This is a genomic window from Lysinibacillus sp. GbtcB16, from assembly GCF_019091145.1.
GTDB lineage: Bacteria > Bacillota > Bacilli > Bacillales_A > Planococcaceae > Lysinibacillus > Lysinibacillus fusiformis.
In genome coordinates, this window is the sequence record NZ_JAGXJV010000001.1 from 1969808 (window position 1) to 2082215 (window position 112408).

At 36.3% G+C, this 112408-nt stretch carries 143 protein-coding genes, 1 pseudogene and 2 riboswitches (2 of these 146 cut by a window edge); of the genes and pseudogenes, 47 read left to right on the top strand and 97 right to left on the bottom strand.

What is annotated here, in order from left to right; all coding sequences use genetic code 11:
* The 3 genes from KVT27_RS09950 to KVT27_RS09960 all read right to left on the bottom strand — a co-directional run.
* Nucleotides 1–392, bottom strand: the 5' portion of a protein-coding gene (locus KVT27_RS09950) for a hypothetical protein (RefSeq protein ID WP_036148685.1). 7 nt of this gene lie to the left of the window's left edge; 392 of the gene's 399 nt are visible here — the first part of the coding sequence; its start codon is at nucleotides 390–392; its stop codon lies beyond the left edge, outside the window.
* Between the two features lie 292 nt (nucleotides 393–684).
* The gene (locus KVT27_RS09955; protein WP_217581238.1) at nucleotides 685–1140 is read right to left on the bottom strand and encodes a GyrI-like domain-containing protein; all 456 of its coding nucleotides are present in this window, start codon (nucleotides 1138–1140) and stop codon (nucleotides 685–687) included.
* 19 nt (nucleotides 1141–1159) lie between these two features.
* On the bottom strand, nucleotides 1160–1624 hold the full coding sequence (locus KVT27_RS09960; RefSeq protein WP_036148686.1) for a DinB family protein: 465 nt from the start codon (nucleotides 1622–1624) through the stop codon (nucleotides 1160–1162).
* Nucleotides 1625–1815: 191 nt separating this feature from the next.
* Here KVT27_RS09960 and KVT27_RS09965 point away from each other — a divergent pair, with 191 nt between their 5' ends.
* Nucleotides 1816–2232, top strand: a complete 417-nt coding sequence (locus tag KVT27_RS09965) for a VOC family protein (RefSeq protein ID WP_217581239.1) — start codon at nucleotides 1816–1818, stop codon at nucleotides 2230–2232.
* A gap of 144 nt (nucleotides 2233–2376) precedes the next feature.
* Here the strand turns inward: KVT27_RS09965 and KVT27_RS09970 are convergent, their stop codons facing one another.
* On the bottom strand, nucleotides 2377–2526 hold the full coding sequence (locus KVT27_RS09970; RefSeq protein WP_217581398.1) for a hypothetical protein: 150 nt from the start codon (nucleotides 2524–2526) through the stop codon (nucleotides 2377–2379).
* 406 nt (nucleotides 2527–2932) lie between these two features.
* Between KVT27_RS09970 and KVT27_RS09975 the strand changes: the two genes are divergently transcribed.
* Together KVT27_RS09975 and KVT27_RS09980 are read left to right on the top strand one after the other, a co-directional pair.
* Nucleotides 2933–3073 carry a hypothetical protein gene (locus KVT27_RS09975; protein WP_155269806.1) on the top strand — a complete coding sequence of 47 codons (141 nt, stop codon included), beginning with the start codon at nucleotides 2933–2935 and terminating at the stop codon, nucleotides 3071–3073.
* A 783-nt stretch (nucleotides 3074–3856) separates the two neighbouring features.
* Nucleotides 3857–5230 carry a lytic polysaccharide monooxygenase gene (locus tag KVT27_RS09980; protein ID WP_420911273.1) on the top strand — a complete coding sequence of 458 codons (1374 nt, stop codon included), beginning with the start codon at nucleotides 3857–3859 and terminating at the stop codon, nucleotides 5228–5230.
* Between the two features lie 234 nt (nucleotides 5231–5464).
* Here the strand turns inward: KVT27_RS09980 and KVT27_RS09985 are convergent, their stop codons facing one another.
* The 4 genes from KVT27_RS09985 to KVT27_RS10000 form a co-directional block, all read right to left on the bottom strand.
* A complete protein-coding gene (locus tag KVT27_RS09985) occupies nucleotides 5465–5746 on the bottom strand; it encodes a hypothetical protein (protein ID WP_144422579.1) in 282 nt (93 codons plus the stop codon).
* 317 nt (nucleotides 5747–6063) lie between these two features.
* On the bottom strand, nucleotides 6064–6345 hold the full coding sequence (locus tag KVT27_RS09990) for a hypothetical protein (RefSeq protein WP_036126410.1): 282 nt from the start codon (nucleotides 6343–6345) through the stop codon (nucleotides 6064–6066).
* A gap of 299 nt (nucleotides 6346–6644) precedes the next feature.
* Nucleotides 6645–6851, bottom strand: coding sequence for a hypothetical protein (locus KVT27_RS09995; RefSeq protein ID WP_036222208.1), 207 nt, complete (start codon nucleotides 6849–6851; stop codon nucleotides 6645–6647).
* A gap of 327 nt (nucleotides 6852–7178) precedes the next feature.
* Nucleotides 7179–7337 (bottom strand): hypothetical protein, encoded by a 159-nt coding sequence (locus tag KVT27_RS10000; RefSeq protein ID WP_217581240.1) that lies wholly within the window; start codon nucleotides 7335–7337, stop codon nucleotides 7179–7181.
* Between the two features lie 305 nt (nucleotides 7338–7642).
* Between KVT27_RS10000 and KVT27_RS10005 the strand changes: the two genes are divergently transcribed.
* On the top strand, nucleotides 7643–8224 hold the full coding sequence (locus KVT27_RS10005) for a DUF7010 family protein (RefSeq protein ID WP_254636087.1): 582 nt from the start codon (nucleotides 7643–7645) through the stop codon (nucleotides 8222–8224).
* A gap of 231 nt (nucleotides 8225–8455) precedes the next feature.
* Here the strand turns inward: KVT27_RS10005 and KVT27_RS10010 are convergent, their stop codons facing one another.
* Both KVT27_RS10010 and KVT27_RS10015 read right to left on the bottom strand, forming a co-directional pair.
* Nucleotides 8456–9097 (bottom strand): DUF998 domain-containing protein, encoded by a 642-nt coding sequence (locus KVT27_RS10010; protein WP_254636088.1) that lies wholly within the window; start codon nucleotides 9095–9097, stop codon nucleotides 8456–8458.
* Between the two features lie 173 nt (nucleotides 9098–9270).
* On the bottom strand, nucleotides 9271–10185 hold the full coding sequence (locus tag KVT27_RS10015) for an EamA family transporter (protein WP_217581241.1): 915 nt from the start codon (nucleotides 10183–10185) through the stop codon (nucleotides 9271–9273).
* Nucleotides 10186–10633: 448 nt separating this feature from the next.
* Here KVT27_RS10015 and KVT27_RS10020 point away from each other — a divergent pair, with 448 nt between their 5' ends.
* Nucleotides 10634–11569 (top strand): EamA family transporter, encoded by a 936-nt coding sequence (locus tag KVT27_RS10020; protein ID WP_036149563.1) that lies wholly within the window; start codon nucleotides 10634–10636, stop codon nucleotides 11567–11569.
* A gap of 86 nt (nucleotides 11570–11655) precedes the next feature.
* Here the strand turns inward: KVT27_RS10020 and KVT27_RS10025 are convergent, their stop codons facing one another.
* Nucleotides 11656–12030, bottom strand: coding sequence for a hypothetical protein (locus tag KVT27_RS10025; RefSeq protein WP_217581242.1), 375 nt, complete (start codon nucleotides 12028–12030; stop codon nucleotides 11656–11658).
* A 126-nt stretch (nucleotides 12031–12156) separates the two neighbouring features.
* Between KVT27_RS10025 and KVT27_RS10030 the strand changes: the two genes are divergently transcribed.
* Nucleotides 12157–12564 carry a DUF3888 domain-containing protein gene (locus tag KVT27_RS10030; protein WP_217581243.1) on the top strand — a complete coding sequence of 136 codons (408 nt, stop codon included), beginning with the start codon at nucleotides 12157–12159 and terminating at the stop codon, nucleotides 12562–12564.
* 96 nt (nucleotides 12565–12660) lie between these two features.
* Here KVT27_RS10030 and KVT27_RS10035 read toward each other — a convergent pair whose 3' ends face one another.
* The 6 genes from KVT27_RS10035 to KVT27_RS10060 form a co-directional block, all read right to left on the bottom strand.
* Complete coding sequence (locus KVT27_RS10035) at nucleotides 12661–13245, bottom strand: GNAT family N-acetyltransferase (RefSeq protein WP_217581244.1); 585 nt, start codon at nucleotides 13243–13245, stop codon at nucleotides 12661–12663.
* A 164-nt stretch (nucleotides 13246–13409) separates the two neighbouring features.
* Nucleotides 13410–13691 (bottom strand): hypothetical protein, encoded by a 282-nt coding sequence (locus tag KVT27_RS10040; RefSeq protein ID WP_217581245.1) that lies wholly within the window; start codon nucleotides 13689–13691, stop codon nucleotides 13410–13412.
* 132 nt (nucleotides 13692–13823) lie between these two features.
* Nucleotides 13824–14540, bottom strand: coding sequence for an MraY family glycosyltransferase (locus tag KVT27_RS10045; RefSeq protein WP_036149565.1), 717 nt, complete (start codon nucleotides 14538–14540; stop codon nucleotides 13824–13826).
* A gap of 135 nt (nucleotides 14541–14675) precedes the next feature.
* Nucleotides 14676–15083, bottom strand: coding sequence for a DUF6157 family protein (locus tag KVT27_RS10050; RefSeq protein WP_036126432.1), 408 nt, complete (start codon nucleotides 15081–15083; stop codon nucleotides 14676–14678).
* 68 nt (nucleotides 15084–15151) lie between these two features.
* Nucleotides 15152–15463, bottom strand: a complete 312-nt coding sequence (locus KVT27_RS10055) for a hypothetical protein (RefSeq protein ID WP_036126435.1) — start codon at nucleotides 15461–15463, stop codon at nucleotides 15152–15154.
* A 173-nt stretch (nucleotides 15464–15636) separates the two neighbouring features.
* Complete coding sequence (locus tag KVT27_RS10060; protein ID WP_036126437.1) at nucleotides 15637–16116, bottom strand: GNAT family N-acetyltransferase; 480 nt, start codon at nucleotides 16114–16116, stop codon at nucleotides 15637–15639.
* Between the two features lie 437 nt (nucleotides 16117–16553).
* Between KVT27_RS10060 and KVT27_RS10065 the strand changes: the two genes are divergently transcribed.
* Both KVT27_RS10065 and KVT27_RS10070 read left to right on the top strand, forming a co-directional pair.
* Nucleotides 16554–17198 (top strand): pentapeptide repeat-containing protein, encoded by a 645-nt coding sequence (locus KVT27_RS10065; protein ID WP_150907304.1) that lies wholly within the window; start codon nucleotides 16554–16556, stop codon nucleotides 17196–17198.
* 181 nt (nucleotides 17199–17379) lie between these two features.
* Nucleotides 17380–17550 (top strand): hypothetical protein, encoded by a 171-nt coding sequence (locus KVT27_RS10070; protein ID WP_191967684.1) that lies wholly within the window; start codon nucleotides 17380–17382, stop codon nucleotides 17548–17550.
* An 81-nt stretch (nucleotides 17551–17631) separates the two neighbouring features.
* Here KVT27_RS10070 and KVT27_RS10075 read toward each other — a convergent pair whose 3' ends face one another.
* Together KVT27_RS10075 and KVT27_RS10080 are read right to left on the bottom strand one after the other, a co-directional pair.
* Nucleotides 17632–18456 carry a DNA alkylation repair protein gene (locus tag KVT27_RS10075; protein ID WP_036148708.1) on the bottom strand — a complete coding sequence of 275 codons (825 nt, stop codon included), beginning with the start codon at nucleotides 18454–18456 and terminating at the stop codon, nucleotides 17632–17634.
* A gap of 183 nt (nucleotides 18457–18639) precedes the next feature.
* Entirely contained in the window at nucleotides 18640–19521 is an 882-nt protein-coding gene (locus tag KVT27_RS10080; RefSeq protein ID WP_036126441.1) for a cation diffusion facilitator family transporter, read from the bottom strand.
* Nucleotides 19522–19799: 278 nt separating this feature from the next.
* Between KVT27_RS10080 and KVT27_RS10085 the strand changes: the two genes are divergently transcribed.
* Nucleotides 19800–20003 (top strand): hypothetical protein, encoded by a 204-nt coding sequence (locus KVT27_RS10085; RefSeq protein ID WP_217581246.1) that lies wholly within the window; start codon nucleotides 19800–19802, stop codon nucleotides 20001–20003.
* Between the two features lie 163 nt (nucleotides 20004–20166).
* On the opposite strand, the gene KVT27_RS10090 is transcribed toward KVT27_RS10085, so the two are convergent.
* Entirely contained in the window at nucleotides 20167–20316 is a 150-nt protein-coding gene (locus KVT27_RS10090; protein ID WP_217581247.1) for a hypothetical protein, read from the bottom strand.
* 283 nt (nucleotides 20317–20599) lie between these two features.
* Between KVT27_RS10090 and KVT27_RS10095 the strand changes: the two genes are divergently transcribed.
* A complete protein-coding gene (locus tag KVT27_RS10095; RefSeq protein ID WP_080695207.1) occupies nucleotides 20600–20707 on the top strand; it encodes a YjcZ family sporulation protein in 108 nt (35 codons plus the stop codon).
* 400 nt (nucleotides 20708–21107) lie between these two features.
* Here the strand turns inward: KVT27_RS10095 and KVT27_RS10100 are convergent, their stop codons facing one another.
* From KVT27_RS10100 to KVT27_RS10125, 6 genes are all read right to left on the bottom strand, one after another.
* Complete coding sequence (locus KVT27_RS10100; protein WP_217581248.1) at nucleotides 21108–21830, bottom strand: SDR family NAD(P)-dependent oxidoreductase; 723 nt, start codon at nucleotides 21828–21830, stop codon at nucleotides 21108–21110.
* A 239-nt stretch (nucleotides 21831–22069) separates the two neighbouring features.
* On the bottom strand, nucleotides 22070–22228 hold the full coding sequence (locus KVT27_RS10105) for a hypothetical protein (protein ID WP_008177317.1): 159 nt from the start codon (nucleotides 22226–22228) through the stop codon (nucleotides 22070–22072).
* A 204-nt stretch (nucleotides 22229–22432) separates the two neighbouring features.
* The gene (locus KVT27_RS10110; protein WP_031417863.1) at nucleotides 22433–22720 is read right to left on the bottom strand and encodes a hypothetical protein; all 288 of its coding nucleotides are present in this window, start codon (nucleotides 22718–22720) and stop codon (nucleotides 22433–22435) included.
* The gene (locus KVT27_RS27250; protein ID WP_217581249.1) at nucleotides 22702–23682 is read right to left on the bottom strand and encodes an anti-sigma factor; all 981 of its coding nucleotides are present in this window, start codon (nucleotides 23680–23682) and stop codon (nucleotides 22702–22704) included. The genes KVT27_RS10110 and KVT27_RS27250 overlap by 19 nt, the downstream gene beginning before the upstream one ends.
* Nucleotides 23683–23684: 2 nt before the next feature.
* Complete coding sequence (locus KVT27_RS10120; protein WP_036126451.1) at nucleotides 23685–24161, bottom strand: sigma-70 family RNA polymerase sigma factor; 477 nt, start codon at nucleotides 24159–24161, stop codon at nucleotides 23685–23687.
* A gap of 321 nt (nucleotides 24162–24482) precedes the next feature.
* Nucleotides 24483–25328: an MBL fold metallo-hydrolase gene (locus tag KVT27_RS10125; RefSeq protein ID WP_150907453.1), complete on the bottom strand. Its 846-nt coding sequence runs from the start codon at nucleotides 25326–25328 to the stop codon at nucleotides 24483–24485.
* Between the two features lie 428 nt (nucleotides 25329–25756).
* Here KVT27_RS10125 and KVT27_RS10130 point away from each other — a divergent pair, with 428 nt between their 5' ends.
* A complete protein-coding gene (locus KVT27_RS10130; RefSeq protein ID WP_217581250.1) occupies nucleotides 25757–26266 on the top strand; it encodes a DUF3231 family protein in 510 nt (169 codons plus the stop codon).
* Between the two features lie 678 nt (nucleotides 26267–26944).
* Complete coding sequence (locus KVT27_RS10135; RefSeq protein ID WP_036148714.1) at nucleotides 26945–27286, top strand: hypothetical protein; 342 nt, start codon at nucleotides 26945–26947, stop codon at nucleotides 27284–27286.
* 84 nt (nucleotides 27287–27370) lie between these two features.
* Here the strand turns inward: KVT27_RS10135 and KVT27_RS10140 are convergent, their stop codons facing one another.
* Nucleotides 27371–27739: a DUF6713 family protein gene (locus KVT27_RS10140; protein ID WP_036148716.1), complete on the bottom strand. Its 369-nt coding sequence runs from the start codon at nucleotides 27737–27739 to the stop codon at nucleotides 27371–27373.
* Between the two features lie 178 nt (nucleotides 27740–27917).
* Between KVT27_RS10140 and KVT27_RS10145 the strand changes: the two genes are divergently transcribed.
* Nucleotides 27918–28118: a hypothetical protein gene (locus KVT27_RS10145; protein ID WP_036126461.1), complete on the top strand. Its 201-nt coding sequence runs from the start codon at nucleotides 27918–27920 to the stop codon at nucleotides 28116–28118.
* 109 nt (nucleotides 28119–28227) lie between these two features.
* Here the strand turns inward: KVT27_RS10145 and KVT27_RS10150 are convergent, their stop codons facing one another.
* Nucleotides 28228–29310, bottom strand: a complete 1083-nt coding sequence (locus KVT27_RS10150; protein WP_150907300.1) for a DNA alkylation repair protein — start codon at nucleotides 29308–29310, stop codon at nucleotides 28228–28230.
* Between the two features lie 203 nt (nucleotides 29311–29513).
* On the opposite strand from KVT27_RS10150, the gene KVT27_RS10155 reads away from it, so the two are divergent.
* Nucleotides 29514–30461, top strand: a complete 948-nt coding sequence (locus tag KVT27_RS10155) for a helix-turn-helix transcriptional regulator (RefSeq protein WP_036126463.1) — start codon at nucleotides 29514–29516, stop codon at nucleotides 30459–30461.
* A 69-nt stretch (nucleotides 30462–30530) separates the two neighbouring features.
* Here KVT27_RS10155 and KVT27_RS10160 read toward each other — a convergent pair whose 3' ends face one another.
* From KVT27_RS10160 to KVT27_RS10180, 5 genes are all read right to left on the bottom strand, one after another.
* Entirely contained in the window at nucleotides 30531–31004 is a 474-nt protein-coding gene (locus KVT27_RS10160; protein ID WP_217581251.1) for a GNAT family N-acetyltransferase, read from the bottom strand.
* Between the two features lie 64 nt (nucleotides 31005–31068).
* A complete protein-coding gene (locus tag KVT27_RS10165) occupies nucleotides 31069–31410 on the bottom strand; it encodes a YhjD family protein (RefSeq protein ID WP_008177296.1) in 342 nt (113 codons plus the stop codon).
* Entirely contained in the window at nucleotides 31403–31741 is a 339-nt protein-coding gene (locus KVT27_RS10170; RefSeq protein WP_036126466.1) for a YolD-like family protein, read from the bottom strand. Before KVT27_RS10170 ends, KVT27_RS10165 begins: the two co-directional genes overlap by 8 nt.
* A gap of 10 nt (nucleotides 31742–31751) precedes the next feature.
* Complete coding sequence (locus KVT27_RS10175; RefSeq protein WP_036126469.1) at nucleotides 31752–33011, bottom strand: Y-family DNA polymerase; 1260 nt, start codon at nucleotides 33009–33011, stop codon at nucleotides 31752–31754.
* Complete coding sequence (locus KVT27_RS10180) at nucleotides 33008–33229, bottom strand: transcriptional regulator (protein ID WP_036126472.1); 222 nt, start codon at nucleotides 33227–33229, stop codon at nucleotides 33008–33010. Before KVT27_RS10180 ends, KVT27_RS10175 begins: the two co-directional genes overlap by 4 nt.
* Nucleotides 33230–33571: 342 nt before the next feature.
* Here KVT27_RS10180 and KVT27_RS27070 point away from each other — a divergent pair, with 342 nt between their 5' ends.
* Nucleotides 33572–33697 (top strand): hypothetical protein, encoded by a 126-nt coding sequence (locus KVT27_RS27070; RefSeq protein WP_256448890.1) that lies wholly within the window; start codon nucleotides 33572–33574, stop codon nucleotides 33695–33697.
* Nucleotides 33698–33711: 14 nt separating this feature from the next.
* On the opposite strand, the gene KVT27_RS10185 is transcribed toward KVT27_RS27070, so the two are convergent.
* Nucleotides 33712–34149 (bottom strand): carboxymuconolactone decarboxylase family protein, encoded by a 438-nt coding sequence (locus tag KVT27_RS10185; protein WP_036126476.1) that lies wholly within the window; start codon nucleotides 34147–34149, stop codon nucleotides 33712–33714.
* A 324-nt stretch (nucleotides 34150–34473) separates the two neighbouring features.
* Here KVT27_RS10185 and KVT27_RS10190 point away from each other — a divergent pair, with 324 nt between their 5' ends.
* Nucleotides 34474–34974, top strand: coding sequence for an Rrf2 family transcriptional regulator (locus tag KVT27_RS10190; protein WP_036126478.1), 501 nt, complete (start codon nucleotides 34474–34476; stop codon nucleotides 34972–34974).
* A 94-nt stretch (nucleotides 34975–35068) separates the two neighbouring features.
* Here the strand turns inward: KVT27_RS10190 and KVT27_RS10195 are convergent, their stop codons facing one another.
* Entirely contained in the window at nucleotides 35069–35695 is a 627-nt protein-coding gene (locus tag KVT27_RS10195) for a nitroreductase family protein (RefSeq protein ID WP_036126480.1), read from the bottom strand.
* Nucleotides 35696–35720: 25 nt separating this feature from the next.
* Nucleotides 35721–36125 (bottom strand): Ohr family peroxiredoxin, encoded by a 405-nt coding sequence (locus tag KVT27_RS10200; protein WP_036126482.1) that lies wholly within the window; start codon nucleotides 36123–36125, stop codon nucleotides 35721–35723.
* Nucleotides 36126–36243: 118 nt separating this feature from the next.
* Between KVT27_RS10200 and KVT27_RS10205 the strand changes: the two genes are divergently transcribed.
* From KVT27_RS10205 to KVT27_RS10220, 4 genes are all read left to right on the top strand, one after another.
* Nucleotides 36244–36720, top strand: a complete 477-nt coding sequence (locus KVT27_RS10205; protein WP_191967682.1) for a MarR family winged helix-turn-helix transcriptional regulator — start codon at nucleotides 36244–36246, stop codon at nucleotides 36718–36720.
* Between the two features lie 287 nt (nucleotides 36721–37007).
* Nucleotides 37008–37826, top strand: coding sequence for a MerR family transcriptional regulator (locus KVT27_RS10210; protein ID WP_150907296.1), 819 nt, complete (start codon nucleotides 37008–37010; stop codon nucleotides 37824–37826).
* Between the two features lie 62 nt (nucleotides 37827–37888).
* Entirely contained in the window at nucleotides 37889–38560 is a 672-nt protein-coding gene (locus KVT27_RS10215; protein ID WP_008177274.1) for a DUF554 domain-containing protein, read from the top strand.
* Between the two features lie 258 nt (nucleotides 38561–38818).
* Nucleotides 38819–40219 carry a VanZ family protein gene (locus KVT27_RS10220; RefSeq protein WP_254636090.1) on the top strand — a complete coding sequence of 467 codons (1401 nt, stop codon included), beginning with the start codon at nucleotides 38819–38821 and terminating at the stop codon, nucleotides 40217–40219.
* A gap of 430 nt (nucleotides 40220–40649) precedes the next feature.
* Here KVT27_RS10220 and KVT27_RS10225 read toward each other — a convergent pair whose 3' ends face one another.
* The 4 genes from KVT27_RS10225 to KVT27_RS10240 all read right to left on the bottom strand — a co-directional run bounded on the left by KVT27_RS10225 (nucleotide 40650) and on the right by KVT27_RS10240 (nucleotide 43228).
* Nucleotides 40650–41930: a Na+/H+ antiporter NhaC family protein gene (locus KVT27_RS10225; protein WP_036126489.1), complete on the bottom strand. Its 1281-nt coding sequence runs from the start codon at nucleotides 41928–41930 to the stop codon at nucleotides 40650–40652.
* A gap of 104 nt (nucleotides 41931–42034) precedes the next feature.
* A riboswitch (SAM riboswitch) is annotated at nucleotides 42035–42138 on the bottom strand.
* 119 nt (nucleotides 42139–42257) lie between these two features.
* Entirely contained in the window at nucleotides 42258–42491 is a 234-nt protein-coding gene (locus KVT27_RS10230) for a DUF3953 domain-containing protein (RefSeq protein WP_036126491.1), read from the bottom strand.
* A gap of 29 nt (nucleotides 42492–42520) precedes the next feature.
* A complete protein-coding gene (locus KVT27_RS10235) occupies nucleotides 42521–43054 on the bottom strand; it encodes a hypothetical protein (protein ID WP_254636091.1) in 534 nt (177 codons plus the stop codon).
* Nucleotides 43055–43060: 6 nt separating this feature from the next.
* Nucleotides 43061–43228 (bottom strand): hypothetical protein, encoded by a 168-nt coding sequence (locus KVT27_RS10240; protein ID WP_161785572.1) that lies wholly within the window; start codon nucleotides 43226–43228, stop codon nucleotides 43061–43063.
* 208 nt (nucleotides 43229–43436) lie between these two features.
* On the opposite strand from KVT27_RS10240, the gene KVT27_RS10245 reads away from it, so the two are divergent.
* On the top strand, nucleotides 43437–44171 hold the full coding sequence (locus tag KVT27_RS10245; RefSeq protein ID WP_036148725.1) for a class I SAM-dependent methyltransferase: 735 nt from the start codon (nucleotides 43437–43439) through the stop codon (nucleotides 44169–44171).
* A gap of 686 nt (nucleotides 44172–44857) precedes the next feature.
* On the opposite strand, the gene KVT27_RS10250 is transcribed toward KVT27_RS10245, so the two are convergent.
* Entirely contained in the window at nucleotides 44858–45310 is a 453-nt protein-coding gene (locus KVT27_RS10250) for a hypothetical protein (RefSeq protein WP_217581253.1), read from the bottom strand.
* 235 nt (nucleotides 45311–45545) lie between these two features.
* Here KVT27_RS10250 and KVT27_RS10255 point away from each other — a divergent pair, with 235 nt between their 5' ends.
* Entirely contained in the window at nucleotides 45546–46460 is a 915-nt protein-coding gene (locus KVT27_RS10255) for a class I SAM-dependent methyltransferase (RefSeq protein ID WP_217581254.1), read from the top strand.
* Between the two features lie 164 nt (nucleotides 46461–46624).
* Here KVT27_RS10255 and KVT27_RS10260 read toward each other — a convergent pair whose 3' ends face one another.
* On the bottom strand, nucleotides 46625–47002 hold the full coding sequence (locus KVT27_RS10260; RefSeq protein ID WP_150907291.1) for a VOC family protein: 378 nt from the start codon (nucleotides 47000–47002) through the stop codon (nucleotides 46625–46627).
* A 181-nt stretch (nucleotides 47003–47183) separates the two neighbouring features.
* Here KVT27_RS10260 and KVT27_RS10265 point away from each other — a divergent pair, with 181 nt between their 5' ends.
* On the top strand, nucleotides 47184–48356 hold the full coding sequence (locus KVT27_RS10265; RefSeq protein ID WP_036126502.1) for a Ger(x)C family spore germination protein: 1173 nt from the start codon (nucleotides 47184–47186) through the stop codon (nucleotides 48354–48356).
* Between the two features lie 48 nt (nucleotides 48357–48404).
* Here the strand turns inward: KVT27_RS10265 and KVT27_RS10270 are convergent, their stop codons facing one another.
* Complete coding sequence (locus KVT27_RS10270) at nucleotides 48405–49160, bottom strand: class I SAM-dependent methyltransferase (protein WP_036222113.1); 756 nt, start codon at nucleotides 49158–49160, stop codon at nucleotides 48405–48407.
* Nucleotides 49161–49423: 263 nt separating this feature from the next.
* On the opposite strand from KVT27_RS10270, the gene KVT27_RS10275 reads away from it, so the two are divergent.
* From KVT27_RS10275 to KVT27_RS10285, 3 genes are all read left to right on the top strand, one after another.
* The gene (locus tag KVT27_RS10275) at nucleotides 49424–50290 is read left to right on the top strand and encodes an AraC family transcriptional regulator (RefSeq protein ID WP_036148729.1); all 867 of its coding nucleotides are present in this window, start codon (nucleotides 49424–49426) and stop codon (nucleotides 50288–50290) included.
* Nucleotides 50291–50306: 16 nt separating this feature from the next.
* Nucleotides 50307–50888, top strand: a complete 582-nt coding sequence (locus tag KVT27_RS10280; protein WP_217581255.1) for a GNAT family N-acetyltransferase — start codon at nucleotides 50307–50309, stop codon at nucleotides 50886–50888.
* Nucleotides 50889–51030: 142 nt separating this feature from the next.
* The gene (locus tag KVT27_RS10285; RefSeq protein ID WP_036126511.1) at nucleotides 51031–51468 is read left to right on the top strand and encodes a hypothetical protein; all 438 of its coding nucleotides are present in this window, start codon (nucleotides 51031–51033) and stop codon (nucleotides 51466–51468) included.
* 227 nt (nucleotides 51469–51695) lie between these two features.
* Here KVT27_RS10285 and KVT27_RS10290 read toward each other — a convergent pair whose 3' ends face one another.
* Nucleotides 51696–52541 (bottom strand): alpha/beta fold hydrolase, encoded by an 846-nt coding sequence (locus tag KVT27_RS10290; protein ID WP_217581256.1) that lies wholly within the window; start codon nucleotides 52539–52541, stop codon nucleotides 51696–51698.
* Nucleotides 52542–53141: 600 nt separating this feature from the next.
* On the opposite strand from KVT27_RS10290, the gene KVT27_RS10295 reads away from it, so the two are divergent.
* The gene (locus KVT27_RS10295; RefSeq protein ID WP_036148735.1) at nucleotides 53142–53627 is read left to right on the top strand and encodes a tetratricopeptide repeat protein; all 486 of its coding nucleotides are present in this window, start codon (nucleotides 53142–53144) and stop codon (nucleotides 53625–53627) included.
* 38 nt (nucleotides 53628–53665) lie between these two features.
* On the opposite strand, the gene KVT27_RS10300 is transcribed toward KVT27_RS10295, so the two are convergent.
* The 5 genes from KVT27_RS10300 to KVT27_RS10320 form a co-directional block, all read right to left on the bottom strand.
* A complete protein-coding gene (locus tag KVT27_RS10300; protein WP_483307969.1) occupies nucleotides 53666–53875 on the bottom strand; it encodes a DUF3955 domain-containing protein in 210 nt (69 codons plus the stop codon).
* Between the two features lie 332 nt (nucleotides 53876–54207).
* A complete protein-coding gene (locus KVT27_RS10305; protein ID WP_217581257.1) occupies nucleotides 54208–55251 on the bottom strand; it encodes a phosphotransferase family protein in 1044 nt (347 codons plus the stop codon).
* Between the two features lie 12 nt (nucleotides 55252–55263).
* Entirely contained in the window at nucleotides 55264–56040 is a 777-nt protein-coding gene (locus tag KVT27_RS10310; protein WP_208705868.1) for an SDR family oxidoreductase, read from the bottom strand.
* On the bottom strand, nucleotides 56037–57272 hold the full coding sequence (locus tag KVT27_RS10315) for an acyl-CoA dehydrogenase family protein (protein ID WP_036148739.1): 1236 nt from the start codon (nucleotides 57270–57272) through the stop codon (nucleotides 56037–56039). Before KVT27_RS10315 ends, KVT27_RS10310 begins: the two co-directional genes overlap by 4 nt.
* 155 nt (nucleotides 57273–57427) lie before the next feature.
* Nucleotides 57428–58321, bottom strand: coding sequence for a LysR family transcriptional regulator (locus KVT27_RS10320; protein WP_036126525.1), 894 nt, complete (start codon nucleotides 58319–58321; stop codon nucleotides 57428–57430).
* Nucleotides 58322–58461: 140 nt separating this feature from the next.
* On the opposite strand from KVT27_RS10320, the gene hutG reads away from it, so the two are divergent.
* A complete protein-coding gene (gene hutG, locus KVT27_RS10325) occupies nucleotides 58462–59430 on the top strand; it encodes a formimidoylglutamase (RefSeq protein WP_217581258.1) in 969 nt (322 codons plus the stop codon).
* On the top strand, nucleotides 59427–60611 hold the full coding sequence (gene gltS, locus KVT27_RS10330; RefSeq protein WP_217581259.1) for a sodium/glutamate symporter: 1185 nt from the start codon (nucleotides 59427–59429) through the stop codon (nucleotides 60609–60611). Before hutG ends, gltS begins: the two co-directional genes overlap by 4 nt.
* A 202-nt stretch (nucleotides 60612–60813) precedes the next feature.
* Here the strand turns inward: gltS and KVT27_RS10335 are convergent, their stop codons facing one another.
* The 9 genes from KVT27_RS10335 to KVT27_RS10375 form a co-directional block, all read right to left on the bottom strand.
* Nucleotides 60814–62082 (bottom strand): polysaccharide deacetylase family protein, encoded by a 1269-nt coding sequence (locus KVT27_RS10335; RefSeq protein WP_217581260.1) that lies wholly within the window; start codon nucleotides 62080–62082, stop codon nucleotides 60814–60816.
* A 274-nt stretch (nucleotides 62083–62356) separates the two neighbouring features.
* Nucleotides 62357–62752, bottom strand: coding sequence for a VOC family protein (locus tag KVT27_RS10340; protein ID WP_036126531.1), 396 nt, complete (start codon nucleotides 62750–62752; stop codon nucleotides 62357–62359).
* Between the two features lie 43 nt (nucleotides 62753–62795).
* Nucleotides 62796–63245, bottom strand: a complete 450-nt coding sequence (locus tag KVT27_RS10345; RefSeq protein WP_036126532.1) for a GNAT family N-acetyltransferase — start codon at nucleotides 63243–63245, stop codon at nucleotides 62796–62798.
* Between the two features lie 108 nt (nucleotides 63246–63353).
* On the bottom strand, nucleotides 63354–64190 hold the full coding sequence (locus KVT27_RS10350; RefSeq protein WP_036148747.1) for a D-alanyl-D-alanine carboxypeptidase family protein: 837 nt from the start codon (nucleotides 64188–64190) through the stop codon (nucleotides 63354–63356).
* A gap of 102 nt (nucleotides 64191–64292) precedes the next feature.
* On the bottom strand, nucleotides 64293–64904 hold the full coding sequence (locus KVT27_RS10355) for a histidine phosphatase family protein (RefSeq protein WP_217581261.1): 612 nt from the start codon (nucleotides 64902–64904) through the stop codon (nucleotides 64293–64295).
* Between the two features lie 56 nt (nucleotides 64905–64960).
* The gene (locus KVT27_RS10360; RefSeq protein WP_254636092.1) at nucleotides 64961–65380 is read right to left on the bottom strand and encodes a DUF3995 domain-containing protein; all 420 of its coding nucleotides are present in this window, start codon (nucleotides 65378–65380) and stop codon (nucleotides 64961–64963) included.
* Between the two features lie 105 nt (nucleotides 65381–65485).
* On the bottom strand, nucleotides 65486–65992 hold the full coding sequence (locus tag KVT27_RS10365; protein ID WP_150907282.1) for a TetR/AcrR family transcriptional regulator: 507 nt from the start codon (nucleotides 65990–65992) through the stop codon (nucleotides 65486–65488).
* 272 nt (nucleotides 65993–66264) lie between these two features.
* Nucleotides 66265–66756: a DinB family protein gene (locus KVT27_RS10370; protein ID WP_208705862.1), complete on the bottom strand. Its 492-nt coding sequence runs from the start codon at nucleotides 66754–66756 to the stop codon at nucleotides 66265–66267.
* A 150-nt stretch (nucleotides 66757–66906) separates the two neighbouring features.
* Nucleotides 66907–68595, bottom strand: coding sequence for an AAA family ATPase (locus KVT27_RS10375; RefSeq protein ID WP_217581262.1), 1689 nt, complete (start codon nucleotides 68593–68595; stop codon nucleotides 66907–66909).
* Nucleotides 68596–68688: 93 nt separating this feature from the next.
* On the opposite strand from KVT27_RS10375, the gene KVT27_RS10380 reads away from it, so the two are divergent.
* Nucleotides 68689–69120 carry a DUF5301 domain-containing protein gene (locus KVT27_RS10380; RefSeq protein WP_036126544.1) on the top strand — a complete coding sequence of 144 codons (432 nt, stop codon included), beginning with the start codon at nucleotides 68689–68691 and terminating at the stop codon, nucleotides 69118–69120.
* A gap of 179 nt (nucleotides 69121–69299) precedes the next feature.
* On the opposite strand, the gene KVT27_RS10385 is transcribed toward KVT27_RS10380, so the two are convergent.
* The 3 genes from KVT27_RS10385 to KVT27_RS10395 are packed head-to-tail and all read right to left on the bottom strand — an operon-like array spanning nucleotide 69300 to nucleotide 70550.
* Nucleotides 69300–69614 (bottom strand): YbjQ family protein, encoded by a 315-nt coding sequence (locus KVT27_RS10385; protein ID WP_208705858.1) that lies wholly within the window; start codon nucleotides 69612–69614, stop codon nucleotides 69300–69302.
* 17 nt (nucleotides 69615–69631) lie between these two features.
* On the bottom strand, nucleotides 69632–70105 hold the full coding sequence (locus KVT27_RS10390; RefSeq protein ID WP_036126549.1) for a nucleoside 2-deoxyribosyltransferase: 474 nt from the start codon (nucleotides 70103–70105) through the stop codon (nucleotides 69632–69634).
* Nucleotides 70106–70115: 10 nt separating this feature from the next.
* A complete protein-coding gene (locus KVT27_RS10395) occupies nucleotides 70116–70550 on the bottom strand; it encodes a GNAT family N-acetyltransferase (RefSeq protein ID WP_036148760.1) in 435 nt (144 codons plus the stop codon).
* Between the two features lie 244 nt (nucleotides 70551–70794).
* Between KVT27_RS10395 and KVT27_RS10400 the strand changes: the two genes are divergently transcribed.
* On the top strand, nucleotides 70795–71829 hold the full coding sequence (locus KVT27_RS10400; RefSeq protein WP_036126553.1) for a YdcF family protein: 1035 nt from the start codon (nucleotides 70795–70797) through the stop codon (nucleotides 71827–71829).
* 97 nt (nucleotides 71830–71926) lie between these two features.
* Here KVT27_RS10400 and KVT27_RS10405 read toward each other — a convergent pair whose 3' ends face one another.
* The 6 genes from KVT27_RS10405 to KVT27_RS10430 form a co-directional block, all read right to left on the bottom strand.
* Nucleotides 71927–72403: a DUF4259 domain-containing protein gene (locus tag KVT27_RS10405; protein ID WP_208705852.1), complete on the bottom strand. Its 477-nt coding sequence runs from the start codon at nucleotides 72401–72403 to the stop codon at nucleotides 71927–71929.
* A gap of 128 nt (nucleotides 72404–72531) precedes the next feature.
* Nucleotides 72532–73332: a hypothetical protein gene (locus KVT27_RS10410; protein ID WP_217581263.1), complete on the bottom strand. Its 801-nt coding sequence runs from the start codon at nucleotides 73330–73332 to the stop codon at nucleotides 72532–72534.
* A gap of 16 nt (nucleotides 73333–73348) precedes the next feature.
* On the bottom strand, nucleotides 73349–74044 hold the full coding sequence (locus KVT27_RS10415; protein ID WP_150907278.1) for a DUF4274 domain-containing protein: 696 nt from the start codon (nucleotides 74042–74044) through the stop codon (nucleotides 73349–73351).
* A 13-nt stretch (nucleotides 74045–74057) separates the two neighbouring features.
* Nucleotides 74058–75725: a DUF6138 family protein gene (locus tag KVT27_RS10420; protein WP_274991336.1), complete on the bottom strand. Its 1668-nt coding sequence runs from the start codon at nucleotides 75723–75725 to the stop codon at nucleotides 74058–74060.
* A gap of 51 nt (nucleotides 75726–75776) precedes the next feature.
* Nucleotides 75777–76838 (bottom strand): suppressor of fused domain protein, encoded by a 1062-nt coding sequence (locus KVT27_RS10425; protein ID WP_036148770.1) that lies wholly within the window; start codon nucleotides 76836–76838, stop codon nucleotides 75777–75779.
* Between the two features lie 250 nt (nucleotides 76839–77088).
* Nucleotides 77089–77637 (bottom strand): hypothetical protein, encoded by a 549-nt coding sequence (locus KVT27_RS10430; RefSeq protein ID WP_036126564.1) that lies wholly within the window; start codon nucleotides 77635–77637, stop codon nucleotides 77089–77091.
* A 576-nt stretch (nucleotides 77638–78213) separates the two neighbouring features.
* Between KVT27_RS10430 and KVT27_RS10435 the strand changes: the two genes are divergently transcribed.
* Complete coding sequence (locus KVT27_RS10435) at nucleotides 78214–78555, top strand: hypothetical protein (protein WP_217581265.1); 342 nt, start codon at nucleotides 78214–78216, stop codon at nucleotides 78553–78555.
* 116 nt (nucleotides 78556–78671) lie between these two features.
* Here KVT27_RS10435 and KVT27_RS10440 read toward each other — a convergent pair whose 3' ends face one another.
* The 14 genes and pseudogenes from KVT27_RS10440 to KVT27_RS10510 all read right to left on the bottom strand — a co-directional run bounded on the left by KVT27_RS10440 (nucleotide 78672) and on the right by KVT27_RS10510 (nucleotide 86305).
* A complete protein-coding gene (locus KVT27_RS10440) occupies nucleotides 78672–78962 on the bottom strand; it encodes a cation:proton antiporter regulatory subunit (RefSeq protein ID WP_191967679.1) in 291 nt (96 codons plus the stop codon).
* A gap of 90 nt (nucleotides 78963–79052) precedes the next feature.
* The gene (locus KVT27_RS10445; protein ID WP_036126569.1) at nucleotides 79053–79490 is read right to left on the bottom strand and encodes a hypothetical protein; all 438 of its coding nucleotides are present in this window, start codon (nucleotides 79488–79490) and stop codon (nucleotides 79053–79055) included.
* A gap of 21 nt (nucleotides 79491–79511) precedes the next feature.
* Nucleotides 79512–80189 (bottom strand): hypothetical protein, encoded by a 678-nt coding sequence (locus tag KVT27_RS26680; protein ID WP_225316151.1) that lies wholly within the window; start codon nucleotides 80187–80189, stop codon nucleotides 79512–79514.
* A 454-nt stretch (nucleotides 80190–80643) separates the two neighbouring features.
* Entirely contained in the window at nucleotides 80644–81675 is a 1032-nt protein-coding gene (locus tag KVT27_RS10455) for an Ig-like domain-containing protein (RefSeq protein WP_217581266.1), read from the bottom strand.
* A 123-nt stretch (nucleotides 81676–81798) separates the two neighbouring features.
* Nucleotides 81799–82140, bottom strand: coding sequence for a hypothetical protein (locus KVT27_RS10460; RefSeq protein WP_217581399.1), 342 nt, complete (start codon nucleotides 82138–82140; stop codon nucleotides 81799–81801).
* A gap of 9 nt (nucleotides 82141–82149) precedes the next feature.
* Complete coding sequence (locus KVT27_RS26685) at nucleotides 82150–82350, bottom strand: hypothetical protein (protein ID WP_036126571.1); 201 nt, start codon at nucleotides 82348–82350, stop codon at nucleotides 82150–82152.
* A 90-nt stretch (nucleotides 82351–82440) separates the two neighbouring features.
* Entirely contained in the window at nucleotides 82441–82647 is a 207-nt protein-coding gene (locus tag KVT27_RS26690; RefSeq protein ID WP_235318469.1) for a phage holin, read from the bottom strand.
* A 57-nt stretch (nucleotides 82648–82704) separates the two neighbouring features.
* Nucleotides 82705–82833: a hypothetical protein gene (locus tag KVT27_RS10480; protein ID WP_200886560.1), complete on the bottom strand. Its 129-nt coding sequence runs from the start codon at nucleotides 82831–82833 to the stop codon at nucleotides 82705–82707.
* On the bottom strand, nucleotides 82830–83018 hold the full coding sequence (locus tag KVT27_RS10485; RefSeq protein ID WP_036126572.1) for a hypothetical protein: 189 nt from the start codon (nucleotides 83016–83018) through the stop codon (nucleotides 82830–82832). Before KVT27_RS10485 ends, KVT27_RS10480 begins: the two co-directional genes overlap by 4 nt.
* Before the next feature lie 114 nt (nucleotides 83019–83132).
* The gene (locus KVT27_RS10490) at nucleotides 83133–83558 is read right to left on the bottom strand and encodes a hypothetical protein (protein WP_036126575.1); all 426 of its coding nucleotides are present in this window, start codon (nucleotides 83556–83558) and stop codon (nucleotides 83133–83135) included.
* A 655-nt stretch (nucleotides 83559–84213) separates the two neighbouring features.
* Nucleotides 84214–84474: a hypothetical protein gene (locus tag KVT27_RS10495; protein ID WP_036126577.1), complete on the bottom strand. Its 261-nt coding sequence runs from the start codon at nucleotides 84472–84474 to the stop codon at nucleotides 84214–84216.
* Nucleotides 84475–84642: 168 nt separating this feature from the next.
* Nucleotides 84643–85020 (bottom strand): annotated as a pseudogene (locus KVT27_RS10500) (BclA C-terminal domain-containing protein); the annotation flags it as partial.
* A gap of 304 nt (nucleotides 85021–85324) precedes the next feature.
* Nucleotides 85325–85690: a hypothetical protein gene (locus KVT27_RS10505; RefSeq protein WP_036126578.1), complete on the bottom strand. Its 366-nt coding sequence runs from the start codon at nucleotides 85688–85690 to the stop codon at nucleotides 85325–85327.
* A 453-nt stretch (nucleotides 85691–86143) separates the two neighbouring features.
* A complete protein-coding gene (locus KVT27_RS10510) occupies nucleotides 86144–86305 on the bottom strand; it encodes a hypothetical protein (protein WP_176489624.1) in 162 nt (53 codons plus the stop codon).
* A 136-nt stretch (nucleotides 86306–86441) separates the two neighbouring features.
* On the opposite strand from KVT27_RS10510, the gene KVT27_RS10515 reads away from it, so the two are divergent.
* Entirely contained in the window at nucleotides 86442–87392 is a 951-nt protein-coding gene (locus KVT27_RS10515; protein WP_036128063.1) for an SDR family oxidoreductase, read from the top strand.
* A gap of 267 nt (nucleotides 87393–87659) precedes the next feature.
* Here KVT27_RS10515 and KVT27_RS10520 read toward each other — a convergent pair whose 3' ends face one another.
* Together KVT27_RS10520 and KVT27_RS10525 are read right to left on the bottom strand one after the other, a co-directional pair.
* The gene (locus KVT27_RS10520; protein WP_081937109.1) at nucleotides 87660–88217 is read right to left on the bottom strand and encodes a GNAT family N-acetyltransferase; all 558 of its coding nucleotides are present in this window, start codon (nucleotides 88215–88217) and stop codon (nucleotides 87660–87662) included.
* 105 nt (nucleotides 88218–88322) lie between these two features.
* Entirely contained in the window at nucleotides 88323–88622 is a 300-nt protein-coding gene (locus KVT27_RS10525) for a CD3324 family protein (RefSeq protein ID WP_036126580.1), read from the bottom strand.
* A gap of 273 nt (nucleotides 88623–88895) precedes the next feature.
* On the opposite strand from KVT27_RS10525, the gene KVT27_RS10530 reads away from it, so the two are divergent.
* The 4 genes from KVT27_RS10530 (at nucleotide 88896) to KVT27_RS10545 (ending at nucleotide 90507) form a co-directional block, all read left to right on the top strand.
* A complete protein-coding gene (locus KVT27_RS10530; protein ID WP_036126581.1) occupies nucleotides 88896–89120 on the top strand; it encodes a hypothetical protein in 225 nt (74 codons plus the stop codon).
* 119 nt (nucleotides 89121–89239) lie between these two features.
* Nucleotides 89240–89377, top strand: coding sequence for a YjcZ family sporulation protein (locus KVT27_RS10535; protein WP_081937110.1), 138 nt, complete (start codon nucleotides 89240–89242; stop codon nucleotides 89375–89377).
* 282 nt (nucleotides 89378–89659) lie between these two features.
* Nucleotides 89660–89938 (top strand): hypothetical protein, encoded by a 279-nt coding sequence (locus tag KVT27_RS10540; protein WP_036126583.1) that lies wholly within the window; start codon nucleotides 89660–89662, stop codon nucleotides 89936–89938.
* A 92-nt stretch (nucleotides 89939–90030) separates the two neighbouring features.
* On the top strand, nucleotides 90031–90507 hold the full coding sequence (locus KVT27_RS10545; protein ID WP_036126585.1) for a GNAT family N-acetyltransferase: 477 nt from the start codon (nucleotides 90031–90033) through the stop codon (nucleotides 90505–90507).
* Between the two features lie 103 nt (nucleotides 90508–90610).
* Here the strand turns inward: KVT27_RS10545 and KVT27_RS10550 are convergent, their stop codons facing one another.
* A complete protein-coding gene (locus KVT27_RS10550) occupies nucleotides 90611–90952 on the bottom strand; it encodes a YolD-like family protein (protein ID WP_217581267.1) in 342 nt (113 codons plus the stop codon).
* 252 nt (nucleotides 90953–91204) lie between these two features.
* Between KVT27_RS10550 and KVT27_RS10555 the strand changes: the two genes are divergently transcribed.
* Together KVT27_RS10555 and KVT27_RS10560 are read left to right on the top strand one after the other, a co-directional pair.
* Nucleotides 91205–91921: a cupin domain-containing protein gene (locus KVT27_RS10555; protein ID WP_042737451.1), complete on the top strand. Its 717-nt coding sequence runs from the start codon at nucleotides 91205–91207 to the stop codon at nucleotides 91919–91921.
* Nucleotides 91922–92028: 107 nt separating this feature from the next.
* On the top strand, nucleotides 92029–92505 hold the full coding sequence (locus tag KVT27_RS10560; protein WP_150907270.1) for a DUF3231 family protein: 477 nt from the start codon (nucleotides 92029–92031) through the stop codon (nucleotides 92503–92505).
* A 154-nt stretch (nucleotides 92506–92659) separates the two neighbouring features.
* On the opposite strand, the gene KVT27_RS10565 is transcribed toward KVT27_RS10560, so the two are convergent.
* The 3 genes from KVT27_RS10565 to KVT27_RS10575 all read right to left on the bottom strand — a co-directional run bounded on the left by KVT27_RS10565 (nucleotide 92660) and on the right by KVT27_RS10575 (nucleotide 97084).
* Nucleotides 92660–95266 carry a cation-translocating P-type ATPase gene (locus KVT27_RS10565; RefSeq protein ID WP_036148782.1) on the bottom strand — a complete coding sequence of 869 codons (2607 nt, stop codon included), beginning with the start codon at nucleotides 95264–95266 and terminating at the stop codon, nucleotides 92660–92662.
* Between the two features lie 249 nt (nucleotides 95267–95515).
* Entirely contained in the window at nucleotides 95516–95803 is a 288-nt protein-coding gene (locus KVT27_RS10570; protein ID WP_036126591.1) for a hypothetical protein, read from the bottom strand.
* 87 nt (nucleotides 95804–95890) lie between these two features.
* A complete protein-coding gene (locus KVT27_RS10575; protein WP_036148785.1) occupies nucleotides 95891–97084 on the bottom strand; it encodes an MFS transporter in 1194 nt (397 codons plus the stop codon).
* Between the two features lie 204 nt (nucleotides 97085–97288).
* Nucleotides 97289–97388, bottom strand: a riboswitch (purine riboswitch).
* A gap of 161 nt (nucleotides 97389–97549) precedes the next feature.
* On the opposite strand from KVT27_RS10575, the gene KVT27_RS10580 reads away from it, so the two are divergent.
* Nucleotides 97550–97786, top strand: coding sequence for a hypothetical protein (locus KVT27_RS10580; RefSeq protein ID WP_036148787.1), 237 nt, complete (start codon nucleotides 97550–97552; stop codon nucleotides 97784–97786).
* Nucleotides 97787–97793: 7 nt separating this feature from the next.
* On the opposite strand, the gene lepB is transcribed toward KVT27_RS10580, so the two are convergent.
* The 3 genes from lepB to KVT27_RS10595 form a co-directional block, all read right to left on the bottom strand.
* Nucleotides 97794–98354, bottom strand: coding sequence for a signal peptidase I (gene lepB, locus KVT27_RS10585; RefSeq protein ID WP_036126595.1), 561 nt, complete (start codon nucleotides 98352–98354; stop codon nucleotides 97794–97796).
* A gap of 151 nt (nucleotides 98355–98505) precedes the next feature.
* Nucleotides 98506–98616 carry a hypothetical protein gene (locus tag KVT27_RS10590; RefSeq protein WP_036148789.1) on the bottom strand — a complete coding sequence of 37 codons (111 nt, stop codon included), beginning with the start codon at nucleotides 98614–98616 and terminating at the stop codon, nucleotides 98506–98508.
* 345 nt (nucleotides 98617–98961) lie between these two features.
* Nucleotides 98962–99900 carry an LCP family glycopolymer transferase gene (locus KVT27_RS10595; protein WP_036126598.1) on the bottom strand — a complete coding sequence of 313 codons (939 nt, stop codon included), beginning with the start codon at nucleotides 99898–99900 and terminating at the stop codon, nucleotides 98962–98964.
* 302 nt (nucleotides 99901–100202) lie between these two features.
* On the opposite strand from KVT27_RS10595, the gene KVT27_RS10600 reads away from it, so the two are divergent.
* Both KVT27_RS10600 and KVT27_RS10605 read left to right on the top strand, forming a co-directional pair.
* Entirely contained in the window at nucleotides 100203–101291 is a 1089-nt protein-coding gene (locus KVT27_RS10600; RefSeq protein WP_217581268.1) for a M24 family metallopeptidase, read from the top strand.
* A gap of 14 nt (nucleotides 101292–101305) precedes the next feature.
* Complete coding sequence (locus tag KVT27_RS10605) at nucleotides 101306–102520, top strand: aminotransferase class V-fold PLP-dependent enzyme (protein ID WP_208705827.1); 1215 nt, start codon at nucleotides 101306–101308, stop codon at nucleotides 102518–102520.
* Between the two features lie 23 nt (nucleotides 102521–102543).
* Here the strand turns inward: KVT27_RS10605 and KVT27_RS10610 are convergent, their stop codons facing one another.
* The 3 genes from KVT27_RS10610 to KVT27_RS10620 form a co-directional block, all read right to left on the bottom strand.
* Nucleotides 102544–103317 (bottom strand): IclR family transcriptional regulator, encoded by a 774-nt coding sequence (locus KVT27_RS10610; RefSeq protein ID WP_217581269.1) that lies wholly within the window; start codon nucleotides 103315–103317, stop codon nucleotides 102544–102546.
* A gap of 326 nt (nucleotides 103318–103643) precedes the next feature.
* Nucleotides 103644–104078, bottom strand: coding sequence for a MarR family winged helix-turn-helix transcriptional regulator (locus KVT27_RS10615; protein ID WP_025117349.1), 435 nt, complete (start codon nucleotides 104076–104078; stop codon nucleotides 103644–103646).
* Between the two features lie 36 nt (nucleotides 104079–104114).
* Nucleotides 104115–104870 carry an SDR family NAD(P)-dependent oxidoreductase gene (locus tag KVT27_RS10620; protein WP_217581270.1) on the bottom strand — a complete coding sequence of 252 codons (756 nt, stop codon included), beginning with the start codon at nucleotides 104868–104870 and terminating at the stop codon, nucleotides 104115–104117.
* 216 nt (nucleotides 104871–105086) lie between these two features.
* On the opposite strand from KVT27_RS10620, the gene KVT27_RS10625 reads away from it, so the two are divergent.
* Nucleotides 105087–105455 carry a hypothetical protein gene (locus KVT27_RS10625; protein ID WP_217581271.1) on the top strand — a complete coding sequence of 123 codons (369 nt, stop codon included), beginning with the start codon at nucleotides 105087–105089 and terminating at the stop codon, nucleotides 105453–105455.
* A gap of 234 nt (nucleotides 105456–105689) precedes the next feature.
* Here KVT27_RS10625 and KVT27_RS10630 read toward each other — a convergent pair whose 3' ends face one another.
* A complete protein-coding gene (locus KVT27_RS10630) occupies nucleotides 105690–107423 on the bottom strand; it encodes an ABC transporter ATP-binding protein (protein WP_036148799.1) in 1734 nt (577 codons plus the stop codon).
* Nucleotides 107420–109162, bottom strand: a complete 1743-nt coding sequence (locus KVT27_RS10635) for an ABC transporter ATP-binding protein (RefSeq protein ID WP_008178515.1) — start codon at nucleotides 109160–109162, stop codon at nucleotides 107420–107422. Before KVT27_RS10635 ends, KVT27_RS10630 begins: the two co-directional genes overlap by 4 nt.
* A gap of 532 nt (nucleotides 109163–109694) precedes the next feature.
* Here KVT27_RS10635 and KVT27_RS10640 point away from each other — a divergent pair.
* The 4 genes from KVT27_RS10640 (at nucleotide 109695) to KVT27_RS10655 (ending at nucleotide 111214) form a co-directional block, all read left to right on the top strand.
* Nucleotides 109695–109865 carry a hypothetical protein gene (locus KVT27_RS10640; protein ID WP_208996563.1) on the top strand — a complete coding sequence of 57 codons (171 nt, stop codon included), beginning with the start codon at nucleotides 109695–109697 and terminating at the stop codon, nucleotides 109863–109865.
* 298 nt (nucleotides 109866–110163) lie between these two features.
* Nucleotides 110164–110526, top strand: coding sequence for a fluoride efflux transporter CrcB (gene crcB, locus KVT27_RS10645; protein ID WP_036126612.1), 363 nt, complete (start codon nucleotides 110164–110166; stop codon nucleotides 110524–110526).
* Nucleotides 110523–110852, top strand: a complete 330-nt coding sequence (locus tag KVT27_RS10650; RefSeq protein ID WP_208705821.1) for a fluoride efflux transporter FluC — start codon at nucleotides 110523–110525, stop codon at nucleotides 110850–110852. The genes crcB and KVT27_RS10650 overlap by 4 nt, the downstream gene beginning before the upstream one ends.
* Nucleotides 110853–110866: 14 nt before the next feature.
* Nucleotides 110867–111214, top strand: a complete 348-nt coding sequence (locus KVT27_RS10655; RefSeq protein ID WP_217581272.1) for a hypothetical protein — start codon at nucleotides 110867–110869, stop codon at nucleotides 111212–111214.
* 28 nt (nucleotides 111215–111242) lie between these two features.
* On the opposite strand, the gene KVT27_RS10660 is transcribed toward KVT27_RS10655, so the two are convergent.
* Both KVT27_RS10660 and KVT27_RS10665 read right to left on the bottom strand, forming a co-directional pair.
* Nucleotides 111243–111944, bottom strand: coding sequence for an SIR2 family NAD-dependent protein deacylase (locus KVT27_RS10660; protein WP_036126617.1), 702 nt, complete (start codon nucleotides 111942–111944; stop codon nucleotides 111243–111245).
* A gap of 101 nt (nucleotides 111945–112045) precedes the next feature.
* Nucleotides 112046–112408, bottom strand: partial view of a trimeric intracellular cation channel family protein gene (locus KVT27_RS10665; RefSeq protein WP_036148807.1) — the 3' portion only. The gene runs 231 nt beyond the window's last position; the window shows 363 of its 594 coding nt (coding positions 232–594); its start codon lies off the right edge, out of view; it ends in the stop codon at nucleotides 112046–112048.

Genomic DNA, 112408 nt, shown 5'->3' on the forward strand with positions numbered 1-112408 from the left:
GCCGGGACGTTAATCACGAATACTTTAGGATTTCCAACATTTGATATTGTATCAGTATCAGTTTGAGCCTGCCCTTGAACCTGAGCTTGGAGCTGCGCTTGTATTTGAGCTTGCAGTTGCGCTTGTGCTTGTATTTGAGCTTGGAGCTGAGCCTGAATTTGAGCTTGTATTTGAGCTTGAGCCTGAATTTGAGCTTGGAGCTGAGCTTGAATTTGGGCCTGGGCTTGAATTTGAGCTTGGAATTGTTCTTGTTGTTGATGGAGATTTTGGAGTTGTACGAGAATATCTACTAAAGTATTCTCTGTATTATAATCATACCCTTCATATCCTTCATACCTTTTCTCCCTGTAATGGCACATACATTTATATCCTTTACATTTACATTTCTTCATAAAATCACCTCCTTTCAATGTGTTCTTTCTATTGTATGTCTTATAACAACTATAGAAAGGGCAAGTGTTTGTTACGCGTTTTTTCTGTCAATTTAAATTTTTATTTGTAAATAACCAATTAATTTTGGATGTCCCTTGTGAGCATATTTAATAATTTGTCACTAGTTATGCCAAATAGCTTTTATAGTTGTACTACCTTCATCATTACAAGCATGAAACACAGAAAAAAGTGACATTTATTGAAATAAAAAAGACTATTACCTACAGTAACAGTCCATAAAGTTTAAATTTTTTATCGATGCTTCTCCTCAATTGGTAAAAATATTGTAACTTCCTCCTCTTTTCCTTCCATAGGGTGATATATCTCCACAATATATGATTTTAAATTTCTTGTGTAACCTTGTTCATTAGACCACTTCAATAATTCAAAATGGAGGGAGTTTAAATGAGATATTTTCCCTCTAGTTGTTACATATTGTTGATTTAATTCAATCAACTCCATCCCTTGAGGTATAGTTTTGAGAGCGTTATTTACCAGTAAACCTACATAATAAATCCCTTCGAGATGATGAATGTCTGTTTTAGGTTCAAATAGCGCAATCTCAATTCCTAAATGGCTTTTTATTTCATTAGCACGACTCCATAATTGTTTAGCAAGTAAAGGGACTTCTTTGTGAAAATTTTCATATGCTCCTTTGCCTTTTAATCCTACTAATCTAAAGGTATTTTTTAAACATTGATAATCCAACTATATTCACCCCGCTTATTTAATAATTCAACTTAAGCATTTGCTTCATACTTTTTATTATTCCCATGTGTAGATTCTCGTGATTCATATGAAACACAACCATATCACCTAATGTTTTCATTCCTAGAAAGGTTTCTAATAGTGGCTCATTTAATTTTCCTCTGCATGTACGTTCAATGTGTATGGGTTGTTCTTCTAGTTGCCTAATAATCTGAGCCATAGATGGAGGCTGTACATCCCAATTTTCCGGTTTGCTTCCACTTGGAAACATAAGATGATACGATAAAGGCAGCTGCCTCTCTACATTAACAGTTGGAAATATTGTGTGATCCCAACCTACTAAAATATGCCCAGCATTCCAGCGAATGTTGTTATTATGACCAACTGGTATTTGACTCGCTATTTCCTCTGGAATTGTACGAAGAAATTCAACAGACCATTGACGCCACATTTTCATTTGTTCAAACAGCTGTTCCTCACCCATGATTTATTTCCTCCTTTTCAGTTAGCAAGAGATACTCTTATATTTAAAAATTGTTTTATTAAAATTAAATAGATTTATATGATAATGCCATTTTGTATAGTGACCTCCTTTCCTCAGGACGACTGCTTGTGGTAATCTTAATTCATATTATCAGAATTTTCACATTAACAAAATTCAAAGGAGGAATAAAATTGAGCGAAAAATTATTAAGAGTTGGTACGACGTATATCCCTGTTTTAAGTGTCGAACTTTCAACAGAATGGTATCTCAATAAACTAGGTGCTGAATTGTGTTATCAAGATAAAAATAAGACCATTCTTAATTTTGCTAACCAAAGTATATTTCTAGTGAAGTCTAAGGAAAATCAAAGCTCCAATTTTTTCGACATTTCGGGCAATGAGCATTTTTCATTAACATTTGAAGTCAATGGCTTAAACGCTTTAGAAACTATACATCAGGAATTTAAAGAAAAACAAATTAGAGTGGGAGAAATTGAGGAAAGAGGACACGCTGGAAAAAATTTTGTTTTCTTCGACTTGAATGGCAATAAGTTCGATGTATGGAGTGAATTGAGCCCTGACTTTAAGGAAAAATACCAATATAAATAAATTAATGTAGTACTAAAAAGCCCAGTCTTCAAAAATTTATTTGAGTATCTGGGCATTGAAGTTCATTAAATTATATTGGTATCTAAACTATTGCAATTTACTTTTCTATATGGGGTAGGTTTGCCAGTCCAAAGGATGCTTCTCCTATTTGAATCTTAATTCATCTGTATTTTGTATAGCACCGATAAAATGATAATCTGCACTATATGTATCAAAGCCGTCTTTATTAGGAATTGCTCTCCAGACTTCTGCTTCTTTTGTAGGGTCAACCCCAAATTGTTTAAATAAACCCAAAATTTACCTATTTTCATTTAAGTTTGCACTAACATCCCTCGAAAGCTACCTCAGTCATAGTGTACCCATCAACTATGCTAAAAAGAGCAAAATAAAAAGACCTCGAAAATGAGGTCAAAACTTAAATTTTTTACTATTTTCAGTAATCATTACAACCTCTGTTTTTAAATCAACAGGTTTAAATGGTTTATCTACATTTTATCAAAAATAAGTAAATAGACAATATATAACATAATTTAGGGAGATATTACTTTAATTTTTACTCATGAATTACCTTGTTCATTAGAATGTTACTTAAAATATTTTGTCGAAAAATTCATACTAAACATTCAATTTCAGAAATATGGTATGCACTATTGGAAAAAAATATTAAAATATGAATATAAAACAAAAGGTGGTGTGTTTAATGAAGAAAAAACTATCAAAATTTTTGCTTATATCATTACTCACTTTTTCAGTTGCAGTTCCTGTGTCTGCAGCAGGTAATGACCCAGAAATTACCCCTATGTGTAGTTTCCTAGGGAATCTTTGTAGTTTAATTAAATAAGTTTTATCGAGATAGGGTTAATCCCCTATCTCCTTTTTATTTCATTTCTAGAATCTTAATAACACACTAGAATCAAATACAGTTATACTAGCAAATTGTATCTATTTAATATAATCCACATTATTTAACGACCTTGATAATTGAGTAGGGTATATCATTTGAAAAGACTTAGGCATTCTAGCTTTTCTTAGTTTTTCAATTGACTTATTTTTATTAAATCCAATCCCTCTACTCTCCTCAATTTTATAAGCACATATACCTCACCCAGCTTTCAACACTCCCTTCATCATAAATGTAAGCTGAGCATCCTTTTAATAACCCATCTAAAGTTAATGACCATCCATGTTAATATCCCCTATTTAATTTATTGCTTCTTCCCTGTAACCTCATAAATTGGTTTTCTTTATAGTCCAAATACAACTTTTAGCGGTGATTGCGCCACCGCTTCCACTTCTTAAGATGCTATTGGTTTGTTACTACGGGGCGAAACTTAGTCTGTCCTTTATTGACATCTCTAATGAGCTTTATAAGCCCAATCAGCTGTATATTTCGAAATAATATCAATTAGTACGAAAATAGACAAATTTAAATATTTTATTAGAATTTATAGCTTTTTTTAATAGAAATTAGCTTTGTAAAATAACATTTTCAACTAAACAAGTACTTTATACCTATATTTTCACAAAAATGTTTTTTTACAAAATAAAACTATTGTATTATTTATCCGTAGTTTGAATAATTATTAATCTATTGCTATCATACTAGTCGCAATACATTTTCAAAATAAGGAGACGATGGATGATGAACACTAAATTTACAAAATTAAGCAAAAAAGGTCTGAGTGCTGCCCTATTAGCAGCCGGAATCATAGGGATTTCGACAGCTCCAAATGCATATGCACATGGATTTGTTGAAAAACCAGCTAGCCGTGCAGCCTTATGTACTCAAAATTATGGGGCACTTAACTTAATGTGTGGAAGCATAATGTATGAACCACAGAGTTTAGAGGCGCCTAAAGGATTTCCGCAAAGTGGACCGATGGATGGAAAAATTGCTTCTGCAGGAGGTCTTTTTGGTGGTATCCTTGATCAACAAACGACAGATCGTTGGTTTAAGAATACAATTACGGGAGGGCCTAATACGTTTACATGGAAGTATACTGCGCCACATTTAACTAGCAAATGGCATTATTATATTACTAAACGTGATTGGAATCCTAATAAACCATTAACTCGCGCTGATCTTGAGCCAATTGGAACTGTAGCACATAATGGCTCTGCTGCATCGACTAATTTAACTCATACAATTAACGTGCCAACAGATCGTAGTGGCTATCACGTGATTCTAGCCGTTTGGGATGTCGCTGACACTTCAAATGCGTTTTATAATGTGATTGATGTAAACTTGGTGAATAATGATGGCAATGTAGATACAGAAGCCCCAACTCAGCCAAATGGATTACATACAACAAAAGTTACTTCTACTAGTGCCGAGCTAAAATGGAACCCTTCTACAGATAATGTAGGTGTGAAAGAATATCAAGTATTACGTGATGGCAAAGTAGTTGCAACTATTCCAGGAACAACATTCACAGATAAAAATTTAAATTCCAATACAAAATATACTTACTCAGTAAAGGCAGTAGACGCAGCTGGGAATGTATCTACAGTAAGTGAATCTCTAGTTGTAGAAACATTGCATGCTGCTCCTGATACAGAATCACCTTCGCAGCCAACTTCATTACATACAATGGGAATCACTTCTTCAAGTGTCGACTTAATGTGGGGTGCTTCAGAGGATAATGTAGCCGTTGACCATTATGTAATATATAGAGGGTCAACAAAAGAACAAATGACTGCTGTTGGGACTTCAACAATCACATCATTTAAGGATATGTATCTTCAATCGAATACTTCCTATATATATGCAGTAGCTGCTGTAGATGTAGCTGGGAATGAGTCTATTAAAAGTTCCATTTTAACTGTAACAACTAAAGAGCAAAGTACTTCTTATGAGCAATGGAGTCCATTCAAGGCGTACAAAAAAGGTGATAAGGTAGAATATCAAGGTAAGAATTATGAAGCAGTTCAAAGCTATCAAGGCTATGGAGATCCAAATTGGATAAACGCGTTGTCTTTATGGAAAGAAATTAAATAAAAATTAGTTTTCTAGTAAGAGAATTCAGCATCATTTTGTCTCAATAGAAATTATTGAAGTAAAAGCAGCTTGCATGCAAGCTGCTTTTTACACCCTAATGATCCAAGGAGATTACCCAATAAGATAGATACATATCATCTCAAAGAAGGAACTGTTTGATGATTGAAAAGAGTTCTCACCGCAACGTTTTGACTATTGTTGTAAGAAATAACCCTACTATCAGCTCTAAATTAATTATGGAGCTGTAATATCCACCAAACTCCATGTTTCAGAAACTTCATTGTAAATGGCTTTATACATGCTTATTGTACTATTACTTTGTTGAACACCAAATTGGAGGCTAATTTCACCAGTAATTGAATGGATCTCCACTTTAAAATCAAAGTTATTGTATGGAACTGTCTCATCAGGACGAAATTCTTCTAGTATCATTAAGCCAGACCATCCTGCCAATTGCATATGGACTGTTTCTGAAAATACTATAGAAAAGCCATCTTTATTATTTGTTGTTCCCAAAGTAACTAAAGGTGCACCTGGCACGCTATTCTCGTCTTATACATGTAGATGCTTTATAACGAGCCTTCACCGTACAGGCGACTTTCATCGCATACGGCGATCCGTCAACAATATTTCTATACTTAATTCCCCGTAAACATAGTAGTTTTATTTCTAAATATATTCAATAGAATTTCAACAAGGTAAAGAACTCTTTACCTTTTAAAATCGCACTCAACTTTCTTAATACCATAAACAACATAACTAAGGTTGCCTAACTGAGGTAAAATAGAGCCCCACCTAATTATCATAGGTGAGGCCAACATTAAAAAACTTATTTAACTTGGATCAAAAGTAATTGTATAGCTTTTTAAAGAACCCGGTATAAAATTTCCATTACTATCCTTAGCATAGATTTCTAATGTCAATTCATTTCCATGTAGTGCTAAACCATCAATTGTTGTACTAGGAACAGTCCAAGTGTAAGGTGAATCATCCACAGTAACATTTTGATTGATCGGCCCTGATCCAGTTAGGTACCTATACCCTAAACGGAATGTAGTACCTGCAGGAAATTCAGAATCCCAAGAAATAATTACATCATTTCCTGTACCATTCACTGCTGTAAAGTTTTTAATCTCTGTAACGCTATTCTCGTCTTAGACATTCAGATGCTTTATAACGAGCCTTCACCATACAGGCGACTTTCATCGCATACGGCGATCCGTCAACGGTAGCAATGTATCTTATTTCCCCGTTATCATAATAATGATGGCTTATATGCTGGTCAATAGGATTTTCAAAAGGTAAAGAATTTTTAACCTTACTCTATTGAATTTTTATCATCAACCTCCCCTTTTCTGTATGACATTTAAATTTTATGAAAAAAAAACCCCACCTAATAAGGTGAGGTCCATTCTTATTCCCAATTAACTCCGTTGAATGTTGCAATAATATCTCTAGTCATTTTATTACCAGATAAATTTTGTTTATTGCCCTTTGTCAATGTAATTTTTTGTCCAATGCTTGCATTGTTGTCCAGTAAAACAACGATAGATTTATCAGTGTCATTCCATATTGCAGAAGTAATGAGATCTTGAGAGTCATCATCAAAATGGCTAATCATATTAGATCCATCGATAATTTTAATTTGACTATGAGAAAGATAAATGTCTTCTCCTACTTCAAATGTAACTGAATTAGCACTTGTTCCACTTACAGAAGTTTTATCTAGCCCTACTAAAATGCTATTCTCGTCTTATACATGTAGATGCTTTATAACGAGCCTTCACCGCACAGGCGACTTTCATCGCATACGGCGATCCGTCAGCAATACTTCTATACTTATTTCCCCGTAAACATAGTAGTTTTATTTCTCGTTGAAATCAATAGAATTACTACAAGGTAAAAAATTTTTAACCTTCATTGGCGAATTCTCGATGCTGAAGGTATATTACGATCTCTTTTCAACAAATAACAAAATTAGTGTGGCGATTGGACCTAATATAAGAGAAAGTAAGAACCAATTTAACCCCGTCCTATTCTTCCCTTGTGCCAATCCAGCATTGATTAATGCTAATGTACCCCAACCTACGAAATATTGATTATCCATCATCTGTCCCCCTCATTCATTTAACATACTGACCGTTCCTAAACATTTTTCACAAATTTGATCATAACATATCCAAATGCTTCATATGGTGATTATGAACGTTTCGTTTTCAAAAGAATGAGATGGAAAAACAACTGACGAATGTGATGCTGGCTACCCCTTCATTTGAATGATTTTTTACGTTTTCCCTCCATTGCCTTTTCCCTATATCCTCTGCTAAATCATCAGAAAAATATACCATTTTTGAGATAATTAAGGTAAATTCATTAGTGAACTGTTATACTATAATATCTTCTCCCCATTTTATGAAAGGTGGTACATTTATGAGTAAAACTCTTGTAAATTTACAAAATGAGCTTATAGCTGAAACGAAAAAAGGATTCCCCATTTTATTATCTGGCGTCCTAGTCTTTTTAATGTTCACCCTCATGTATTTTGTTCTTCCCATAGAAGCTGTCCGTTTAATTTGGATATTTGGTTTGGGCGCTATTTTCCCTATTGGCATGTTCATTGGTAAAATTCTCGGCGTCAGTTTAAACTCTACAGACAATCCTTTAGGAATTTTAGGAGGAATAGTGGCAGCTCCTCAAGCTTTTTATATACCTGTATTTATCATCGTGTATATGAAAATACCTGAATACCTTCCCTTCACAATTGGTTTACTTGCTGGCTCTCATTTTCTTCCATACATATGGATTTATAAAAGTAAAGCCTATTTATTTGTTACTTTAGGAACCTGTTTTTCGGCCCTTATCTTAGGTGGTTTCTTTGTTGACTATGCTTTCACTCTTGTACCTTTAGCTATTTCGATTGTGTATGGGATTGGCGTTGCTTTAATTCAAGGAGAACTTAAAGCCAAATCAGTATCGTCATCTGCTATAAGGTGATTTTTATGGAAGAAACTATATAAGTAAATTCCGAAAAAGTTATTTTGGTTGATGCTATATTTTCCGAGGATTTGTTGACTTTTTCCTTTTTATGTTTTATATTTACAATATCCATGTGCTGTTTAATCTCTAGTCAGATTAAGCAGCTTTTTTTATTGCTATGTAACGTTCTTTTATTCTCTTCACAAGAGTCTCTTGTTACGTTTAGATAAAAAAATTACCAGGCTCAAGTCATTGAGTACCTGGTTTTATTTCTGATGAGCGTAATATAATTGTTAGTCCCATACCCCACACGAAAATTACTCCATAATAAAGTCTTTGTAATAAACCTGCTGGCAAAGGGAGGAAAAATAAAAGACCAATAAGGATAAGTAAAGCTATCAGTACCATTAAGTTTGAATAAGTCCAATGTTTACCTTTAACCAATGTTTTTGCATAGATCCCCATTCCTATTAAAACAGTTATCATACCTATTTGAGCTAAAATCGAATGCCCAAATAAATGAACATCTGCTGGTATAACACCAGATACACTATTTCCTAGTGCAAAAATAAGAATACATACTGTTGCTAATTTATTGATTAAATTCTTTTCTAAGTATTGGGATAGATACAATATGCCAACTGAAAATGATAAACCATTTATAATAAACAATACATTCATCCAAAAATGATACGGCGAACAAATTTCATGTGGCGCGATTGCGTAAGTATACCTCCCACATGTAGTTACTCCTAAATCACTCATAGCTTGTTGCATCATGTTATAAGGTACAAGTGAAGTCATAATAAAAATCGGCTCTATCACAAAATATAAAATGGTAACAATCCAACTCACTATTCCTATTTTTTTAGATACATATATAACATTCATCCCCCTTTTTATAATTATATAGTTATTTCCATCATTAATTACCAATAAAAAGCTATTAAAACAATACGTTCTTTCTTCTTACCATATAAAAAAGCCTTCATCCTAAGATGAAAGCTTCTATTTAAGCAAACTACGTTTTATATTTAGATTGATCGAGAATATTAGATTGTAATCTAATATTCTGTGGTTTCATGACCAAAACGGGCTATTTGCCTCTCTTTTCGTACATTTAACATTTGAGGTATGAAAATCCCCAATAAAATACATACAATTCCTAGCCATTGCAGAGGAGACACGACCTCATGAACAAGTGTAATTGAAGCGATAACGGCTGTTGGTAGCTCGACAGCTCCTAAGATTGTTCCTAAACCCGTCCCTACTTTTGGGATACCAATAGAAAAACAAATAACTGGTATAACGACACCAAAGAAACCTAGGATTAGTGCATATTTCCATAATCCAGCCTGCAATGTACCATCTATCAAGTATGTTGGTGGGAACATTATGCAAACAAAAAGTGTTGCACTCGTTGTCATAAGAAAGCTTTTTGAATAGATCGGTACTTCGGTAGAAACACGTCCACTAGCAAATATATATAAAGAAAAAGTTATAGCTGCTAGTAGTCCAAAGAGTATCCCTTTCATAGATAATTGTTGTCCTAACCCTTCAAAAATACCCCCAGCGAACATCGTTCCTATAAATAATATAATGATCGACAAAACCTTTTCGCGACTTGGGAAAGTTCTATTAGCAATCGCTTCAATGAGAACACCCATCCATGTGAATTGAAATAACAGCACAATCGCAATAGATGCTGGCAGTTCTTTTACAGAAAAACCGTAAAAAATACTCGTTAAACTCATCGTTGTCCCAACCGCTAACAGTGATACTATATTTTTTAAGGATACTTTATGACGAGAAAAAGTAAGAACGAGTATTAATAGTCCAAACCACCCGAATACATATTGTCCCCCTAAAAGTTCAGGAAAAGTATAGCCATTTGAAAATCCAACTTTCAGAATGGAAGATAGGACCCCATAGCTACAGGCACCTATTAAAACCACTAAAGAAAACTTCAACTTGTTCAAAAAATCCCTCCAAAAAATAAAAAATCTCGTCGTCTATAAATAGACGACGAGCGAATGAAACAGAGTGAAAACTCTACAAAATTCCGCCACTCACGATCTTGTGAGCGTTTGCTTATAAAATTAGGACAATTGTATAAAAAAAGCTTCGAGGTGTCAATACCATTAATTTTCTCTTGCTTGCAAATCCAATACTCTCTTTTAAAAATTGTTTTAGTTACTATGATAAGCCAAAGCCATGATACATATGGTTTTGGCCTTTTTACTATTTTTAAAAATCTACTTTCCCCCACTGAAAAATTCTTTTTCATCAGCCATGATTATCGAAAAAAAGATTGTAAAATAGCAATCTGTGATTTATATTGGAGATTATGATTTTTTTTCTAAATCTCAAAATCATAACCAAATTCAATTTATATAAACGTTTTAGGAAGGAAGTGGATAAATGAAGATGTATCTTTATCCCCTACTAGTCATTATCGCAGCTAGTAGTTTTGGTATCGTTTCAACTATTATAAAACTCGCCATGCGTAGTGGGTTTTCTGTCTCTGAGGCCGTGACAAGTCAGTTTTTTATAGGCTTTTGTATAGCGGTATGTATCTTCTTAGTTACAAACAGATCCAAATTGAGCTTTAAAGGCGTTAAAATCCTTATATTCGCAGGTATTTTAACTGGATTAACAAACATTTTATATGGTCATTCTTTAAACTTTTTGCCCGCTTCGTTGGCAGTTGTACTACTGTTTCAGTTTACATGGATTGGTATGTTGATTTCTTGTATTACAAAACGACAATTTCCAAGTAGAATTGAATTAATCTCTTTAATCATATTGGTAGCTGGAACCATTCCGGCTGCTGGCATAATTGATGTTGATTTATCCCAAATCCCTATGCAAGGATGGTTATGGGGGTTAGCAGCTGCTCTTTGCTATTCCTTATTTTTATATGTGAATGGAAAAGCTACTGCAAGTATGTCCACATCTAACCGTTTAGTATTTGTTTCGTTCTTTGCCTTTATGATTACAGCGGTTTTTCAATCTCCAGAAATTATTTGGAATGGGACTTTGTTTAACGAAGGACTTTGGGTTTACGGTTTGGCATTAGGATTATTTGGTATGATTATACCCGTGTTCTTATTCACTATTGCCGTTCCGAAAGTTGGATTAGGGATGTCATCCATTTTAAGTGCTGTTGAATTACCAATCGCAGTGATGGTATCCATTATCTTATTAAGCGAAACGGTTACAACTTTGCAAATAGCAGGTATCGTAACGATTATTATTGGTATTTGCTTGCCAACCATATTAGATAAAGATAGCTTGTTAAGAAACAACCAAACAACATACAAAAAAACAAGCAAAGAAATAGCAAAAGAATCTTCAATTTGAAGATCCTTACAGGCTGTAGCAAACTCAATGCATGTTGAGTTTGCCTACAGTCCTTTTTTTCTTTTACCGTTAATTTCCACCACGCATTAGTCCTGATTGAAATGTAGCAATTGCTGTAAGGGAATTTTTTCAAAAATATCATCATTTATCTTCCCCGTATAAAATGTAAGATGGATATTACAATGAGCTAATGCAACGTGATCCGTTAATTGTTTAGCAAATTGATTGATTAACTCTATATGTTCTTTTTTTACTTGTTTTTCGGAGTATACCTTCACCGTGATTAGATTCTCTCTTATATCCTCTTCAAATACCCTTGTATGAGGAGGCAAGTTCAGATCCTTTATTTCAGAAGCACGGTTTTCATCTACTATCAACATCCTATAAATATCTTTCCCCAATCGAATATCCCATATTTCCATATCTTTAAATCGTAATTTTCGTTCAAAATAATCAATCATTTTAACCTCCACATTAAATTTCACCAATTAAATCCAATGGTTCATTCACATACTGTATACATGTCCTATTTAGGAATGGTAACAATACAACTAGATAAAATCGTAAAGAGGTGTCTTAACAACAATATGAGAAAGGTATTAATTGTTTTTATACTATCCCTTGTTCTTACTCCTTCATTTCAACATTCTTCCGCTCAATCGACCGAGGACTCCGAAGAACTAAGGCTACAGGATATGCTTATGAATATGCTTGCTCCTTATATTGAAAAAGATTTGACTCATTTTTATTATCCACAGATATCTAAGGAGTTTTCACCTCATGTCACCCCATGGAAAATTGACGTGATTGAAACAAAAAGAGTAAATGGTTTTCGTGGTTTTATATTGGAAATCACATTTGAAATAGAGCCTACCGACGGCGGACATAATATTCCCATAGGAAAAGACCGTATGACCTATGAAATTTCTTACGGACCTGAAATTAAATTGATTCATCACACACACCTAAAAACATATACATTACCACCTGAATAATAAAAAAATTTAACTTCATTAGAAAAAATATTCTAAGAAATTTTATTAATGATAATGATCGTATCAGATTTTTTCACTATTTTGGGCCACTGCTCATTACAAGCGTGGCTCTTCATTTAGCTCGATATATTCACTTTTCAAGATTGAAAAAAGGACAAGATCAACATATTTCCCTTTTTCAAATTCATGTTGTCTTAAAACACCCTCTTGGCAAAAATTTAATTTTCCCAGCAATCTGATGGATGCTTTATTTTCAGGTTCAACTTTCGCTTCAATTTTATTGATTTCCATCGACATAAAGGCAAAATGAATAATCTTGCCTAAAGTCTCTTGCATGATACCCTGACCCCAATAAGCAGAGTTCAAATCATAACCAATTTCTATACGGTTATGTTCTTTTTCATAATTCAAATAGCCACATGTGCCAATCACTTTTTTCGTTTTGGCTTCTTCAATTACCCATCTTAAACCGATTTGTTCCTTAAAAATTTTTTCATACCAATTGATTTCAACCATTGCGTCTTCGACTGATTTAAATAAATTTAACGGAAGATACTTAACCACATTTTCATTAGCATAAAGCTCAAAAAGATCATTACGATCATCCATTGTGCCTTTTCTTAAAATGAAACGTTCTGTATCTAATTTAGGAAAATCTTTAAATTCGAACCCACTTTTCATAATAACTCTCCTTTTCACCATAAAATAGCATAATTGAATAGGTACATATTCGATTTAGATAATTTATAAAATGATTGATGAACCTTACACTCTCTTTTAAATTTTAAATTCTTACATATTAAAAAGCCACATCTATTGTTGGATGTGACTTGGTAATTGATTATTTATAATAAACTTCGTGACTTAACATTGTTACCAGATACTATAAACTTTTCACTTTCTTCGTCAAAAAATAGATTGAATCTAAATTCGTTCATTATGCTTCCTGTATAATCACTAAGTCTTAATGTAGGACTGACCCAAAACACAACTTCATCTTCATCCATTTTCCAACCTTTTTCAAAGCCTTTGTGCTTTTCTTCAAGTCGTTCTTCAATAGATTGCCCGTTATTACTCATCGTATTTTTTACTAAATCAATAAAATTAGCTTGTGCCTTCCTATTCATTTACCTCACCCCCACTCACACTAATAATAGCGCTTATGGTATTATATGGTTACAAATGAGAAATTAACACATGTAAGAACTGATATTCTGTAAAAAAAGCATCCATACCTATAGTAGTGAAGTCGAACGATGTTACCAAATGATACGAAATTTACGTGAAGTTTGCATGATGACCAAAATAATTGTTATCCCAACAACAGGATACCACAATAGATGAGCAGGGATGATGAATATGAATACACCAAATAGTACAGCTGTTAAAGTGCTAATTGTAATGGCTTGGACATCCGTACATTTATTTTTAATAAAATAATATAAAGTGATTGGTAGTGCTAACGTAAATAACGGAATATAAATGAAGACAATAAATAGTTTAATGAGCGATATTGAAAGTACCGCTATAATAAAACCTATTGATGTAGTAAGCGTGTGTCCTATATAGAGGTTACCTGTGAAATAGCTATATAGCAGAATAAGCATAATCGCTAAACAAGTAGAAATCCCAATAATTAAAACAAATGAATGGCCCATAAAGAAGGCTGTTATGGAGAAGCAAACTAAAGAGACCAATGGCAATAGTAATAGTAAAGGATTTTGTCCACGTTCTATATTTATAACATTTGTAAAGCCTACAAGAAATAATAAAGTAAAAGGAATCGCCAAATACCCTAATTCGATATGGCTACTAAGATTAATATAATTCACCTTAAGACTGCCAACCATTATGATAACAAGTGCAGCAACAATTTGACTAATCAATCCCCAAGTGCTTGATAATTTAAATGCTTGAGTAAGCTTATCGGCTATTATAATGACTACGATGCCAATTAATAGAGCAATATATAACAATTTTTCCCCCTCCTGAAATACATTTTTAAAATAAACATGTAAAGCTATTCTTGCTTTAAAATATATAATCCATGCCTCTGAAATACATTTAAAAATTCGTATCTAGTTCTTCCTGAGTAACTTTATTCATGAGTGTTATTTTCCCCTTCGTTTAGAACGCATACCATTTAATAAAGTGATTTGGTCCGAATGGAGAAATTGCTCATACCCTTCACTATTAACATCATATAGTGCCAGTTTCCCTTCATTGTCATAGTGTATTCCCCACCCGTATGTCTTTACTAAAGGTGAGGCTCTAAAACAAGCTTTAGACTTTTGGAAAAACTTTTTTCTGATTTCATCTAATGAATCTGAGTCAATTTCATTTTTAATCAAATACGTTTGAAATTGCACATCTTCCTCAGTGTATTTGTATGGGTTATGTTTAATTAAATCAAATTCAATTGAAGCTATAGTAGGCTTGTTGTTTCTCGGGAGAGGAGTAACAGCCGAAGTGACTTCCGAATCCTCTGAAATTTTAATAAAGGTATTTTTATAACTCATTGAACAAACCCTCGTTTATATTACCATAATTGTAAATATTATAAAAATAGAATTTCATGTCAAATAATTTAATAAAGCTTTGAAACACTCTTACAGAATTCTTCTAACTCTCTCCGTGTATATAATGATGTGATAGGATATTCGCTTGTGGTTTCTTTCGAATAGGTTAAATGAACGACTGCGTATTTATTCATTGTTTCAATCCAAAAAATCACATCATCATTATCTTCTCTTCTAGCCACCGCTATTGCCTCTTTCCCATAAAGAATATGTTGTTGTGAAAGTTCTTTCTTCAACTCATCATTTAACGATTCTGACATACATTTTGAAATCAGCCACCACGGATCGTTCATAAAATGATTGACACTTTCTCGCGTCATAGTCCATCACCTCCGCTTATTAAATTGCATCTAGCCATCATTAAAAAGAAGCAGCTGCTTGGCTACTTCCTCATTGTTTTCAATTTACTGTTTCTGCTACTGAACATTGTCGTACTGCCGTACATGGCCGTCCCCATACATAAAAGTAGGTCGTTATGTACTTGTGGCATGTATTATTTTATTAATTGTCTCATAATAATTTCTTCGCCAATCCGACCTGTTAATCGCTCATTCGTATCTTCAAATCCTACTTTTAAATATAACTTTTGTGCTGGTATATTATCTTTATCTACAACTAAGACAAGCTCATCACAATGAGGGAATTCTGATTGAACAAACTCAACTAGTAATGACATTCCCTGTTTTGCGTAACCTTTACCTTGTTCAGCATGATTAATTGATAGTGCCGATATTAACAAAGCGTTCGAATTAGTAGAGTATTTCTTTACCCGTTCATTTGAATTCAATAGAAAAAAACCAACAGGTGTATGATCACTTAAAATGACAATACGATACTGTCCTTCGTTGATTTCCTCAAAATTGCTTGGAAGCGCAGAGAATTGTTTTTGTTCCTCTGTAAGGACAAAAGAGTTTAACTCTTCCTTATATTCACTTGAGAAATGCTGTAGTTCAACCCTGTTCAATTTTTCCATATGACAATTCCCCCAATCACTTTTTCTATACTTTACCATTTAATGTGGTTTTGGTCATTCATTTATTTGAAATTTCTAAATAAACGATACCGATGCCCTCCATTCATGAACTGTTTGGGATCCTACTCATTGACTTTCAGTACCCACGAAACACGTATGCTTCCTCAGCGGAACAACAAATAGGTATTTGTCATATGCTATAGAATGTTCTTCTACTGAAGACACTGAAGTCCGCAACAAATGGATTTATGTACGCTGGCTATCGGAAAACTTAAAGCCTCCCTCCCTATTTCGCAATATCATTGGAATGAACACCTCAATGCAGTAATGGGATAGAAATTTAGATTTGCACACACTTTCCCTTTATATGAAAGACTTTTTATTTTATTTATTTTTCTATAAGATAGGTGCTAACTACTTTCGAAGGGTGTGCTTATATGTCACATAATTTCCAACTTACATCACCAAAAATACCTACTGATTTAGAAAAAGCCAATTTTCAAGATATTTTTTACGAGGAAGAACCTTTTTTATCAAATTGCATGATCGCAGATACAGTCATTGATAAGGAGGCTGTTGAGAGGTTAATCGTATCTAAAGTTATTTTTAAAAATGTCACATTCATCAATTCTTCCTTTCAAAAAATGGATGTAACGGATGTCATTTTCGAAAACTGTGATTTATCTAATTTAAACTTAAAGGAAAGCCTTATACATAGAGTGGTTTTTAAAAACTGTAAATTATTAGGTGTGAATTTTTCCGAGGCTAATCTTGGAAACGTTTCTTTTGAAAATTGTATGGCAACCTTAAGCAATTTTCCTGAGGCTCGTTTAAAACAAGTAGTATTCGATAACACCAACCTACAAGGAGCGAATTATTTTGATTGCTTATTCAATAAAGTGGCATTCCATGAATGTGATATTAATGAGGTGGATTTTACTGAAACCTCTTTAAAGGGGATAGATATTAGTACGTGTACCTTTCAAAGACTTCAAGTATCCCTCGAAAGTTTGAATGGGTGTGAAGTATCTTCTGACCAAGCTATCGGGTTTGCTTCACTACTCGGGTTAACGGTTAAATGATACGACCAAGCAATGATTTATAAACTACTCAAAACAGCCTAGCATTTAAAAATAATCATTTTACGTTACAAGTAGCCATTGATATTTATTTCCTTTTGGCTACTTGTTGTTTTATGAAAAAAAGCATTTCTATTATAAAGCCTTTTATTATAAGGTAATCCGACTATTAGGAGGTGTCATAATGACCCTAAAGATGATTAAAACACTTTTATCTATTATTATGGTGTTCATGTATTATTTGGGCTTTTGGACAGAAACCTTCACGATAAAAATAGTTATCTTCTTTCTTATGCTCGTCTTTATTTTCGAAGTAGGAATGGAATGGGGGAAGAAACAAAATAACAGCATGTAATCAGAAAGTATATGGTATTTTCCTTCCCCTCCCCACCTTATTCAACAAGTTCACAGCAAGAACCTGTTGCTTTTGCATGAGCTATATTTTCATTATTGTTCTTTTAGCTTTCTTTATAATTTTTGAAGTTTCTTTTGTATCAGATTCTTTACTCCATTTTTCACAAAGCATCATGACGAAATCAGGTTGAGTTTTACTAGCATCATTTAACCAATTCCCTACAGAATCTTGTACATACTTTGATGGATCTGATTTCAGTTGGTTTAAAATAGGAAGGGCTTTACTAGGGTTCTGTTTTAAATCTTCGATATGCTTGGCCCAAACACCACGGGGACGAATAACTTCCATGGAAAATCTCCGTATATTTTCATCCTCTTCTTTTGCCCATTCGGTTAACAATTCAATACTTTCATCAAGATGTTGCGCTATATCCTCTCTAATAGACATCCAAGAAATTTCTCTAACTCCAAAATGATGATCCCCAGCAAATGGATAAATATAAGCTAATTTTTCTTTCAAAGAGGAGCTTCCATTTTTATTCATAAACGCTGCCCAACAGCGAACACTATCAGAAGGATGCGTCGCAAATTGTTTAATCATTTCTTCTTTTGTTTGGTCATTTTCTTGCTCTATAGCTGTATTCAATAGTTCACCAGTTAAACGAATAGCTTTCATTCCCGATTCAGCATTCTGTTTTAACATTTCTTCTACTATATTTTCTAATTGATGAGATAACCCTACTTTTGGTAAAACATGTTTCACTAACGTAATATGATTAATCCCCAACCATTCAGTTAAATTAACACTCTCTATTTCTCCTTCATTCAATAACGTTAGCACCTCCTCAGGGATTTCACTAACTTTTCTAGCACCTTTTCTGTTTACTATGTCTATATGAATTGGCATGAAGACATCCTCCTACTATAATCAATTTTCCAAAGTAAGTTTATTATACTAATAATTTCTAATAAATTTAAACAAACTCATTCATTCCCTCGAAAGAAATGACTTACATATGGACAAATAGAGAAAAGCTTTTGACAAAGTAAAAAAGATTAGGACTCAAAATCATTGAGTTCCTAATCCTTTTTATAGTTTTTCCTCATTGGGTTCCACATGAACATGAACTTCATATACGCCCTGCTCATGAATCATTTTATCTTCAACATGACAAGCTACATCATGAGCCTCTGTAATATCTAAATTTGCATTGACTAGAATGACAACATCGATGACTTCATTGTTGCCATAATTTCTGCCTCTAATTTCTTTAATACCAATGACACCATCTAACTTCAAAATAATATTTTTATAGTTTTGAAGAATTTGTTCATCAAATCCGTCAGAAAGTTCATGAGAGGCTTCTTTGAAAATATCCCAAGCGGTTTTACAAATTAAAAAACCTACAATAATAGCTGTTACTGTATCTAACCATGGCATATGTAATTGTGATCCAAATATCCCTACTGCTGTTCCAATACTTACCCAGGCATCTGATAAGTTATCTTTGGCAGCGGCCATAACGGCTTTACTATTTATCTTGTCAGCCAATTTTTTATTATAACGATATACAAAATACATGACTAATGCTGATCCAAGGCCTACATACGCTGCGAAAATGTCGGGTGATTCTTTTCCACCTTGAAAAATGGAAGTACACGCACCAAATAATACTTGAATACCTACTGCCATCATAATAAACGAGGCTACCATAGAGGCAATGGTTTCACTTTTCCAATGGCCATATCGATGATCATGATCGGCAGGTTTTTGTGAAAGCTTCAGACCTATAAGTACTGCAATTGAGGCAATAATATCAGTCGTATTATTTAGCCCATCCGCCTTTAAAGCTTCTGACCCACTCATGTAGCCAATACCAACTTTTACTACGGACAAAATTATATAAGCAATAATACTTATCATGGCACCACGTTCACCTAATTTAAGATTATTGTATTTTTCTTCTTCCAATTCATTACCTCCCATTTACTACTTTTTTATAATAACAGCCCCACCCCGAGTGGGTCTACAACAACCTTTTTGCCTAAGTCTACATAAGTGGAAGGGATGTAAAAGAGTTGTTTGCAGGAAAAATTCATTTCCTAAAGAAGCAGTCTTCGGCCACTCCAACATTTATTTCAGTATATTATTTTTACCCTTAACTTTCTTCTTATGGATCCCCTTATAGCTAGAAGATGTTGTGGTTTTTCATGCTCGAATTTACATATCCTGCATCATGAGGTGATGAGATGGACAACGGAAAAATAATCTGCAAGGCTTGTGGGAAAGATTCTTTTGCAACTGGTCAACTTGGTCATGGGAAATTATCCACTGATAGTAATGTCAGACCTATAGGCTCTTTTATAGCTTCGGGCTCCCCTCTTATTTTGTCATTTTGTAAACATTGTGGCGAAGTGGCATCATTTAAGGTAGCCAAGCCTGAAAAGTTTTGATGTGAGGAGCTTGTAGAATGGATTTGGGGTATCACTCAATTCTTTGACTATACCATCACTAAAATAAACGATTCCCCAAGATCCCTATTTATTTTTTGTTCATCTACCAATTTAGGCATTCACAAAGTAAATAGGGAACAAAACTGATAAAAGCCATCGAGAATTATTTCTTCTCGATAGCTTTTATTTCAGGAGACAGAGTTGTCTGTCCTTCTTTATGTCGTATTCGTTCTCTTAAAACCAAGACAGGGCATTTTACATAAACTTTCAAGTAACCACTAAGATGAATTTCTTTTTTGGTTACTTTTTTCATTAAAAGGCTAAATCAAATCTTTTCTATTGATTTTTTCTTTCAACTATCGTTTACCCCATCTAGCAAATGATTCCCTGCTCAAGCTCTTTTCCCTATGCTCCGCTACTCTAGATGTGATCAATATCTTTTCAATATCTTTCAATCAATTTTCCATACCCAATCAATTTGTCTCCGTTTGTCACAATAAAATTTCTTTTTTATAGCTCTATAGGTCTGGATAAATACCTTTAAACTTCCTATAACGATACATACTATACATATAGAGAGAAAGGAGGGATACTTTATGAGTTATTACGGAGGCAATAACGGCGGCGGTTACGGTTCAACATTCGTTCTAGTTGTTGTTCTATTTATTCTATTAATTATTGTCGGCGCTTCAGTTTTATATTAATCTCCCATTACTCATTTGTCCTATATAGGAACAAATCATAATGATAGATAGCCCTATTAGAGCCATTTATCCATCCCAAATCATCAGACTAAACATCTATTCCCCCTTCCCCCAACCATAACAATATTTTCACATTTTCATATAACCCTCTATTCATGAACAATTAGAGAATGGGCGAAGGAGATGAGGGTAATGGTTATGGCTCTAAATCAGCATTTAGTTTAATTATTATCGATTCAAGCTTCATGTTGAAATAGTAAAACCATCCAACACTTCTCTGATGATATTGTTCGCCTCTAATGTTCATAACTACTAATACCATTTATCGTTAAAGGGTCACATTCCTCTTTGTGGCCCTTTTTAATTCAAACTGTACAGTTATTAGCTTCTAACCCTAATATCAAGCATTTACATCTGTTATGGCCGGGACATTAATTTCCTTGACACATGAAGCGGGTGATAAATTAACCACACATTGCACAATAGCTACAATATCTTGGACAGGGATACGTGTACCTTCATATAATTGGATGGCCTTTTCAGCGCCTTCCTCATAAGGGACTTCTGCTGCTAGCTCCCCAGGATTAATGCAAGTGACAGAAATTCTGTCTTCTCTTAAATGTTCACGTAAAGCATTTGTAATGCCTCGTAAACCGAATTTAGATGTGACAAATGAAACCTGTGCATTGTTTGTATGGTCTAACCCTGCCGTTGAACCAATTAAAATAACCTTTCCATTTTTCGCTTGTCTTAAATTCGGTAAAAGTGCCTGAATATATGTAATAGTGGACGTTAGATTGATATTGATTAAATTTGAAATATCCTCGACTTCATCTCTATCAAATGAATAATCATCCTCGAAGCCATGCTTTTCCCAAACCCCAACATTATAAATTAATACATCTATAGCGATATCTTTTAATTGTTCTTTTAATGACGGTATATGTTGTTGGCTAGACAAATCAATAGAAAGCCATTGACGATTTACGCCATCATTGATATCTAAGCTTTTAGGTCGTGTACGTGAAACTACCCATACAGTATCCCCCTTCACGGGTAAGCCTTTTACAAAAGCGTCACCTAACCCCTGACTTGCTCCAAATACAATAATATTTTTACTCATTTTTACCACCCTTTCCATATCAGCATTAATTAGTAGATTATAGTAACTTTTACATTAAGTCCATTATGAGCTAGACCTAGGTCATCATCATTAAAAACAATATGTATGAAATATGAACAAGCACATAGTCTAGGAGCCGCTATTTATAATGGCTTGGCAAATAAAGCTTAAAAATGTAAAAAACCAGGTACTCCGCAGAGCGCCTGGCTTCCTTGTATTAGATTGAGATTTAAACATAGTTATTGGGGTAATTCAGAGGATTTTTCAAACTCAAGTATATACCCATCTATTTTTGCTTTTTCTAATACTTCTATATATTCTTCTTTTCTTTCATCTAGTCTAGAATCTTGTGTGTTTTGATAACCCGGATATAGATTGTAATCTACTGGTTTACCCATAAGTCCACCTCTTATTCTCTATTTTTTTACTCATTATAGAATATATTGATATTTTCTGACAATTGTTTTCGCTATTTTTGATTACAAAGACTGACATGACATCCTAACTGTCGCCTTATAAAAAACTAGTATCTATACTTTATTACCTATACATAGTATGTTCTAAAAGACTCACAACCCATAGGTATGGCCTACTTGCTTGTCTTAAGGAAATGGGGTAATTAACCAGCCAACAAAGAATAGAACCGTCATAAACAAAATAAGATAGCCACCAATAAAGATTCCCCACTTGCCTAGAGAACGACTGGGTCTCGAAAGGATCGCAATGAACCCAAAAACGATTGTCAAGGTAATGAAATTCTTACTAGTAAATGGAGCACCATAGCCAATGATAATCCAACTATTAACCATGATAAGCGTCCATAGGCCAATGCTAATGCTAGCCCAGCCAAAAACATTGAAAATAGTTTGCTTTAACGTACCCAATTCCATAATTTAACCTCCCCTAGTTTCATATGCTTAATCATGGTTAAACTTTGTAGCTGTTCAACCTCAGTTTTGGGTCCTGTAACGACAACCCCATATGTTTTCATATCATGCTGTTTTAAATAATGGATTCTCTCTTTTAGGTCCAGATTTTTATGAGCGGAAACAGCAGTAGCCGTCTCCTCATAATCAACTAGAAAATTTAAGATGGATAAAAACGTTTGTTCATGAGAAGTAGCACCTTTAAATGGGGACCAATTTGTTTGATCTGGTTGTACAGGATAGCCAATAGGCGATACAACATTCCCATTTGCACTTAGCATGGTGTCTTCTACTCCTGTATAAATCGCTGCCCAGGTGACATCTACATTTGGCATTTGCTGAATAACTTGATCTACTGTATATAAATCATTGAAAGAAAGATACGCTTCTACAACGGTTTCATTAGGTAATCCTTTTAGTTTCCTTTGCTCCTCAATTGTGTTAAATTCTCCTCGATTATTAGGATGTACTAGCCATTGATTCGTTTCAGTTGGATATTTTGGATACGATTTTTCCAGTTTTGAAGTAATCTTCTTTCCCACTAAATTATTTAACATAAAGCGTGTATCATAATGCTTCACGGGATAGACTTCTTCACCGATCTGCTTGTATTGCTCAAATGATAATCCCATCGAAAAGAGCGAAAATTCCATATCAAATTCAAGTTCCTCCAATGTGGTATTCGGTTCCGTTACATAAAGTGTCTGACTTGTCACATCCATTAAGGTTGTAGACTTTGTACCAAAGGCATAGTACAAAAAAGTGAGCATATAACAAGTGGGAACGATTAAAAGGGCAATCGTCAGCGTTGTTACAATCAGCTTCCACTTAGATGACGCAATGGCTTTTTTTATCACATTTGTTGAAGGTGCATCTCCTTTCTCACTATTCTTTGCTTGCTGTAATAATTGTTGATAAGAATCCACCTTTATTCCTCCCTTGTAATGAGTACGCGCATTTTTTTGCGACCTCGCGCTAAATGACTTTTCACCGTATTCACGTTTAATTGCAAAATGTTTGCAGCTTGCTCATTTGTACAGTCATGTACATCACATAACAAAATAATTTGCTTTTCGATTGGTTTAATTTGTTCAAGTAGATTGATTAATTTTAAATAAGCATCTTGTTCAACGATGATTTGCTCTGGTGTATTGGAATGCATTTGATCAATTTTGTCGGAAGTTACATACCGCTTCTCTTTTCGTGTACTGTCGATATATGTATAGTAAGCTACTTTAAAAAGCCAAGGTTTGATGTCTTGAATTTCTTGACCAAGAAGGGTAATATGCGCTTTTGTAAATGTGTCCTGAAGCAAATCCTCCGCTGCACTATGATTTTTCGTAAGTGAATATAAATAGCGATATATATCATTCATATAGGTGATATATATTGTTTCAAGTTCCATCTCTTCCCACCTTTCAACCTATCCTCGTATAAAGGTCACAAAAGGTTGCAAATAATTTAAAATTATTTTAAATGTTTACTTCAAAAAAGTGGTAATACAATAAAAAACGGCAAAAATCCAAACATAATAAATGGATTTTGCCGTTTTATCTATTTTAGTTATCAGTCCGTTTACTTAAAAACACCATTAATCCATGTTCCTGATTGTCCAATTCTCTGTATAGTAAAACTGTACCTCATACACTTCTTCAGCATTCATAAAAGACATAATCCATGCTGACCTATTTAAATGTGCAAGAAAATGCTACGTTATTCAAAAATATTAATTAAGATATTTACCTTGTTTTGGGAGAGCAATTTGTTCAAAATGATCTACAAGTTTTTTTAGTTCTCTTGCCAATTCTTCACCTTCCATTGGTAATCCATGACCTGTGATCGCAACAGAGGGTTTTAATGCTTCTAATTTTTCAACAGACTTTCGAGCAGCATGCCAGTTCGTTGTTAGATATCTTGGTGGACCACTAATTTCTTTTGTCTGTGTAATAACTTTATAAAGAGATTCTTGTTTGACAGTCACAAATGCATCTCCCACTATAAGGACTTTATCCTTTTCGCGATATAATGATATATGCCCTGGAGTATGCCCTGGAGTGTGAATCCATCGGAAACCTGGCATAAATGGTACACTACCATCCGAAGGAATTGCTTGAATGTTCCCCCCTAAATTAATGGCTTCATTTGGAAAAATAGGCGACATTTTTGCCACCAAACCGCTACTTACAGCAGGGTCAGCTTCTGGATAGCTTTCTGTTCCAGTTAAATAGGGCATTTCCAAGACATGGGCATAGACAGGGACATTCCATCGTTTTATTAGTTCGATAATTCCTCCCACATGATCAAAATGACCATGCGTCAGAATAATCGCTTTAGGCTGAGCATTGAGACCAAAACGTTCTTCAACTACTGAAATTATCTCCTCTGCACTTTTGGGCATGCCTGCATCAATGAGCACGAATTCTTTTGTATTTGGGTCACCATAAAGCACAATATTGACAATTTGAATAGTATATTGATATAAATCAGGCACTACTTCTAGACCAACACCACTCCCAATAGAAGTTGCCGGAATAAATTTATAGTCACCACCATAATTTAAATCTCTGTCCATATATTTTTTGCTCTTTTTTTCTTTTATTTCTAATTCTTCGGTATTCAGTTCCATTCCGATTTCCTCTTGCTCTATTTCATTCTTTTGCTTTTCTTTTGACAAATTCATTCACCTCCAATAAGTTTTAACTTATCCTTCCGGTGACATTCTATACTTTTAACTTTATTTTTCCATATAAATTTTACGTATAATTTGACAATAAACAGCCAAAATAAAATAGCGTAGTGTCTCACTACTTAAAGAGCTACAGTGATTTCGATCGCTGTGGCTTCTTTTAGTGAATGCAATAAATCTTCTTGTCGGCTGGATATTGGTATAACATAAATTAACACCTGAAATAATTTTTTAAAACTGGGTATTCCATTTTCCTTTTCACCCATACTACCTTTGGTTAAAAAAAGGTGAAAACCAGAAAAGGAAGTGAAAGTATGGGTATTCTTGGTGGAAATCCAAAAGATGAACCATTGCATTACGGTGAAGTATTTAGTGTTTGGTCAAGTTTAATTGTAGACTATGGTATGATTTCTGGCTATCAAACGTTTTATAATCACACTGGAGATGAAGATCTAAAAAAAATCATTGAAGATATCGTTGAAACATGTAAAGAAGAAGTAAAGCAATTAGAAAAGATTTTAAAAACAAATGGGATTGCTTTACCTCCTGCTTCACCTGAAAGACCTGTAGCAAGATTGGAAGATATTCCTCCGGGCGCAAAGTTTAATGATCCAGAAATAAGCGCTGCACTTACCGCTGATGTTGCTGCTGGATTAGTTGCATGTAGCCAAGCTATGGGTACTTCTACACGAGAAGATATCGCTTTAATGTATGGTCAATTCCATACGGCAAAGGCTCAGCTTGGTGCTAAACTTTTACGCTTGAATAAAAATAAAGGCTGGCTTGTTCCACCACCATTACATGTGAATTATCCAGAAAAATAAAATTAACTCTATTTCCCCGAATCGAGGAATGTGAATGTATTATAGGCTGTAGCGTGTGACAACGTTACAGCTAGTTTTTTTATGTATAAGAAATCATAAATGACACACACTATGTTGGAGTGTATCGCACGCACTATTTAAGGCTGTGGCGCTAGTTGACCGTCGCAGCCTCCTTTGAGTGATGAGTAGTACACCATTATCATTACATAAGAGGTGTTTCGGTTGACCACATTAGGAAAATTATTGTATTTCGCTTTCCTTGTAACATTATTTTTAATTACTATGATTTGGGACTATTTCATAAATGATAATTGGGCTTTGCTCGAAAATTTATTCTTCTCCTTTTGGGTAGCGAGTTTTATATTTATAGCATTGCTACTTAGAACGAAAAAAGTTGACACGGAAAAAGCTAAAAATAGAAGCTGATTGGAATAATTGAACTGCCCCGTAAAAGTTAGAATGATGTCTAACTTTTATGGGGCAGTTCATACTATCTAATCAGCTTTTTTCTATGTCTATTCCCTCTTCATTAGTTTGATAAATCTTCTACTAATTTACCCATCTACTTTTTAATCAAAGAGGGATGATGAATACAACTAGAGAGTGTAACAAGGAGCTACATATTATATCAATATAATCTGCAGATTATATATTTTATAGTTGCAAGGAGGTGAATGCATGCCTTTAACTACTGGTCCTATTGAAAACACAGGAAATCAACCAGCTAATGCAAGTAGTGTTCGTGTCAAAGTTCTTAATCTCACTGGAGGTTTGCTAACTGGCGTAGTAAGAGTTTTTAGACTAAATGGTTCAAGACAATTATTGTCCACTACACCATTTGCGGCAGTTGCAAATGGTTCTACTTTTGTAACGCCAGGTGTTGGAAGTTCGCCACAGTATGAAGTTGAAATTGTTCCCAATCAAAATGGCGGAATATATAGCGTTTATGGACGCACAGCTTCTGGTACTATCATTGCTGCCCAACGGTTTGTAAATTCGGAATTAACACAGACTTTCTAGATTTTAGTTCATGCCGAAAAGCCTTATACATTCGTATAGTATAGGGCTTTTCATTTTTCTTTTGTACCAAAGGATCGTCTTATTTTAAACATTTATTAAAAAGAATAAGTGGATGGCTGCAAGAATTCCCATCGGATAAATGATAGCTCTTGAAAACGAGTTTTTAAATCCATTTCGAGGATGTCTTTCAAATAATAAGTGTAGGATTGTATGTATGATAAAGAATATATCCAGAACCCAAAACGTTATGGTTTGATAGGGGCTGAATAGTAAGGAAAGTATAATGACATAAAGAAAAAGATGAATCCCTGTGAATACTTGATAAGCCTTTGAATCTTCCATATCTTTTAATACGATAAATAATCGCCACTCCGAGCGCCTTATTGCATCCATTTCATGTAAAAGAAATATAGATAGGTTTAATAAAAAAAGGATTAGCAATAAATTAGGCATATAAAACCTCCTCCACCTTTATACACCCTATGTTACTATAAAACCATTTTTCAAATTTCAAATAAATCCTCTAAAATATGTCGATATAAAGTCGCGAATCGTGTTGAAATAGGAGCTAGAATGTCACATTCTCCTTTTTATGATACAATTTACATATATTACATAACGAGGTGATGGCGTGGAAGATAAAAAGTTAGTTTGCAAGTCCTGTGGTAGTGATTCTTTTACGATTGGACAAGTTGGTGGCGATTTTAATCAAGGCAATGTTAGGCCTATTGATTCTGTCTTTTCAGTTGGCTCCCCGTTTATTTTTAACTTTTGTAAAGTCTGTGGAGAAGTAGCCTCCATTAAGGTGGAAAAGCCACAATTTTTTAAATAATCCCTAGTTAAAATAGGGTCACTCCCATCTCAGTGACCCTTAAATGGTTTATTAGCCCCTATATTTCTCTCCAGTACTTTCATTAAAATCGCTCATCCAACCTGTATGCTTAGCGTTCAACGCAAAATTCTGTTGTAGCTAGCTCTTTTCCATTTATTATTACCGCTAGCTTATGTTGACCTGGATAATGCTTTCGGGTTGTTAAATCTTTAAAATGGTGATTCCGTGTGTATCGGTGACTCTCTTTTTCGAAGGTGCGTTCCGTTATTTTGAATAGCTTTCTTGAGGTCGCTCCATTTGCTTTAACAAAATCTATCGCATATTCGATTCGAAGCTTCTGTGGTGCTGTAGAAGTAGTTTGAATCGTAAATGCAAAATCAAGGGTTTGTCCAATCGCCAACCTAACTTTTCCTAGCGCTAACTCATGGATTGTTACATCTGGAGAGTTGTCAAAGCCGAACAAGAAAAGCACCTCAGCATCTCCTTTTCGCAATAAACCTCGACATCCATGCTTAATAATCCAATCTGTGATTGAGCTCTCTCCGTGCCATTCACGAGCAAGTCGTTTCACTAGTTCGGGATGATCCTTGGCAATATCATTTAAATTATTAGCGACACTTTTCTGTACATAGACAGATGGATCCTGTTTGAGCAGGTTCAATATCGGTAAGATTGGTGACGGGTCCAATTTGTATATTCCCAATGCCGATGCCCAAGGTAACCTAGGGCGACACCCCTCACTAGCTAATCGTCTAATATGAGGATTAGCATGGTTCGCCCACTTTAACATTTGATCCATCATCTTCTGAGGATCTTTTAAAATAAAAGGCCGAACAGCAAACTCTGCGCTGGAGAATTCCGTTAACACCTCTAATCCATGAATGGAAGCCTGCCAATCATCTAGTCCATATACTTCTACAAAATCAGGCAAAAATAAATATTCCACTCCCTTACATGTAGGTGCAATTTTTATCAATATTGATAATGCCTCACAGTAGGATGTCGGCAAAGTCGTCCGTAAAGAAGTACTGATATGCCTAATACGCTGTTTAAATTTTTTCATTTCCCAATCGTCATCATGGATTAAATTCATGAACTTATGTGAATCAAAGGCAGGGTATTCAGCCTGTACGATATTGATAAATTGATGAAAAAAATCTGTTGTATATTTACCCTCAAATGTGTCAGCCATGATCCATCCCCCTTTTCGTTAACATAACTTCCACTTCAAAGTTGTGTTTGTCTTGTGCCATTTTTTTCTCCTTTTATGCTCTTCATGAGGTGGTCAATGTACTTTTTATTAAAAATTCATAAACATTGACTTCAAGTTTTACTATACGGGATAATAGTGACAACTACTGTCACTATTAATTTTGTTTGTAAGGAGGAGCTTGGATGCACAAGGCGCAAAGACTTATTCAGCTCATGATGAAGGTCAATGAACGTAAAAAGTTTACCATTCAGGAGATGGCTGATGAATGTGGTGTTTCACGCCGAACAATGATTCGTGATTTAATGGAACTGAGTGAACTAGGTGTACCGCTTTATTCCGAAGCTGGGCCTAATGGTGGCTATCGTGTTTTGCGTGAAAAAGTGCTACCACCTATCAGCTTTACCGAACATGAGGCAATTGCATTATTCTTTGCCTGCCAATCATTACATAATTACAAAGCTCTCCCCTTCAAAAATGAAGTAAATACTGCATTGGATAAATTTTTCTACTATTTATCAGGTGAACTCAAGCAAAAGATTGAAAATATGCAGCAACGTCTTTTATTTTGGGTACCTCCTCATGAATTAGAAGTGCCCTTTTTAAAGGAATTACTGGAGGCTGCACTTGAACAGCAGGTTGTCACCATCTTGTATGAAGCGGCCACGACTAAAAATAGAACGATTCAACCTCTTGGAATCTATACGATGAACGGGCTATGGTACTGCCAGGCTTATTGCTTCCTAGCTGAGGATTATCGAGTTTTTCGCATAGATCGGGTGAAAGATTTTTCTTTAGCTGAAGATCAAAGCCTGAAATTGGACATGACAAATGAGCACATCAAGTCATGGATCGTGCCAGCGGATGAAGAACATATGTTAGATCTTGAGGTAGAGTTAACACCAGAAGGAGTAAGACGTTGTCAATCAGAACTATGGTTATCTCAGTGGATGGAGCTTCGTGAAAATGGATACGGGAAGATATTCGCAAAGGTGAACTCTTCCTTTACACCATGGTTAGTCCATTTTTTTCTCGGCTTAGGCATGGAGGCCAATGTCAAACATCCCCCAATCGTACGGGAACAAATTAAAAGTAAGCTACAGGAACTGATGAAGCAATACAATGAAGAATAAAAACCAGATTCTCAGTTGAACTGCACCCCGTCAAGTTGAGCACCTGGTTTTATCTTTTTTGCCGTAGCTTCAAATATTCATGCTCATTTTTCTACTTATCCCCTTCATTCCTAGATGCTCATAAAATGCAATGGCGTTGGCATTAAACTCCCAAACATTTAATTCTATAGATGTGGCTCCCCTTGCTTTTGCCCATTCCTTACAACCTGTAAATAATAATCCTCCAACACCTTGCTTTTGTAGAGCCTTTCTCACACCAAAATCATGAATATAGCCATATTTACGTCGTACTAAAGATTGAAATGAAGGCGAATGTTCAATGCTAATTATTGCAAATCCTACAACTAATTCATCGTTCTTGGCGATAAAAATATGACTGTTTTGATCTTCAAGTAAGTCTTTAAAATAAGATTCAGGCATAACCGATTCAACGCTTTTAAAAATGGCTGGTTCTTCCATAACATGCTCTTCGTGCCCTTCTCCCACAAGGCTATTCACGGCATAATAATCATTGCTAGTAGCTATACAAATAGAAATGCTCACAGTTATCCTCCCCAAAAATATCCCTTTTGGTATATTGTAACTTATGACTCATTTTGAAAACCAATCATTTATCGAGATAACGAATGACGAGCTTTTCCACCTGTGTTTTCAATGCCTGGTTAGCATAGCGGAGGACTACATCATTACCTGCCGTTGCAATTTGGACATCACTAAAATATTCGTCCACACGATGCCAGCCTACCACTCGTATATGTTGCTGGTTAAGCTGCCTTTTGAGATCAAAATATTCTTGGCGTAAATCTTTTAATAATGCATCCATTAAAGGTACAAACGCGATTTTCATTTTAAATTGTTCAGCAAATCGGTAATCATGCTGTACCGATTTTACAGCTAATTCCAACAATAAATACTTGTGTAATAGCTGGCGTTGTTCCGCTTTAATCATAATAATCAGCTTCTAGTTGAGCTGATTGAATATGCTGGATTGGAACACGTCTCGTTGTCAGTAGTGTTTCAAGTAACAGTTCGTTTGTAGATAGGTTAATGGCATGAATGATTCCCGTCCAATGCATGATTTTTCCATCGTTCCAAACATTTAATTGAACATCTTGCTGCTGATGATAGGCTATATCGATGGTTTGCTGTAACTCTTCCAGTTCCCATTCTGTCAGCTCTCTTGGTTGCGCTGTATAGACTTCTTTGCATTCCCTTAGCAGGTCCAAATGTTCCGGCATCATCATAGATGCCCATTTTATATTACCTCTGTCTTTTATCATCCAATCACTCCTATGCCAAATGACCACCAACTAAGCGATCACGCTTGATGGCTGTCCCTGCCCCAGTAAACGAAACTGCTCGTAATAACGCTGTTGCTCCAAACCTGTTGCGTATGGCATCCATTGTAGGTCCGATGAGCTGCCGTTGTGGTTTTCTTTCATCAAATAAATCCAATTGGATACTATGCTCTCTCTCAAGATTAGATATCCTTACCGATAACTGCCTTGCCGGCTCTCCCGCAAAGTGTTCATCCAGCAATTCTATACACGTTTTATACATGACAAGTGTTTCATTTGTTGGTGTATCAATCGTTCTAGATCGATGAAACCCTTTGGTCATCGCATTCCGACTATATGAAAGACCCAAGCTAATTGTACGACCAACAAAACCAGCATCTCTCGCCCGCTTCATGACATCCTCACACATTTCTAATAGCACTACTGATAGATCTTTTCGTGTATGATAATCTCTCATTAACATTTGACCCTTTCCAAAACTTAATGCTCCATTCGTAATTAACGGTTCCCCTAGCTTTGATAGATCGATTCCCCATGCATGATGATATAGCTGATTGCCCATCACACCAAATTGCTCTTCTAAATCATTCAAATTTGCATTGGCCAACCCACCAACTGTTTGAATCCCCAACTTATTTAGGTTGGCTTCCATCTGTTTGCCGATTCCCCACATTTCGGACAAGGGTCTGACTGGCCAAAGCTTTTTCGGTATATCATCATACGTCCATTGAGCAAAACCCGTTTTCTTTGCTTCAAGGTCCAATGCCAATTTAGCCATTAGCATATTGGGACCTAAGCCAACAGCGCTTGGTACATTATATTGATCCAAAATAGCGGCCTGTATTTCTCGAGCCGCTTGTTCAGGGGATCCCCAAAGCTTTTCAGTACCTGTTAAATCGACAAAGCTTTCATCTACACTGTAAACATGTATGGCGTCTACAGGAACATAATTAGCGATGAGCTTAGTAATCGTCATGGACATCTGTATAAAAAAGGACATTTTAGGTTCAAATAATTGGATATCGGGATGTTTCGGAATTTCGTAACGTCTACTGCCGGTCTTGATTTTATATTTTTCCTTCATCAATGGTGAGGCAGCAAGGACTACACTGCCTGGTTGATCGAAATTGGCTACTACAGCGACAGGTGTTTCTAAAATATCGATTCCATGTAGCATGGCGATACAGCTGGCATAAAAGCACTTCATATCTATACACATAATAGGTCTATTTGGCATTTCCTCATAGTTCATACAACCTCACGCTCTTTTCGGAAAACAGGAGTAACCGCGAGAACATTTTTGGTGATAAAGGAACGCTTTGCTTGCCTCGTAAAACAAAATGCTTGAAATGAATCGCCAACAATTTTAATGACTCTTACACGTCTTTTTGTTACGGAACCATTTTTGGCTATATACATAATGTCCACTAATTGATTGCGTTGCATAGCTTTAATCAATTGCTCTCTCATCGTAGTTTCCTCCACTATCTCTCAAAATTTGATTTGATGTACCTTTCATTTCCATTCCTACACCTGTGCCTTTTAGTAACAAATTTACGAATAGATTTCCCTTCACTTATCATACGTAAGAACACTTGTTTGTATACATATTAGAACAAACGTTTGCTTTTTGGCAAGATTAAATTTTTGGAAACAAAAAAATGGAAAACTAAAATTTTAACATTCATTTTAGTTTGTAAGATGATACAGGGATTAAAGGTGAAATTACAGCAAATAACATGGAATAAAAGAAGCGATAGTAACGTGGAGATGAAACGGCACTGGAGTTCACCATTTGCTCAACACAAACATGTGACGTGGAAAAAGAATGGACCATCCATCCATTCATTAGATCATATCGTGAAGGCTAATTTTCAATTAAATAAAAAAGTAGAAATGCTGGTACCAACATTTCTACCTACTATTGATTCATTTTGAACAAATCCTTTAAATTATTCTGCGAAGTTGCCCATAGCAATCGAGATTCTATTCCAGCTGTTGATTTGGTTAATTAGAATTACTAAATCTACATATTCTTTCTCTGTATAATAATTACGAACTCGTTTATATAAATCATCAGGTACACGCATTTCAGACACTAAAGTAATGTGTTCGGTTAACTCTAAAGCGACCTTTTCTTCTTCTGAATAGAATGTACATTCTCTCCAAGCACTTATACAGAATAGACGCTGTTCAGTCTCCCCCATTTTTTTTGCATCAGCGGTATGCATATTCAGACAGAAGGCACATCCATTTATTTGTGAAGCACGGATTTTAATGAGCTCACGGAGCTTTCTATCGATACCATTCTTTTTCGTGTATTTCTCCATTTCCATCATGATCTGCATGGCATCAGGTGCAATATTATAATAATCTATACGTTGTTCCACGTTACATTCCTCCGATTCAATTAAATTCCTTGATTGATGATAGTTTAGTAAAATTCATTCTTATTTCATCATGCTCTTCCTTAGGCATGATGAATTTGAAAACCATTTGTTCCGATTAAATGATCATACTGCCTCCCCCATACAAAATTACAGACAAATATAATCGTCGATTAACTTAATCATTGATTATATTTGTCTTTAATATATGCCTGTTTTTAATTTTTGTCAAATTGATTTGATTTAATTTAGATGAAGTATTTATGAGGTATGATAATATACAAGATACATGTAAGTTTTCTAAAGGGATTAGAAGTAGGTGAATAAATGAAATATAGTGTCATGGTAGAGTACGCATTACACAGCCTTGTCTATTTAATAGATGTACCACCAGAGGAAAGTATTGGAATCAAGGATTTATCAGAATTTCAAGGGCTATCAGAAACCTATTTATCAAAAGTATTAGGTAAGCTATCTAAAGCCGGGATTGTCAGTTCAGTATCTGGTGTTAAAGGAGGATATAAGCTTAGTAAAAAGCCTGAAGATATTTCTTTTTGGGACGTTGTAAAAGCTGTAGAGGGTGAAAGTCCCATATTTCAATGTAAGAACATCAAAGCAAATTTTGCCAACCAAACTGAAAATTGTGATTCCTGTGCATCAGGTACCTCAAATTGCACCATTAATATAGTGATGTTAGAAGCTGAAGAGCAAATGCGGAACTATTTACGAGGTAAAACAATTGCCTGGTTAGAGGAAGAGCTTAATCGTACGTTGCCAAGTGAACGTATAGCAATGGCAAAAGAATTCTTCCACAAGAAAAATAATTAAATCGAAAAAGCACCAATACCAAAACAAAGCACAGCCTCTTAGCGACTGTGCTTTGTTTTTTTATTCATCCCGCAATGAGCGAACTGCCTAAAAATTATTGATTAAACCTTACAAGGCGATCAATTGGAAGACGTGAAGAACCGTAAGCAGGTGCCGCCGCTTCACCAATTGCTAATAATAAAATAGGTATTTCATTTGCAGGTAATTCCATGTACTCCGCAAACTTAGCTTTATCAAACCCACCCATTGGAACTGTATCATAACCCATTTCTTTCGCTAATAACATAATTTGCATCGTTACTAGGCCAGCATCAAAATGGACGATATTCTCTAATGTTTTTGTCGAAGCTGATCCATACATTGTTAATGCGTCCTGTGCCAGTTTTTTCGCAATCTCTTCTGGCATATAGCCTAACTCCACATTCTTTGCATAGATTTCCTCAGCGTTTACATACATCTCAATATCTCCAATGACAGCAATAATAGCAGAGGCTGTTTCGATCTGCTCTTGATTAAATGAAAAGAAATTAATATTCTTTTGGATTTCCTTATCATCAATGACAATAAATCGCCATGGCTGCATATTGCTCGAAGAAGGCGCTGAAATAGCGTCTTGTAGTAGCTGCATAATGGTTTCACGAGATATTTTAGTATTCGCATTATATTTACGAACAGATTTACGTTCCTGCATAATTTGTTTTAATGTTGAAGTTGATAACATATAATTCCCCTCTTTTTCAAAAAATTTAAACTGCTTTAATTGTTACATCAATATTTCCCATTGTCGCTTTTGAATAAGGACAAACTGTGTGTGTTAGCTCTAATAATTGCTGTGCCTCTTCCAGCGTTACTCCTTCAATATGTCCTTCGATATTCACCGCAAGTACATAATCAAAAGTAGCTTGCTCCATTAACTTAACGGTAACTTGAATCGTTGATGCATGTTTAAGCTTTTTTTGGCGCTTAATCAAATCTAACGCACTATTAAAGCAGGCACTATACCCCGCAGCAAATAATTGCTCTGGGTTTGTCACATTATCCAATTTTGAGCCTGGTGGTGCAATTTTTAAAGATAGGGATTGATCCTCTGCATAGGATGTGCCACTACGGCCACCCTCATTAATCATAGTCGTTGAGTATAATTCTTTCATAAGCGAAAACTCCTTTTCTGTATCCTTTATTTTAAATTGTACACAATTTAATTTTTACAAATTGAATTGTACACAATTTAATTGCGTTTGACAAGTAGGAACTTTATTTTTAATATAAATGTTAATAGAAGAACATAAAGAGGGGATTTTTATGCCTAATCATTTAGATAATCAACTATGCTTTCTTTTGTATGCCACATCCAAGGAAATCATTAAACACTATACATCATTATTGAAGCCATATGATTTAACTTATACAGGCTATATCACCATTTTAGCGTTGGAGGAAAACGAACAAATAACGGTGAAAGAATTAGGACAACGCTTATTTTTGGATTCAGGTACCTTAACACCATTGCTGAAAAAATTAGAGGTAAAGGGTTATATTTGTCGTGAGCGATCCAAAGATGATGAACGACAAATGCAAATCTATTTAACAGAGGCAGGCAATGATGTTCGTCGCAAGCTACCTGAGGTATCGCGTCAAGTCATGCAACAATCGAATATTTCAGAGCAGCAATTTATACAACTAAAAAATGTTCTACAAGACATCATACACAATGATTGGAACATGAAAGAAAAAAATAAGCATTGAATAGTATCACCTAAAACTTTTGATTCATGCTAGTGACAATCATTTTATACCAGTAACAGATAGAACCGTAATTGGACACAGCATCTCATCCAACTACGGTTCTTTTAAACATCTATGGGCAATTTGTAAAATACATTCACGTATGTCCCAGCTCTTAATTTGCCGAAATACTGGCTTCTTTTTTGTCAGCTTATCGCTGCTCTCGTAAAATACCTAATTTTTATTGGGCTCATGGACAAAATCAAGTACTATAATGATAATAGGACGTTTTTTAAAGGAAGATATACATGAAGAATAGATTTTCAATTGGAGAAATGGCTAAGCTCCATAAAACAACTATAAAAACCCTTCGATATTATGATGAAATTGATTTATTAAAGCCTATGCATACGGATAAAAACAACGGCTATAGATACTATTCAACAGAACAATTTGAGCAATTAAATACTATAAATTATTTGAAGGAATTAGGTTTTTCATTAAAGGAAATTAAAGGACACTTAGAGCACAGGGATATCGACGACTTTTTGCATCTCTTAGAGGAACAGAAACGATTAACCGAAGAAAAGATTCACGAACTGGCACGAATTAATCGCAGGTTCCAAGATCGAATTAAGGATATTAAAATGGCACGAGAGATAAAGGCATTGGGAGTCCCATTCATCATGGAAAAACAAGAGCGAAGAATCGTGCGATTAATGGAAAAAATCAGTTCCGAGCCTCAACTGGAAGTTTCTCTGCGGCAATTAGAAAATTTGTCGAATATGAATTCTTCTATATTTATTGGAGGTGTTGGCCTAACCGTAAGTATTCGCCATCTATTAAATAACCAGTTTCATGAATACAATTCGATATTTATTTTAGTCGAGGAGGAGGATAGTCAAAGTCCTTTATTGGCCTCGCTTCCTGAAGGAAAATATGCCTGTATTTATTTTAATGGCAATCATAATCATTCTCCCGCACATTATAAATCCTTACTGAATTTTATTAAAGATCAAGGTTTCCAAGTGATTGGAGATTCCATTGAAAGAACCATAATTGACCATTACATTTCAGGGAGTAAAGAAGATTATTTGACAGAAATACAAATACCAATAAAGTATTGACCCTCCCCTTACCGGAGGGTTTATTTTTTTACGTAAGGACAATTTTTTAAGGAGAATGAATTATGCTAGGAACGATATTTAATACAATGATGATTATAGTCGGAAGCATCATTGGAAGTATTTTTAAAAATGGGATAAAAGATGAATACCATCAAATCCTCATGCAGGCCATGGGATTAGCAGCGATGGGATTAGGAATAAATGCTCTAGTTCAACATTTACCTTCCAGTAAATATCCGGTACTTTTTATTGTCAGTCTAGCTATAGGCGGATTATTAGGTCAAAAACTTAATTTAGAATCGAAATTTAATGCTTTAGTGAATAAATACTCTAAGGGGAATTTAGCTGAAGGATTATCGACTGCGATTTTATTATTTTGTATTGGGTCATTATCTATATTAGGTCCTATAGAGGCTGCATTAAAGCAAGATTATACATATCTGCTCACGAACGGCATATTGGATGGAATTACTTCGATTGTTTTAGCCACTACATTTGGTATTGGGATAGCTGTTGCAGGTATTGTATTATTTCTATGGCAAGGTTCCATTTATTTAATAGCTAGTTTAATGGAGAATTCCATCAATAATGATCTTCTAAATGAATTGACGATTATAGGAGGTATATTGATATTAGCATCCGGTTTAAGTATTTTAGGCATAAAAAAATGCAATACCTTAAATCTTCTGCCCTCATTAATAATCCCTATTATTGTATTTTTATTTATACATTAAAGAGTGATCTAAATCCTCATGAACAATCCAATTTATTGTCTAATTATACGAACAAGTTAACTGCCCAAGCACAAAATAATTACGTGCTTGGGCTTTCCCTTTTCTTAAGAAATCTTCATAAATATTCTCTCTAATTATTAATAATTTCCATTTACAATAATGAAGGTCGACATTACTGAGAATTCTCTCATCTGGCATATAGCATTTGAAAATCATCATCAGAAAAAGGAGCATCACACCTTGGGAATTACTGAAATCATGAGCAACATCAAAATTTTGATGCTGCCCGTCATCATAATTATTGGCCTTGAATTTTTACTGATTGGACTTTATTTCTTTTATTATCAAAGACGGCGATCCGATCAACAAAAACAAATTCCTGTAAAGAAGCTTCTGCTTGGCGCAATTTTTATCGGATATATTGTCTTTGTTTTGGAGCTAACAGTGATTGGTCGTGGCACTTCACATTTCATGCAGTTGAACCTTCAGCCATTCAGTGGTTATATAGACGCGTGGAAAAAATACTCTTTACGTGATCTTCAAAATTGTCTATTTAATATATTAATGTTTGTGCCATTAGGAATATTTCTACCTTTACTTATGGCTAAATGTAAAGAGTTTAAGTGGCTTCTTCTAGTAGTTGTAGGTGCAACAGCCTCCATCGAAACGTATCAGGCACTTTCAGGAGCAGGGATTTTTGAGCTTGATGATTTAATCAATAACTCACTTGGCGGTATTATTGGCTACCAATTATACAAACTTGTCGCTTCTATTGCCCATAACAAAAAGGTAAAGATGAAAACTCTGATTGGAAATCTTGCCATACCTCTATTGATGGGCTTAATCTTTATCGTTATGAACATGGTCTACGCCCAACAGGAGTTTGGTCATCTAGCAATAAACGCATATACAAAATCAAAAATGTCAGAGGTTCATGTATCCACATCATTGGAATTAAGCGCAGCACCCATTGTTGCTCCTGTCTATAAGAAAATCATTCAAGAAGGTGACGTAAAAGACCTATTACAACAGAAACTAGGATTATCAGAGATGAATGCATCTGATGCCAAGGACAATGACGAAACGCTAGTGGAAGATCGAAATGGGATCGCGTATACATTGGTTACCAATCATTCAGAGGGACAATGGTGGTTAACCGAGAATAATTATACACCGGAGCAAACTTCAGCTGTAGAGCAAGAAGAAAAGGCGAAGTCATTGATGGATGAACTTTCTATACTACCTCAAGATGCAGAATTAACTGTACAGGAGAATGGTGAATTTGAATGGACCTTACCAGACCGTCCTGATGTAACTAAAGATTACTGGACTGGAGATGTCAGTCTTGGCCTGAAACCGGATGGTCACATTTATTCATTAACCTACAGTCTTCATGAAAATCAATTTATTCGAGAGGTAAACATACTGTCTCCTGCAGAAATATATGAACGAATAAAGGATGGCGATTTCCCTCAAATAAAGTATAACGCACTCGTACAGGAGGAAGACCTAATTATAAAAAAAGGAGACCAAATTGAGATTGAATCGATTGAGCTATCGTATATGTATGATACAAAAGGCTTCTATCAGCCCATATACAATGTTTCTGGCAAGTTCAACGACAACGATTGGTTTACTTTAATTCAGGCAAGAAAGTGACAGCTCGTTCAAAATACTTAAGCAAAGCCCAGGCTCCCATTAATAGAGCAACTGGGCTCTTTTATTTTCGACTGTAAGGGGCTCCCCTTTTTGAATGAACTATCCCCCTACCCCCTAAAAAAAGTAGACTGCTTCCCTATTTTTCTACTATTATTTTTTTACCTAATACCATTAGCGTTTATTGTTTGGTTCTTATTGAAATTTATTAACTTTAAAATAAAGTAAAGCCGTTCATTTCCACTATGGGTGGGCGCTTTTCATGAGCGGGGTCCAACTGCTTCCCGCCCTTCGTTCCAATTAGGGGTAGATATTAACTGCACCACAAAAAATGCTCCCCTTAGATAAACAGATTTTATTTTTTAATCTGTCTACCTAATAGGGAGCATATCAAACTACTCGATGGCTTTTGTCTACTGTCTGAATGTAAAGTTTAGGCTTTCTTTTTTTTCGGATACCCAATGAATATCGCTATCATACCACAAATACCAATAAGAATTGGGTAGAAAGAGTACGGCAAGATACTCACTGGCGAAATTTTGGCTACACTTGCGGCTACAAGGAATTGGGCTCCGTATGGTAGAAGACCTTGGACTGTACAGGAGAAAATATCTAAAATACTTGCGGACTTTCTCGGCTCAATCTCATACTGGTCAGCAATATTTTTGGCAAGCGGCCCCGCAATTAGAATAGCAATTGTATTATTGGCCGTAGATAAATTAGTTAGACCCACAAGACCAGCTATACCAAATTCAGCACCCTTCTGCGATTTAATCCTGCTCGTTACAAGACGGAGTAAAAAGTCAATTCCCCCATTAAATTTAATAACCTCCACCATTCCAGCTATTAATATAGCCAGAAAGGCGATTTCATACATCCCTTCCATTCCTTCACCAATCTTTTGTATAAGGCTCATTATGTGATAGCTGCCATCTGCTAAGCCAACAGCACCGGCGAGAACAATCCCTAATGCAAGAACGAGGAAAACATTCATTCCAGATAACGCTAAAATAATAACTAAAACATAGGGAATAATTTTTATCCAATTATAGCTTAGATGCTCTACTTGGGCTGTCCCCCCGGATGTCATAAACCCTAAAATAATACTTGTAAGAAAAGCTGCCGGCAATACAATCCAAAAATTGACCTTAAATTTATCCTTCATTTGCGCGCCTTGTGAACGAACGGCGGTAATAGTAGTATCTGAAATAAAAGATAAATTATCACCAAACATCGAACCGCCTACAACCGCTGCCATCACTAAAGCAATAGGTAGCTCCGTAAGATCACTTATCCCAACTCCAATTGGCGCCAGCGCAACAATCGTCCCCACTGATGTGCCCATGGATAGAGAGATGAAGCAGGCAATGATGAATAGGCCTACGACAAGCAGGTTTTGCGGTATAACCGATAAAGCAAAGTTAACAGTGGAATCTACAGCCCCCATCCCCTTCGCTACCTCTGAAAATGCCCCTGCTAATAGAAAAATAATAACCATCAGCATGACATTTAAATTTCCAGCACCTTGGCAAAAAATATCAACCTTTCGGGAAAACGATTCTTTTCGATTCATGGCTAGAGCTACAGCACCCGAAATGCTGATGGCTACAATGACAGGAAAGGCATAAAAATCACCCATTATAATCCCTGAACCAATAAATAAAATCATAAAAATAACAAATGGGATTAGCGCCCATGGATTCTCTTTCTTCATTGTCTACCTCCAAAAATTAAAAATTAGCCATATTTTTTATTTTTTCACCATAAAAAAGACCTCATCTTGAAATAACAAGAAGAGGCCTTATAGTTAAAACGCTCCTCTTATCTATCAAGAACATTGCTTGCTGGATTTGGCACAGTAACTTAATAGTTCCGCTGCCGAGATTTCATCGGGCCAGTCCCTCCATCTCTCTTGATAAGAAGAAAAAATATTATATTTTTGACACAATATTAAAATACTAAAATAAAACATCCATAATTGCAACATGTTTTTAATTGTGAAAAATTTACAGCACTATCATCAAGTGCGAAATTCAACTTTTTATACGAATATGAAGCTTTGAATGGACACATAGACCGAAAATATAAATGCCCCGACTAAAAACCAACCATATAATTTTCTCTCTCTCCGAAATTCATTAATTCCTAATGTTAACATAAATAAACCTAGAAAAAGGATCATTAAAAAGTTTAACCGATAATCATGTGTCATAAATCCGTAAATGGAAAGCGTGATGCCTATTATTGATAAAATAATTTGTACTGTTTTTAACAAAACGATTCCCCCTTTTTGCTTGAACGATACTAACAGTATCTAACCTTTTTAGAATAAAAAAATTCTATGATGGGTGCGATGACAAATGCAAGCCCAACAACTAAAATCAAGGGATAATTTTTCATGTCATTTAAATTGGATACACCCTCTGATACAAATAAAATTAAACAAGCTACGATCATTAAAGCATAATAGCCAATCTTGGCACTGTGTGCTTCAATATGTTTATCTAGTTCATCTTTATCTTCTTTAATACCGTTATGGTTACCCGAATTCAGCCAATTGAATAAAAAGGATAAGGAAATAAAGCTAATTATTATAGAACCCCCATCAATTATTCCGAAACGAACCCATCTATACAGGGTAAAACTAACAAATGCACAAAAAAACACAATGACTATAAGACCGATTAATTTTTTTGATTGATTCATTTTCTTTTTATCCTCCATAGTGACCTTTAAAGCTATCACCATTTCAATATTGATAGATACAACTTTCAAAATCCAATAATACCCATTAAAACAATCATCTGTCAAATTCAGTTCACTCAGAAAATCCACCACTAGACATCAACCGATTGGTGTTTGGCTAGTAGTTTCTGCACTGACTGCAATCGTTTGGTTCGCAACGGTTGGTGGAAGTATAGTAGGTACAACTGGACATTGAGCTATTGAAAGCTTACTTCCCTTCTTCTTCGGATTTATTACCGTTTTAATCCTTTCATATTTAAATAGCATCGGTGGTAAAATAATGGGGAAAAGGCTTATGCAAATAGTTTCGTTTATTTCAGGATTACTCTTTTTGTACTTTACTTTTTATGTATTCTTGAATGGTTTTGAAAAGCAATTATAGGGGTGAAAACCATGGTTAGAAGAAGATAGCTAGCCTCCTAGGTAACCAAGCGTATGTAGGAGGCTATTTTAATCTATAGGAGATGTTTAAACGATGAAGCAAAATAAATATGATGATATGCAATTCTTTTCTGCTTACGAAAAAATGCCACGTTCTGTTCAAGGGCTGGACGCTGCAGGAGAGTGGCATGTATTAAAAACACTTTTACCTGATTTGAAAAATAAACACGTGCTTGATTTAGGATGTGGCTTCGGGTGGCATTGTCGATATGCGCGCGCACAACAGGCAAAATCAGTGATTGGTGTAGATATATCTGAAAAAATGCTGGAAAAAGCTCAGGAAAAAACGGATGATCCTTTTATTTCCTATTTGAAAATACCGATTGAGGACATTCAGTTTTCCGCTTCTCAATTTGATGTTGTATTAAGTTCCTTAGCTATTCACTATTTACAAAACTTTGAAGCACTATGCAAAAAGGTTTATACCTATTTAAAACCTGGCGGATCTTTCGTTTTTTCAGTGGAGCACCCTATTTTCACATCCCGCCATGAACAGGATTGGTACAATGATGAACAAGGAAACCGACTACATTGGCCAGTGGACCATTATCAAACAGAAGGCATACGCGAAACAACCTTCCTTACCGAAAATGTCATTAAATATCACCGTACATTATCGACTTATATGAATGATCTAATACAGGCTGGATTTACAATACGTGCCGTGAAGGAACCTATGCCATCTGAGGAAATGCTACAAACTATCCCAGGTATGCAAGATGAACTACGAAGACCTATGTTTTTAATGATAGTGGCAGAGAAAAAATAAGCGTTTATCCGTGTGATTATATCTGTCACATTAGCACATTTCGTTGCTTCATATTCTATGAGGCAGCATCGCTACAGCAGCATAATGCCTGCCAAATACTAGTAGTGGTGATAGAGGGCTAGATTGTCCTATAAATTAAATCTCTGAAAATCTTAGATAAAACAAAAAACCAGATGCTCCTCATAGAAGAGCGCCTGGTTTTATTGTGAAAGTGAATCTTACTAATTTACTTAGTTTTGATTCGTATTAATACTACGCTAAGTTGAGGCGTGGAACAAGTTAAAATATTTTCCATTCAATTTTTGGTAGGAATTTATGTTTTTTCGAGCATACGAGGTACTCATGTCCTATTTATTTTGCAAGTAGGAATCTAACAAAAAAGACTAGATACCTACATAAATTATGTAAGTTCTAGCCTTTTAAGTGAAAGTGAATCTTACTAATTAATATTGCTTAGCTTTAGATTCATTTATGAATACGAATAAACAGCTAAAAGGTTTCATTATTTGTCCTATTTTTCATAAAAAATAAGATTACCCGCACAAAAAGACCAGGAAGTCACGAAATAAGTGAATCCTGGTCTTTTTGTGAAAAGTGAATGTTACTAGCTTGCTTTAGTTTTTTGTATTCTACTAATAAGGTAGACGGTTGATGTTGCAATAAGTTACATAAAATTTAAAAATATTTTAATCGATTATTTGAATGGCAAAATCAAATACACCTGCCCCATCAGCAGTAGTGATGGAAATGCTATACACCCCTTCTGACATCGTATAGCTACCCTTTTCTAGTATCGTTGAATATTTTGCTCCTGCATTTACGTGTTTTTGAGCCCATAGTTTGGCATCTGCATTATAAATTTTTAAGCTAAATGGTTGTGTCCCCTTATTCTTTATATCATAGTGAATATCAAATTCGTGTGGAGAATGTTTGCTGTAAAAAGAGTTATGAAATTCACCATTTGCAGTTGTAGCATCTACATAATTCAGTGGAAGTCTATGATGCATGTCCATTTCCTCAGTGCTTGTCCTGGCCAATACTCTTTCTTGTAGCTGGGAATCTTTTCGTTTACTTGCATCAAATTCATCCGATGTATTTGTAGAGATGTTGTCGCTACCAATTAGGGCAAATTCAATCATCAGTACAAGTAAAATGAGTAATTTCCATATGTTCAGAGCGCTCACCTCCACTTACAAATAATACCTAATTAGATATTATTTCACCATTTAAAAAATCACCATTCAAATTGTTAACCATAGATAAAAACTTGACAAAAAAAGTTATTTATGCTATAATTTACATTTAAAATATTATCTTATATAATAGGATTCTCCTGGCCAGGGGAATCCTATTTTTTTATTGAGGAGTGTTCGGATGAAGAAGCAGGAATCTAGTATAACTTCATTAATAGCTGCCTTTAGCAGAGCCTACCATAGCCAATTTGATACGCCGAAAATATTTGATGATTATCTAGCACAGGAATTAATCTCTAAGGATGAATTTCAGAGCATTGAAGACAATATGGTGCAAGGTATTGAATTTTTTAATAAGGAAATTGCCGAAAAATATAAAGGCGATTCGAGAAAATTATTAAAATGGATTACGCAAGTTCAACTAGCGCCGACTCCCTTGGCACGTGCTGCATACTGTGAAAGAGTCTTACAAAACGAAATACAGCTCGGTGTTGAGCAATATGTTATTTTGGGTGCTGGTTTGGATACATTCGCTTATCGACACCCCCATTTAGAACGTGTATTAGAAATATTTGAGGTTGATTTCCCAACTACACAAGCATTCAAAAAACAAAAATTACAAGAAGCGTCAATCAGTCCCATCAATAATGTACATTTTATAGCGATGGATTTTACGAAGCAATTTCATAGTCAACCTCTTTTAGATCAAGGCTTTCAGTATAAGAAAACATTTTTTAGTCTCTTAGGTGTCTCCTACTATTTAACGAAAGAAGAACTGGCTAGCTTATTAGACCATCTGTTTGCGCTAGTTCCAGCAGGTAGTTCCCTTGTCTTGGACTATGCTGATGAATCGTTATTTAGTGAAAAAGGCATCTCTAACAGAGTAGATCATATGGTGAAGATGGCGGCCGCTGGTGGTGAACCCATGAAATCGTGCTATCGTCATGAGGAAATGGAGAAGATGGTAGCTCAATCAGATCTACTTATTTATGAACATCTATCTCCATCTACAATTCAACAGCTTTATTTCCAGCATCGAACAGATTATCTATCAGCTTTTGAAACGATCCATTATATGCACATGGTTAAAAAATAAGATGTAATCCATTCATTTTTAAAACAATTCTCAATTTTCTATCTATTTCCCAGGCAATTAACTATTTCAATATAATAATTGTGTATATGATAGTAGTGTAAAGCTAATTAGCCTTACACCTCCTAGATTTGTTACTAGGGTCACTGTTTATAACAGTGACCCGCTTATGATTGGCAAACCCCTAATGGATTTCCATCTAAATCATAGAAGGTGAAAAACTTTGTTTGCCCTTCTCCTCCCAGAGGATTTACGTTCACTTGTTGCTCCACTAGTGAATGGTAGGTCTCTTCAATTGATGAAGAAAGAAAATTGTAGTATTTCCCTACCCCAAAATGATTATCTGGGAAATGTAATGGTTGATGATTTTCCGTTTTTACTAAGCATACAATCGTAGCAGAACGTTCGGCTATTTTCATGACCGCTGCGTCTTCTTCTATATATAAAAGCTTAAATCCAAGCTTTTCCTCATACCATTTAGCTGATAATTGAGGGTCTTTTATCGGGATAAAAATGGCCTCTACTCCATGTAATAATGATTGCATCTCTTTTTCCTCCTTTTTAAAATGATTGCTATACTTTTTCTGTATATAAACTTAAATGTCCTCTAAAAAATTTCACCCTTACATTTCTTCTTGTTTAGTTTTCCTATTATTTGCTTATCCTAATTAGTATCGGAAATGTCTTTGCCCTTTTCCTAGAGGAGGTGCCAATATTAAACACACGGTGTCATTTTTTCTCCTACTTCTAGTCGTTTTGTTGTTAACTGGGTGTTGGAATAAGCGGGAGTTAAATGAATTAGCCATTGTCACAGCTGTTGGAGTCGATAAAACGGACGAATTCATAGAAATTTCCGTTCAAATTGTTAACCCGAGTCAAATTGCGCCGAAAAATTCCACAAGCTTTCAAGTCCCTGTTTTTACCTATCACGCAAAAGGGAGAACCTTATTTGAAGCCATCCGAAAATTAACAACACTGACGCCAAGGAAACCTTATTATGCACATGCTCAAGTTATTATTATTGGTGAAGAGATGGCTGAATATGGTATGAATAGTATATTAGATTTATTTCAAAGGGACCCTGAGGGAAGAAGCGATTTTAATATTATTGTTGCTCATGAATCAACAGCGCAAGATATTTTAAGTATTTTAACACCATTAGAAGATATTCCTGCCAGTAAAATGTTAAAATCCTTAAAGGACTCTGAGGATGTACTGGGAACCACGGAATCAGTGATTTTAGACGATTTGATCGAGTCTTTAGGGAGTATTGATCATAGTGCTGTTCTGCCCTCCATTCATATACTTGGAGATGCAGATGCCGGAAAAAATAGCTCCAATATAGAAAAAATGGATAGCCCCGCCAATTTAAAATACAGTGGACTTGCTGTTTTTAAAAACTATAAGCTTATAGGCTTCTTAACAGAGGAAGAAAGCAAATACTACAATTTCTTACACAACCATATAAAAGGGACCGTTCAAAAAGTGCCTTGTTCGGAAAAGGGGAAAATATCAGCAGAGGTTTTAAATTCCTCTACAAAAGTTACTGGCAGCATAAAAAATGACAAACCCTCCATCCATATTCAGGTTGATCTTGAACAAAATATAGCGGAAATAAGTTGCCCAATCGATATAACAAAGCCCGAAACGATTGATGTTATTAATAAAGAAACAAGTAAATTAGTTCAAGAAAATTTAGAACAAACACTGCATACGATTCAAAAAACCTATCAAGCTGATATTTTAAAGTTTAGTGAGGTACTTCATCGTGAAGACCACCAAGCATGGAAACGTATCAAAAAAGATTGGGACACGCTTTACCCTAATCTACCGGTGCAAATTGAGGTAAATGTGAAAACAAAAGGTATTGGTACAGCTAGAAAATTAAAAGTAGATTAAACAATTAAAAATGACCAGACACTCCTTGAGAGTGCTGGTCATTGCTAATTAACGTGAAGCTTCGAATGTAATAAATGATGAAGCTTCATCAGGCTGTTGCTGAAATGTGTAATTAGCAGAGCATGTAATATCCGAAAAGCCTATGCTTTGTAAAAGCAGTTTAAATTCCTCTAGACCGTACCAGCGTAATAAAAATTTTTGTAGCTCTGTATCAATCAATGTACCACGCTGCCATTTCTCATATTTTAAAACTGATAAAGTATACTGCTCCATCCAGTTGATCGCAATCGATTTCCTCTCAATCGAGATCCCTACATCTTCGGAGGTTGGATGATAACTTGTAGTAATTTCTCCAGTTTTCCAGTCTGTCGGTACGATTAAATCTAATAGAATGCGTCCGCCTGGAGCAAGGTGATGATACATATTTGTTAAAGCTGACACGGCATCTTGATAATTTTCTATTAAACAGAAAGATCCTGCTGGCATGATGATAGCGTCATATTGTTGATCTACTGTAAAATGGCAAACATCGCCTTCATAAAGAACGGGTGTAAGTCCTCTATCGAGACATCGTTTACGACAGGACGCCAGCATTTCTAAAGAATTGTCAATCCCTTCTACATCAAAACCACTCTCCATGAAAGGAATATAGAAACGACCTGAGCCGACACCCGCCTCAAGAACCTTACCTGTTAGTCCCTGTAAACGTTCCTTATAATATTCAATATCCCCGCCAATAGAATATCCTACTGGTTTTGTTAAATCATAAAGTTCCGTACATAACGGTCCATAATTACTATACATATTGTCTCCTCCGATTATTTGCGGAAGAAAAATCCCTTTTAATTCTTCCACACCTTCATATTATTTAATGGAAAATTAGAGCTGACTATCATTATGGATCACTCGCTTTCTTGTAAATTTAAATAAATTATACCTATTTTTGTAATTCATTTCAATATTTCTATTGATTTCGTTTTCAGTCCACTATATTGTACAAATTAGCAGAAATTATCAAAAAATATTTCCATGTAAACGGTACGATGAGAATAAGAAAGGATGATCGTATGGATTATTTTGAAAGAATACAAAACGCTATAGACTATATAGAGGATAACTTACAAGAAAAAATGTCGATCACAGATATTTCTTCGCAGTCGTACTGTTCAGCCTTCCATTTTCAACGACTGTTTCAGGCGATAACTGGATTTTCCGTACAGCAGTATATTCGTAATAGAAGGCTTTCTGAAGCGGCCGTTCTATTAATAACAACCTCTCAAGCTATACTTGCAGTGGCGATTAACTTTCAATATGGTTCTCAAGAAGCTTTTACAAGGGCTTTTGTTCAATACTTTGGGATATCACCGGCTAAGTATAGAAAGAGTGCAAATTCTATACCCTTACAAAACAAAATAAACTTTTTGGATTATAAAATGGATGGTGAGCTCCCTATGCAAAAACCAAAAATCGTACCTGTAGGAAAAAAATTAATCACCGGCCATCCCTATCAAACATCATTACAAGATGAGAGGTATTATGCTGAAATTCCAGGCTTTTATCATGATTTTGGTCGCCAGCACTATTATGAACGTATTTCACAAAAAGTGGCACCTAATATGGCCTATGGAATCTCTACAAACTTTCAGGAGAATGGTGAGTTTTCTTTTGTTGTTGGTGAGGAAGTCCGAGTATTTGAGGAGCGTGTTCAGCAAGAGTTTATCCATGTAGAATTACCTGCTGGTCAATATGCTGAATTTATCTTGAATAGTAGTGCAGAAGGTATACAGAATACAAGACGTTACATTTACGGGGTATGGTTGCCTAACTCTAATTACGAAAGAGATAGGGGTCCTGATTTCGAAATAACAGATGTTATGCAATCTATCTATCCACATAATATGAAAATGAAAATTTACATTCCTATTAAAGGTTAAGAAAGGAAGCCAAAAAATGATGATTGAAAAGGTTTTTACTCAATTCCCTCTGCTACATTCGTCTAGTCTACTATTGAAGAAAATAGAAGCGTCTCATGTAGAAGAGTTGTTTGCCATTTATGATAATACAAAGGTTTTCGAGTTTTGTGGTATTATCCCAAAACACAACTATCAAACCGTACAAAAAATGATTGAGCATTTTGAAAGAGACTTTAAGAAGAAAAGTAGAATAAAATGGGGTATTTTTGAAGCGTCCCAAAGCGAGAAATTAGTGGGTATTATTGAGGCTATGGACTTTAATCAAAAAGTAAATATGGTGACAATTGGATATTACTTAGCGGAAGATTTTTGGGGAAAGGGCATTGCTACGAAGGCCGTTGAAATGGTCGTGAACTATTTATTAGAGGAGGTTCAGGTGAATCGAATTCAAGCTGAAGTCATGCCATTAAACGAGCCCTCGAAAAAAGTACTACTAAAGAATGGTTTTATAAAAGAAGGTTTATTACGACAAGCAACATTATGGTCCGGCAAAGGCGTTGTTGATCTAGAAATATATGGATTTCTGAAAGAAGATTATGTAAACCATTCAAAAGACTAGACTCTATTTAGGAGTCTAGCTTTTTCTTTTATCTGACAAGTAGATGGACAGAATACCAACTCAAGATAGCTCTTTTACATAGATTAGAAATAGAAGACTAGCGCTAGAATTAACATTTAAACCATAAAGGAGCGTTTCAAAAATGGATGAAAATCGATATTTAACACGATTGGATAGAAATTTAAATAATTATCATAAATTTTCTAAATGCTATTGTGACTCGAAGAACTATTGCACAGGTTACTATTATGGCACGGATGATATGGCAGAAGAAGATTCATATCGCATCAAGTATTATAATAGTTCTCAGGATGGGAATAAACAGTCGGAGAGCCACGTAAGAAATAAAGATAAAAAACATTGTGAAGGCTGTATTTGTAGTCAGTTAGAATGTTTTGACCCAGGGACATTAGTAGATGTCTATCTTTCTGATGGCCATTGTTTTTGCGGTATTTACTTTATCTATCTCGATCCACATAGCTGCTGTGCCTTTTTCCTTCAAATCGATGACATGGCTAGACCCGTTATTATTGACTGCCAGCAAGTGAATGCTATAAGCAAAACGAATACGGCAAGCTAGTGCATGGGCTCTTCCCTTTGAAAGTAGCCTGTTGTTTAATCATGATCTTTCATCTACTTAGATTTCTGGTGATCAGCAGGTGTACAACGAATGATTGGACTCCCCTATCTAACCAAAGGGCGAAAGATTTTCACCGTTAACGGCTACCCCCTTCTTATTTCTACATGAAAAAAGAGCAGTATGATAACATATACATGTTACCAACTACTGCTCTAAGTTTTAAAAAATTATCCTTCGTTTATCCAACTAATGAGCTGTTCATCAAATAACTCTGGCTCTTCAAACATAGGGTTATGACCACTTTGTTCAAATATAACTTTCTTAACCTGAGAAGTATCCTCTATTGCCTCCCATAATGAAACAGGGGCAACTAAGAAATCATATCTACCTAGTCCAACAAAAACTGGTTTAGGGAAAGATCGAGTTAGTTGTAAAAGATCCTGCTCAGCGAAAGCTCTTCCCCACAGATAATCTATGACTTCCATATTCGTATAAACGCCTTCCCACATAGCTGTAGCATTAAACGAATAATCATAGAAACTATGTGCGCCCATGCGAATACACATATGAACAAAGCGTCGTTCAGGTTCCTTCTTTAAATCCTGCGCTAAGAAAGCAATATCTCGTTCAAATTGTTTTTTTCGCGCGACACTGGCATTAGCCTCAAAAAAGGACAGACTTTGCTGTTGTCTTTCTTGGCTATTTGTTGTAGCTGTATTTAATAGAATCACCTTCCGAACATGCTGAGGGTATGTGTTAGCATACGCCATCGCCATAAATGCATGCCCTGAGTGCCCTAAAATAATGAAATGTTCCAACTTTAACAATTGTCGAGCTTGTTCAATATCATCGACAATTTTCTCTAAAGTATAATCCTCTTGTTTTAAAGGACGAGGAGGCTTCACAAATCCACGATGATCTAAAAAAATAAGCTGAAAATGCTGGGAAAGGTTTTCTGAGAACAATCGCGGGTAATACACACTGCTTCCTACGACTAAAATAGGCTCACCCTGTCCCTTTATACAATAGTGCAATTCAAATCCGTCACAAATAATCTTTTGGTCTCTTGTCATTTTATATCCTCTTTTCTTATTAATCTATCACTCCCTTTCCTCTTTGCATTCCCGTGTCTTTTCCATCGAACGCTCTAGCATTCTATTCACCTCATGGATTTACTTTTACACAAACAATACCATTACTACTGGTTTCTAGCAAATTATTGATTATATAATAAGGGAAGCATCTAAAAAAGGGTGGGAGGAAATGAAAGAAAGTTTATTAGAACGTTTGAAGGTATTTCTACTCAATAAGGAACACCATACATGATAGATGAGGAAGAAATTATCTATGCTCAACAGAGGCTCGGTGTACAATTCAATAAGGATTACGTGCAGTACATGCTTTTTCTAGTCGTTCCAGTATGGAAATGAAACAGTCATCGATTTAACACTGGCATTTCGTCAACCATTCAGTGAGTCCTTTCTTCAACTAGCTATGTCATTTCAATTGGATGGTGGAGGGAACCCCATTTTTATGGACTCATCAGGCAAGATTTTCCTTTGTGATCATGGAACAATGCAATTATTGGCTGAATCTTTCGAGCAGCTGTCGAAAAAATTTTTTTGAACGATAACCCATATGATGCGAAACATTACAAACAAGGGGCTTAATCAATGGATAAACAATTAGAGCAAGTTCTAACATTAAGAGAAAATGGCCAGCTTAAGGAAGCCAACCAATTAATGGTGGCATTGGTCAAAGAAGAACCTGAAAATGCTTACTATCAATTTCAATGTGCCTGGACCTACGATTCTTTAGGACAAGAAAAGGAAGCTGTTCCCCACTATGAAAAAGCCATTCAATTAGGATTGGAGCCAGCTATTTTAGTGGATGCCTATCTAGGTTTAGGGAGCACGTATCGGACATTGGGGCTGTACGAACAAGCAAAACGGACATTGGAACAAGCTATACACGAATTTCCTGAAGCCGAGCATGTAAAGGTTTTTTATGCCATGACACTTTATAATCTTGGTGAACATGCAAAATCTATGGAAACATTATTGAATACATTAGTCAGCACAACCAACCATCAGGGCATTAAGGATTACAAAAAAGCTATTCATTATTACAGTGACAAGCTAGATCAAACATGGTCTTAACAAAAAAACAGGCTTCTATGAAAAGCCTGTTTTTTGCGTTATTTTGCGATATTTTGTTTTTTAAGCGTTGAAAAAAAGATCAATGTTAGTATACTGCTAAAGAAAAATAAATAGCTCAATGGGATTAAAAAGAAGTTCTTCTCCACAATTACTCCGTTTGCTAGTACCTCATCGCCAAGAATTCCTTTTATAAATAAACATAAAACACCTATCATCATAGGTATTGTTGCTAATAAATATTTCTTCATCATCTTTTCCTCCATATAATTTGTCTATTGTAAGTGATCCATTTAAGCATATCGTCTGATTTGCTATAGCTATAATAATCCCCAACACATCTTAAGTCAATATTTTTTTATCGAAAAACAATAAATCATTATTGTTTTCAGTTTTAACAAAATGATATAATCCAAGAACATACATTCTATCTCTCTTAATTCTTTTACGTGTGGTAGTTGAGTTATTTGAATCATTTTTGTGCGACTGGCATTCAATAATTATATAACCTAGTGTCGGATAATCTGTTATACGATTATAAAAAAACAGCTACTTCAACGAAAAGTAACTGTTTTTCAAACGGTTAAATAGAAGCTGAAGCTTGTTTTATTAAGGCAGCGACCATTTTATCCATTTGAGCGAAGCGATCATCCTGGGTTTGCCCTTTCGCATAACGATAATAGATTTGCTGACAAATGACTGCTAATTTGAAATAGGCAAATGTACAGTAATATTGAATGTCTGACATATCTCGCCCACTTTTTTCAGCATAGCGTTCCATAAATTGCTGACGGGTATAAAATCCAGGCAATACCGTAACAGGTGGGTCGCCTAGTGCATGTAATAGCATTTTTGGATCATCCGCTTGCATCCAGTAACTCATTGCGACACCTACATCAGCAAGTGGATCCCCTACTGTGGTCATTTCCCAATCAAATAAACCAATCATTTCGGAGTAGTCCTCAGAAAACATAGCATTATTCAATTTATAGTCGTAGTGAATAATGGTTGCCTCCTCATTATGAGGAATATGTTTTTTTAACCAATCTGTTAAAGCTTTTACTTCAGCATACTCTGCTGTTTTAGCCTTATCATAGCGCTCGATCCAACCATGTACCTGTCGTTCCATAAATCCGTCAGGCTTCACCATGTCCTGTAACGGCGTGTTCTCATAAGGAATTGCATGGAGTGCTACTAATGAGTCAACCATTTTTTCAGACAGTTGACGGGCTAGTTCCTCCGTCGGTTTTATTCCTTTTGGAAAAAAGGTATCGAGGACGATACCATTTTTTCGCTCCATTAAAAAGAAATCACTGCCAATAATGTCTCGGTCCTCCACATAAACATAAGGTTTTGGAACCACAGGTAAAAATGGATGCAAGGCCGATAAAATGGTAAACTCTCTCTTCATATCATGGGCCTTCTTGGCAACTGGGCCAAGTGGCGGTCTACGAAGGACCACTTCAAAATCAGCTATTTTCAAGCAATATGTTAAATTGGAATGACCAGCACTAAATTGTGAAATTTCCAATTGCCCCTGCGGTAGTTCAGAAAAATGGCTTTCTAAAAATGCGCGCAATTTGTCTACATCTAGGCGTTCACTTGCCCTTACTTGCATTGTATCCATCTTATCCCTCCTTTAAATAATGGAGCTCATGCCCCCATCAACAACAATGACATCCCCTGTCACATAATCTGATGCTGCCGATGCTAGAAATAACGCCACACCCTTTAAATCATTTTCGGAGCCAAGTCGTTTTAATGGTGTAGCGCCCATCAAATAATCTTGACCACGTTCAATTAATACATTGGACATTTTTGTTGGGAAAAACCCAGGGGCAATGGCATTGACATGGACACCATGAGGTCCCCATTTGACGGCTAAATCCTTCGTTAATGTTATAACAGCCCCTTTGCTGGCATTATAGGCAATGGTATCCATAAATGCAGGTAGTGTACCACCAAGCCCTGCGATGGAAGCAATATTAATAATTTTTCCGCTTTTCTGCTCTAACATGATTTTGCCGACTGCTTTGCTCATTAGGAATGTTCCATTCACATTGACATCAAATACTTTTTGCCAGGCTTCATACGGCATATCGATAGCAGGTGTTCCCCATGAGGCCCCACTGTTATTGACTAAAATATCAATTTTGCCGAACGTAGTCATCGTTTGTGCCACAACATCGGCAATATCCTCTGGTTTTGTCACATCACAGGCTAACGCTAATGTTTGAACCCCTAATTTTTCAAGAGCTGTAGCGACCTCCTCACATGCTTCCACTTTTCGCGAGCATAAGACAACATTGGCTCCAGCCTCGGCAAAGCCTTGGGCAATTTGTGCACCGAGTCCACGTCCCCCGCCTGTCACAATGGCTGTTTTCCCCTGTAAGCTAAATAACTCCATTACAGTCATTTCACCAGCTCCTTATGTTTTTTCGCGTGCTTTTTTAATTCCAGCTTGGCAACTGTATTACGATGTACTTCATCTGGCCCATCTGCTAAACGCAATGTTCGAGAATTTGCCCACTGTGCAGCTAGTGTTGTATCAGGCCCTACACCAGCAGCTCCAAATGCCTGGATCGCTCTGTCTATAACTCTCAGTGCCATATTTGGCGCAACTACCTTAATCATTGCAATTTCTGCTTTTGCCTCTTTATTGCCAACCGTGTCCATCATATAAGCAGCCTTTAATGTTAAAAGTCTTGCTTGCTCAATATCAATACGTGACTCGGCAATACGTTCACGCATCACACCTTGATCTGCTAGAGGTCGATGAAACGCATGCCGCTCCTGTACCCGTACACACATTTCCTCTAATGCCCGTTCAGCCGCGCCAATAAGACGCATACAATGATGAATTCTTCCTGGGCCCAATCGACCTTGGGCAATGGCAAAGCCTTTTCCCTCTCCCCATAAAATATTGTCTACAGGTACGCGTACATTCGTAAAGGTAACCTCTCCATGTCCCTCTGGTGCATGATCATAGCCAAATGCCGTTAACATGCGCTCCACTTTTACTCCTGGCGTATCCATTGGTACAAGAATCATAGATTGTTGCTCATGAATAGGCGCCGTTGAATCTTTATGTTTACCCATAAAAATAGCTATTTTACAGCGCGGGTCGCCAGCACCAGTTGTCCACCATTTATGACCATTTAAAATATATTCATCGCCATCTCGTTCAATACTTGCCTCAATATTCGTAGCATCACTCGACGCGACTGCAGGTTCAGTCATCGCAAAGCAAGATCGTATTTCCCCACGCAATAACGGTTCCAGCCATTGCTTCTTTTGTTGTGTGGAACCATAGCGAACTAGCACCTCCATATTACCTGTATCAGGTGCATTACAATTAAACACTTCCGGTGCCAAAAGAGAACGTCCCATAATTTCACATAATGGAGCATATTCTAGATTTGTTAAACCCGCTCCATATTCACTATCTGGTAGAAATAAATTCCATAAGCCTGCTTCCTGCGCTTTCTGCTTTAGCTCATCCATAATGGGCGGAATCGCTCCCCAACGATCCTCCATCGCCTCGATTTGTGCAGCATAAACGGCCTCATTCGGGTAGATGTATTGCTCCATAAAATTCGTAAGCTTGTCCTGTAACTTCACAACTTTTTCACTATAGGAAAAATTCATTGGAAGAAACCCCCTTTGCTTGAACTCTGAAAAAAATGAATGATTGTTCATTTTTATTCTTACATTAAATGTTACCGCTATTTTTCTAGTAAATCAATTCCATTTCATGAATTTTCTAATTAAAAGGAAAACATGTATAGAACAATTGGATTAGTTTACATTGGTTTCGTTTCGAAAAATTGCAGCACATCTTTCAGTAATTGACGGATAGCAAAAGGTAAATGGCGATTTTTTAAGTACACCAAATACACATTCCGACATAGATTCGCTCCTTCAATTTCCTTTTTAACAATGGTTTTAGCTGTCGGGCCTTGTAAATAATTTTCTGGCAAGATGGTTATCCCTAAATTTTCTCTTACAAGAGATACAGCCGTTTCAAAACGTTCAATTTCAAATTGAATATCAATGCTCTTCCCTGCTTGTTCAAAGGTATTCAAAATATCACGTCTTGTTTGAAACCCCTCTGTACTTATAATAAAAGGCTCTGCACTAATGTCTGAAATCGATAAAGTTTCTTTCTTCGCTAACGGATGATGTAGGGGTAAAACAGCTACTAAACGTTCCTCATATAAGGTCTTAACTTCAAGCTCAGGATCATCCATTAGCTGATTGGTAATAATTAAATGGGTTTTATAGCTTTTCAAGGATTTTTTTACACGCTTACTGCCTAAAATATCTACCAAATGGATTATCATTTGCGGATAGTCTTTTTTATAGTTAGCAATTACTTTAGGAAGCCAATGCTTGATTGATTCCATCACACCAATGGTAATTTCACTCGTGCCATGTACAACGACTTCATCCATCTCTATTTTTAACACTTCCATATTTTTCACAATAACTTTTGCACGTTCAAATAATACCTCACCCGCTTCCGTTAACTGCAGATTTCTAGTATTTCTGTCTAACAAGGGCGTGCCAATCTCATGTTCTAATTTTTTGATGGCATTGCTTAAGGAAGGCTGCGAAATATGCAGTCTTTCTGCGGCTTTTGAGAAATTCATATGCTCTGAAACAGCAATAAAATATTGTAATTGTTTAATATCCAATACGGTGATCCTCCCTCATTTATAGTTTAAAGCTATAGATTAATATTAATTATATATTAGTAATTATAATTATGTGAATATATAATGAATTACAACAATATTTTTTCTACAATAATATTTGCAATGGGGATGATAAGATTATGTACACAATGACAGATCAAAAACAATGGAAAGGCCGTATAGATTCAACAACAAATAAAAGCAGTTTCCGTTTACACCAACAAGTAAAACGAATCGCGATTAATGATGTAAGCGCTTCAGATAAGAAAAGTGCTGCAATGGTTGGCTTTATTTGCGATGAGGGTGTACGTCGAAATCAAGGTCGAGTAGGAGCAGCAAATGGACCAAACGCACTACGTGAAGGACTTTCTAGTTTACCGTGGACGTTTGAGGAGGAGCAACAAATCATTGATGTAGGGAACATCATTTGTCTCAATCACGCACTAGAGGAGGCACAGCGAGAGCTTGGTGATGTTGTTAGCACCCTCCTACAAAAGAAATTACAATGTGTCGTGCTCGGTGGCGGTCACGAAACACTGTATGGTCATTATTTAGGTGTTCGTGCGGCATTACCAAAGGAAGCGAAAATCGGCATTATCAATATCGATGCTCATTTTGATTTACGACCATATGACGAGCAACCTTCTTCTGGTACAATGTTCCGTCAAATTTTAGAGCAAGACCCATATGTCGATTATTTTGTTGTTGGTATACAACGCTATGGCAATACAAAAGAGCTGTTCGAAAAAGCGGATGAGCTACAAGTGAAGTATGTAGTAGAAGATGACATGACATCTTCGGCCAATCTTCAGCCATTAATGGATGATTTACAAAATTATATGGATCAACATGATTATGTGCTTCTAACATTATGTATGGATGTATTAAGCGCAGCATCGGCACCAGGCGTAAGTGCACCTTCACCGTTTGGACTTGAACCGACAACTGTGCGTACGATTCTTCAAAAGGTAACTTCGCATCCACATACACACTCTTTTGATATTTGTGAGGTTAATCCGTCATTAGACGAAAACGGACGTACGGTGAAATTAGGTGCTTATTTTGTCTATGAAGCACTGAACAACTTACTTGGGGGGCAAGGTTCATGATCGAAATCAATCAAATTACAACGGTGTTTCTAGCCGTTGCACTCTTTGCATTAGGTGGCTTTCTCATTAATAAAATTGGATTCTTAAAACGTTTTTGTATTCCAGCACCAGTGGTCGGTGGCTTGCTGTTTGCTGCACTTGCGACCATTTTAAAGACTACAGGAACTTTAGAAATATCACTGGATACATCATTACAAAGTTTATTTATGATTACGTTTTTCACAACTATCGGCTTAGGAGCAAGCTTTAAGCTAGTTAGACTTGGTGGAAAATTACTTATAATTTACTGGCTAGCATGTGGCTTCCTTGCCCTCATGCAAAATGTCATTGGCGTTTCTCTTGCGTCACTAATGGGGATTCATCCTCTGATCGGTATGATGGCCGGTGCTGTGTCCATGGAAGGCGGCCATGGTGCTGCAGCAGCATTTGGACAAACATTAGAAGATTTGGGTATTTCCTCAGCAATGACAATCGGTGCTGCGGCTGCAACTTGTGGTTTAGTAGCTGGTGGTTTAATTGGTGGGCCAATCGTGAAATATTTAGTTAGTAAATACAATTTAACACCCGATGAACAAGAGGCTGAAGAAATCGAATATGAAAATAAACATGAACAAATTACATCTGATTCATTCTTTACACAAGTCTTATTAATTACTTTCTGTATGGCTGTCGGTACCTATGTTGGAACATTATTCTCTGAAGCGTCAGGCTTCGTCTTGCCAGGCTATGTAGGAGCTATGTTCGTTGCAGTCTTAGTCCGCAATATTATGGATAAATTTAAACCAGAAGCAATCAATATGAAGAGTATCTCATTAATTGGAGATGTAACATTAGGTGTTTTCCTTTCAATGGCTTTAATGAGTATTAAATTATGGGAAATTGCAGATTTAGCACTTCCATTATTTATCATCGTCTTTGCGCAAGTATTCTTTATTGTTGTATTTAGCACTTTCGTCTTGTTTAAATTACTCGGCAAAAACTATGATGCGGCCGTGATGGTTGCTGGTTTCGCAGGACATGGTCTAGGAGCAACACCGAATGCCATGGCCAATATGTCAGCCGTTGTCCAACGCTTCGGTCCTTCTAAAAAAGCCTTTCTCGTTGTACCAATTGTAGGCGCCTTTTTAATCGATGTGTTTGGTATTCCTATTATTATTACAACTATTAATTTATTTAAATAAAAACAAGCCGTACTTTGGTCTCTAAAAGACTAGTACGGCTTTTTCTATGATTATTCCGCTAAGTAAACTCAACTCTAAAAGTTCTTACAGCTGAAATTACTAGTTGAGCGTCGCCCCTATTGTATACGAGGTTCACAGAACGGATTCATCGAAAAAAATCTAAGTCAGCAAAATATCAGACTTAGATTTTAGGTCGTATATATTATTGTAAAATTTCACTAACCGTAACAAATTCATAGCCTTGCTTTTGTAAGTAGAGAAGGACATTATCTAAACCATTGGCAGTCGTTTGATGGATATCATGCATTAAAATAATACTGCCGTCTTTTACAGATGCTTTCACATACGCTAAAATTTTATCTGGATTATGATGCTTCCAATCAAGCGTATCAATTGACCATAGGATCGATGGAATTGTCATTACCGAACGAACTTGATCATTTGTCGCCCCATATGGTGGACGGAAAACAGTTGGATACTGACCAATTGCTGCATAGATGGCATTGCTTGTGCCATTTACTTCTTGCTTGACACCAGCGATGGATAATGCAGTTAATTTTTTATGGTTGGATGTATGATTGCCAATTTCATGCCCGGCATCATAGATATGCTTGACGATTGTAGCGTTTTTTGCAACATTTTTCCCTACCATAAAAAATGTTGCCTTTGCATCGTATTTTTGTAATGTAGCTAAAATTTGTGGTGTTACTTTGGCATCTGGTCCATCATCAAAGGTTAACGCTACACGTTTTTTTGAACCCTTTGGTGCTGGCACCCCTTTATTATAAACTTTATTATTAGTAAGCTGGATATTGGCTAATTCAGAAGCTTTGACATACCCTTTTTGGTCGCCCGCTTCTACATAAGCCCAACCCGCCAGCGTTATGTAATGCTGCACAGTCATCTTATTAGCAATTGTTCCTAGAACTTCTCCATTTGGACTAGCCGTCAAGCGTAACTCAGCACCATTTGGAGCATTAATTTGTTTCTTTGTTGGTACAGGTTTCTTTAGGGCAATTGTTGCTACATAGCCTATATCCTCTCCATATTGGACGAAAGACCAACCACCGGGTGCTGTACCATAGACATAAACCATGCGTCCTTCATATAGTTGACCAATATGCTGAGCATTTTGACTTGGTGCCGTAAATAAAGTAGTGCCACCCTGCTGAATAACTAAGTAGCCCTCAGACTTTACCTTCACTAAAACGTCAGATGTTACATAGCCCACCAGCTCTGGCGTTTGAATATGTGTCCACCCTTTACTTGCTTGTGTCACTTGGACGAAGCTACCTTTCGCAACTTCACCGATTTCCGCGCTATTTGTGGATGGCTCCTCGTAAATAACCGCATCTTTATTGATCTTTTGAATCTTCACTGATCCTTCAGCACTTGCTGACAGCTGCCCTACCATTAAGCCTAGTAAAAACGTCAAGCAAAAAGCATACACATAAGGTAAAGATTTTTTCATTATTCTACACCGCCCTTGATGTCTTTCCATGTCTGTAAATTGCTAAGATTTAACTTTAATTATAGAGGAATCGTCTATACCAGAAAATAGTTATAATCAACCAGATTCCAAATTCAAGTTTGTTAGAAAGGCATGGATACAGTACTCCTACCCTATTTTCTATAAAACTAGTCATCAATCAAGTTGATTTCAGTACCATGTGTGTTGCTTCGATAAAGAATAGTGATTGCCTCTAGTAGTTGCAATTCGAATAAACCTGCCTTAAGCGCAACAATTACGGTGCTACTAATTCAACCTTTATTCTATCAGGGTCCTCAAAATAAACAGCGTAATGCTCTTCTCCCCCTCCAAATGGATGCTTATTAGCATAAAGAATAGGAACGCCCTTTTCTTCTAATTGCTTTGTTATAGCATCAACCTGTTGCCTCGAACTTGCGTGGAATGCCAAATGATTTAAACCTACACGACTTCGATGATAAGCGATATCCATAAACTTTTCGTTCGTTTGGACAAAAACAATATAGGTGTCGTCTATTTTCCAGCTCCGACCACTTTCCCATTCCTGATAAGGTTGATAACCCAATTCCTCTAAAAACCATCCCCAAAAATGTATGGTGTTTTTCAAATTAGAAACATTTATTTCTATATGGTGAATAAGTCCTTGTGACAAATGGATAACCTCCTTTTCAACAAAGTTTTGAACTGCTAAATTTTCATTTATCTATCCATTCATATTGAATATCTGGTAAATTCTCTTCATTTTCATGTCCTCTTCCAATGATGGTAAATCCATTCTTTTCATAAAACAGTTGTGCGTTTTTATTTACTTCGAACGTAAATAACGTTAATCTTCCACTTGATTGTTTTTTTACATGGTCTAATAATGTTTGGCCTACTCCTAATCCTTGATAATCAATATGAATATAGAGCTGACTAATCTCCTTCTCGTTATAAGCAATCATTCCGATTACTTGATTATCCATGAACGCTAAATTGATTTGAAATGCTTCAAGTAATATATGGTTTAAAAAATAAATGTGGCTTTCCATGCTATGCTGTTCTTCCTGCCCAATAGCCTGTTTCTTGCTGTCTCGCCACATCAACACTGTTTGTTCCGCATATATGGGATCATATGGGATGATTTTAAATGGGTGTTGGTTCACTACGACTCTACCTCCATAGCATTTAGTAACTGCTAGATCATTTCTTCCATTCCTTGCAAACATGTATAGTTTAACATAAATAGCCAATCATTCGTGAGTTATGCCCTATTAAAGAGCATCGTAGGCTGTCAAAGCATCTTCGATATGTGGGGGTGGTGTCCAAGCATAACCTGGAGCATTTGTCGTAATGAATAGAAATTTACGTCCATCTTTTTCCATTAATGATGCTAGACATAACCCTGCTTCTGGCGTATATCCCGTTTTTCCACCCAAAATTGTTCCATCCATGCTAGGCATTCTCGTAAATAATGAATTTGCTATTAGCAATTCTGTTGGAACATGTGTCGTGTAAGCTTTCGAAGTAAAAATTTGATAAAAGGTCGGGTTTTCTAATGCATAACGGAGAAGCTTACTCATATCCTGTAAGCTTGATACATGTGCCTCATCATGTAGGCCGCTTGTATTGACAAAATGCGTTGCGTCCATGCCAAGTTTCTGTGCTTTATTGTTCATGTAAGTGACGAATTCATCCTCGCTGCCAGCTATGGCTTCAGCCAGTGTAGCCGTTGCATCTGCACCTGATGCAAGCAATGTGCCGTATAACAAATCTTCAATCGTGACAAAATCTCCTGCATGAAAGCCTGCCATAGAGGCATTTTGAGCGGTGTATTTGGCAATTGTTTGAGGTTTGACGATCGTTTGCATTTGTAAATCATCCGTCATTTCAATTGCAACAATAGCAGTCATAATTTTTGTTAATGAAGCAGGATATATGATGGCATCCGCATTTTTTTCATATAATACATCGCCCTGTTCATTAAGTAGCAAAGCATTTTTACTATGTAAGGACGGTAGCTCAAGATGTGCAAACTCTTGTGTTTTGTTTGTATCATATAATACGAAAATCACGATAACCAAACAGCAAAATAAGACCCATTTTTTCATAAAAAAAACGCCTCCTACACAATTATAATAGGCGGCAATTTTGAATATTCCTTAAGTTTGAATAAAAGCAAAGAAGGAAAGGCTCCAATACGCTTTAATCCGTTAATAGACATCTTCGAAATTAGAACAAATTCTTGTCACTTCTTGATTAGCTAATTTAAAAAACACATCTTGAGAAACCTCTAATTGAAGTGCATCTTCTTTATGAAGTCCTGCATAAATCCCTCGTAAAATACGACCTGTTAGACCGTGTGAAACAACGACTACCTTTGGATGATGTTGAATCTCTTTAAGCCAAGAGGACAGTCTGCTCACTACCGCTTCATAACTTTCCCCATCTGGCGCATGGAAATACCAATTAAAAGCATCTGTGTTTGTCAATAACTCTGGCCACGTTTGCTGAATGTCTGACATTTTCAAACCAGCCCATTGCCCAACTGCCACTTCTGTTAATCGTTGCTCAAACTCCACCTGATTGTAATCGTAGCCAAGCGTTTCACAAAGTATTTTTGTGCTCTCCACGGCTCTTCCGAGTGGGCTTGAAATAATTTTCCAATCATGAGCATGACCAATGAAGGTTTTCAGCATACGAGCATTTTGTTGCACTTGCTCACGACCAAGCTCCGTTAGTGGCGAATCTAGCTGTCCTTGATATCTTCCCTGCGTATTATATTCAGTCTCGCCATGACGAAGTAAGTAAATCATTTGCTGCATTAATTGGTTCCCCCTATTCATTCGCTTACTCTCATCATGTTAGAGGATTCATTCTTTTAAAGCAATAACATGATATAGACGAAGCTCAAAAACAAACATAAGGGGCTGTATAGCTTCGTATCATTTTTAGCGAATGGAGAATGCTTGATTGTTTTAAAAAAACCAACATATTTAAAATCACCAATTGCTCGTATACAAAAAACAATAGCACAGGCGATAGATCCTACTTTAGAATAGGCGGATGCAGGTAGGGCTGTCATATAGCCCCCTTGGACAAGAATGATAATGCTGGCTAATAGAACTAGCAAAGCCACACAGAGTGTTCCCCCTTTTCTAGGACTAAAAACTGCTTGTAGACTGCCTTCTTTGCTGGGGATAACTGCTCCAGTCCCCCATTGCCCACCGAATGCCCAATACACATGAATGATACTAATCAGCCATAATAGACACACTGAAACTAATGATAAAATAAACATAATTAGTTCCTCCTTTCCCATCAATAACATACGCCACCGTATGTTAAAGGGGTAAATAGGGTCCCTAAAGAATTGATATTGACTCTCATAGGGACATCCTAATTTCTATAACAGTAGCTTCACCATTTTCTCTAAATCAAAATGGGGGTTGGCTTCATATCGAGTCATCCAGCCAACATAGCTTAAATAAGCTAGCCTTGCTCGATCGATTGCTTGTTCACCATCCATCCCTTTTTTTTGATAAAGCTTGGCGACACAGTCAATTCGTTGTTCTTCAATTCGAACAATTCGAGTAGCGACATGCGCATCATATTTAGACCAAGCATAGATACCCATTTCTATTTTCTTATCTTTATGAAAGCTTATGCGTAGGAGCTGCTCCAAAGTAGCCCCTTCCTGCTCCATACTTTCAATAATGGCTTTTGTCGCATGTGTTTCCCAATAATCAAACATGGCATCTAATAGTTCTTGATGATCCCGAAAATAATGATAAAAGCTGCCTTTACTAATGTTTAAGGATCGAGCTAGTGCCTCGATACGTACTTTATGTATACCGTCTTCTGCTAATTGTTGTAGGGCAGCTTTTATCCAATCATCTCTCGTTACTTGCATGCTCATTCTCCTTAAAAATACGATGGCGTATGTTTTGTCTTATATTACCATCTTATTTTTAATTCTTCAACTTTTCTCGCCCTTATGATGTACATTGATATGATTATTCACCGTAAAATTGATGGTGATTACACGTGGTAAGATAGCACATACTAGCATAATAGCTATTAGCTTTTTCATTTATTTCCACCTTTTTTTCGGAATTGTTATTGCTCTGGTATAAAATATAGGAACATCCGATTTAGACATTCCTATTCTCTACAGAATCCTTTTTAACAGTCACGTTGCCCTGGCCAAACATCCTGCATTTTACTTAGCAAGACAATTTGCCCAATATGATAGGCGTCATGCATGGCTATACTTTTCAGCTCAAGCACTAATGTTCGTTCTCCACGGACCTCTCTATCTAAATCCTCTTGTGCTGACTTTTCTAGTATTTTTTCAAGTTCGCGGTGTATATACAAATATTCCTCTTTTGTTTCCTTCCAATTTTGCAACGTCAAAGTTGGTAAACGGAAAGTAGCGTCATTATTTTCTGCCTGCGGTTCATTCTCTGTTTCATCAAGATATCGCATGAGAAGTCGCTTTTTAAAGAAAAGTAAATGACAAACTATTTCCCAAATGGAATTCGTTGCCCCCTCAGTTGGTTTCCAAGTCGCCTGTTCAAGCGTAATATCCTCTAGCACTTTTTCAAGCGGTGGAAACCAGTCTTCTTGATCTAAGCAGCTAGTCCATTGTTGCAATAAAAGCGTCTTTACATCCATTTTCTTGTCACTCCCATTTGGTATTTAGTATACGAGACTACGAATTAAGTTTTTTTACTTTTGCTCATCACACTTTACACTAGCTAAGGCTTTTAATTTGATTATCCACTAGCCGACTTGCGCTAGAGCAGACGGTCAACCAGACTATCTTTAAAAAGTATTATCAAATAAATTTTCTGCCATGCCCAATAAGATATCATGCTCCTCAAATGTCATCAGCTGTTCTTTTGTAATCGATGCCTGTTGAATTAGTCGGTTTGATTGGATGGTTACCAGTTTTTCAAACAAGTTTCGAATATAACGACCGTTCGAGAAATTAGGGATGCTTTCAATTGGTATTTGATCTAGCTGCCTTTTCATATGATGTGCAAAGGATTCACCATATTGATAGTCATTCGTATGACAAAGCATAGCAAAAATCTCATAGAGTTCCTGCGTAGTAAAATTATCAAATTGTACAAAATGATTAAAACGTGATTTAAAGCCTGGGTTGGATTGTAAAAATTCCTCCATCAGCTCTGTATAACCGGCAACGATGATTACTAAGTCATCTCGTAAATCTTCCATAGCTTTTAATAAACTATCAATGGCTTCCTTGCCAAACGCATCTTGTTTATCATTGATCAAGGAATAGGCTTCATCAATAAAAAGAACACCTCCTTTTGCTTTATGGACCACTTCTTGAACTTTTAACGCTGTTTGTCCCACATATCCTGCCACAAGCCCTGCACGATCTGTTTCCACAAAATGACCGCTTGATAGGACACCAAGATGTTTATAAATGTGACCAATAATACGTGCCACTGTTGTTTTACCTGTGCCCGGATTACCAGAGAAAACAAGATGATAGGTAATAGGAAAACTTGTTAAGCCATGATCCACCCGCAAACTTTGAATTTTAATAAAATTGATTAAATTATGCAATTCCTTTTTGGCATTGGGTAGACCTACAAGGCTATCTAGCTGCATTTGTAGTTTCTCTATCTCCTGCTCGATTTCAGGTGTAATCCGCAGCCGTTCATCATCGATAAATTCGCCACTGTAAATGATCTTTCCTTCTTCGTTATAAAAGTCCCCACGTCCATGCTTTTTGCCATGCACCAGCTCTCCTATATAAGAGGCTTGTCCATTTGCATAATAAAGTACCCCTTGTCCGGTCATCGCATCCTCTTTAAATTGCCCCTCCGCTTCTAGAACCCCTTGCCGAGAATAGATTTTCCCTTTACCATGCTTCATATCTTCAAAGAAGTAGCCATCATAGCGGAGCGCTGTCACACCAATGGAAAGCTCCTCGGCTGTCGGTGATTCAGTAGGATAATAGAGCTTCCCTGCCCCCTGCATATGATGCCAAATAAAATCACCCTCGTATTGTAAAAAACCATTTGGATAGTATTGTTTGCCTTTGCCCTTTTTCATGCCATGAACAAAATCACCCTCGTACTGTGGCTGATTTAAATGAGGATATTGTTCGCGCAAAGCTCGATAAGGGGCAATAAGATCCTCTTCATAATATAAAATACCGTAACCATCCATTAAATCATTCCGAAAATGACCTTCATAATGAATGGAACCGTCCTTATATAAAATGCCATGACCTTGTTTTTTATTTTGAATAAATTCGCCCTGATAAATAAGTTGCCCTTTTAAATACATAATGCCATTTCCTTGTTTCATATGATTGACGAATTCACCCTCGAATAATCGTTCACCATCTTGGTCAAATAATATGCCCTTGCCATCATAAATATCGTGGCCGAAATCATTTTTTTTGACACCACCTTGATACATGACCGTTCCATCTGGGTAAAAAAGTTCTTTTTCTGCATGATTATGTGCCATTTTATTGCCTTCCTTTGTCATTTCAGTATATGCTCAATTATAGCGTGGATAAGAATACATATGTGCGAATTTTTAGAATTTAAGGAGAAGAGCATGAAAAAAAGATATAAAATACTTCTAGGCATTTTACTACCTCTACTTATTCTGTATATCTCTACAATGCTGTTAACGCGTGATACGGATTTTTCAAAGGAGGTTACGGAACGTCTTGATGTAGAGGAAATTAAGTCGATTGAAATTATTCGTGCCTCAGATGAAAAAACAATAATGATAACAGATGAAGCTGAAATGAATCAAATCATGCAGCAATTAAACGAGCAACCATTAAAAAAGGTATGGTTTACTAAATCTAATTTTAAAGAGGCATATTGGATCACTTTAGCCATTAATGGCGACCGAGAAGTTGGCTTACGTTTAGATGATGCCGAGCATTTATTCGTTTATTTATATGAGGAAAATTACATGAAGGATTACAAACTTACTAGTGATTTCGATACGTCATTCATGGAACAGCTTTTTCAATAACATAAACATAGACAACACTCCATGCTAATGATGATTCATGTCAAAGATATACGTTCAAATACCTTTTTGAAGGTTCATTAAACAAAATAGGTTGAATTTTTGACATAATCAACAAAAATTTTACATTAATGCGGAATAAAAAAGGACTTTAATCCATTCGATTAAAGTCCTCTTACAATTTATTTTAATTTGACAGCCGTGCCATATACCAATACTTCTGATGTGCCATCCATCACGGAAGACGTTGCATAGCGTACGCCAACAACTGCATCTGCGCCTAGTTGTTTGGCCTCTTCCTCCATTGCCTGTGTGGCAATTTCACGGGAGCGCACTAGCATTTCAGCATACTCTTTCATCTCTCCGCCCACAATATTTCGAAGACCAGCCATCATATCACGCCCAATGTTTCTTGACTGTACAGAATTCCCCTTCACTAAACCTAATGTTTCAACCACTTCTTTTCCTGCCACCACATCGGATGTTGCTAATAGCATCATTTTTCCTCCTCATATTACAATTTTTGAATAGCTTCCACAGCCCCTTCAATAGAAGCTGTAATAACTCCATTACGTTTAATTAAGCCGATTACAAATAAATTACGGTAGACAAATTGATTCTCAAGCCCATCTCGTACCAATGCCTCTATTTTTTGCATATTGTCACGCCCTTGTTGACGAACATCTGTCAGTACACCAATAATAGGACGATTCAGCATAGAAAACGCCCCAATTTCAGCGGCTACACCAGAATCAATCTCAACCCCATCTAATACGGCAATTAATACATCACTATTTTGTAGCATTTCTAAGTCTGCCTGAGCAATCGCTAAACTATCCGCATAAGCTGATTTATCATTAATAGCATCATTCTCCTGCGGAACATATAAGGCAATGCCTGGTACTGCTTTACGAATTGCTGCGGCTAGTTGTTCATTTACTAAACGATCTCCTAAAGAAAATAATCCATTTGCTAAATATGCTTTCATGTTGAACTCCTCAATCTATTGTTTTTTCAAAAATGATTTTATGTCTTCCCTTTTCATCCACAAATGTGGAAGCAATATCAAAACCATGCTTGAGATTGGCGATGAGCATGGTTTTGAATGTATTTCTGCCATATGTACGAACTTTGTCAAAGCCTAGTGTTTTAATATGTTCGTGCTGTTTTTTCATTAATTGGCTAGCAATCCCCTGACCGCGCTTCGTGACATGAACACCACCCAACCAACTATAAAATACACCATCTGGATGTGGATATCCTAGTTTAAAGCCGATGACACTTGCATCCTCCACCGCCAAGAGGCAAAGGAGGCCCTCTTTCTTCGCTAACTTTTCAACCGTTAGCTTAGCACCATCAAAGACATGGGCGTGAAGTTCTTGCAATGAGTTGAGCCAATCATAGGGTAGACCTTCTATCGTCACAATATACATGTTCATCACCTCTATCTGTTTGATAGTATAACAGAAATACTTTACCTTCGTGATACTTGAACAGACAGAGCGAGAGCAAGAATCGTTTGTTCTGGATAACTTTACAAGAAATAGTATGCTATGCCATTCCATCTTGGAAGGGTCTAAGGCATTGCTCATGCTGGAAGTTAGTTGATTTCAGCTAATAATTCCTTATAATAGAAAGATATCATCCATCCACAACATCACTAGAGGTGTATTTTTTATGTATTTTGGCATTATCCCACTAATTTTATTGTTCATTTTTCTCTTTTCTTATTGGAAAGATCCGAGAAAGATGATGAACGGACTACTATTTAATATGTTTGTCTGTTCATTTCTGTTATTCTGCTTCATTGTTTCCTTTTCATCGGATCTTTACTTTTTAAGAATGGCTGTCGTTATTCCACTAATTGCCCTTTTTCTCCTGATTCCCTTTGCAATTATTGCTTTAATGTTTGGCCTGTTTTTAAACGCTAGAGTTTTAATGAAACGAGAAGGTAGACGCTTGGCTAATTCATTAACCTTGCTAGTAGCCATTGGCATTTTATTATTTATGCTGTTACCGATAATCAATCCAGCTAGCTTATTTTCAAGCCATCTCCAACCGATATTTGCTGGTATATCGCTTATTACATTTTATTTCTTTATCCATTTATCTAATTTCTTATCAGCTTATTTTCTCTATCAATTTAATCGTCCCAAGTATAACCAAGATTTTATCATTGTACTGGGAAGTGGCTTAATTAATGATAAGGTACCGCCCCTGTTAGCTAGCCGCATTCAAAAAGCAATCGATTTCTATCATAGACAAGCTGCAGTAAGTACTCCTCCAACGATCATCTTGTCTGGTGGTCAAGGAGCTGATGAGAATCTACCTGAAGCAGAAGCCATGCAAAGGTATGCGATTGAAAAGGGGATTCCTATTGAGCATACGCTACAAGAAAATCGTTCTGTCAATACGTATCAAAACATGTTATTTTCAAAGCAAATAATGGACGATATCAAACAAGGCGAGGCATATAACAGTATCTTCACAACCAATAATTTTCACTTATTTCGTGCAGGAATTTATGCCAGACTTGCTGGCTTAAACAGTCAGGGCATTGGCGCGAAAACAGCCTTTTACTATTGGCCTAATGCCATGATTCGTGAATATGTAGCGATTGTTGTTTTAGAACGGAAACGACATATGAAACTGATTGCCCCCATCATTATTATGACCATTTTATTAGCCCTATTCAGCTTTTTCTTTGTTTAAACTGTTGAAAGGATTCAATACATTTACGTATTTGAATCCTTTCATTGTATTTTTATAGCCAGCCTATAGAAGCTCTTTATCTTGTAAAGGTTATTTTCTATCGGCTCATTTGTTGCAAGCGGCTAATATCTAGCTCTACTCTCTGTATAAGATAGGCAAGATTAGATGACCATTCCAGCCAATTATCAGACTCACGCCATAGTTCTATAATTTCTCTTTCTCCGTATTGATCTGGAATCTCATTCTTAATGTCTTTCAGATATTTTAAAATAAATGCCAACGAGTCTTCATCTGGCAGCAGTTGCTTTTGTGAATGAACGCTTTTATGACCACAAAATTCTCCACTATCGAGATAGTCAATATAAAGCTCTGCTAACGCCATTGCACTAACATCAAAGAAAAAGTCAATATCATCTAAGGTCTCTCCAAAAAATCCTTTACTCTTCATTTCTTGTACAATGTTCGATAATGGTACATACTTTGATTCTTGATGATGTTCTATATAATCCCGTAACATGCCAACTACATCTAAACCTTCATCGCATTCCAACGCTTTATAACCCCATGCACCCATCGTGTAGCACCTAGCCCTTCATATAGGATATTTTTGTAATTGTTAAGCCGGTGAAGCCGTTATTAAAAAGAACCACAGCAAACAACGAGCTCGGAACCACTCTATATGCATTGCAAAAAAGCTCCTTTTTACAAATAAGAGCCAAAGTAGAAATTCACTTTTTCATCTGAATAGCCGTCCTGACCTCTCCAAGTTGCCATAGCCATAAAATCAGTTCCCCGCCCGCGTTCCTTGCGATAATCATCTGTCGATACTAGCAGACCAGCATACCCCCATATTTCCATAACGGCATCTCGCTCATATTGATTGGACTTGAAAACATCCTTCCAACGCTTTTCTAATTGTCTAGCAGCATCCGTATTTTTGCAGGACTTTATAGCCTCTAGCATCTGTTTGAAAATCTCTATATCTGCCTCACAAACGATTAATGACTCTTGTTCTTGTATTAAACATTCTAGATCGAGCAAACAATACACTAGCCAGTTTAAGCGAACACCTCCCCACTTCACTCGTTCAAAATTAAGGACATTTACATCTTCGTTTATATAGTTTTCATTCGACATTATTTTATATTCATTACAATAGCCACAGGCACTGTAGGATACTAACTCTTCAGGTCGCTCATGATACGTATGGATCGGTAGTTGTGCAGTAAGAGCCCAGCTTGATAACGCACTCCGTAAATATACTTTACGGGTCGAGAGGCTGTGCAAAAAAGCCTTCACCACAAGATCCTTAGTTAGCATTTCATCATGAAGCTGTCGCAGTCTTTGTATACATTCATCATGGGAAATCGTTAAGCGATCAAACATTAAGCCCATCCTTTTTGCATACTGAAAATCCTCCTCTGCATACGTATACTTCCCATCTCTCCATCTACCAGATTGCCAATATGTTTGCATTAAAATTTTCTTTGCCTTTTGATCCATTAAAAACTTCCTCCTTCTAAAGTTCTAACTTGACCTTTAGATTCTCCGCCATCTCTCTCCACTGCTGCTTCCAAGGCAAGCCATCCAGTTCAACTTCTGCTTGCGCGAGCCAATAATCACCCTCCATTAGCTCAAACATATCCATAAAGGTTATCACCGCACATACTGGATTGTTTAATGCCGCTATCATCGGCTCCGGCCCATCATCCCAGTTGTAATGATTGACAATGGCATGCAAAATAATAGACGAGGAAACCTTGCTAATTTGTTGACACATCTTATCGAGATTTTCTTCATCAAGGATGGTATCCACTTGTCGCTGTTCTTCCGAATTCAAGGTCAATCTGATGGCGCCTGGTGTATCCAACAATAAATCGGCTATTTCGCTTTGCGCTCTTGCGTTATACCAGGCAGTGGCTGTCATTCCTTCTGTAGCCTGTAAAGAAACGCCTCTAGCAAGGAGTAATGAAATAACTTCTTTTTGCTTAAATTTCACAGCTTTTTTAAGTGCCGTATCACCTAGCTTATCTCGTACCTCCAAATCTATATTTTGCGCAAGTAGAAGCTCAATCCCTTCCATTGACATCCGATTTGTGATGAAAAGCATTAACGGTGTTCTTCCTCGCGCATCGCATTCATTTACATCAAGCTTGCTCACTGCTTCACGCACCGTCTCCAGATTTTTGGATTGACTAACCTCCGCCCATTCCATTTGGCTTTCCCTCCTAATTAACCCATTGTTGTAATTTTTCTAGCACTTCCTTCCTTTCTGAGGTTTCTTGTTTTATACGCTGGGCAAGCTTCTTAGCACCGCCAAATATTCGGTACAAAACAAATTCACGCTCATAGCTTTCTTTCGTTTCTAACTCCTGAACTAGCGCCTTTAGTAGTTCTACTTCCATATTTTCAATCCCTTTTAGCGGCTTTGCTGATTCATTAGCTCCAAGAAGAATGGTTACAAACACAGGAATAAGCTCTACCGATAAGCCGTGCGCTTCAATAAAAGCCTCCCCATAGGAATCCTGTACAGACTGATGCTCAGAATCGACGAGGTTCATATAGCTTTGCACAAGCGGAAAATAATCCTTACTAAAAAGCCCTAAGCCTAAAACCGCATAGGTTCCAGGCATCGCTGATTTTTCACTTGGCTCTACATCCTGGTACCATGCATATTCCTTCATTGCCACCTGAGCATAGTCTGCTAATAAAGGAAAAAGACTAGGATAAGCTAGGCAATTAGCAAAAAACTGATGAAGCTTCGATTTGGCTAGCTTTTTAAGCGGAAGGAAATTTTTCACTTTCGTCTTTAAAGTCATTTTATAGCCCTTCGGAAAGCCTTCCTGTAAAAGATGAATGATATAATGAAGCGCTTCACGATAAGCCGCTTCCTCTTCCTTTTTTATTTGTATATCAATCGTTTGCAAAATATCATTGGCTCTGCCCTCAATAAAATCACTTTTGCACTTACTTTCAAAACGTCCACTTCCCTTTTGTAAATACTCCGTTGCCTGCTGTGAGCCAAGCTGTTTTGCAAGACTGAGGTATTGCAAACGAGTAGCTGGTTCCTTATAACCGATTTTGACCGCCACATAGAGAAAGAAATCTAGCTTTTCCTGCTCCATAGAAGGCTCGATGTCTTCGTTTTTAAGTATCCACTCATTGGTGTAATCATCTGTTTGCTCAAAATAGCTCTTTAAAAAGTGGTCTTCTGCCCAATGTTTAAAAGCATTTGTAAAATAATAGCTCCACTGATCTAAACGCTCTTTATTCCCCAGATGTTTTTCCTGTAGCTGACGAATAACTGGTTCGATCTCCTCTGCTGTTTGTTGAAAAAAATGTGGATTGACTAAATGCTGTGCTAAGAAAAACTCATCATTGTCATTTGGACGCACAGGAAGCTCTGCCATAACTTTCGTTTCAATAAAAGATGCTAATTCCTGTTTCATGAACGCTAGCTTCTGTTCATTAAGCAGCTCCTTTTGAAATGACCACATCGTCTCACCATACTCAAATTCAAGCAACACCTGAAAATGATAATCAAAAAATCGAGAACCATATGGCTGTGCCTGAAACATTTGCTCCATCTTTGTACTTAAAGCCGAAAAAAGATTCTCCACATAGTTTTGTTCTATAATTTCCTGTATGTATGTCCCTGCATCCACCCTATAAGCACTATCACTCCAACTAAATGGTTCATAGATATCAATATAAATAGTCCCGTATTGACTTTTGCCTTTTTTCCATGTGATTTTTAAATAGTTAAAGATACCTGCTTGTAGTCGGCTTTGTTGTTGAATACCTTCAAGACGTTTACTCTCTTGCTGATAGACGGTGGTAAGCTGACCCCACACATCCGCTAAAAAATAATCTATAGACTGCTGCATCTGCTCCATCCTTTCTTAGAGAAAAATCTCTCGCTAACAAATATTTAGCGAGAGATTACCTTATCCGATTGTTTTCACAACCGCTCCTTCTTGATTCTTTATATGTGTTTTCATAATTTGAAAACTTACCCCTTCTAATGAAGATAGGGCAAATTGCTTTTCTTGCGGCACTAAATTTTGACTTAACTCCTCAACTGCCTCTTTGTTCAATGTAATGGTAATTTCCTGTTCATTTTCCTGATAACCTACTTGATGACCTGGTTTAAATACTATAGTTAAATCTTGACCGACTAAGCTAAGATTTCTGTCCTTTACTATTCGTCCACGCAATAATTTGCCAATGACATCTGCCTGCTTCGCTCCTAATTGAATAACATGGGATTGTTTGTTAAACCAGCCCTTTTTCCCTGCCTGCCAAGCCAGCTGATCGACAAATAAAAAGCCTGTACTTGAACCATCTTCCATCATTCCTCGCTCTACCGCCTCTACAATCTCAGGGTTTTGTAATAGCGAGGAGCGTGTTAAATCAGTTATATAGCTAGGAATTTGGTGAATACCCGCCTGTAGTACACCGAGAGTTTTCCATGTCTGCATTGCTTCTAGTTCATCCTCTGTAATGCCTACCATTTGGATAAATTCCACCTTACCATTCGGCGTATCCATTTCAGCAAGCTCAGAATCATGCGTAAAGGCTAGTGCTGTTAATTGCGTATCAGCATCTAGACAGATCGGACCATTTGCATCCAAATAATCACCTGCTCTAAAAACATTCCCACTATTAAAAACATATCTACCCATATTCTGTAATAGATTCAACGCCCACGCTGGTGGTTCTTCCTCATCTTCGGTGCGCACTAAGCGAAACGTCAATTCAAATCCATAACCACTAAAGTCTTTATTTTCAAGCTCTTTTTCATATAGCTCCGAGAACCCATATGTGACAAAATGCCAATGGGGGACTGGAGTTTCACTTTTATAGGCACTTATACCATCCAAAGGGTCTTGTCCACCTAATGAATAAGGAATCATGGTGCCGTAATGCTTTGGCTCCTGTTCCCCGTATACCTGTGATATAGCTTCATCAATCGCATCCCAGCCTACCGCCATAACCTCTTCACTCATTTACGCTTCCTCCTTGCAATCGTCGCTATCGACTCTACTAACCTATTCTTTATGATACCAATTTTATGGTAGCTCATTAACAGCATTAGGACTCATTTTCACCTTTCGTGCAACTAGGTTTATTTTCATTCCACATGAGGAAAATATGACTAACGCAAAAAATCAGGCCATCTTCTGTATTCCAAAAAGATCACCTGAATAGCCTACTATTCTGCCATTTAAATTTATACATTCTATCCATCGAAATAGGTTAGCCATACATCATAGCTGGCTCACGCACAACATGTAAATAATCTGCCAGCTTCCCTGCAAATACTTGCTCTAAATATGGTAGTTGTGCGAGGCAGTGAGGCGTCATTAATGCTGGATTTTGATAAATCTTTAAACCGCCCACTTTTAATAGCGTCGCGACAAACTGGGAGCAAAAATAAGCACGTTCTCTCCTTACTTCCTTTTGCATCATCACACCAAAAAGCCCGATAAAGTTGTATTTATAACGATCTCGATTCCAATACATATAACGCACAATTTTAGCCATTTCTAAATATTGATAATGAGAAATTCTGCAGCGATAAATGACACAATCCGCTGACTCAAATAGCCCTCTTTCCGCATCCTCTCGCAAAAAACCACCGCTTAAAGGATTATTTAATTGCCTACGTCCAAAGCTAAACATTTCGTATAGCCCATCATCAAATGCGATTGACGCATGATTCATCTCTTTACCAGTATACATACCTATCGCTTTCGATAATAATGTCCCTGTTTTAGTTAATACTATGTAAATCGTATGTGCCATTACTTCACCTACTCCAATATTCTTTCTACAACTACCAATACGTTTTAAATCTTCAAATGGTTTCGTGAATTTCCTATTTTTATAAGTATATACGATAAACTTAAATATTTTCTTAGTAGAACCTGAAGAATTTCTTAAGATTTAGGTTTGTTTGCTAGTATGCACAGTTAGCAAACTTGGAAGATATCAACTTTTGAACTACCTTTATTTATATGCTGTTAATTGGAATCATATGTGGGATACTTTTGGGGCGCAGAAGATTTTTTCGCTGGGGTACTTGGAATACAGAAAAATAAACGGACAGGTATCTATTGAATCTGATAACTTTAGTTTTATATAAGTTGAAAAATCGCTCATTCTTTTTAGATGAGTGATTTTTTAACAAACAGATTCCAGTTATCACTTACAACTCATACCAGTATTGATACAATTTTATTGTATTGCCAACATGTATTAGAAAGGAGGAAATGGAATTGAATTTACAAGAACAAATTAGAGATTATTTAAAGCGGGCTGGTAAACAGGTGATTTCACTTGTTGAAGAAGATATTGAATTCCCCTCGTCTCATATCGAGAGTGATAAAAAAATTATTTCTGCAACCACAAGTTGGAAAAAAGCAACTTTCTTCTTATACTTTTTTAACCTCAAAAAGGATAATTACACCCGAAAAAAATAAGAAAAAGAAGAATCGCATTTCTTATGATCTGAATGCTAGTAACCTAATTGTAAATAGAAAATTTTTATCTGTAGAAGTTGTGTTTACTCATCTAAAGAATGCGATAAAAGTCAAACTAAACAGCGATGATGCCACAAAAAATTTTGCTAATGAATTAGAGAACATCTTTGGCATTCCAGAAAAAATAATACCACAAAAGAAAGAAAAAGCACCTAAAGCAATCAAGCTAAAAACTAGATAGAGATGGTGACGGATTAGCTTGTGATAAATAATTTAAATAAAAAACCAGGTACTCATTCGAGCGCCTGATTTTTTTGTTTGCTATATTATATACCTAAGCTAAATCAACATGTTCTCTTAGTCATTTAAACTTGAGAACCTTGCTAAATCACTTCTTTTATCAATAGTTACTAATAGATCTTCTCGTTGCAATAATTCCTCAGGGGATGGAGATACGATAATATCTCCAGTTCTAATAATTGCGATTACACTAACATTGAATTTAGCACGAATGTTCAGCTCTTTTAAGTTCTTGCCAACCATTTTTGAAGGGATAATAGTTCCTTCTATATTATTATGATCCTTAGAAAGTTCAATATAATCAAGAGTGTTTGGTGAAAGAAGTTGATTGGCAACTCGATCTCCCATGTCCCTTTCAGGATAGATAATCCAATCCACTCTTCTAAAACTTGACCGTGACGTTTTCCAATAGCTTTTGCGATAATTAAGCTTATTACATTACATCTTCACATGTGGCATTGTTATTCTCACTGCTAATTCTACTATTGGTTTTGAAAAAGTACTCGGAATCATAGGACTTGGTAAATCTCCATCATGGTTTGCAAGCCCAAAGGATGCTTCTCCTATTTGAATCCAATCTAAATCATCTGTACCTTGAATAACGCCTATAAAATGATAATCTGCAGTATAAGTATCAAAGCCATCTTCATTAGGAATAGCTCTCCAAACTTCTGCTTCTTTTGTAGGATCAACACCAAATTGTTCAAAGAATTTCAAAACATCTGGACTCGTATTTAGAATTTGCATAGCAAAAAGTTGACAATCCTCGCAACCACAATGAGCTTTTTCGGAAACTTTCGGAAGTTCTTTATATAATTTAATAGTTTTTTCTCTATCTATTTTTACAATATAATCGTTTAAAGTAATTTCTTCCATAAAAAACACCTCAATTACAAATTAAGATTGTGGAACTAACCAAATTACATTTCCGGCTTCTTTCTTTGAATGATCAGGGAAAGCGTTGAAAGACTGTAGCTTGCCATCTTTTACATAAAAACGAATTTCTAACTTTTTATCACCATAAAAAGTTTTAATTGAATTATGGCCATCTTTTATTAATTTACCTTCATCAACACGTCTAATATCTTCAACAATATATTTAATTAACTTATCCATATCTCCATAATCTTTAAATCTATTCTTAGCATTTATATGTTTATTTACATCTACTTCTAATTTCCCGTTTCTTACATCCTTTATTTTATTACCTTTACTAGTCACTTTCACTACGTAATTAACGCCACTTCTCACTACTGAAAACGCAAGTCTAAAAAGATTGAATTGCTCTACAGAGGGATGATCATTTGAATATTGGTTTTCCAGAATTTTATTATTGAATATTGTTAAAGACTCTTCATCAGAAAGAGGGTTTTCAAAATCTCCTATTCCAAGTAGGAAATTATTAGTTAATTCATCAAAATCGAGCTCATCAAAACCAGTTTCTTCGTGATTTAAAGAATCATTAATTGGTAATTCCTGAAGTTCACTAGCATTTGCAAGTGCTGGTGACATTACACTAAATACTAACATAAAGCTTAACATAAAGATAAAACCTTTAAATAGGTTATTTTTCATAATTAATTTTCCTCCAAAACTTTGTTTAAACTTACTATAGTAAATTAAATTCCCTCGAGTTACTATTATCCTATCATTGGAAACTTTTCCACTTCAATTGTTGAATCACGCCATCTTTTGGCGTGAAATTTACATAAAATTTACAATAACCGCCACATTACGCCTTCAAAACGCCATTTTTTTGGCGGTCCTTAATCAATTTTTCGATACTAAAGTTTCATTTCGAACGTTTTGTAAACATATTGTTTGACCTTAATTACAATTTAGTTACTAATCATTTTGTAATCATAAATTAACAATTTGTACTAAAATATCTATTGACAGTAAATTGACTTGCAGATAATCATAATAAAAATGCCCAGGCTCAAATTTTATTGAGTACCTGGGCTTTGTCAGAAAGATCCTATGCAATTAGCCTTGATTAAATTATTTATTTAATCTATAGAGATGACTATTATTTATAATTATCAACAGTAAAACTAACAATTTTGTCATACATAATATACTCTGTTCTTGAAATAATATTTCCAGTCGTTACATTTAATTTAAATTTATAGTACGGTTTCCCTTGTCCAACTTCACGACCATCTAACCAATTCATAAACTGATCAATTTCTGGTAAAGATAAATCATACTCATGAATATCTTTATTAGTCATAGTAAGTCTTAAAATTGCTCTAGTGCCAATTTCTCCAGTTTCAGGTTCTTTTACTGTAACCTCAGCTGTTGCTGTTAAGTTACTTCCATCTGTAGTCGTGGCAGTTATCGTTACTTTACCATCTTTCTTCCCTATTACATTGCCATTATCATCCACTGAAGCAATCTCTGAATCGCTGCTTGTCCATATAACGTTTTTGTTTATTGCATTCTCTGGTTCAATTGTTGCTACTAAAGTTTCACTAGAACCTATTGTTAGTTCCAGTGTTTCTTTGTTTAGTTTTAATGATTCAACAATTCCTTCTGTATCTGGGTGAATAAGTGTACCATTAGTATCAATGTCTATTGCATCTAAATTTATACCTTTCGTATAACCTTCTGCTACACGGATTATTGCCTTATGTCTTTTATTTTCTAAACCTGTTACTTCAGCTATTAACGTCTGATTTTGAGTGGGTCCATGTATAGAAAATGTTTGTTTTACTTCTCTATCTATAACCAATTCTACTTTTTCAGCGTAATAATTACTTGTGTTCCATTTACGCACAATAATTCGAACTTTTTCTCCTGTGAAATCAAATAATACAGGTTTATCATTTGCAGGTGTATAAGAATAACTACCGTTATAATAATCACCCGGATTCGCAGTTGAGTATCCTTTTTTTATAATAGCTTCATGAGAATCGTCGTATCTTTTCCAACCAATCTCCGGTTCCTTTAATTGTTCTCCAATAGTAGCTGCTTTAGCTTTGTTTCCCTCGATATCTAGAAGTGAGAAACTAAATAGTATAGCTATAGTTGCTGATACTATCATTAAAATCTTTTTCATAGTAATCCTCCAAAGTGATATTAATAGATTAATTATCCTATTTTAAAAACAATATAATCGACTTAATTATTATTCATTTTATTACATTTTTCAACATATATTTCATCATATAACAAATGCAGGTTAATACTTTTCATTAATACGCTGAGCAATAATGATTTTCAAACCTTCAAAATCACCACTTGTCATCGTACCTTGATCGAATTTATCAAGCCATGACTTATCGATTTTATTTTTATCAACTGATTGTTTAATGTAATCACGTACAGCAGCTTTAGTTGTGTCATTTGTAAATTGTATTTTATCATCATCTTTTTCAATATTATTTGGGATAGAAGGTTGCAGATTTGATTTAAACATTTGTAAAAAGCTGCTCCACGGAATGGGCGCACTTGTGGAACGCATCTCACTAGGACAATTTTTTCCGCTGTAAAAGTTGTGTTGTAACACATCATTGATTGTCACCGTCAACATTCATACACATCTCGATATGGATTGCTTCGTTATTCCCCTTTGTACTACCTGCCGCCCAACATTGCCAATCGTGAGTAAATGATTGTACAGCTTCTTTGTCATCCACAGACCAATGCCAACTTGTTTGACGACTATTGCCGTTAGCTTACAGCCGAACGTGGTTGTCTGCTCCACTACCTTTCTTGGTATTGTTAGTTTCATGGATACATATTTTTCTACGAGTGTTTTTACGTCCTCCTGTTACTTTAATAGCAACGGCTGCCGACACTAAATGTTGTCTGATTTGTACCATTATTTATCACCCTTTGGTTTGTCATAATCCAATGCTTGCTCTGAGGTACCTTTTGAAGTCGGGTCGATAACAATACCAAGTAAACCTAAAATGCTTAATACAGTCTCTGAAATGGCTGTAATTTGTGCATTGTAAATCGTAATATCAACATTAAACATGCCCGCTGTTTGATTAGCGAGCACTAGTAATAATGCGATTAATGACACCCAAAATTATTTATGTTGTAGACGTACTTTCCAGTTTATTTTCATTTGTATTTCCTCCTATAACATTTTATTTGCTGCAAAAATTTTTCCGATTGCTCCAGTAATGACCCCAGTAACAATTCCACCAATAATTAGGCGAACAATCCAGGTTGTATTGGATTTAATTGCAGTTAAATCATCTTTCATATCGTTGATGTTGTTTCAGCTATAGAGTTTCGAACCTCATGAACGTTTACTTTTTCTTTCAGCATATTGTGTTCAGCAACACTTACATACGATTGCCCTTCCATATCATCACCGAACCTTTGCCCTAAAATAAAAAGCCATGAGAAGCATCGAGATTCAGTAACTTGTACCGTTGTTCTTCTCAATTGCCCTCATAGCGTTTAATAAAAGCCCCCCACAATTATTCTGTGGAAGGCATGAGATAAATATTTCCTCTATTGATAATAAAAAAATCCCACCTAAGTTGATAAAACGATGTGTTACTCTACTACTCTAAGTATTATAGTTTTACTATCAGAAGGAGCATATTCTGTATCAGACCCATCTACATCAAGGCTTACTGATACCAGATAATCTCCAGAGATAGAAGGTACAGTCACACCATTAAGTTGGAATGCTAGCCAAGAATTTAGAGGTTCGTTAACGTTTGTAAATGTTGCTGTTGTACCATTACCGGAAATTACGGAAGCTGGAACTTGTGTCCACCCGGAATTGATAGTATGAATATCGTCTGTATCAATAGTCAACCCTTCAACAGTTATTACTACAGTCCCATTTGTAAGTGGATGAGTTAAAGGTAAAAAATCAAATCTAATACTATGTGTACTACCTGCAGTCACAGTTAAAATGTCGCTCGTTACACCTGTAGAGCCACCATCCAAAGATATCCAATTAAGATTAGGCATTGGTGTTACTATTGGTCCACTATTCTCGTTTTATTCCTTTCAGGTTTTATAACGAGCCTTCACCATACAGGCGACTTTCATCGCATACGGCGATCCGTCAGCAGTATAACTAGTGCTTATTTCCCCGTCAACATCTTAATTTTTTTTCTAAATTAAATCAATAGAATTTTGGCAAGGTAAAGAAATCTTAACCTTCCATTTTCATGGACTCTATCATTTTTAAACAATAATAAAACGCTAGCTTATGCTGTGTTTACTTCTTCAACTCATACTTTAAAGCATCAATCTCACACCTCAGCTAAACGTATGAACGTTTGTTTATCATTATCAAAACTACCTCAATCTTTTGCTTGCCGTTTTAATCTTGCTCTATTTCTCGGTGCCTGATGATGTATGCTTGGTCTATTTGATATTAAGGGAGAATGATAGTACCTTTGATTAATTTGCCAGCAAGGTAGATAACGATTGATTTGAAGCTTTAGCTCTTCAATACTGACCATGATATACCTATTTGAATGGAAGGGTATCGATCCACTTCCCCTAGTAGATAAAATTCATCGTCAATGATTCTTAAAGGAATACTTTGCATATAAACACCTTTTTTTGCATAAGAAAAGGCCACCACAATTACGTGCAGAGGCTTATTGTTTAAACTTCATTCAGTTATGTACCCCCGTAAAACGTCCCAAAACACACCGTAAAAGACTAAACTTTCAAGATTGAATTGCTCAACTATATTCCATATTTGTTTACCTAATTCGTGACTATATTCCATTGTGAATCTCACATAACAATCTTCTTCAATTTGCTCTATCTCGATATTACCAACGCCTTTAGTTAGGAATAAGTAATGAGCAAATTCATAAGCTTCTTTTAGATTAGTAGTAAATACTTTTTCATTTCTTATTGCATTCACCTTATATACACCGCCTCTTACTATAATAAATTCAATAAAAGTGAAAGATCTCCTGCAATATCGACAAAATCACCGGTGTAAAAGAAAAAAGATTGTAGACAAACTCAATATTCATTGAGTTTGTCTACAATCTGAAAGGACACTTAATATGAGCGTCCTTTGTATAATTTATTTCTTTGATATGCTCAATGACGTAGCTTTAGACGGATCACCGGAAACTAATATAACCGCACCTAAAAGACCATATAATTGCAAACTTAAAGTATCTCCAGCCTTCAAATTTACAGTGGTTTTTTTAGTTAGAGAATCTGTACCCGTAGCTGGATTTATCGCACTATCTGGAAGTTCAGTCCCATTTAAAAGTATTCTAGAAGATACTAAAAGTGGTGTAGTGAAAAAAACATCGTACTCAAGTTCATAAGTTCCTGATTGTTGAATCGTGAAAGTATCATTTGCTCCATTCACTGCAACATTAGTTAACTGTTGATCGTTAGGTAATGGGATATGTGTCCCGCTCAATACTACAGCAATCACTGGCCCATTTGTGTTTTTTGCAGAATTTACTACTGTGCTATTCTCGTCTTATCCTTCTCTTTCTTTAAGTTTTATAACGAGCCTTCACCATACGGGCGACTTTCATCGCATATGGCGATCCGTCAGCGCTAGATCTTAAAACTTATTTCCCCTACTTTTCATTATATGCATAAATCCAAGAAACAATATTGAGGAATGTTAATAGTATCTCAAATAATGTTAATAGTTTAGATTAAGGCAAAAAATAACGTTAGCTTATACTGCGTTTACGTTTATCGTAATAAAAAGACACTCCTTTATAGGAATGTCTAAACATTTATCTATAAATATCTAATAAATTTAATAAATACATTTCTGTTTCATTGATCGAAAGCATTATTTCTTTATGCAATTGATCCTCCATACTATCTTCAGAAATAAACTGTAAGTATTTATTTACTTCTACAAAGAATTTTTCAAACTCTTGTAAGAATTCATCAATTTTTTGATCGCCAGGTGTTACAGATAGATAAATAGTTTTGAATAAATTAAAGTCACTATATGCATTACTAAAAAAATAGATAGCCAATATTTTATCGCTAGTGGCATATGATTTTACAAAGGTCAGATTTTGTTTTAATTTATTCAATGAATTTATAAGATTTGTAGTTTGTTTTAGCATATTTGCAGTATTACTATACATCTACTAACCACCTCCAATTTAATAATAAGCAAAAAATCACCAAATTGGAATAATATTCTGCATTTTTCATCTTTTAAAAACTTTATAGAAGCTGCCATTGAATGAAGGCATCGGTCCAAACACCAATGATCAGTAATACAAATACCCATCCTACAAACTGGATGTAGATTTTTAATAATGGGCTTTCCGCAAATCCGCTTGAAAAGGGGCTTACCTTTAAAACATCATGAGGATATTTCAACATTATATATGAAAAACTGCCAAAAATGAACGTTACCCATATAGCGGTCATGAACATTTCCTAGTGTCACTCCTAAACATCAAGATTCAACGATCGCATACTTATTATATTGATCCCCCTACACACTTGTGCCATCGATGCTGTTATGTCTAATTCCTCTTTTATAACAAAATAAAAATGAGCTCGATCAAAACATGAGCTCATAGATTCCTTTATCCTAATGGATAATAAGGTTCGTAAATGGGATGCCAATAATATGGGGGTCTAACACCAATACTCGGTGTAAACCAGCTGTAATTTAAATAATGAATGTTTAATTGATATACGTTATTTTCTAGTAACCGTGTCACTTCTGGGAAAAATTCAATCTCCATTCTAACAATCCCCCTGCGATTATGGTCTTTTTCTTGCTTTAACATACGAAGGTAATCAATCATAGTATATGTTGAAAAGGAGGGATTGGTTATTAACAATCCAAGTGACGGGCCAGCTCAAGATAAACAAGATTTAATGGAACAAATTCGTTTTTATCAAAAATGGTTTGAGGACAATAAAAAAGAAGATCCATACCCTCAATATCCTGTCTATGGAAAGATTACGCAATATAAAGAAGTACCTCTTACCCAACCTGAACAAAGGCAGCTTCGTCAACCAGGTCTCGAAAGCTTAATGGTGCCGAAGCCTATCATTGAAAACCCTCATTATAAAGGTAGTGGAAAATTAAAAGGGAAAGTTGCCCTTATTACTGGGGGTGATAGTGGGATGGGTGCAGCTGCTGCGATTGCCTTTGCGAAAGAAGAGGCCGATGTAGCAATTGCTTATTTAGATGAGCATGAGGACGCTACTCGAACTAAAAATAGAATTGAGGAACTAGGAAAAAAATGTTTACTCCTTCCTGGGGATCTCCGTGAAAAAAAACATTGTGCAGAGATTGTTTATGAAACCATTCATACGTTTGGACGCTTAGATATATTATGTAACCATGTTGGCATTCAGTTTCAACAAAATGACCTGACTGACATTACAGATGAACAATTCGATGAAACGTTTAAGCTTAATATTTATTCGCATTTTTATACGACTAGAGCAGCCCTCCCTTATTTACAGGCTGGTAGCTCCATCATTGGTACCGCTTCAGTTGTAGCTTATGCTGGGGAGCCATTATTAATCGATTACTCTGCCACAAAAGCAGCTGTCGTCGGCTGGACTCGTTCTTTAGCCAAGAGCATGGCTAAAAAGCAGATTCGCGTCAATGCTATTGCCCCAGGTCGTATTTGGACACCACTGATTCCCTCCAGTTTTTCCTCTGACGAAAACGCATTGCACGGAGGAAATCTTTTTAACCGAATGGCACAGCCCTTTGAGGTGGCCCCTACATTCGTTTATTTAGCGTCGGATGATTCTAGACATGTAACGGGGCAGGTTTTACATGTGGATGGCGGAGAATCCACCCATTCGTAGCTCGTAAAGAAAACTCAGGCAACATTTAATCGTTGCTGAGTTTTTTAATGGTTCAAAAAAATATTTTAACGATTCAACTTTGCCTCTTTATTTCATTTACTTTTCAATTTATTGACAGTGGTTATGTTCATAACTATAACAACATACATTAATTGCGGGATAGCAACTTTAACATCGCCCCCAAGATGTTTTTGTTCAACGCTATCCCAGCTTTACATCGTAGTTTTTGGCGATCATAATACTCTTCTATCGGCTTTCTCTACGCTGTTATCCCTTCCGTAGTAAAGAATAAATCAACATATCTCTACATTCGCCAGTCACACTATGACATTCATATTGTCTTAAATAGCCCTCTTCTTTAAAATTGAATTTGGTTAATAACTTCCTTGATGCTATGTTTTCTTCAGCAACAATGGCTTGTATCCTCACTAACCCTAACTGATTAAATCCAATTGCCAATACTTCATTCATAGCTTCTGACATAATACCCTTATGCCAATATTTTTCTGATAACTCATAACCTATTTCAGCCCGTTTACCTTCAAATTCACTTAAAAATATAGTGCCTATCACCTCATCTGACATTTTATCAGCAATAGCAAAACGAATTATCCAGCCTTTTTCGAAGCCCTCATTCCAAAAATGAATAACCTCAATACTTCTTTCAATGGATTCTGGACCATTCCAATCCAAATAACGATAGACGTTTTCATTAGAATAATAATTGTATAATGATGGCGCATCGTCTCGTTTTAATTTTCTTAATCGAATTTGTTCTGTTTGGATGGTCGGAAATGACATACCCAATAATTCTGTAAAATTCATAGCTCTCTCCCCTTTGGTAATTCTTGTTATACCTGTAATATAGCTGATTATTAACTTTGATCAAACCTCAATATTCCTTCATAAAAGAAAATAAGCCATCGCGATTTAAAACCGCAATGACTGTTGATTTGCTGCTTTTCTTTTTTCATTTAAAATGATTCTCTGGATGCTCTTTAGTGATAAATAATACTTTTCAGCTAACGTTTCTCTAACCATTCCAGATAAAAAATCATGATAAATATTGGCATTTCTCAAATCCAATTCAGCTTTTATAGTGGTACGAGATCCCCAGCTCATTTTATGTTGTTCTTTCCGTGGGATATAAATATATTCTCCATCAATATATTCTTGAATGGCCGCTAACAACTCTTCAGGTAAAATATGCTTTGCTTTTTTATAGCTCATGTTGCACTCCTAAATGTGTAGATTTTTTTTAGGAAAAGCAACGGCTATGTTCAATATTTTTATTGCCATAGCTATTGCTATGCAAATATCATATATTTCCTCACGCAATCATCACCCTTTCAAAACACCCTTTTATATCCATATTATAGCATATAAACCAATATATGAATGACGTAATTGATAGTCCACTTTTAAAGTGATTCCACCTTAGGCATTCCCCTATACACCTTTGACCATTACATTCATATAATTATATTGAAGGGAGTGGCAATAGTGCCTTGGCAACATAAAATTTACTATTTAATCGGGCAACCGGTCGGTGTTTCGTTGACGAATGGGCAAGGAACATCTGGTGTTCTTTGTGGCGTTTCAGGTGGGAAGCTTCTTGTTCTCGAATATTTGTATCAAAGCCAATTTGCTTTAAAGCAGTATGATTTTCATATGATTCAAGATGTTAATGGTTTTCCACCTTGTCAAATGCAGCAGCCGTTATATTAAAAACATCCGTGTAGGATGTTTTTTTGATGGCACCATTTAATAATAGTCACTTGGATGATGATCGCTCCTCCATTTGAATCTTATACATACAATTGATATGGAGAGATGGAGTATCCTTTGTGGGATACTGTGGAAATGTAGGTAATTTCAATAATTATTGTGGCGGAAATGATGGCAGTGGTAACAGTTCAACTTTCGTGCTCATCGTTGTTCTATTCATTCTTCTCATGATTGTTGGTGCAAGCTTCATTTGCTAATGGTCATATGAAGGCTTTAACTTCTGTTTATTTTTATTCCCCCTTCCCCAATTCTAACCTGTTATGAGATAATAAAATATATTTCTTACACCATAGAAGATAGATAACTATCTCCAAATGATAACTTAACATAATAATAGTATTGTAAAGTTCTTTCTACTTTACATGACACTCCTTTATTGGTTCTAGGGGTCACTTTCATCCAAGTGGCCTCTTTTTGCATCCTTTTACTCTATTATAGAATTTCTAGAACTATCGTTTTAGTAGAGAGGAGGAAAACAAATGGGCATTAATTTAAATTTTTGGTCCTTTATTTTATCTTTAGGTTGCATCCTATTATTTTTTCTGTCCGGTTCCTTAAAAGACTTTTTTGTCACCTATGTCCACCTTCACCCATTGACACTAACATTGCTATTGTCAATCGTATGCTTCTACCTATGTGTTGTCGGAATGAAAGATGTCAGGAATTTAGCGACCTTGCTGAGGGGTATTGTGACAATGGCTTTAACACTGATTCTAATTGTGAGTATTTCTTTTATTTTATTTTTTGGTAATTTATAAAGCAAAAGAACGCCAGCTTGCCTGATTATTAAACAAGCCTTCTTGACGAACGTTTGTTCTGCATATACAATAATAAAAAAGGAGGCTTGTTTATGCAAGACACAATTAACATTGAATTAGTACATTTTTCAGAAGACTATGCAGACCAGTTAAATGAGTTTGAACTGCCCGTAGAACAGCACCAATTTACTGCCTTACCAAAAGAGATTACTATCGAAAAAGTGGGACAGTACCCTATTGTGATTTTAAGTAATAAAATACCTGTTGGTTTTTTCGTACTTCATACAACTGAAAGAGTACAGGAATATTCTAGCAATCCACAGGCGATGTTACTTACCGCTTTATCTATGGATCATAAACAGCAAGGTAAGGGTTATGCAAAAAAAGCAATGCTTTTACTGGCTGACTTTGTCAAGCATGAATTTAAAGAATTTAACGAAGTAGTGTTAGTGGTAAATCACAAAAACATTGCTGCGCAGAATTTGTATCTCAATGTAGGTTTTGAAGATAATGGTGAAAGACGAATGGGACCAATTGGTGAGCAAATAGTGATGCAATTGCACCTTTAAGGAGACAGTCACTCATTTTCGATGTTCAAATGAGTGACTTTGTCATCCGCTGTCATTCGTACCCTTCATTATTAGGCACTAAATTCACCCTCTCGATTTTGCATTAAATACCACTATTGCCATCCACCTCAATATAGCCAGCATAAATATACTTCATTGCAATATGTTTCGTTGTTGTAATCGTTTCTAGCAATAGTTCCATCTCATTCATCTCTTTAATAATGCCACCATATTGCACAAAATTAGCCTCTTCCCAAATAGTTAACATAATATAGTTACGGCCTATTAATGCACGTGTGATGGTTTGCTGTAATTCCTCCAGTTCCCATTCTGCACGTTCCCGTGGTGGTTCTGTCAGTACCTCTTGCTTCCACTTTTTCAAAAGCAGTAAATGCTCTGGAAGCATCATCGATGTCCATTTCATAGCTCCTCGATCTTTCATCATCTTGTCTCACCCTTTCAGCTTAGTTATGGGGGACGTTTGCGAGAAAATTTCAACATTGACAGTCATGTCTGCTTTGCTAAGACTTCCACGCCGTCCCTAAAACAAAACATATGTTCTATTTTATTATACGCACATACGTTCTTTAATAGGAGTGGTAATTTAATACAATTCCTCTAGTCCAAGCTTGCTAAGAGTTCTAAACGAACGCTAGGCATTTGTATAAGTCTATAAACATTTCAATCATAATCTGTGATGATGATGAATATCACAATTTTAGTGAGAAAGGATGTAAGTATTAACACAAATGTCGATTATACATCGCCTTCTGCAGAGTTCAAATTTGATGTCAACAAAAGTACGCTTTTTAAAAAAGATGCACGAAATTACATTAATATCCTTGGCGTAGAACAATTAAATACATTAGAAAATACATCTTTACTGGATATTTTTTTAAGTAAAGACAATGTCATTGAGCCACACTATCACCAAAATGCAGCTGAGCTTGTCTATTGTATTTCTGGTGCAGCAACGGTTTCCCTATTAAATCCCTTTACAAAAAAACTTCAAAACTACCCGATTAAGCCTGGGCAAGTAGCCAATATCCCACAAGGCTGGTGGCATTATGAGATTGCCACAGAAGATAACACCCATTTACTTGCTATCTTTGACGCTCCAACACCAGAGGTAATTTTAGGCTCCGATATATTGAAATTTACACCTGCCAATATTATGGCGCATACCTATTGTTTAGATGAGGAACAATGGAAGAAAACCATTGCACCGATTGTTCCATCTACTTATATTGGGCCACCAAAAGGCTGTAATCGAGTGGAATCGGCAACCGATAATTCTTCATGCAAGCACAAGAAGCCATCCATGAAACCATGTCCATACCCAACCCCATACCCATATCCATATCCATACCATTACCCTTCCCCAAATATGTATCCGTATGGCACCTATTATTAAAATGCCACTTGTATTAAACTTTTATTGTAAAAGATGAATAGAATGTCATAAACTGTTCCATCCTAATCTTAGATAAATACTAGGAGTTAGGAAGTGTCACAATAACGATGATAAATGACAAACTAGCATCATTACAATTTAAGGAGATGTTTAGGCTTTGGTCGCAGCTCGGTGTCAATCAAAGCTATATTGCTTCAAGCCATGCCTTTTTTAACCATACCCGAGATAAAAAATTAAAGATTATGATTTTGGAATTCATTCAATGTTTAAAAGAGGAAAATAAACAGCTGACATTATTATTAAAGGAAAATGGGGTTCTTGCCCCCACTGCAACTATGGCCTACAGTAAAATGAAAATGACGGATATACGTGGAAAATCCATCATTAATGATAGTGAAATTAGTGCCATTTTATCTATGAATATTGCTTCCTCCTTACTTGCTGTAAGCCAAGCATTGGAACTGTCAGTAAAGAAAAAGCATCTTGCCAAATATGGGGAACTCCATATGCGCTATGCTATACTTGGGTCTAAATTGATTGAACTGAGTAAAATTAAAGGCTGGCTTCTAGCACCAGCCCAATAAAAATGGTTGGCTGAACGATCTAATCATTTATTACGTTGCACATTATTAAATCTACTTTTAATAGTGTGTTTTTTGTACATTTTAAGCTTACTATTAAACAATAGCAAAACCACCTACTCGTTATATGTAGGTGGTTTTAACATTCAATCCTCTTCTATCGACTTCTTACAAACAGGAGCTTATACCATTGATTTACGAGGAACGGTAACACGGATAGACTATAAATAAAGCCTAATTGGGCAATTGTTAATGGAGCCACTTCAAAGACCGTTGTTAGCATTGGCATAAACAATACAATGTGCAAGCTTAGGACACCGATTAAAAATGCAATCCATGCATATTTATTCGAAAAGACACCAATCGTAAAGATCGATTGTTTAGCTCTGGAATTAAAGCCATGCACTAATCTTGATAAACAAAGTGTTGTAAACGCCATTGTACTTGCCGTTAATGTATCGCCAGTTGATAATCCAATTTGAAAAGCAATGATGGTAGAAATGGCAATTAAAATTCCTTCTAGCACCACCTGTGTCGTAAATGATTTATTTAATAGAGGCGTATGAACATTTCTAGGCTTGTCCTTCATCGTTTTCTTATTATTCGGCTCTAATCCGATTGCGATTGCTGGAAGACTATCTGTTAATAGGTTGATGAATAATAGATGGACGGGGGCAAAAGGAACTGGTAAGCCGAGTACTGTGGCATATAGCACTACAAATATAGCTCCCGCATTTCCTGATAATAAGAACAAAATAGCGTTTTTAATATTTGTATAGATGCTACGACCATTGGCGATCGCCTTGACAATCGTAGAAAAATTATCATCTGTTAAAATCATGGACGAGGCATCTTTTGCGACCTCCGTCCCAGTCACTCCCATTGCCACCCCGATATCTGCTTGTTTTAGTGCTGGCCCATCATTGACGCCATCCCCCGTCATCGCGACAACATGACCCTTATCCTGCCACGCTTTGACGATACGAATCTTTTGAGCAGGTGTAACACGCGCATACACAGAATAATCATCTACTTTTTCCTGTAGCTCTTGATCTGTGAATTTTTCGAGAGCATGTCCTTCAATGGCTTCTTCTGGATTTTTTAAAATCCCAATTTGTTGGGCAATCGCTGTAGCCGTAATTTTATGGTCACCCGTAATCATAACTGGCTTAATGCCTGCCTTAATACAATTTTCTACAGCTTCTTTGGACTCTTTTCTTGGTGGGTCCATCATAGCCACTAAGCCAACAAATATTAAATCTCTTTCTACTCTTGTATCAATTGTTTGCTGCGGTAAAACATCTTTGTAGGCAATGGCTATCACCCGTAAACCATTCCTCGAAAAATCATGATTGACCGCTTCGATTTTTTGGCGATGCTGAGCTGTCATTTCAAAAATGCCTGTTGCCGTTTTTATTCTAGTCACTTTAGGCAAGAGAACATCTAATGCTCCTTTAGTAATCATAACAGGCTGTTTATCTATTTTATTTACAGTACTCATAAGCTTTCGTGCCGAATCAAATGGAATTTCAGCTAGTCTTGGATATTGCTCACGAATCATCAATTCATCTAAGCCATAATGCTTTCCTAATTTCACAAGCGCTATTTCTGTCGGATCACCAATTTCCTTGTGATCACGCTCGACAGCATCACTACATAAAAGTGCCTTTACCATCAGTTCTTTTTCCACTAAATTTGTTGGGTTTAGCCAATCATGAGGAATTTTTTTCTGATCAACAAAAACTTCCTGTACAACCATTTTATTTTCTGTTAAAGTACCCGTTTTATCAGAACAAATTACAGATACACTTCCTAAGCTTTCTACCGCATAAAGCTTACGGATAATGGCATTTTCCTTCGCCATCTTTTGTGTACCAAATGCTAAGACGATTGTAACGATGGAACTCAAAGCCTCAGGAATAGCTGCGACAGCTAGAGATACCGCAAACATAAAGGATTCTACTAATGCTCGTCCACGAATCAGATCAATTGTAAAAATGGCTAAGCAAATGATTGTAATACCTAATGCTAATTTTTCACCAAATTGATCCAGGCTAATTTGTAAAGGTGTTTTCTTTTCCTTAGCCGTATCGAGTAAATTAGCAATTTTCCCGATTTCAGTCTGCATCCCGATAGCTGTAACCATTACAATGCCTCGTCCATTGGTCACGAAGCTACCTGAATACACCATATTTTTCTTATCGGCAATCGTAACATTGTTTTTTCGAATAGGGTCAGTACTTTTGGCAACGGCAATTGATTCTCCGGTAAGAGAACTTTCATTGATATGCAAATTATGACTTTCCAATAGTCTGCCATCTGCATTGATGTAATCGCCAGCCTCTAGCATAAGAAGATCCCCCACCACAATTTCCTCAGAGGGAATTTCCATAAGCTGATTATTACGCATTACTTTGGCAATCGGCGAGGTTAGCGCCTTCAGATTGTCTAAAGATTGTTCAGCTTTCACATGCTGTACCGTGCCTAAAATAGCATTTAGAAAAACAACAATCATGATGACAATTGTACTTTCTACCTCTCCAAGTAGAAAGGAAACGAAGGCAGCGACCAATAAAATAATGACTAATAAATCTTTGAATTGGCCCATAAAAACAGCCCATGTACTAGTCTTTTTACCTTCCTCTAATACGTTATAGCCATAGACTTGTTGCCTCTTTTGAACATCCCCATCGGTCAAGCCTTCTGTGGTGACGTTCAATATCTTCATGACTTCAGTAGACGATTGTTGATGATATTCAGTCATAGGGTTCTCCTTCCATTCACAAGATTTAAAGGTCACATACTATTTTCTGGAAAATAATAGGCACCATAAAATCTCAAACTTCATCAGTCTGTGTGAAATTCATTAACTACAACAATCTATTCCATAGTTAACTAGAGTATGATAATAAACTAGTGAGAAATTAATTTTTATAGAGAAAACTCAAATAGATTCACTTAGACAAAAAAAAGCACTGGGAATGGCTTACTTTCCCAATGCTTATAAAAGCAGTTATGATTGTATGGGTCTCTCTTTATGGGCCACTAATAAGTAATCCAAGGCACTCATGCGCGTAAGCTTGTGCGTGAACTTAATGGCATCTGCATGAGAGGCAAATGTAAAGTGTTCGAGTTCGTCTGTTGGTATAAAATGATCGACTGTTTTCCGAGTCAATTTTCGTACAGATAATGTGTGTGAATCCTCTTCATATAATATGATAGCACCTACATTTCTATAAAAAGTTTGATCAATCGTCGCGATGACTTTGGCATTTTGAAAATCGGTTAAATCTACTTGCATCTATTACCAACCTCCTCTATCCTTACATTCGCTATCAGGCTGCTATTATCCTGCTATAGCAGGATTACTTTTGGATAATTTCACCATTTATGATGAATGATGCTGCGCTGATGAATAATCCGCAGAATGCTCATGTGAGACAGGCGCTCTTTTAATGGAGAAGATAGCACATCCTAAAGCACAGAGAACTAATAGAGTTCCGAAACTTGCTAAATGCATGACAGATCCAGTAAAGGCAAATACGGCACCACCCAGCGCTGAGCCGATGGAAATCCCGATTTGAAGCGCAGCGGTATTTAAGCTTTGCTGTATATCGGATGATTGAGGATCTGCTTCAATTAAATAATTTTGTAATGGCGGTGTTAAAGCCCAGCTCAATGCTCCCCATAAAACGGTAAACAGTAAAAAGACCGGTAAGGCAATGACTGTGTAAGGGATACAAAACAAGACAAGCGCAAATGTAGAGACGATTAAAATAAGGGCTTTACTTGTCCCGATTTTATCGCTCACCCAACCACCTACAGCATTACCACTGACAGAGGCAATACCAAATATTAAATAACAAATACTAATCCATGAAGCATTCATATCAAAGGCTTCTACTAAAAAGGGTGTTAAATATGCGTAGAGCATATAATGACCTGCTAGCATAAACAAAGTCGTTAATTGTGCTGTAAGGATTTTTAAATTCGCCAATGATTTCATTTGCTTCTTCAGTGGTACGACTTCCCCGATTGGCATTTTGTCTAATAACAAAGCTATTAAAACCATTGAGATTGTTGAAAGAATACTAATGCCTAAAAATACGGCTCTCCAACCGAAAGCTTCCGTAATAAAAATTCCCATTGGCACACCGATAACAAGTGCAGAACTTACGCCCATAAAAACAAGCCCCAATGCTTTCGCACGGTGTCTAGGCTCTACTATTCTCGTTGTAATCGTTAATGATAGAACGATGACTAATGCTGTACTCATCGCTGTAAAAATTCGGGCAATTAGGACAACGGTGAACGTTGTACTAAAGAAGGTCATTAAATTACCTAATGTAAAAATAAATAAGGATATAAGGAATAAGCGTTTTCGTTCTACCTTAGCTGTCAAAGATAGTAGAACAGGCGCTGAAATCGCATAAACAAGTGCAAAAATAGTGATTAATTGCCCTGCTGTTGCTAAAGAAACATTCAAATCCTTTGCAATATTTGGTAGGATTCCACCTACGATTAATTCAACTAAGCCTACTGCAAAGGTAGTCACCGCAAGAATATAAACTCTCCAATTCATTGAAATCTCCCTTTCGTTACATTTTCACTTTTATAGGAGATTTTTCATCAGCCATGATATCCTGTCCAGATTTTGCAGAAGAACTTGCCACATAAGCTCTACTGCAAAATCTGTAACATATGTTTGAGGCTACATGAGCTTGATTCAGCAGACATTTCTATATCAACATCATGGGCTGCATCAAAATAAAAAAATCCTGACTACAAAAATGAAACAAAGTTTTGTAGTCAGGATTTTATGGTTCCTGGTAGAGACCCTCAATCCATATTATTGAGGTTATACAGTTCAAATATTTACTTTAGCTATAGTAGCACATGAAAAATTTATTGACAATACCTTTTTTTCATAGAGTTCATTTCATAAAAATTTCGTTTACTCGAGAGAAAAATTTCGATTTTTTGCTTATATTTTGATGAATTCGACCATACATAATAACATACAATAACTATTTTACGAGGTGATTGTTTGCGAATAGTAGGATTTGTATGCTATTTTTTATTACTATTTTATGGTGTTGAATTAGTAGCCGAAGAACTCACAATCGAAGAACCAGCTCTCAGTTCTCCCATAAGAAGTAATCAAACCCCTATTAAAGAAACCGTTGAAAATTCAATGATTTGTGTTTATTATCCCTCTTATAAATTATGTAAAGATGTACCATCCAATAAAGAGAAAGAGGCCACTATTAAAGTAGCCTCTTAATCATTTCTTATTTTGAGCCAACGTGAAAATGCTTAAATGGATAGACGATTAATTTCGACTCGCCATAAACAGCATCCTCTGAAATTAAACCATAATGACGACTATCACTACTTTTTAGGCGATTGTCTCCTAGCACAAAATACATGCCCTTTGGCACCTCTTTTTCATTCACTAATTGCTCTAATGTAAAGTTTTCAGTAATGCGTAATTGGTTAGGATCATCTGTTTCACGATTGACGTAATCTTCTTTGTAGGCTTTACCATTCACATACAATACATCATCTTTCATTTCCACCTTATCACCTGGTACACCAATGACACGTTTAATATATAGTTCATCTTCTACAGGTGATTGAAAAACAATTTGATCGAAACGTTCGATTTTACTTGTTTTACTTACAATTATCACATCTTTATCATGGTAGGTCGGGTACATCGATGCCCCCTGTACTTTAATAGGCGCAAATAAAAATTGCTTACAGCCAAACACGACAATTGCTGTAATGACAATAATTTTGATGTAGGATAATAGTTCTTTTTTAAAGCTTGTTGTTTTTTCCTCTTGCATGTTCATTCCCCGATACTGTTTTTTTAATAGTATAACATTTTCTATACTTCATTGACGAATGAATCACACAAATTGTTTCATTCGCCATAAAAAATAGACAAGGCTACTATGTAGCATTGTCTAGAAATATCTGATTTAGTTTATTTGCCAATTAAGAATGGTTAGATTGTGGAGCAACCTGTTGCTGCTCGTTCAATAAATCTACTGCTAATATGATACCCACTGGTAATGCAATTGCTAATAAAATTGTGCCTATAATCATCACAATCACTCCTTTGAACCATTTCTAATGTCAGTATACAACGAATTTTCAGATATTTCAAGAAATATAGAAAAATGATTCATGTCAAAAAAAATCATTCAACTAGGCATGCACCCTACATGAATGATTTTTTATGCACTACATAAATAATTTTAAACATAATATTTGTAGGCCTCTAATTGTGGATCGGACTGGATTTGTTCGCATTTTGCGTTTAGGTACATAGCTTTGCATGCAATGATTAAGAGCTGTATACCTAAGGACCTGGGTCCTCCCATTCATTCATCTCCCTCCCTTCATGGCCAAAAATTTTACATATATATTATACGTATTGTAAGCAAAAGCTTACTTGCTTTGTAAATGGTTTTTTAGATCGGCTTGTATTTTTTGAAGCTCTTCCTCGTTCGGAATGTAATACCAAATGCGGTTAATCCTTTCACCATCACCTTGTTCAAATGATAATTGCTCAATACCCTTATCCATTTTCTTATAAATACCTTGAAGCTGAATAAGCTCTTTTACTGAGAAATTCATGCGAACATTATCGCCTAAAACCGTCAGCATATCTGTTGCCTTTAATAATGTAGACGGAGTTGAGGCCTTTTTCATAACCGCTTCAATAATTTGTCGTTGTCGAATTTGACGTCCAAAATCTCCTCGTGGATCTTCATAACGAATACGGGAAAAAATAAGTGCTTCATTACCATCTAATGTGATTTCTCCTTTTGGGTAATGATATTCGTCATAGGTTAACTCCATATCATTGTTAATTGTCACGCCACCAAGCGTATCTATAATTTGTAAAAAGCCCTCCATATTAATAAACACATAGTAATCAATCGGTATATTTAGAAAGTTTTCTACCGTATCTACAGCCATTGGAACGCCACCAAAAGCATAGGCATGATTAATTTTATCAACGGTATCATGACCGACTATTTCTGTACGAGTATCACGGGGAATACTAAGCATTTTCATTGTTTGCTTTTCTGGATTCACAGTAATCACAATCATCGTATCAGAACGTCCACTATCATCTTTTCGTTCATCTACGCCGAGCATCAAAACCGAGAAAGGTTCTTTTTTAATCACTGTTTTTTCTTCTAGCTGTGCTGCATCTGTTGTTTGTAAAAGTGGTGTATTAATTTTGTTCATTGTTTTTTGGATGGTAAAGTAGGCAGTTCCTATAAAAATTAAAAAAATAGTTAGTAGGCTACCAACGATCCACAGCCATAATTTTTTCTTGCTCTTTTTCTCTTTAGAGCGTTTCATGTTTTTTTCCATACGTTAGTCCTCTCTTGCTTAACAATTTTGCCCCTCTTTTTGACGTATTAAGTTGGAAAAAAGTTTATCTAGTCTACTTATATGCATATTAGACGAAAAAAAGACGTACACTAGTATTTACTTTATTTACCCCAAACTATTCCCACATTTGTTATTTCATTCCCTTTTCTATTGTATGTTTCTCCGCTTTAATAAATTGAAAATTCATTATTGTTGATTTATACTATTTTTAAGATACAACGTCTCTATATTAGAAACGTTTTACCAACTTATTATTGCTTACCTTTAGGAGGAATCGCCCTATGTTTCAAACAAGAAGAGAGAAGTTAGTTTCCCGTATGCAGCAGCAGCACGTGGATATAGCTATTTTGGTACCAGGGCCAAATATGCATTATTTTACTGGTCTTCATCTAAAGCAAAGTGAACGGCTAACATTTGCTGTTATAACGGCTACTAATGATTTATATTTTCTTTTGCCACAAGTAGAACTCAATAAAGTTGATCTTAGCAATGGTGGCGTTATTTTATCCTATTCCGATGAGGAAGGGCCTACACAGGTGATTCAGAGACTAAAAAAGGAAATGGGAACATTGCAGACCATTGGTGTAGAATTTGACACTATGCGTGTCCATGAACAGCAATCGATTGACATGCTTACATATGTAAACTTATCTGATATTGGCGAGTCCATTCGCGAATTACGCATGAAAAAAGATCAACAAGAACTAGCATACATGCGGCAGGCTGTACAAATTGTCGAGGAAAGTCTTGCAGCTACTTTACCGACGATTCAAGTGGGTGTGACAGAAATGGAAGTAGCAGCTCAATTGGAATATGAAATGAGACGTCGTGGCTCAGAAGGAACACCTTTTGGCACTATTGTTGCTTCCGGTTATCGTGGTGCACTCCCACATGGCAGAGCAAGCACAAAAAAAATAAAAGCAGGCGAATTCATTGTCATTGATTTTGGTGCTATTTATAAGGGCTATGTGGCTGATATGACTAGAACAGTAGCTTTAGGAGATGTATCTCCAACGTTACAAAACATTTATAACCTTGTTAAACAAGCCAATGAAGCAGCAATAGAAGCAATTAAGCCAGGTACGACTGCCCAAAGCCTAGATAGCATTGCAAGAGAAATTATTCGGGATGGTGGTTATGGTGACTATTTCACACATCGACTTGGTCATGGCATTGGTTTGAGCGCTCACGAAGAACCTTACTTAATGCAACGTAACTCACTTGTGTTAGAAGAAGGCATGACATTTACTGTGGAGCCCGGAATTTATATACAGGATGTTGCCGGGGTTCGGATCGAAGATAATCTCATAGTTACGAACAATGGTTACGAGAATTTAATGACCTTTTCAAAAGAACTAATCATTTTATAAGGCTGGTGAATGCAATGATGGACATGATGACCATTCAAAAGGATATGCCCCTGTTAGAGCAATATATATATTTGAATACAGCTGCCGCTTCGGCCATGCCTCAGCCTGTAGTGAATGTGATGACAAGCTATCTTCAAAAACAGGCGAGTATCGGCCCTTATTTACCTTCTTTTCGTAAAGAAACGTATGAACAGGTAGAGCAAATTCGGGAAAAAACGGCTTTATTTATCGGTGCCAAAAAAGAGGAAATTGCCTTTGTGCCAAATGGGTCAATGGCTATTAATTATATTTCAGGTGGCATAGATTGGCAATCAGATGATGAGGTGATCGTACTTGATACAGAAATGTTAAGTAATTATGTACCTTGGCTTGCCCTTCAGCAACGAGGAGTTCACTTAAAAGTTTTGAAAACGAATGCGGACTATATGGTGGACTTACAAGAGCTTGAACAGCTCATAACGCCTCGCACAAGATTAATAGCCTTTGCCCATATGTCAAACGCAGCAGGTGCCCTTCAGCCAGCAAGGGAAATCTGTCGGCTTGCCCAACAAAACAACGTGCTAACGTTCATGAATGCCAATCAAACAGTCGGTTTACTCCCTATCCATGTGGCAGAGCTAGGCTGTGATTTTTTAGTTGCTAGTGGGCGAAAATGGCTACGTGGTCCAGAAGGCTCTGGTCTTTTATATGTACGACAAGCCTTGATTCCAACTATTACCCCTATCATGATCGGCTGGGGTAGCACGAACTGGGATTATGAAAACAACGAGTACTCATTCGTAGAAACAGCTAAACGTTTTGAGCCAGGCTGTCCTGTCATTCCAAGTATATTAGGGTTAGGGGCGGCCATCGATTACGCAAATGCGATTGGTATGCAGCCAATATATGAGCGTGTTCAACAGCTGACGAAGTATTTAATCGAGCAGCTTAAAATGATTCCAGGCATTGTCCTCTATGGCCCACAAAATAGCGAATATCGATTATCGGTTACACCGTTTAATATTGAGGGACTTGCTCCAGATGATGTCACTAATTTTTTAGCGGATCAAGGCATTATTATAGAAGCTGGTACTTTTATGGCTAATACTATCATGGAGCGCAATCATATTCGTAAAATGGCTCGCTTTTCACCTCATTATTTTAATACATTCGAAGAAATCGATAGCGCGGTATCCAGCATCAAGGAATTTATTGAGCTAACCAAAACAAAGGCCCCAGATAGTCATTAACTATCTCGGGCTTTTTTTCATCCTTATTCTTGGTACAATTTAAAGCTATACTGATCGAAATATCGTTGAATATTCATCGCGCCGTACTGAAGAACATTAATCATTTCAGGTAGCTTCTCCTCTGTTGGTTTACGATATATCGGACCCGCAATGGTTAGAGAAGCAATCACTTCTTTTTTGCTATTAAAAAGAGGGACCCCTACCCCAAATACCGAGTGAGAATATTCTCCCGTAGTAAAGCACCACCCTTGCTGTTTAATTTTCTCCAAATCGGCTAACATTTGATCAGGGTCTGTAATCGTTTCTGGGGTTACTTTTTTCATGCCATGGTCCATAATCTCTTTTTTCTTCTCCTCTGGAAGAAAAGCCATGATTGTTTTACATGATGCCCCGATATGTAATGGGGTGCGTGTGCCAATCGACACAGAAAACTTAATAGTTTGAGAACTCTCTGCAATCTCTACTGTCACGCCATCTGTGCCATCTAGCCATGTTAGAAATACGGATTCCTTAATGGCTTCAGCCAGATTTTTCATAATCGGTAACACAAAATCAGAAAGGTTTAATTTATCTTTTACCATCTGACCGTACTCTAGAAAACGAAGCCCAAGTTCATACTTCTTTGTCTCAGGGTGTTGAATTAGAAAGCCCTGATTTTCAAATGTAGCTAAAATTCTATAAATAATAGAATGGCTAATGTTCATTTCTTTCGCTAATTCTCGAACACCCCATGTAGGATTTTCTTTATTAAAATATTTTAGAACCTCTAATGAGTTATCTAATGTTTTTAATGTCATCTTACACCTCATATGTCTCTATAATAGAACCGTAATTGTATTATAAAATGAAGGCGGACAATTTTCAATAAATTCAACTATTTTACAAATTGATGCACATATTTTTTCTGCAAAGATTCAACAACATTTAGTAGATGATCAGATGTGCCTCTAGCTCGCTTACGTTCAATCCTGTTTATTGTATTTGACTAGTCTTGAGGTTATTCTTTCATTCCTTTTAGTTAGCTAATCAATAAATACCCAATATAAAATCAACCCACCTCTAAAAAATTGATCGAGGTGAGTTGATTTGGATAGGTCATCTTCTTACATAAAATAAATTTTAGCTATTCATTTTTATTTTGAATGCCCTGTACTAGCTTCTCTTGAATCTGTAAATATTGGGCAATTTCTGTATCATCTAATACTTCAAATAGTTGTACAAAGACTTCTTTTCCTATAGATTGAGCCTTTGATAGGGCTACTTTCCCCTCATCAGTAATGTCAAGGCGAATGGTACGGCGATCAGATGGATCATACAGTCTTTCAGCTAATCCAAGCTTGACTAATTTTTCAGCAATGCTTGTCATTGCTCCTTTTGTATAGCCAATGGTTTCAGCTAATTCTGCCTGTTTTTGAGGGCCTTTAACATGTAGCTCATTTAATACTAAAATGGGTGAAATTCCTAATGGATAAGGAAACGCTTTTGTAAAACGTATAATATTGGCGTTATTCACCTGTTCAATCATATGAATCAGTTTAAAAATGCTTGTCTGTTTCAAAAAAATCCTCCTCAAACGCCTAGCATTAATGAAGCATTAATGAAGCATTAATGAACCACCGTCTACCATAATCGTTTGACCTGTAATGTATTGCGAATCGTCGGAAGCTAAGAAGACAGCTACTCGTCCGATATCCTGCTCAATATTACCAAAACGACCTAGTGGAATTTTACTTCTCACTGCTTCATAATACTCTGGCTGTGCTTTTGCCCATGCTTGTACACCTGGTGAATCTGCAAGTGGGCTAATGATATTGACGTTAATACCAAATCTGCCCCATTCATTTGCAGCAACACGAGAAATGCCTCGGATCGCTTCCTTAGCTGCAGCATAGGCTGCCTGTGTTTCGTGGCCTTGGATACCTGCTCCAGATGCAAAGTTAATAATATTACCTTGTGTTTCTTTTAAATGTGGTAATGCAGCCTGCATTAAATAAAAAGTCGGATAGAAACCTGTTCCAAATGATAAGTCAAGATCCGCTTGTGTTGTTTCTTCTATTGTAACTTGTTTCGCAGCATGAGCGTTATTAACTAGCACATCTAGTTTACCGTATTTTTCTACAACTGTATCGATAATTTTTGGTAATTGATCTCGTTCCATTAAATTCGTTTGTAAGAACATAGACTTTGGGGAAGTTTGTTGTAAATCTTTCTCCATGGCTTCGCCTGCTTCTGCATTTAAGTCAACAATCGTGACAATGGCTCCTTCCTTTGCCATTGCCTTAGCCATACCACTACCAATACCACCTGCACCACCAGTAATAATGACTACTTTGTTATCTAATTTACCCATTCATACACATCTCCTTCATGTCTATTTAAATATAATTTAACATTAAACTATTTATTTTTAAACTATTTTGCAACCATCACTACGTTCATACTATTTCTATTAGAAAAAAACAACAAAAGACATATATTTTCAAATGCATACAAGCATCATTTTTATTTGACACGAATATACTGTAGCAGCTAGCTAAATTCACTTTCAGGAAAGGAGTTGTTGAAAATGGGTGCTAAATGGATAAAGCTCTCAGTCTTCTATTTATTGATTGTTTTTGCTTTTGGACTGTTTATGCATTATACTGTTCAACTTCAATGGAAAGCGACGCATGCTCATATTGGTGTGGTAGGTTGGCTGACTACTGGATTCATTGGTTTAATTTATTCGACTTATAAAGATGCTGCGGAAACAGGTCTCGCTAAAGCACAGTTCTGGCTTTACAATATTGGTCTACCATTCCTAATGGTTGGAATGATGATGGTCTATCTAGATGTGCCACGGTGGTTATTTGAGCTATTTGTTTCAGGTGGTGGCATTGCTGTAGCCCTTTCCGTACTGTTATTCTTTATCAATGTCTTTAAATATGTGAAATAAATAAAATGCCCTAATGTAATAGAAGTAGGATTAGACTATAGATCAACTCTAAAATTTTTGAGTTGCCTATAGTCTTTTTTCTTTTTCATGACAATCCAACAAGAGCAGTAAAATTCATGAAGAAAACTACTAATCACCTCGGGAGCGTCCAAAAGAAAATGACAAGAGCCATCGAGATTGGTATTCTCAATGACTCTTGTCTACGGTCTGACCCGTGTTATTTTATTAGTTAAATTACTGTAAGGAATTGGCTTGCATTTGATACATTTTTTCATAAATTCCACCAAGCTCAAGCAATTCATCATGTGTGCCATTCTCGACAATTTCCCCTCGATCTAACACTAGGATTCGATCTGCGTTTTTAATCGTAGAAAGTCGGTGGGCAATAATAAACGTTGTTCTTCCTTTTTTCAGGACATCCATGGCATGCTGAATAATTTCCTCTGTTTCCGTATCAATATTGGATGTTGCTTCATCCAGTATTAAAATGGCTGGATCGAAGGCAAGAGCTCTTGCAAAGGAAATAAGCTGACGTTGTCCTGAAGATAATGTACTTCCCTTCTCGATTACAGGCTCATCATAACCATTCGGTAAATTCGCTAAAACACGTTCCCCTCCAACAGCATTTAAAGAATCCTTAATCTTTTCTGGAGAAATCTTTGGGTTATTTAAGCTCACATTGGAGGCAATGGTTCCCGTAAATAAATACGGGTCTTGAAGCACAATTCCCATATGCTCCCGCATTGTTTGACGAGGGACAGATGTAATATCAACACCATCAATGGTTATTTTCCCTTTTGATGGATCATAAAAGCGGAATAGTAAGTTCATAATCGAACTTTTCCCGGAGCCTGTATGACCAACTAAGGCGATGGTTTCACCTTGATGGGCCTCGAATGAAAGGTTCTTAAGTACGTATTCATTGTCCTTATAGGCAAATGAAACATCCTCGAAAAGCACATTGCCCTTATATCTTGGTAAACTTTTTTCTGATACAGGCTCACCATCTGTATCTAGCACCTCAAACACACGTTTCCCAGCAATAAGAGAACGTTCAAGCTGAGAAAATTGGTTCACGATATTCGTAATAGGATTAAATAGCTTTGTTAAATAATCGACAAACGCATATAATGTACCCGCTGAAATCACTTCAGTGGCTGTATAGGATTGTGTACCAAAATAGACAATAAAGACTGTAAACATAATCATCCTTAACGTATTCACCAGGTTAAAGGATGTGGCTGAATCAAGAACTAAAAGCTTTCGCTCGTAAGCGTAATGCTCATTATTCATATCATCAAATTCCTTCGTCATTTGTTGCTCACGTCGGAAGGCCTGAATAATGGTCATCCCTTGAATAGATTCATTAATCATGGCATTAATATCAGCAATTTTCGTACGGATCACATCATTATATTTGGAAGCAAATTTCCGATATAAAATCATCCATAAATACACAATAGGAATCATCGTTAAAGCAAGCATTGCCATTTTCCAATTTAAAATAAAGAGTGCTATATAAACTCCAAAGATGGATATAAAGCTCGTCACAAAATTGGAGAGTACCTGTACATATAAATTCCGAACCGCCTCTGTATCATTTGTAACACGCGCAACAATTTTGCCCGCTGGTAAATTATCAAAGTACTGGATCGGTAATGTTTGAATATGTTCAAATACATCTTTACGTAATTTTTGAACAACCCGATTCGCACCAATTTGTAAGTAAATATACATAAAATAGCGTAATATCGCTGTAGCAATAGCTAATAGTAAATAAACAATTAATAACCACGTAATCGGTTTGATTTCAATATGACCAATCGTCATGTAATTATCAATAATATGTTTAGCAATAAATGGCCCAACAAGCTCCGTAAAAACGGCGATTGTTAAGAAGAATAAGCCTAAAAAAATAGGCTTTTTAAAATACATTGCATAGCGCATTAAACGTTGACTCGTACTCATGAGGCACCTCCTTCTAGCTGCTGACGGTCAAATTGCTCCTTGTACCATCCTTGTCGTGAAAGAAGTTCCTCATGTGTTCCTTGCTCAACAACTTGCCCATCATCCAACACGATAATAATATCAGCATGTTGAATACCTGATAATCGGTGCGTAGTAATAATCGTTGTTTTCCCATCACGCTCTCGCTGAATATTTTCAATAATTCTAGCTTCTGTCTTTGCGTCAACAGCTGACAGTGAATCATCTAGCATTAATATTTCAGGATCTTTAATTAATGCGCGAGCAATGGACACACGTTGCTTTTGACCGCCCGAAAGAGATACACCTTTTTCACCTACAAGCGTTTCAAGACCCATTGATAGATTTTCTAAATCCTTTTCAAAATACGCCGCACGTATCGCCTGCTGCAATTCTGCCTGAGTCGCATCTTCTTTCCCGAATAATATATTTTCACGAATAGTCCGTGAGAATAACACATGGTCTTGTGGTACATAGCCAATCCAATCTAGAATCTGCTCCTTCGTTTGAGCCGTAATGTCAATACCGTCAATGGAAAGCTGTCCCTGACCGATTGGATATTCACGTAATAATTGACGGAGGAAGGTTGTTTTCCCCGCGCCTGTCTTTCCAACAATGCCAAGTGTTTGACCTTTTTTCAATGACAATGAAACTTGTTGTAGATTTTTCACTTGGCTCATTGGATATTGGAATGTTAAATCATCAAAGCCAATCGCTTTAGGTGTCGCAATCATTTGGGGATTCGGAATATTTTGAACATCCGCCTCATAGTTTAACGTTTCCTGTACACGATCGAGTGATGCATTCCCTTGTTGCATGACATTGATCAGCTCTCCAATGGCAAATATTGGCCAAACCGCTAATCCTAAATAAACATTAAAGGTAACAAGTTGCCCTACTGTCATGGCCTCCGTTGCCACTAAATGAGCACCATATCCGAGCGCAACAACATAGCTGATTCCTGTGCCCACTTTAGTAATCGGGCCAAATAAAGCGTTAATTTTAGCCGTATGAATATTTTTCTCATAAACGATTTCACTCATATCCGCAAAATTAGCCTCATCCTTTTTTTCCTGCACATAGGCACGCACTACTCGCACACCTGCGACTGATTCAAGAACACTGTCATTTAATTCTCCAAAAGAATCCTGAGCCTTCATATAACGTTCATGAACAATCTTTCCTAAATATTGAATGAGGATGGCCATAATAGGAACGGGTAGCATAGCAAAGAGTGTTAGCTTCCAAGAAATCATATAGCCCATTGCAAAAATGATAAAACCCATATAAATCGTTGAGTCAATCAACGTCATAATCCCAAATCCCGCAGTCGTAGAAACGGCATTTAAGTCATTTGTTGCCCGAGCCATTAAGTCCCCTGTGCGATTTTTTTCATAAAAGGTTGGAGTCATTCGTAAAAAATGCTGCATTAAATTACGACGTAAAATTTTTTCCAGGTTAATAGCCCCTTCAAATAGTCGGAATTGCCACACAAAATTCAGCAGATAACCCCCAATAATAATCCCGACAAAAATAAACACATATTTTGTTAAAATAGCTGGCGTCATTTCCCCTGCAGTCAATATATCAATAATCGAGCCCAGTAAATACGGAGGGACAACCTCTAACCCACTGGCAATCATCAATAGCACAATCGCGACTGTATATTGTTTCCAATATCGTTTGAAGAACCAGCCTAATTTACTTAAAACATCAAACATACATGATAACCTTCTTTCTTCCGTGCTGTTGTAGCATGGCTACCCACTTTCTAGAAATTCCTTTTTGAAAATCATTCGTCGTACAGTGTTTCGCATAAACATACACTCCTTTTTTGGTTTTCACTATAACCTTTTTAGGCACCAAAAAAGACACATACCCCTCCAAAGAGCATGTGTCTCTTATAAAAGGCAGGATCAAATCCATACCTTTATGTGCAATCTTAAATAAGCGTTAGGCATGGACAATGTATGTAGCTGTGATTGAATATGATACTGATGAAATTAACATTGTCATGCCCTCCTTTGGTTTATTTGTTATAGTGTTCTTGAAGATTATCACACTATAGAAATAATTGTCAACTATTCCCCAGTTATTTTTATCATTTTCAGGGAAATAGTTAGCGCTTTAAAGCACTAAAATACAATTTTATACCAAAGACCCAAAAGGAAAGCATGTTCGTCATTTATTGCTTTTAACATTACATTATTTTTTGATAGCTTACATTAACCTAAAGACTGAAATGAACTGGCAGTGAGAAAAATTTTACTACGCGCTCAGCAGTCTTTTGAGAAAGTAGCATGCCTCTTTTTCTTTCTAGATGTCTATATATCATCATTATTATTATTTAGTTATTTATTATTTAGTTATTTATTATTTAGTAGTGGCGGGTTTTCCGTTACTGGTTTAGCCGTTTACGGATAACCCGTAAGCGGTGATTTTTGCATGTATTGCCTGTACCTCTTTTTTAGCTAGCCACTAGACTCCAAATTTTCTCAAACCTACCGCAAATCTATGTTTATATACTATATTTATATATTATATCGTTACAGCATAATCACTCACCCCTTCTATAGCACGATCTATCAACTATATAAATAGGTAAACACCATCTAGGGACATTTTCGGTCATTTATTGAATTTCCCACTATCGAATATTTCTAAAATTTTCTTCTCGTGATACACTTTTTAATAATAGTCATTTAAGTAAGGGGTCTTTACATTGAAATCATTTTTCACTGTTGGGATTGGCGGCATTATTGGAGCCATTTGCCGATATGGCCTGAGTCTTGCCGTTCCAAATTCGGAAGGTTTTCCATCCACAACATTATGTATAAATTTACTTGGCTGCTTTTGCCTAGCATGGCTTTTCACTACTTTTACAAAGCGCACACCCGTTGTACTTGGGATTGGCACTGGTTTTTGTGGGGCCTTTACTACCTATTCAACATTTTCCTTAGAGACATTATTACTCGTTCAACAAAATGAGTGGCTCCTAGCAGTTCTCTATGTTGTCATAAGTGTTGTAGGCGGTTTAATATGCGCCTGGTTGGGCATTCGTCTTGCAAGGGGGCGACTGGCATGATTTTTGTTGGGATTGGTGGATTTTTTGGCGCCATTTTAAGGTTTTATTTAGGCAAACTATTGGCCTATCCGTATCCGTGGGCAACTTTTATTATCAATTGTACAGGTTCCTTTGCACTCGGTCTTGTTTTTGCCCTCCATCTCAGTGATTGGTTATGGCAGCTAATTGGCATTGGCTTTTTAGGAGCTTATACAACATTTTCGACTTTTGGATTTGAATCATTACAGTTAATTGAACAGCAAAAATGGGGGCAAGTAATAAGCTATATCGCTAGTACCCTGCTGTTTGGCATATTATTTGCCACCATTGGTTATTTTGCCGTGTAAAAGAGGTGATAGGAATGACACAGCCATCCAATGAGCTACTACAAGAATTAGAACTTGAGATTGAACATGTACTCTATACCCTGATCGACCTAGAATTAGCAGAAAATTATGCGGCGATGAACACGCAATTTGCTCAACTACTTGCAAAGATTCAGACAGCACAGCTCATCGACTATAAGCTTGATGTTCTCGTAGAGCCCCAAGCCTTTGCTACGGAAACTTGTATTCTACTACAAAGCTTAATTGAAGCGAAGGCAAGGCCCAATAAGCGGCATCGATTATTAACACATCGTATGATATTAAAAATATGGTTACGGAAAAATCAACGCTTCATGAAAGAATTTTTACCGCAAATGTTTTAGGCGCCCCTTAGATTACAAGGGCGCCTTTTTAGATGGGTATTTGTTGTAACACTTCTTTAATTTTGCCCTCAATGACCAAATCAAATGGCACTGTATGCTGAGAGGTATCCAAATTGATGTAGACGGTCTTTCCTTTTGTCATCATTGGAAGCTGGTTCACCGGATATACTTCGAGGCTCGTTCCAATCACTAGGACAAGCTCGGCTCTTTTTATTGCCTCCATGACTATATGCCAGCTTTTTTGTGGTAAGCTTTCCCCAAAAAGCACAACATTTGGACGCAATGTACCACCGCATTGTGGGCAACTGGCTTTACGCTTAAAGTCATCTATAAAGGCAGCCTGCTGGCAACGATGACAACGGATGGACCGTATCGAGCCATGCAATTCCTCTACATTTTGACTCCCCGCTAATTGGTGAAAGCCATCTACGTTTTGAGTCGCCACTAAGGATACGATACCCCTTTGTTCCCAATCAGCTAAAATAGAATGACCTTCATGAGGCGCTGCTTTGTCTAATGTTTCAATACGTAGTTTATAAAATTCATGAAATAAAGCATAATTCTCTGTCAATGCTTCTGTAGTCGCTACAGTTCTGGGATCAATATGATTCCACCACCCTGACACTGAGCGAAAATCGGGAATCCCACTTTCTGTTGACATGCCAGCTCCCGTTAAAATCACTGTATTCTTTGAGGATTGTAACCACTTACCCAACTTCTCAATTGACATGTTGTCTTGCCTCCATTCTTCGTTCAGCCTAGAAAAAAATCTTCTACAACTATCTACTTCGACAATGCTCCTATTTTCCCTGTAAATGACTAGTACATAAACTAGGAAGTTTGTTTAGTAAGAAACTTCAATTTATTATTCACAGATAACATTCGAATGACCACAATGAAAATAACGATAACTGATAATTCAAACGGACTGCTCCACCCTGCCCAAATACAAAGCCCACAGACAAATGTTAAGACGGCATGAATCTCTTCTCTTAATGCAAGAGGCGTTCTACCAGCCAATAAATCCCGTATCATGCCACCGCCAACACCCGTAAACATAGAAGCTATAATAATGATCCCTAGATCGTGATCTAGGCTTTTGGCTAATAATCCACCCTGTATTGCGAAAGAAGCAAGACCAATTGAATCAAAGAAATAGCCCCAGCGATTCCAGTGATGTATCCAATTTCTTTT

Coding starts and splice junctions, on each gene's coding strand:
- KVT27_RS10620 (WP_217581270.1), bottom strand. CDS start 104,870: ATGGGTAAATTAGATAACAAAGTAGTCATTATTACTGGTGGTGCAGGT.
- KVT27_RS10140 (WP_036148716.1), bottom strand. CDS start 27,739: ATGCCTAATTTATTGCTAATCCTTTTTTTATTAAACCTATCTATATTT.
- KVT27_RS10655 (WP_217581272.1), top strand. CDS start 110,867: ATGACACAGCCATCCAATGAGCTACTACAAGAATTAGAACTTGAGATT.
- KVT27_RS10630 (WP_036148799.1), bottom strand. CDS start 107,423: ATGAGTACGAGTCAACGTTTAATGCGCTATGCAATGTATTTTAAAAAG.
- KVT27_RS10000 (WP_217581240.1), bottom strand. CDS start 7,337: ATGGATAATCAATATTTCGTAGGTTGGGGTACATTAGCATTAATCAAT.
- KVT27_RS10035 (WP_217581244.1), bottom strand. CDS start 13,245: ATGAAAAGTGGGTTCGAATTTAAAGATTTTCCTAAATTAGATACAGAA.
- KVT27_RS10590 (WP_036148789.1), bottom strand. CDS start 98,616: ATGATTATAGGCACAATTTTATTAGCAATTGCATTACCAGTGGGTATC.
- KVT27_RS10010 (WP_254636088.1), bottom strand. CDS start 9,097: ATGAATGTTATATATGTATCTAAAAAAATAGGAATAGTGAGTTGGATT.
- KVT27_RS10445 (WP_036126569.1), bottom strand. CDS start 79,490: ATGGAAGAAATTACTTTAAACGATTATATTGTAAAAATAGATAGAGAA.
- KVT27_RS10260 (WP_150907291.1), bottom strand. CDS start 47,002: ATGCAATCATTATTACATGGAGTAGAGGCCATTTTTATCCCGATAAAA.
- KVT27_RS10165 (WP_008177296.1), bottom strand. CDS start 31,410: ATGATTAAAGCGGAACAACGCCAGCTATTACACAAGTATTTATTGTTG.
- KVT27_RS10295 (WP_036148735.1), top strand. CDS start 53,142: ATGGATAAACAATTAGAGCAAGTTCTAACATTAAGAGAAAATGGCCAG.
- KVT27_RS10555 (WP_042737451.1), top strand. CDS start 91,205: ATGATGATGAATATCACAATTTTAGTGAGAAAGGATGTAAGTATTAAC.
- KVT27_RS26685 (WP_036126571.1), bottom strand. CDS start 82,350: ATGAAACTAACAATACCAAGAAAGGTAGTGGAGCAGACAACCACGTTC.
- KVT27_RS10060 (WP_036126437.1), bottom strand. CDS start 16,116: ATGGAAAAATTGAACAGGGTTGAACTACAGCATTTCTCAAGTGAATAT.
- KVT27_RS10605 (WP_208705827.1), top strand. CDS start 101,306: ATGATGGACATGATGACCATTCAAAAGGATATGCCCCTGTTAGAGCAA.
- KVT27_RS10610 (WP_217581269.1), bottom strand. CDS start 103,317: ATGACATTAAAAACATTAGATAACTCATTAGAGGTTCTAAAATATTTT.
- KVT27_RS10270 (WP_036222113.1), bottom strand. CDS start 49,160: ATGTATAGTAATTATGGACCGTTATGTACGGAACTTTATGATTTAACA.
- KVT27_RS10390 (WP_036126549.1), bottom strand. CDS start 70,105: ATGAAAGCATATTTAGCAAATGGATTATTTTCTTTAGGAGATCGTTTA.
- KVT27_RS10575 (WP_036148785.1), bottom strand. CDS start 97,084: ATGAATTGGAGAGTTTATATTCTTGCGGTGACTACCTTTGCAGTAGGC.
- KVT27_RS10280 (WP_217581255.1), top strand. CDS start 50,307: ATGATGATTGAAAAGGTTTTTACTCAATTCCCTCTGCTACATTCGTCT.
- KVT27_RS10405 (WP_208705852.1), bottom strand. CDS start 72,403: ATGGGTGCATGGGGTTATAAAGCGTTGGAATGCGATGAAGGTTTAGAT.
- KVT27_RS10245 (WP_036148725.1), top strand. CDS start 43,437: ATGAAGCAAAATAAATATGATGATATGCAATTCTTTTCTGCTTACGAA.
- KVT27_RS10100 (WP_217581248.1), bottom strand. CDS start 21,830: ATGAGTAAAAATATTATTGTATTTGGAGCAAGTCAGGGGTTAGGTGAC.
- KVT27_RS10540 (WP_036126583.1), top strand. CDS start 89,660: ATGGGCATTAATTTAAATTTTTGGTCCTTTATTTTATCTTTAGGTTGC.
- KVT27_RS10600 (WP_217581268.1), top strand. CDS start 100,203: ATGTTTCAAACAAGAAGAGAGAAGTTAGTTTCCCGTATGCAGCAGCAG.
- KVT27_RS10420 (WP_274991336.1), bottom strand. CDS start 75,725: ATGGAGCAGATGCAGCAGTCTATAGATTATTTTTTAGCGGATGTGTGG.
- KVT27_RS10050 (WP_036126432.1), bottom strand. CDS start 15,083: ATGAGTTATAAAAATACCTTTATTAAAATTTCAGAGGATTCGGAAGTC.
- KVT27_RS10275 (WP_036148729.1), top strand. CDS start 49,424: ATGGATTATTTTGAAAGAATACAAAACGCTATAGACTATATAGAGGAT.
- KVT27_RS10070 (WP_191967684.1), top strand. CDS start 17,380: ATGACCCTAAAGATGATTAAAACACTTTTATCTATTATTATGGTGTTC.
- KVT27_RS10565 (WP_036148782.1), bottom strand. CDS start 95,266: ATGACTGAATATCATCAACAATCGTCTACTGAAGTCATGAAGATATTG.
- KVT27_RS10635 (WP_008178515.1), bottom strand. CDS start 109,162: ATGTTTGATGTTTTAAGTAAATTAGGCTGGTTCTTCAAACGATATTGG.
- KVT27_RS10055 (WP_036126435.1), bottom strand. CDS start 15,463: ATGACGCGAGAAAGTGTCAATCATTTTATGAACGATCCGTGGTGGCTG.
- KVT27_RS10195 (WP_036126480.1), bottom strand. CDS start 35,695: ATGTTATCAACTTCAACATTAAAACAAATTATGCAGGAACGTAAATCT.
- KVT27_RS10290 (WP_217581256.1), bottom strand. CDS start 52,541: ATGACAAGAGACCAAAAGATTATTTGTGACGGATTTGAATTGCACTAT.
- KVT27_RS10570 (WP_036126591.1), bottom strand. CDS start 95,803: ATGCAAGTAGATTTAACCGATTTTCAAAATGCCAAAGTCATCGCGACG.
- KVT27_RS10205 (WP_191967682.1), top strand. CDS start 36,244: ATGTTAATAGAAGAACATAAAGAGGGGATTTTTATGCCTAATCATTTA.
- KVT27_RS10510 (WP_176489624.1), bottom strand. CDS start 86,305: ATGGAGATTGAATTTTTCCCAGAAGTGACACGGTTACTAGAAAATAAC.
- KVT27_RS10125 (WP_150907453.1), bottom strand. CDS start 25,328: ATGGACAGAGATTTAAATTATGGTGGTGACTATAAATTTATTCCGGCA.
- KVT27_RS10415 (WP_150907278.1), bottom strand. CDS start 74,044: ATGGAATGGGCGGAGGTTAGTCAATCCAAAAATCTGGAGACGGTGCGT.
- KVT27_RS10625 (WP_217581271.1), top strand. CDS start 105,087: ATGGGTGCTAAATGGATAAAGCTCTCAGTCTTCTATTTATTGATTGTT.
- KVT27_RS10385 (WP_208705858.1), bottom strand. CDS start 69,614: ATGCTATTAGCAACATCCGATGTGGTGGCAGGAAAAGAAGTGGTTGAA.
- KVT27_RS10005 (WP_254636087.1), top strand. CDS start 7,643: ATGAAAGGTGGTACATTTATGAGTAAAACTCTTGTAAATTTACAAAAT.
- KVT27_RS10020 (WP_036149563.1), top strand. CDS start 10,634: ATGTATCTTTATCCCCTACTAGTCATTATCGCAGCTAGTAGTTTTGGT.
- KVT27_RS10505 (WP_036126578.1), bottom strand. CDS start 85,690: ATGTATAGTAATACTGCAAATATGCTAAAACAAACTACAAATCTTATA.
- KVT27_RS10545 (WP_036126585.1), top strand. CDS start 90,031: ATGCAAGACACAATTAACATTGAATTAGTACATTTTTCAGAAGACTAT.
- KVT27_RS10425 (WP_036148770.1), bottom strand. CDS start 76,838: ATGAGTGAAGAGGTTATGGCGGTAGGCTGGGATGCGATTGATGAAGCT.
- KVT27_RS10490 (WP_036126575.1), bottom strand. CDS start 83,558: ATGCCTAATCTTAATTGGATATCTTTGGATGGTGGCTCTACAGGTGTA.
- KVT27_RS10350 (WP_036148747.1), bottom strand. CDS start 64,190: ATGAAAAAATGGGTCTTATTTTGCTGTTTGGTTATCGTGATTTTCGTA.
- KVT27_RS10110 (WP_031417863.1), bottom strand. CDS start 22,720: ATGGAATTGGGTACGTTAAAGCAAACTATTTTCAATGTTTTTGGCTGG.
- KVT27_RS10155 (WP_036126463.1), top strand. CDS start 29,514: ATGCACAAGGCGCAAAGACTTATTCAGCTCATGATGAAGGTCAATGAA.
- KVT27_RS10375 (WP_217581262.1), bottom strand. CDS start 68,595: ATGGCACATAATCATGCAGAAAAAGAACTTTTTTACCCAGATGGAACG.
- KVT27_RS10040 (WP_217581245.1), bottom strand. CDS start 13,691: ATGAATAGGAAGGCACAAGCTAATTTTATTGATTTAGTAAAAAATACG.
- KVT27_RS10595 (WP_036126598.1), bottom strand. CDS start 99,900: ATGGAAAAAAACATGAAACGCTCTAAAGAGAAAAAGAGCAAGAAAAAA.
- KVT27_RS10395 (WP_036148760.1), bottom strand. CDS start 70,550: ATGTATATTGTGACGATAGAAGGTCTACCCTATGATTGGCTCAACTCA.
- KVT27_RS10075 (WP_036148708.1), bottom strand. CDS start 18,456: ATGCCAATTCATATAGACATAGTAAACAGAAAAGGTGCTAGAAAAGTT.
- KVT27_RS10130 (WP_217581250.1), top strand. CDS start 25,757: ATGGGTATTCTTGGTGGAAATCCAAAAGATGAACCATTGCATTACGGT.
- KVT27_RS10135 (WP_036148714.1), top strand. CDS start 26,945: ATGCCTTTAACTACTGGTCCTATTGAAAACACAGGAAATCAACCAGCT.
- KVT27_RS10220 (WP_254636090.1), top strand. CDS start 38,819: ATGAGCAACATCAAAATTTTGATGCTGCCCGTCATCATAATTATTGGC.
- KVT27_RS10360 (WP_254636092.1), bottom strand. CDS start 65,380: ATGTTTATTTTATCATTAGTTTCAGTGTGTCTATTATGGCTGATTAGT.
- KVT27_RS10660 (WP_036126617.1), bottom strand. CDS start 111,944: ATGTCAATTGAGAAGTTGGGTAAGTGGTTACAATCCTCAAAGAATACA.
- KVT27_RS10240 (WP_161785572.1), bottom strand. CDS start 43,228: ATGCTATTTAAATATGAAAGGATTAAAACGGTAATAAATCCGAAGAAG.
- KVT27_RS10365 (WP_150907282.1), bottom strand. CDS start 65,992: ATGCAAGTAACGAGAGATGATTGGATAAAAGCTGCCCTACAACAATTA.
- KVT27_RS10255 (WP_217581254.1), top strand. CDS start 45,546: ATGAAGAAGCAGGAATCTAGTATAACTTCATTAATAGCTGCCTTTAGC.
- KVT27_RS10380 (WP_036126544.1), top strand. CDS start 68,689: ATGAAAAAAAGATATAAAATACTTCTAGGCATTTTACTACCTCTACTT.
- KVT27_RS10200 (WP_036126482.1), bottom strand. CDS start 36,125: ATGAAAGAATTATACTCAACGACTATGATTAATGAGGGTGGCCGTAGT.
- KVT27_RS10370 (WP_208705862.1), bottom strand. CDS start 66,756: ATGGATGTAAAGACGCTTTTATTGCAACAATGGACTAGCTGCTTAGAT.
- KVT27_RS10305 (WP_217581257.1), bottom strand. CDS start 55,251: ATGGATACAATGCAAGTAAGGGCAAGTGAACGCCTAGATGTAGACAAA.
- KVT27_RS10550 (WP_217581267.1), bottom strand. CDS start 90,952: ATGATGAAAGATCGAGGAGCTATGAAATGGACATCGATGATGCTTCCA.
- KVT27_RS10065 (WP_150907304.1), top strand. CDS start 16,554: ATGTCACATAATTTCCAACTTACATCACCAAAAATACCTACTGATTTA.
- KVT27_RS10025 (WP_217581242.1), bottom strand. CDS start 12,030: ATGATTGATTATTTTGAACGAAAATTACGATTTAAAGATATGGAAATA.
- KVT27_RS10150 (WP_150907300.1), bottom strand. CDS start 29,310: ATGGCTGACACATTTGAGGGTAAATATACAACAGATTTTTTTCATCAA.
- KVT27_RS10480 (WP_200886560.1), bottom strand. CDS start 82,833: ATGAAAGATGATTTAACTGCAATTAAATCCAATACAACCTGGATTGTT.
- KVT27_RS10175 (WP_036126469.1), bottom strand. CDS start 33,011: ATGAACTATGAGGAAATGCCAAATAGACCTATTATGTGTATAGATATG.
- KVT27_RS10455 (WP_217581266.1), bottom strand. CDS start 81,675: ATGAAAAAGATTTTAATGATAGTATCAGCAACTATAGCTATACTATTT.
- KVT27_RS10440 (WP_191967679.1), bottom strand. CDS start 78,962: ATGGGAGATCGAGTTGCCAATCAACTTCTTTCACCAAACACTCTTGAT.
- KVT27_RS10030 (WP_217581243.1), top strand. CDS start 12,157: ATGAGAAAGGTATTAATTGTTTTTATACTATCCCTTGTTCTTACTCCT.
- KVT27_RS10355 (WP_217581261.1), bottom strand. CDS start 64,904: ATGCAGCAAATGATTTACTTACTTCGTCATGGCGAGACTGAATATAAT.
- KVT27_RS10515 (WP_036128063.1), top strand. CDS start 86,442: ATGGAACAAATTCGTTTTTATCAAAAATGGTTTGAGGACAATAAAAAA.
- KVT27_RS10315 (WP_036148739.1), bottom strand. CDS start 57,272: ATGAATTTTTCCTATAGTGAAAAAGTTGTGAAGTTACAGGACAAGCTT.
- KVT27_RS10525 (WP_036126580.1), bottom strand. CDS start 88,622: ATGAGCTATAAAAAAGCAAAGCATATTTTACCTGAAGAGTTGTTAGCG.
- KVT27_RS10170 (WP_036126466.1), bottom strand. CDS start 31,741: ATGATAAAAGACAGAGGTAATATAAAATGGGCATCTATGATGATGCCG.
- KVT27_RS09995 (WP_036222208.1), bottom strand. CDS start 6,851: ATGATTAGCCATTTTGATGATGACTCTCAAGATCTCATTACTTCTGCA.
- KVT27_RS10430 (WP_036126564.1), bottom strand. CDS start 77,637: ATGGCACATACGATTTACATAGTATTAACTAAAACAGGGACATTATTA.
- KVT27_RS10410 (WP_217581263.1), bottom strand. CDS start 73,332: ATGGATCAAAAGGCAAAGAAAATTTTAATGCAAACATATTGGCAATCT.
- KVT27_RS10285 (WP_036126511.1), top strand. CDS start 51,031: ATGGATGAAAATCGATATTTAACACGATTGGATAGAAATTTAAATAAT.
- gltS (WP_217581259.1), top strand. CDS start 59,427: ATGATCGAAATCAATCAAATTACAACGGTGTTTCTAGCCGTTGCACTC.
- KVT27_RS10210 (WP_150907296.1), top strand. CDS start 37,008: ATGAAGAATAGATTTTCAATTGGAGAAATGGCTAAGCTCCATAAAACA.
- KVT27_RS10300 (WP_483307969.1), bottom strand. CDS start 53,875: ATGAAGAAATATTTATTAGCAACAATACCTATGATGATAGGTGTTTTA.
- KVT27_RS10650 (WP_208705821.1), top strand. CDS start 110,523: ATGATTTTTGTTGGGATTGGTGGATTTTTTGGCGCCATTTTAAGGTTT.
- KVT27_RS10225 (WP_036126489.1), bottom strand. CDS start 41,930: ATGAAGAAAGAGAATCCATGGGCGCTAATCCCATTTGTTATTTTTATG.
- KVT27_RS09975 (WP_155269806.1), top strand. CDS start 2,933: ATGAAGAAAAAACTATCAAAATTTTTGCTTATATCATTACTCACTTTT.
- KVT27_RS10120 (WP_036126451.1), bottom strand. CDS start 24,161: ATGGAACTTGAAACAATATATATCACCTATATGAATGATATATATCGC.
- KVT27_RS10085 (WP_217581246.1), top strand. CDS start 19,800: ATGGACAACGGAAAAATAATCTGCAAGGCTTGTGGGAAAGATTCTTTT.
- KVT27_RS10105 (WP_008177317.1), bottom strand. CDS start 22,228: ATGGGTAAACCAGTAGATTACAATCTATATCCGGGTTATCAAAACACA.
- KVT27_RS10215 (WP_008177274.1), top strand. CDS start 37,889: ATGCTAGGAACGATATTTAATACAATGATGATTATAGTCGGAAGCATC.
- KVT27_RS10335 (WP_217581260.1), bottom strand. CDS start 62,082: ATGAAAAAATCTTTACCTTATGTGTATGCTTTTTGCTTGACGTTTTTA.
- lepB (WP_036126595.1), bottom strand. CDS start 98,354: ATGCAAGAGGAAAAAACAACAAGCTTTAAAAAAGAACTATTATCCTAC.
- KVT27_RS10310 (WP_208705868.1), bottom strand. CDS start 56,040: ATGACTGTAATGGAGTTATTTAGCTTACAGGGGAAAACAGCCATTGTG.
- KVT27_RS10090 (WP_217581247.1), bottom strand. CDS start 20,316: ATGAAAAAAGTAACCAAAAAAGAAATTCATCTTAGTGGTTACTTGAAA.
- KVT27_RS10520 (WP_081937109.1), bottom strand. CDS start 88,217: ATGAATTTTACAGAATTATTGGGTATGTCATTTCCGACCATCCAAACA.
- KVT27_RS10250 (WP_217581253.1), bottom strand. CDS start 45,310: ATGATTGAATTTGCCCTAATTGGTAGCGACAACATCTCTACAAATACA.
- KVT27_RS10095 (WP_080695207.1), top strand. CDS start 20,600: ATGAGTTATTACGGAGGCAATAACGGCGGCGGTTACGGTTCAACATTC.
- KVT27_RS10180 (WP_036126472.1), bottom strand. CDS start 33,229: ATGAGAGAGCAATTGATTAAAGCTATGCAACGCAATCAATTAGTGGAC.
- KVT27_RS26680 (WP_225316151.1), bottom strand. CDS start 80,189: ATGAAAAATAACCTATTTAAAGGTTTTATCTTTATGTTAAGCTTTATG.
- hutG (WP_217581258.1), top strand. CDS start 58,462: ATGTACACAATGACAGATCAAAAACAATGGAAAGGCCGTATAGATTCA.
- KVT27_RS09960 (WP_036148686.1), bottom strand. CDS start 1,624: ATGGGTGAGGAACAGCTGTTTGAACAAATGAAAATGTGGCGTCAATGG.
- KVT27_RS10190 (WP_036126478.1), top strand. CDS start 34,474: ATGAAATATAGTGTCATGGTAGAGTACGCATTACACAGCCTTGTCTAT.
- KVT27_RS10400 (WP_036126553.1), top strand. CDS start 70,795: ATGTATTTTGGCATTATCCCACTAATTTTATTGTTCATTTTTCTCTTT.
- KVT27_RS10560 (WP_150907270.1), top strand. CDS start 92,029: ATGATAAATGACAAACTAGCATCATTACAATTTAAGGAGATGTTTAGG.